This window comes from Marisediminitalea lipolytica (assembly GCF_001758465.1).
Taxonomy (GTDB): domain Bacteria; phylum Pseudomonadota; class Gammaproteobacteria; order Enterobacterales; family Alteromonadaceae; genus Alteromonas; species Alteromonas lipolytica.
Genome location: NZ_MJIC01000017.1, coordinates 1 through 98,757, shown reverse-complemented (window position 1 = coordinate 98,757; position 98,757 = coordinate 1). Strand labels below are relative to the sequence as shown.

Sequence of the window (98,757 nt, the reverse complement as noted above, 5' to 3'; positions counted from 1 at the left end):
CGATTAAGCGATAATTTTAGATACAACACCAGCACCTACTGTACGACCACCTTCACGGATCGCGAAGCGCAGACCTTCGTCCATCGCGATTGGTGCAATCAGTTCTACTACGAACTTCAGGTTGTCACCAGGCATTACCATTTCTACGCCTTCTGGCAGCTCTACAGCACCAGTTACGTCAGTTGTACGGAAGTAGAACTGTGGACGGTAACCTTTGAAGAATGGAGTGTGACGACCGCCTTCATCTTTAGACAGTACGTATACTTCTGCTTCAAACTTAGTGTGTGGCTTGATTGAACCAGGCTTACAAAGAACCTGACCACGCTCAACGTCATCACGCTTAGTACCACGTAACAGAACACCAACGTTCTCACCTGCACGACCTTCGTCAAGCAGCTTACGGAACATTTCAACACCAGTACAAGTAGTCTTGGTAGTATCTTTGATACCAACGATTTCTACTTCTTCACCTACTTTAACGATACCTTGCTCAACACGGCCAGTTACAACAGTACCACGACCTGAGATTGAGAATACGTCTTCGATTGGCAGGATGAACGGCTTATCGATGTCACGCTCTGGCTCTGGGATGTAAGAATCCAGTGCTTCACCTAACTCAACAATCTTAGCTTCCCACGCTGCATCGCCTTCAAGAGCTTTCAGTGCAGAACCCTGGATTACTGGCAGGTCATCACCTGGGAAGTCGTACTCAGACAGCAGTTCACGTACTTCCATTTCAACCAGCTCAAGCAGCTCTTCATCATCAACCATGTCACATTTGTTCATGAATACGATGATGTAAGGTACGCCTACCTGACGACCTAACAGGATGTGCTCACGAGTCTGAGGCATAGGGCCGTCAGTCGCAGCTACTACCAGGATCGCGCCGTCCATCTGAGCAGCACCGGTGATCATGTTTTTAACATAGTCAGCGTGTCCAGGACAGTCTACGTGAGCGTAGTGACGAGTTGGAGTGTCATACTCTACGTGTGAAGTAGAGATGGTAATACCACGTGCTTTTTCTTCTGGCGCGTTATCGATTTGATCGAATGCTTGCGCAGAACCACCGTAAGTCTTTGCAAGAACAGTAGTGATTGCTGCAGTCAGAGTGGTTTTACCGTGGTCAACGTGGCCGATAGTACCCACGTTTACGTGGGGTTTCGAACGTTCAAACTTTTCTTTTGCCATTTTTCTAATATCCCAGCAAAGTACAATGTTAGGTGAATATAAATTTTACATGAGCTGGGGAGAAATGGTGCTGATAGGCAGATTTGAACTGCCGACCTCACCCTTACCAAGGGTGCGCTCTACCAACTGAGCTATATCAGCATCGGACTTGGAGCGGGCAGCGGGAATCGAACCCGCATCATCAGCTTGGAAGGCTGAGGTAATAGCCATTATACGATGCCCGCATTCCTAATTCTCTTGCCACACTCATAGAAAGTGGTGGAGGGGGCAGGATTCGAACCTGCGAAGGCTGAGCCGGCAGATTTACAGTCTGCTCCCGTTGACCGCTTGGGTACCCCTCCAGAGATTGATGAATGGTGCCGACTGCCGGAATCGAACTGGCGACCTACTGATTACAAGTCAGTTGCTCTACCAACTGAGCTAAGTCGGCTCCTCATCAAGTGGGTGCGAATTCTAGAGTAATGATTTACTCAGTGCAATAGGCTTTTGCGAAAAATTTTCTTTTTTTTGTTTAAGTGGTCATTTAATTACCACCTAGACGTTTAATTGAACAATATCAATCAAAAGAAGCTTTTTCAGCATAGCGGGCAAGGCCGTCTATCACCAAATTCGCGGCGCTGAGACTATCACCGTCGCAAGCACTTGTCAGCAGTTTTTTATCGCCACCGGTAAAAATTATGACATTTTCTTTAAATTGATTATTTAATCGCCGCTTCGCTGACCAAAAAACACCCTGCAAGGCAGAAAGACACCCCATTGCCACACATTCTTCGGTATCTGTTCCGGCAGATAATTGTTCCGGAATAGTCTGATCTTCAAGAACCCGGGTGGTATTTTGGAGCAATGCTTTTTTCATTGTATGAAAGCCTGGCGCTATCCAACCGCCTAAATGTTGACCATTTGCCACAAAATCTACCGTTACTGCGGTGCCGGCATCAATTACGGCAAACGGTTTATCGGTTAAATTTGCAGCACCCAGTATGGCCAGCCATCGATCGACGCCCATTTTTTTTGGATTTTTATAACTATTTTTTATGCCGAAGGCTTCACTCTCGGTTTTAACCGGACAAAATTTAATCTGTTGTTGCAAACAAAGTTGCCCAAGTGCTTCTTCGACAGCCGGCTTACCGACATTCGCAATAAAAAGATGGGTGATTTTTATGCTTTCTACATAAGTAATGAAAGTTGTTAAATCGTCTACCGTGGTCACCGCTGAAGAATCATCGCTTAACAGACGAAATTTTATCCGCGTATTGCCCACATCCACCAGCAAAACAGACTTAGTTTGCACGCAGGCTTACCTCTCCACCATGAAAGCGGGTTATCCCATCGGCAGTTTCCAGCAGTAACGCCCCACTGGCATCAATACCACGGTTAATACCACTGATCCGCTTGTCGCCGCTTTTTACCACCACAGTGCGGTCGGCAAACCAGTCGAGGTGTTGCCATTCGTCAATATAGGGTTCAAATCCACGCTGAGTAAAATCAGGCAGCATCTGCCAAAGCTGCTCTATTATGCAAGCCGCAACATCGTTACGGTCGATATCCGGCCCTAATGCCTGACTCATATCGATATGCGGCTGCCCTACCTCAAACTCGTGGGGTGGCACGACCACATTTAAGCCAATACCAATAATGCAATCAGCAGGGGCGCCTATCTGTCCTTCTACTTCGATTAACACGCCAGCCAGCTTTTTACCAAACAGATATACATCATTAGGCCACTTTAGCCGGGCTTCATCTAATCCGCAGGTTTTCAGTGCACGGCATATGGCAATGCCAACCAACAGGGACAGTCCGGCCATGCCCTGATATCCATCATTAAACCGCCAGTACATAGAAAAGGTTAAACTGCCTCCCACCGGCGCCAGCCATTGGCGACCATGCCGTCCTCGTCCTGCAGTTTGAATTTCGGCAACGATGGTGTCACCGTTAGCTCTGACCCTGTCAGTATTTTTTAATTCGGTATTAGTAGACTCGATAACCTGGATTACCGATACCTCACCATAGGCAGGCTGAGTAAATTGCCCGGTAATCTTTTTTTCATCGAGTAAAATAAGGGGACGGTTCAGCTTGTAGCCTTTTCCTTTTACCTTAAACACATCCAGCCCCCAATCAATCAGCTGATTAATGTGACCGGCAATCGCTGTGCGTGACAGGTTCAGGGTCTGGGCAAGGGTTTCTCCGGAGTGGAATTCACCGTCAGCCAGCACACATAACAATTGCTGTCTTATCTCACGGGATTTTAATTTCATAACGTCACACGTCCTTGCTTGCCAATGAGTCGCACTTCTGCTGCCAGTTGCACCCCAAAGCGTTCTTTCACCTTACTTTGGATTTCGCGTGCTAAGGCCAGTAGCGCTTTGCCTGTTGCCTTATGCTGGTTTACCAACACCAGGGGCTGGTGCTGGTAACAGCACACGCCGTCCTTACATACGCCCTTGAATCCAGCCTGGTCAATCAGCCAGGCTGCCGGCACCTTTACTTCTTCATCACTAACCTTAAAACCCGGTATCGTCGGACAGATAGCCTGCAAGGCATGATAGTGCTCGCCGCTAATGGTTGGATTTTTAAAAAAGCTGCCAGCATTACCCAACACAGCCGGATCGGGCAGTTTTTGCTGCCGTACTTCTATAACCTTATTAAAAATAGCAACAGGGCCGGGATTATCCAGAGCCGCCAGCTCCGCGTAAGCCGTTATGGGTTTACTGTTCGCCGGTAGCCAGAAATGTACATGGGTGACGACCCAGTGTTGTGCCCGGGGGCGTTTGAATATGCTGTCACGATAACCAAATTCACATTCTGACTGCGATAAACTAAACAATTCACCATTACTGACATCCACCACATCAACCTGGGCGATCCGCTCACCGGCTTCCAACCCATAGGCACCAATATTTTGAATCGGCGCAGCACCAACAGAGCCGGGGATCAGCGCGAGGTTTTCCAAACCACCCCAACCCTGCTCTACCGTAAAGGCTACCAGCGTGTGCCAGTTCTCACCGGCGCCGACTTTTAAGCGAACCCCGTCGCCTGACTGACTGACTTCCACACCGGTAATTTTATTAACCAGGACCACGCCGTCGTAATCATCAGTAAATATTGTATTACTGCCCTCTCCCATGACATAGCAAGGCGCGGCAGATGTGTACAGAGCGAGCAATTGCGGCACCGAGCAAAACTCGTGTAGCTCGCGACACTGGCTGTGAATTCCAAAGGTGTGACGTTGGGATAAATCAGGCATAGACACAAAGGTTAATCTTCGGGGTCGTTTAGTATGCCTTAAAACGGCTGGGGTTGGCTATGCTGTCTACAGCATGAAAGGAGGTGACCCTGACGGGTCACCCAGATAATTTTAGTCGAGAACAATAATCACACCGGCTTCGTTAAAGAAGCCTTGCTCATTCAGTTCAATAATGCGTTCGGCATATTCGCTGGCTAACACGATTTCGGTACGGGTATCTCCATAAGTGCGTAACGCTTTAACTAACAAGGGCCGGTTGCCTACCACGGGGTGCTGTACGGCAAAATCCACATCCCTGGCAAACAATGACACCAACTGGCCTCGCTCCAGTAAGCGCTCACCTGACGATGATTTATCCGGATACACTACGGCACCGCGTAATTGCCGGAATTTCGGACTCAGCGACGGAATAAAATTACTGCCCCGTGCATCTACCACCAGTCCGGTTGGTTGCAGATCATCTTTTGCTACAGGCTCGGCGCCTTTGCGCTGTTGCTCACTGAATTTTTGCTCGATTACCGACAAACGTCGGTTAAGCTTATCCATCTCTTGCAGCCACAGGGGCTTTTCCAGTTCAACATCGTCTTCGGCGTAGGCTTTACTGATCAGCGCACCGCCCAACCAATCCAATGTAGAACGATACAGACTTTGCAGGCCAGTCTCCTGATAAACTTCCCCGTAAATAGTTTTAGAAGCTTGCCCTTGCAGGCTAATTTCCATTTCTATTTTACAACTTCCATCATCCGCCGGAGTTCTGCTCACAATCCTGGCATTACGAATAATCCCTTCAACCTGACTTTTTACTTCATCGTTGCTGAGCATATAGTTATCGATAACCGTGGTCGCCGTTACCCTGACTCCCTGGGTCGCTTCGAGAAGATTACGCTGCGCATCAACCACCGCCGCGCGACATGCCAGCAAAGGACCGGCCTTACCGCCCACATTGGCCGGAGGCAAGCCATAGCCTTCAGCGGTAATCTGCGCCGTGGTCCAGTTAATCTTGCCGCCGGCAGCCGTCCATTCTTCATAATGAGCATCAGCAGCCTGACTGCTGCCGCTGATAAGTGCTAGTGCAAATAAAAACCGTCTCATTATTTTGTCCTTACTTTACCTAAAATAGTCCTGTCAGAAGGCTCGGGATCCCAACTGTTGCCCTGCGCATTGACTTCATAGCTCGACGCGTTCTGAATGTGGAATGGGAAGTTGTTCTTAAATGTACAATCAGAAATGTTCAGCTTGGCGTATTCACTTACCACGATACCAGCGGTATTACTGCCATCAATCACACAGGCACGCAGAGTTACATTTGATTCACCCTCAATATTTAACGCACTAAAGCGACTACCCAGAATCTCAATAGCTTCCAGTAGTGGCTGGCCGGATTTCACTACAATGCCCACACCGGCGTCTTTCATTTTCACGCCAGAGAACTGAGTTGGCTTGGTATTGTTCAGTACTATGTATGGTTCACGACGAGCCTGCTCTCCCGCCGGCTGAATAATGATGCTCTGTTTCAGGCCCCAGAAATACGCTTCGCCCTGAATTTCCATTATTGCTCCGGAATCAAACTCCAGCACCACACCCGGTTCAATATATAACTCACTGTCTTCACCGAAGATCACCTTACCTTTAACCTCGTAAGGACTGAAAGTCGCAGTTAAGGACAATACGCCACTGTACTCGCCCTGTAACGGACCGCTGAGGAAGGTTTGTTTGCCCACTTCCTTAATATAGGTGGTCAGCGTGAGTGCCTTTGGTGCACTCATATTCCCTGCTTCATCAACAGCCACTACTTTATAGGTAGTTTTGCTGAAGGGTTCAGAATCAATTTCCAGATTAACGAAGGTATCAGTGCTTTCCTGTAGTACCTCTTCCCCGTTGTCGGTTACCCGCGTAACTTTAAATGCGACGGCGGTTGGGTCCTGCCAGGCCAGTTTCAGGGTGCTTTCGGTCTGGCTGCCCACCAGGTCGCTAACCGGCTCCGGCGCTACGTTATCGAAGTTCACTAACCCGGTGATACTTAACAGCGTAGAGGTGCTGCCGTCGGTATCCTGCAAAATCCCGGTTACCGGTACCCGTTGCTCGTTCCAGTCAGGCTGTACAGGAATCCTGCTGATGTAAATGCCCGGCTCCACTTCTTGCAATTCAGTGCGCAGCTGATTACCCAGTTCAACAAAGGCCTGTAATCCGGCTTCACCTTTCACACCCACTTCAATCACATCACCATAGTGCAGCCATTTGCCTGCTTTGTCGTGAATAACCGACTCAATAAGCGGACCAGCTGTGCCTTTATAAAACCGTGGCTGAGGAAAATCAAAAGCGACTTTGCGACCTAACTCGTCGGCGGCTGCCAGTAGATTTTCATCATCCAGATTCATCGCTGCTATGGCAGCATTAAGTAATAACCCCCAGGCAGTAGTCGATACACCACCTGCACGTTGCGTTACTTCGTGCTCACCACTCCATACCACATCGCCTTTGGTGTTGTATAAAGACAGCTTGATACCCAGTCGGATTTCAGAATAGATACCGGCAAAGAAACGCTCAAAGTCCACTACTTCGCCAACCAGCACACCTTCCACTCCCAGGTAAGAGGCCATTTGCGTGTAATCGAGCGGACCTGAAGGTAAGCGTTTATCCACCTCTCCCGGGTGCATTACCGAAAAATTTCGTCCGGATAGCTGACTGTTGATGACTTGTCGAAGTAACGGCGCAGCCACCAGCTCTTCGGTAATATTGGTAAAGGGTAAAATAGCGATACTTGAAGGGATTGCCTGCTGCTCACCGCTGGTACCGGTATTATTCTCAACTTCACTGTTAGACGAACGTTGGGGCGGCCCCACCAGTACCGTATCGTTGGTGCTTACCGTACAGCCTGCCAACACCAGACACAACGCGCCTAACCACAGACGAATATACTGCTTACTCATGACTCAGGTTCTCCTTTTTCAGGCGCACGCACTGCGGGGTCATATAATGACTCATCAGGTGGAAACAGCCCATTATTCTCTGGCGCCTGCCCGGGTGTAGCGGTGGGATTGTCGCCTCGTAATAACCAGTGTTGACGTAACTGGCGGGTCAGGCCATTTACTTCAAGTAATAAATCGTTCAGCAAAGCCTGGGTCTCGGGTAGATCAGCGACCGTTGGCTGGATGTCAGTAGCAATGCCATTAATGCTCTCGATAAGCGTGGCAGACTGTGACGCAACACCGGCAAAGGCATCCATATTATTATTCAGGTTTTCAGTGCTGTCCTGCAACGATGTTTGCATCACCTGCATCGTTTGCTGCATCTGGTCAATAACGGCAGGCAGTTGTTGACTTATCCCAGCCATGTTGGCGGTGAGTGTTGCTATGTTTTCCATACTCTGATTTAACACTTCCTGTTTATTATTCACATTGGCCACAATGCTTTCGAGATTTATCAGTATGTCGGCCACTTTTTGCGACAGCGCTGCAACATCCCACTCTACCATCAGGTCTTGCAACGATTGCGGTTCATCGGCATCCAGCACGGCTCCGTTGGCTAACTGCCCACTATCGCCAGGGATAAAAGCAATGGCCGCCCCGGAGAGCACGCTGTCGATAGCCAGTGCCGACTCTACCTGCAACTTACTGCCCATGCGGTACAGCGCACGGTATTCCGGTTGCATAACCAGATTAAGGGCGACTTCGCCGCTATCGGTTAAATGGATACTGTCAATGCGCCCAACCGTTACCCCTTTTAGTTTTACCGGGGATCCAGCGCTGAGTCCGTAAGACGCGGAAAGATGCGCCTCAAACCTTATCTGCTCGCCATGTTGTTCCTGCAGATCCTCAAACACCAGCCAACCCGCCAGCAGTAATGCCACCACCACAAACATTCCCAGCAGTGTATCCTGCCAACGGGACGATAACGATTGCGATGGTGCAAAACTCATTGAGCATCCTCCAGTTTATGATCGCGGATGGCCAGCACCCGGTCAGCAAAGTCGGTTCTATCTCCAGCGGTTACGGTCATCACTACCGCATAGCCATGTTGCTGCTGTTCCTTTAATAATACATGGAGCATGTTATCCCGCATACTCTCTGACATACCACTTTGCACTTCATCCAGTAATATCAGTTTAGGCCTGAACACCATTGCCCGCAGCAGGTTCATCATTCTGGTTTGCACGTCGTTGAGCTGATGCGGCTCAAGGGGCAATAACTCACTAATTTGTAACGCCTCTGCCAGAGGTTCAATATAACTGGCAATGGCCGCCTTTGTCATGCTGGTATGGTACAACATAGGAAAAGCGATGTTGTTATAGTTAGTAAAAATACTCAGCAGGCCACCGGCCTCAAATGCCATGCAGGTAGCTTTAAAGCGGGCTTGTTCTGTCATATCTTTTATAGCCAGCCCATCCACACTCACATTCCCTTCGGTGGGAGCGCACAGCCCGGCGCTTATTTTTAGTAAACTGGAGCCGCCATCCAGTACACCGGTTTCAACGCAGACAATTTCACCACTGCCTACCCGCAGGTTTAACTGACTAAATACCCTTTTGTCGGCAAAACTCAGGCTGACATTATCCAGACGCAGGCAGGTCATAAGTACACCAGATAAGACAGACCAACGTTTAAAACAAAAAACGCAAACAGCTGAAAGGTGTTTGAGTTAGAGATAGCTCTGGAAACATCGGTAAAACGGTCACGCACGTTGTAGCCAAAGTAAAGGCTGGCAAGGCCAATAAGGCAGCCACCCACCAATGCCTTAGTTATGCTTACCACAACTTCGGTCACGGTAACCTGCTCTAATAAGGCGCGGATAAATGACATCAGCGTAATACCACCGGCGTGATAAAGCTCAATCACCGCGTAAGAGGTAAAGATACAAATCAGATTAAAGTAAAAAAACATCAGCAGCAGCGAAAGCGGGAAAGCAAAGAAGACCGGCAGCAAAAACACCAGAGCCGGGCTCATATTAACCGCAGATAACGCATCAAACTGTCGGTACAACTGCATTTGCCCCATTTCGGCAGTCACCGCCGATGCCGAACGGGCTATCAGAATAATGCCAGAGATTAACGGTCCGATTTCCCGATTCACCATAATATTGAAAAACTGCGCATAGTAATCAATAAACTGCGCATTATTGGGAATGACCGAATAGGCCTTTGACATCACAAAAACGCCGAGCAGTACAGCAATCATGGTATTGATTGAAGCAGCCCGCAGACCTGAGTTAAACAACTGACGCTTAAAAAGCAACCAAAAAATACGCCGTCGCTGGGGCTTGAGCAGTTGCGGACAGGTGTTAAGCGCCAGTCCCAACAGGCCGATAATACCAGTCAGAACGCCAGCATATCGTTGTGTATGCCGGCCAATGCTATTGAGCATAAACGTTGTCCTGACGCCAGTTTCTTACCTGCTCAGCTTTATCGCTTTCGCCCAGTTGGCTTAACAGCAGAGCGGCTTTGGCGGCAAAATCTGCCGCGATGGCAGGCTCGTTGTTGGCGAGTTTTATTTTAGCCAGCACAAAATAGCTGTCGGCCATATTATGACTGGCGTTAAAACGACGAAACAGTGTTAAGGCTTTCTGTAATGCGGGCTCATTACCCGCAGCCTTACCAGACAGATAACACTGCATGGCCTGCCATTCTGTTGCCTGAGCTGAGGTAATGCAGGTTTCAACTGGTGCCGCGAACAGTTCGCTATAATCCTCTCCGTTAGCGGGGATAACAGCAGTAGCGCGCTGATAATAGGACTGTGTGCGGGTAATAAAATACAGGGCGAGATTTGCCCTCGCCTCGCTTAGCCTGTCCTGTTCGATAATCGCTAAATCCAGTAGCTGATGGCAATCTTCACCGTCACTATTTACCGCGACGGCACGCTGACATAACTTCCACTGCGCATTCAGCATTAAGGACAAATCGCCTTGTTGATAGGCTTCGCTGGCCAGTGTTCGCATTTCGTAAACGGAAAAGCTTTCTTCCTGCGCCAGCTGTTGATAGCGTTCACCTAATGACAAAGGCGGCGGGTTGGTTGCACAGCCACACAGTAGCACAACCAGAACAACGCTAATTCTGCAGATGGTCGCCATGCTCATAGCTCAGCCTTACCATACGTGAAAGCGTATGGAGGTTATCTTCCGTGTTCACGTAGCGATTTAGCAGCGTCGTAATTTCTTCCTCTGACATGTGTTGCTGCATAAAGTGAATGCTACCCCGTAATGGCTTCAGTTCGTTAGTGGACAGCTGAATTTCCAGCAAATCCACGAAGTCATCATAATCGCCTTTTCTGAACAACTTACGACTACGGCGCATAAAGTTCCAGTCAGAAAATTTACGCAAGTATTTGGACATCATGGTACCCAGCGCAAAAGCCATGGCCATGGCGATAAGGTCAAACAATTTATCCAGCGTTAGCTCTTCTATTTGCTGCGCTTTTTCGCTCACTGACGCATTAGAAATAAAGCGGATGACCTCTATCTGATCGGCTGCCATGGCATTGAGCGGATTGATTTCAAGTGCCCGGCGAAATGCGACTTCGGCCTCAGATATTTGTTTGTTCTCGTACAATGCACTGCCATAGAGTGCCAGTAAAGTATCGTTGGTAGGGTACTCAATAATGGCCGCTTCAAGATATTCAATAGCTTCTTTGTACTCGCCACTGTCTATCATGATCTGCGCTTCTACAATCGCCACGCGCGGCGAGGCAAAAGCAACCTGCTGGTGCGTCAGCACCAGCAAAAATACCGCCAGCAGAGGGAAGCGCAGAGACTTTAATTTCATCGTGATACAACAATCATTACTTCTGCATTGCCCAGGGCTTTTTGCAGTGTTTGCTGGGTTTTAATCAGATTTACAGCCGCTTCCCCAATAACTAAATCTGAGTTACGCGCTTTGTAAGTGCTCTCAGCTTTAATAATCAGTGGCTTCACAGCAATGCGAGCGTTGCGCACCGCATCATTAACATCAAAGTCATACGACACAGGACGGCCTTTAATCCGGCCATGGGTTAAATCGTCATTGGTAGGATAAATAATATCCCCTTTTTGATTACGAATACGCGGGATAGTAGCCAGTTCAAAGTTACCAATCTGACTCGCGTCGATCAGAATGCCGGTAAAATTACTGTTGTTTTCGTAAAATTCAATCTGCTTTTCCAGCTGCTCAATCACCTGTGGCTGCGGCTGGGCTTTTAATAAGCGGGTGATTTCTTTAACCAGTTCCAGTTGGTTCGGGTTATCAATTATGAAAAGCTTTTGGGTACTTTCTGCGGCACCGGCAGTTGGAAATAAGCTCATTTCTGGCCATGAAAACTGACCGGTTCGGGCCAGCACCCACTGAACAGGTTTATCGTACCACGCGGCTGTCATACCAGATTTTACTACTTCGGGCGCGATCATTTGAATAAAGCGGCCGTCCAGCGACATCGTCATCGTTACCGTCGCCACGTCATTCTGGTAATGGTCGGCGGTCATCGCCGCGCCTTTGATCATACCCTGTAAACTGGTATTAATCCGGTCACTCTGGGCAACCATCTGCTCTACCAGCGTTTCCGAAGAAACCCTTACCCCTTTAACCATTTCAGCGAGGTTACGATAGGCGTCCAGCTGAGCGGCGCGGCGCGCCAGCAGACGCTGCTTAACCAGAGGTTCATCGTCCGGTGCTACGCCATAGCCATAGGCTGAAATTACCCCGGATGACCAGTTAATCGAACCGCCAGCCATCTGATCAACAACCTCATCGGCGTGGCTAACGCCGGCTAATAACGCACACATTAAAGATAAATATCGAACTGTCTTCATTGTCGCTCTCACTTTAAATATCCTCAGGCATCAAACTGCTTGTATTTAGCCATCCGGGTTACCACTTTTCTGAGGTAATTTTTGGTTTCTTCAGCTGGTAAATTTTCAATTAAGTAGTCATATACCGCTTCTGCCGACATACCGTTTATGGTGTCTACCGCAGCATTGATGCTTTTACGTCCGGTAAAGGTTCTTGCCACATTGCCTACCCCGGTATTGTAACTGGCCACGGCACAATAAAAGCGGGCCTGGGGGTCGCTGATTTTGCGTAAATAGCGATGCGTCAGCAGATGAAAATACGCCGAACCTAATTTAAGGTTGTTATCTTCGTTAAACAAATAGTCCGCACTAACGACCTTCTTTTCACCGTGAACAAATAAATGGGCATCCAGTCCGGCTGTTTTAGGTACCAGCTGCATTAACCCAAAAGCGGGCACTGGCGATACAGCTCGCGGGTTATAACTGGACTCGGTCTCAATAATTGCCATAATCACTGAAACGGGCACATCATATCTTTTGGCGTAACCCTTAATGTCGTCAAAATACTCTTCTACCAGTTTTTCCTGATAACCATTCACAAATTCAATGGTTAACTGTAGCCGGGTCTGGCCGTTATCCTCCACTACGCTTAACACCGGCAGCGGAGCCGGAACCGCAAAGGCTTTTTTCGGTTCTGGTTTGGCAGGAATAACAGCAATCTCTTGAGGCGCAGGCTCTGCTTTGGATTCTGTTACAACTTCCTTAACAGGCGTTTCCACCAGAGCAGGCTTTGCCTTGGATTCTGCTACGACGTCCTTAGCAGGTTCTGCCACCGGAGCGGCATCGACTTTATCGTCAGGCTGTTGAACGGGTTCTTCAACCACTACCACCGTCTCAGTAGTCTCTGTGACGGGTTTATTCGGTTGCTGTTTTTGCGCTACTTTTTCTACAACGACGCTGATTTCTTCAGGTTTAGAGGCATCCGATAATGCCGGCAATTCGGCCAGATCCTGCTTTAGCGCTTCGGCTAGTCCGGCCAACTGACCGCCTATGGTGTCGGGTAAAACGCTGGCAATGGAGGTATCGGTAGTCTGGGTGATCTTCACCGGTTCTTCGGTCACTTCAGCCACTTCTTTTGTCACTTCCTGTAACAAGACGTCCTGTTCGTCTAATTCTTTGGGCGTAGCTGTGGCAATTGAAGAGGACATAGCCATTAACTCTGCTACTTTCTCCTGCAGGTCTTCGCCAGGCTCAACCAGGGTTTCGATAACCAGTTCGCCAGCTTCAAAGTCGGCAATGGCCCGGCTATTCATGGATTTATTGTAGGTTACCCAACGATGACGTTCCGGCAATGCGCCATCGGGCCATTTAACCTCGATACGTTTGGTCAGGCCACGGAAGGCTTTGTCAATGGCCTCGTCAACAGCCTGATAAATGTCGTCTATGCGCTTGGTTTGATTTTCAAATTCAGCGTCCATACGGGCACTGATCTCATCGAAATCATCCACGGATTGGGCAGAAGCCGGAAACTGAAGCCCCAGCAGTACTGCCAGTAAACTAGTACTGAGAACTCGCCGCATTACTGATCGCCTCTAAACTTTCCCGTTCTTTGCAAATATCAGCTTCATTGGTTAAGCAAATTCCCAGGGTCACTTCTGCCACCCAGGTACCTTCTTCCTCTGTCACTTTTTCATCTACCACGACGGTTCCTTTCAACCAGGTTTTCACCCGGGTCGCGATGATGTCGCTCTGTAATTCGTACTTTTCGACCGTAGAACCAGAGCGTACTTCGATGCCTTTAACCTGTTCAGACAGCTGACGCTGGGCGTCGAGTTGTGCGGCGCGTTTGGCCAGCATTCTGGCCTGCGCGTGGGTCTTTGCCATGGCCGGATCCACCGTACCAAAACCCTGCGCGGTAACGACACCTGTTAAGTCAGCAGCCTGTGCTACGCTAACAAGACCAGCAGCTAACACCGACACGAATACTTTGAACTTCATGGTTTGATTCCCTTTTGCTTCAGTGCTTCAGTGTACACGTGGTTTACCAAATCAATTTCGATACCTTCGCGTACCGACTCCATCAACTGATCAACCACTTCAACCTTAAATGCACCAGACAGTAAAAACTGACGAATGCTTAGTAACTCGCGTTTACAGGCTAGCGGGGCGTGGGCGATGGTGGAGTCTATGTCGTTAACTTTCAGATACAGCGAGGCTTTTTTTACCACGCAGGCCCGATAGCTATCTCTTAGCGTCTCCAGCTCCTTAGACTCACTGACTTTCTTGATAGCCGAAAATTCGTTAGCACTGGCAACGTTAATGTTAAACATCGCTCCAGCAACAGCTGATGCGATCAGCCAAAATCTGATTTTTTTCATACTTAGTTCCCTTCGCTACGAGGGACAGTCGTAATTTCAGCAGATTGTGACAAGGAGCCCTCCAGCTTGTCTTTATCTACTGTCGAAACGCGATAGCAATAGCTTCGGTCTCCGGATACGTCAGTGTCCACATAGTTTGTCGAATTCACCGCTGCCAGCTTTCTTAAGTTGCTGCAGCCTGAACCACGATAAACCTGATAATAGTCGATATCTGTCTCGCTGCCTGCCTGCCATTGTAAAACGACATTCGGAGCAGACTCCGTGGCGGACAGACCATTTACTCTGGCAGGCACCGGCTTGGTTTTAGCTTCGGCAATGTCAGAGGCCTTACCGTTAGCGTCATACTGGTTAAATGCCAGAATGCGGTATCGATAACTTTCACCATCCTTGAGCTTTTTAAAGAAACTGCCTTCATCGACGTAGCGGCCAGCCGTGCGATTGTTAATGGTCTCAAGCAAATCATACTTACCATCATCTTCACGATACACTTTATAACCTTTTACGTCGCTGTCAGCGAGTGGTTGCCAGGTTAAGGTTACCCGTTTTACCTCACCACTCTGTGCAGCAAAGTTTTCCGGTGCCGGCGGCACGGGCTTGGTAGTCGCTGTCACGGTATTCGATTTAGGCGTTTCCTGATCTCCATCTACCGCCGTCAGCGTGTATTCATAACTTACACCATCTGCCAGATCTTTACGATCGCTGTCGGTATACTGAGTAATGGTTGGCGTGGTGATGTTGGCAATCAGGGCCCAATTTGAAGTGCCCTGTACCCGCCGGTACAGCTTATAGCCATCAATATTTTTATGTTCGGTCCAGCTTAATTCATTACGTCTTAACATTCCCTGCGCACTCACGCTTAGCGTAATCACATCAGGGCTCATTATAGTTGCCTGGGGCGAGGGGTCACTACGTAAGCCGTCTTTGTCTTCTGCCACCACGTAATAAGATGTCTGTGCATAAGGCTTAAGATTACTGTCGGTATAACGGCTTTCACTGGCTGGCACCGCTACGATTTCCTGCCAGCTGGCGTTATTCCAGCGACGATACAAACGGTACTGCCTGATATCAATTTCACTGGATACAGGCCAGTTAATCGCAATGGCACCACTTTCAATGCTAAGTTCCGGGCCGCCCGCCTGACCGGGGCGGGGTTTGGTCTTCGCTGAGCGGGTTTCAGACACAAAACCGACACCGTTAAATTGGTTTAGCGCAACAACCAGATAATGGTAAGTCGTGCCATCCTTAAGCGGTTTGCCATTGTCGGTACCGTCGACAAACTGGGTTTTGTCCCTGCCTTTTACATCGGTCAGTTCATCAAGCAGTGTATCCTGGTTCAGCTCGCCCTCAGTGCGAAAAATCCGATAACCGGTTACGTCGTCATCGTTAACTGCCTGCCAGTACAGATGCACGGATTTCACACCGCCAGACAAAGAAAATTCTTCGGGGGCAGCCAGCTTTTTGGTTTCTTTACGCGTGATATTAGACGGGGCGGAAGCAGAGAACTGGTCATACAAACGCACCTGATACTCATATATCAGACCGTCTTCCAGGCCTTTGCTGTCGGTAAAGGTGCCATTATGCCCGGCCTTAACTTCGCCGACCGTTTGCCAGTTTTCGGTCCCGGCACCACGACGCTCTATTCTGACCGGATATTCGGAAGCCCGGGGCTCCCATTGCAAATCTATTGTGCGCGTTTTTACCGGACCGCTGGCATTAAGCGTTACGATAGGCGCGCTGGTAACTGTCACTGGAGCAGAAGGGGCGCTTTCTTTGCCACTAGCGGTCAGGGTCGACACCGCAAACTCATAGCGCTTGTTCGCTTCGAGCAAATTAACTGCAGTGACGGAATAATTAATTTTGCCGGTGTCCTCTATCTTCACCGTAGGTTGCCAGACGCCGCCCGGTTCACGATAGTACACCTGATATGCGGCGGTTTTTTCTTTGTTCGCAATGGAGGGAACAAAGTCCAGTCTTACCCCATTAACATAAACCTGGTGTTGCAGGATAGACGGAGCTGACACATCGGCACTGGCCTGGGTTTTTGACACGCTTGCACGGGCTATTAACCCGCCGTCGAGTTCGTCGCCGTTATCAAGGATAATATCCAGGCGATAAAATACCGTTCCGCTTTGTGCAATGCCGGTATCCACGTAACGGCTTTCCATTGTGTTTGCTACAAATTCAAAGGGGCCTGACTGAGAATCACCGCGATACAGGTTGTAATAAAACACGGTACCAACGTCACCGGTTTGCCAGGTAAGCTCAACCTGCTCGCCTTTAGCTACGCTGCTAAACGAGGTTAGTGCCGCGTTGGCCGTGGCGGTATCTGGCTGAACCGACTGGGCGCGGCGAATTCGCCGTTCCAGCGACTTTACAATCTCTGGCGCTTTGGATACCAGTTCACCCTTGGTTTGAAAACTCTCCTGCCATATTGCCGCTTCCCGGCCATTGGACACATCGATAAGTTTAAAGTCGACAATAATAGTAGCCCGTTTAATATCGATGCTACCTGACAGAACAAAATTAACCCCCAGACCATTACCGTACTCGATAATTTTCTGGGTATCTGCGACCTGTGCGCCGCCAATCCGGTACAAGCCTTCTTCCATTTGACGGCGGGACAGCAGTTGATAGGTTTGGGAACGTTCGAGTTCCTTGCGCATTGAAAACAGCAGGTCGCCGTCCAGACCGATGGCATCGATACTGGCAGGCGACAAGTTAAACAAGGCGAGGCTGGTTTTTGCTTGAGTAGCTGCCGGTAATATAAGCATTACCAGCACCACTATTCTTAACATTACTGCGTGCATATCCCTCGCCTACTTCTTAGTTTTTAAATTGATAGGTATCGATAATCTGCTGAATATATCCATCAATTTTTGCAGAGATTGGTGAGTTCACGTTAGATTTAACGCGCTCATCAAACTTCGCATCAACAAAGCGCTCCAGGGCTTCCAGGCCTTCCTTACGTTTTAGCAGGAGCTCTTCGCCGGCTTCGAAAAATTCAACTTCACGGTTACGCAGTGGTTGCAGTACCTTACGCGAAAGATCTTCAACAACCTGGTCCGCCATCAGCTGCAGCATCTCGGTGTCTGTTGCAATCTCAAGTGGGTCGTATTCGATATTGGCGTCTTTCACACCGTCGTTACCAACGTCTTCCTTAACCAGACGCGAGGTTAAAGTCTCAACGTCGGTGTTCTGGCCGGTTGATACATCAACAATCCGGTAAGAAATTTCGATAAAGCCCACTTTTTTGGCTTTAGTCACGGTGTATTCTTTTTCTGCATACACCGGCACCATAATCTTAGCTTGTGGCGCATTTTGCAGTTCGTCTTTTTTCGGGTTTGGATTCAGGGCTTTCCAGTTCAGGTAGTCAATATTGTCCTGAATTTCCTGACCAACCTGATAACGCACTGTTTCAGCACTTTCAGAGCTGGTCTGGTCAACTTTGAATAACAGTACCGAGCCCATAATGGCAACGTCGATACCGTATAAGCGGCCCATTTCCTTGGCGGTATCTTCAGATACCACACCAATCTGACCCAGTTTCATCTCTTCCAGAATCGATTTTAAGTTTTCACGCTCAAAGATTTTGATGTCTTTACTGGCGTTGTTAAACAGGTTGGCAATCAGCTTACCGGCAATCAGACCACCAGCATCCAGATCGTTAGACGGGCTCTTAAAGTCGAATACCGCAATTGAGCGGATTACACGGTCACGGATTTTATCCTGAACGTCACGGGATTTCTCAAACAGCCCTTCCATTAACGGGTCCAGCTGACCAATCAATTCGTACATATACCAGGCAACACCCCAGTAACGATTGTCCATATACTCCAGCGCGATATCTTCTGCGCGGGAAACCACCGCATTGCGCAAAGCAACGGCACGAGGAGGCAGGGCGCCACCAGTGGTGTCGTCTATTTCAATCGCCAGCTTAATGGCGCGGGCAATATAGCCTTGTTGTAACAGGCGGGTCGCTTCAATGATTTTCTCGTCAACCTGGCGTTCCATTGCTGTTGCTTTCCACGCAATACAATCCTGGTCGTTTGGCGAGAAGCTCAGGACCTTGTTACAAGCAAACTCAGTCTGATCCCAGTTTTGCGTATCAACTGACTGGGCTGCCAGGTTTTTAAAGAAGGTAGCGTTATTCTTTTGGTCTGCATCTGCTGCCATCTTTTTAGCAATGGCATTGTTTGGATCCAGCATGGTAGCTTTACGAGCGGCAATTTTTGCCTCTTCAAATTCATACTCAACGAAGGCTTTCTTCGCTTGCAGTAAGTAATCCCGCGTACCTTCTGTTTTAATGCGTGATGCCAGTGGCACAGATGCTTCAAAGTTTGGATACAGTTTTTGTACCTGTTGCAGGGTCAGGTTTGCGCGCACCCAGTCCTGACGATCAATCAACGCCAGCGCTTCTGCATAGCGCTCTTTTACTTCGTCAATCAGCGATGAGCGCGACGAATCGATGGATCCTTGAAGTTCTGCAATGGCCGGTAAATTAGGCGAAAACTGCTTGGCTTCAGCAACCAGGGATTCTGCTTTTTCAATATCGTTGATATTGACACTGGCACCATTTAGCAGCGCCTGCGCCTGATTTAACAATGTCTGAGACGCTTTTAAGCGTAAGCTGCTCAGCTGCGCAGAATACTGCGCATTATCCGGTTCTTTGGCGATTGCCTGCTTTAGGTAAGCAATGGCCTCAGCATAATTACCGGCAGCAGCCAGTTGCTGTGATACATCAAATTCTTTCTTTCCCTTGCCCGTTGATTGACAGCCTGCTAATGCTGACAATACCAGAGCGGCCAGTACGTACCGTCTCATTGGTTGATCCTCAAACTTTGGTTGCGGTGATTTTGTTACCTGTCACGCCAACAATTTGCATTTTATGCCGTTGTGCTATGTTGCTGGCGAGTAGCTCTTCATAGAGTTGCTCGGTCCAGCCCTTATAGCTGATGACAAGGTGCGCGACACCGTTAGCGATGTTAGAAATTTCGATTTGTTGAATTGCTGGCATAGCTTCCTGGATCACCGCCTTCATTTGATTGGCGACTTCCAGTGATTCAATACCTTCAATATCCAAAAAGATATTGCGGGCTTTAACCTGCTCCTGATGCCAGAACTTAATGAGTTGCTTACGCAGTTGTGGCCATTCCTTACGGATGATGTCGGCCGATAACTTCGAGAAAATACTGTTCGATTTTACGCCCGGCTTACTGGCACTTTTGCTGCCTGCCGCTAATACCTGATTATCACCAACCCGGGTCACCTGCATGCTGAGCGTTAGCTCATTGGCGTTGATTTTCATACCCTGGAACTCTTCAGGTTTGACCTGGGAATCCACAGTGAGGTTAACCGCAAAGCCAGCGTAGACAGGCTGGGTTTCATCAAACACCTGAAAACCGTCCCGCAGTAAGCGTTCGGTCATCTCGTTACGGGCATGCTGGGCGATAATTGGATTGCTGGAATTTTTGTCGATGATGACGGTAACTCTGGGCATTTTTGTCCAGCCCATGGACGCCTGAATCTGAGCGACTTTATCCACCAACAGGTCAACCCTGACATCGGCCTGAATAACAACCTCGTAGATATCTTTATTGTCACCCACGCCATCGTAGATGATTTTATATTCGTCGATTTGACCGGCAGTGGTGGAGAAGATCTGATCTTTGCCCAGTAGATAGTTGTTTACGTCAGTACGGGAACGCACAAAAGTACCAACCACCTGCTCAACGGCAGCTCGCTTTGCATTTTCCAGCGCAATTTTTCGTGCTTCTACTATTTTGTTATCTGCAACTTCGCTGATCCCTTTCGCCTCTACCAGTTTGGCTACGGCCGGGGAACTCGAGATTGTCAGAATAATCACGCACAGTGCTGTAGCAGCTAGAAATAACTGTCTTGCGCTTCCATTGCAAACTGCCATAGTGTCTCCAAATACCCACTATCAATACTGATATTAAATTAATATAATCGAATACCCTTTACTTTGCACTATCCCGCGCCCTTATTCACCAGAATATCGTAAAAAGCCGTCAACTCATCGGACTTTTATATACTGAAAACACCAAATAAACAAAACAATCATAACCAAAATGAATATCTGAAACAAATAAAGGCGTGGTACTGGCAATTTAATGTTGCCATTTTGCGACAAACCCTGTCAGGATTAAAAAAAAGCTTTATACAGGCCTATATGGCGTATAATTTTAGTCAACAAGCTAAAAGTTACCCATTTTGCAGGGAACACTGAAGCAAAATCCATATCCCTCTCTGGCTGACTTTATAAAGGATAGTGAGATGCAAAGCGACTCAACCGGTATTTGGTATTTCGAATGTGATGCGTCAGATATCGAGGATTACCTGCTGCATTTACAAAGCCGCTCTGTTATTTATCCGGACGAATGCGAGTACCTGATTAAAAATCAGCATTTGCTCAGTGCGACGTCTGAGCAAAACACCCATGGCGTAGTACCGCTGTGCCACCGTTGCGTTACCCTTATCAGCAAAGATAACAAAGTGGAAATTGTCGTTAACCGCGACCAGGAAAAAATCGATCACGTTACCCAGTTGCCACTTCGAGTCTCGCTGCTGCGTCAAATTGGTATGTGGTATGAAAAAGACCCGGATGCCATTACCGGTATTTGTCTGGTAGAACTCGACGGCTTTAGTGATATCAACGATACCATTGGGCATGCCGCCGGTGACTTAATTTTGTTTGAAATTGCCCGCCGCCTGGAGCGCTTCAAGGACCATCCATTTAAACTGGTCAGGCTCCATGGTGATGAATTTGCCCTGGCGGTTACTCAATTACCCAGCGCAGAAACCATTTGGTCGGTGTCAAAATGGATATGCGATCAGTTTGAGCCCCCTTTTATGACTCAGAAAGGCGCGGTATTTATTACCCCTTCCGTTGGTATTGCGTTGAATATCAATACCGGTAAGGAGCCGGTTTCCCTGCTTGAGAGCTCGTACATTGCGCTTAACCATGCCAAGGATGACGCGTTAGTCAAAGAAAAACTGTTTAATCCGCAGCAGGGGCATACCCTCACGCGTCAGGTGTTTTTAGAAGCTCAGCTGAATCAAGCTCTTACGGAAGAAGACGCACTGGTAGTGTGGTATCAGCCAAAACAGGATTTGCACAATCTTCAGATAAACGGTCTGGAAGCGTTGATTCGCTGGAACCACGAAGAAGAAGGCTTAATTTCGCCCGGCGAATTTATTCCGCTGGCCGAGCGTACCGGATTAATTTGTTCAATTACCGATTACGTGGTGCGCCAGACGGCCAGGGATTTACCGGTGTTAAGACAGCATGGCTTTAAAGGTAAGGTTTCTATCAATATCTCTGCCAACGATTTTGTGCGACCAAACTTAGTTGAAAGCCTGCTGGCTATTATTGAACCTTACGACATCGATACCGGCGATATTGAACTGGAAATTACCGAAGGCGCGTTTATCAGTGATTTTAATCACTGTATTTTCTTATTAAATGCGCTTAAAGAGGCCGGTTTTGCCTTGTCCATCGACGACTTTGGCACCGGTTACAGCTCGCTAAGTTATCTCACTAAACTGCCCGTTGATACCATTAAGATTGATATGAGTTTTGTGCGCGAACTGGCCCGTTCGGAACAGGCACGGCAGATTTACAAAGGTATGATCGATATTTGTAAAGCGATGCATTTTGACGTGCTGGCCGAAGGTGTTGATGATGATGTGCAGCGCGAGGTGCTGGCGACCATTGGTTGTGATCGTATTCAGGGGTATCTGCTAAGCAAACCCCTTGCCCTGGAAAAATTGCTCGCGTTTCTTAGCAAGTAACAACGAGGGCAGGCATGAATGCCTGCCCTCTTTCCCCTCCGCTTGCTAATGGCCTCCTGACCAACCTTTTTTATCGCTTCTGGCGATATTCAATTCGCCAGCTATATTCAAAGAACAATTGTAAACAATTAACCTCTGCTCATTCACAGGAGCCTTGCCATGTTCTTCCAGCGAAAAAAAGAACACACGAAAGCGACTCATCATCATTCTGCCGTTGCCGCCACACTCACTATTTCCAGTCAGGACATTCACCCGGACAAGCTTGCTGCGTTACGGTTACACCCGGGTACAGCGCTGATCATCGCTTTTATCAGCCCCTCGGGAAATTTTGCCGAGGTATCAAAGCGCTTAACCAACGCGCTGGAATTCTCTCGTCACGTTATCACGGTAATGACAGCAGGCGAGTTAGGTGGTGGCAAAGCGTTATATCATCCCACCTCGGATCACTGGGATAATATCGTCCTGCACGCTTTTTCCAGCGATTTGTTTGAGCAATTGTCCATTCATACGGTGCCACTACACAGCGCCGATATCAAAGCGGGCAACCCAACCCAGTCAGCGGCCCAGCGTGTAGCCGCAATTACCTCAGAACTGGCCAAGGTCAGAGTTCCATTTGAGGTAAGTAGCCATAACACGCTGGCACTAACCTATTTTGACGGCCTGACCGCCAGTGAGGATTTCTTCACACAGGCGCTGTATAAAAGCCGACGTTTTCCCTGTTACTTTGTTGGCGGAAGTGCCGGTGGAAAGCTCGACTTTAAACAGGCTGATATTGCGCTTAACGGCGAAGTGAAAGGCAATAGTGCCATCCTGTGTTTTTGTAAACTCGCTAAAGGCTACCGCTATGGCATTATGAAAAGCCATAACTTCCAGCCCACCGGAAACCAGTACGTGGTGGCCGACTTTAATCCGTTGACCCGCACTCTTAACACGGTACTGGATAATAATCTGCAATTACTTAACCCGGTAGAAGCCCTGTGCAATACGTTTAATTGTATGCCCGAGGATCTGGACGCGCGGCTGCAATCTCACTCTTTCGGGATCGATATTAACGATAATATTTATATCCGCTCCGTTGCTGCGATTAATGATAACGGCAGCATTCGCTTTTTCAGTGATCTGGCCTTTGGCGAAGAGTTGCAGTTGGTTAAGGCCACCGATTTTAAACAATCTCTGGATGCCGACTTCCGTCGCTTTATGCAGGGGAAACCATCTACTCCGGTAGCAATGATAGCTAACGACTGTATTTTACGGCGCTTAAATAATGCCGCCTCCTTGCAAGGTGTAAGTACGCTGGACGGTATTTGTCTGTCAGGATTTTCTACCTTTGGTGAATACCTCGGCCTACACCAAAACCAAACCGTCACCGCAGTTGGCTTTTTCGCTGTAGGCGAACAGCAGCAATTTGAAGATGAATACGCCAATAATTACCCCTTTTACCTGGCAGCGTTTTCCAGTTACCACCTTAATGCGCGCCTTATCAGTATGCAGCGCATTAATGATCTGCAAAACCGGTTAATCGAGAGCACCCATGAATTCCGGAGCCTGCTTGAGGAGTCCAATGAACAGCTTAACTTTGTGGCAAACCTGGCCAGGGATTCAGCAACTAAACAATTGGAGCTGGGTGGTCAGTTTAAAGAGTTTTTAAATCAGATTGCCAAACAGGAAAAAGAGCGTTCCGGGCTAACAGAAGGCATGACCCAGTTGCGCGACAGCGCAGAACGTATTGTCAATATTATTCAATCTATCGGTGGCATTGCCGAACAAACCAACTTACTGGCCTTAAATGCCGCCATTGAAGCAGCCAGAGCGGGGGAAGCCGGACGTGGATTTGCGGTGGTAGCAGATGAAGTGCGGGCACTCTCACAACGAACTCAGTCCAGTCTTAAAGAGACCGGCGATACTATCGACGGTGTATCGGGCTCAATAACGGGTATATCAGCGGCCATAGACAGTATTAATACCCTGCTAAGCAATATCGAAAGCAGTTCAGCCGATTTAAGTAAGGAACTGGCCGACTTATCAGACACCTCATCCAGTGCCGCAGGCAGAGCCGCAGAAGGTATTACCAAAGCCCAGGGTGCTGCCGAGCGTATGATTACGCTGGAAAAAGAAACAAAGCTGATTGAAACGCTTAACGAACTGGCGAAAAAATCACATTAACCGTCCGATTGCTTATCCCATAAGCAACTCGCCGCGGTAACCCGGATGTTTTGCGACAGCAGAAAGCGTTCTGCTGTCCAAATTGCCGCAACCTTTACACCAAAGAAACACATAAAACCAAATACATTAACATTACGTAAAGCTTTCTTACCACCCCAATGCGCTATCCGCCTTTTCCCGGCGGGAACAGGCTATTTTGCTTCGCTAATGCACGTATAATAGGTGCTTAATTTTTCGTCAGATACTAATAAAAACAGACGAACAGACTTCACCTGAACGACAGAATCCCAATTTATTACTATGAAAAATACATCACACCGTATCTATGAAGATGTTTTTGCTTTGCTATGTGCAGGGTTATTCGTGGCATTTGGCGTCTTCCTGTTTCAATCCCAGGAGCTCATGGTGGGCGGCGCTGCGGGTGTGGCATTATTAGGTACCTATGTCACCTCGCTGGACTTTGGCCTGCTCTTTTTCCTGGTTAATCTGCCCTTTTACTATCTTGCGTGGCGATACATCAGTAAGCGTTTTATGATCAATACGTTTATTTCTGTCACTACCGTGTCGGTATTTTCTGACTGGGTGCCCCATTTTGTCGACATTTCCAGGGTCGATCCTATTTTTGCGGCAGTGTTTGGCGGCATCCTTATTGGTGTAGGCATGCTGATCATGTTTCGTCACAGTTCCAGTATGGGCGGCCTGGGTATTTTAGGGTTTTACCTGCAACACCGTTTTAATCTGCGTGCCGGTACGTTTCAGCTAATGATGGATACCGTTATTTTAAGCGTGTCTTTTATTTATATTGATGCCTATCTGGTCCTGATATCCATTCTTGCTGCATTTTTCCTGAACATGGTGATTTCGCTGAATCATCGGCCGGAACGATATACATTACCAGCAGTAAAAAAGCCTCAGGCAGATGACGAAGTCGATCATCTGCGTCCACAAAACAGCTAAGCCTGACTTGCTGGCTCTGTTTGCTGCCGGGCCAGCAACACAGCTCCCCACTCAGGCCCGTATTGTGCTGGTTTCACCAGCACAGCAATAGCCGGATCCAGCAAAGGTTGCCACAATGAAGCCAGTCCGCCGGTTAAGGTTACCGGCAGATTGCCGTTGTGTAATGTGCGGCGGATAAGTTGATTTAAGTAATCAGCCCCTTCGTTGATAATAGCTTTGGCCGCGGGGTCTGTTTTTGCCAATTCAAACAAGGCCGGCGCAAAACGGGCAAATTCTCCCGGTTGTGCGGTATTAAGACGCTCCACCAGATCGGCCGGTGCCGGACACTGATAAAACTCACTCACTGCCTGCCAGAGCTGACTTTCACTGCTAAGTTTATCTGCCATTAATAACGCCTGCTGTACTGCTTTCTGGCCCAGCCAGGCACCACTGGCCTGATCGCCAAGCTGAAAACCATAACCGCCATACTGAATAACCGTGCCCTGATATAATAACGCCGCACAAGACCCGGTACCGGTAATCACCACCACGCCATCGTCACCGCCGTGGGCCCCAAGCAGTGCGGTATGTAAATCCGAAGAAAAGGTCCAGTGGGCAAAAGGATGCTGCCACTGGCTAAGCAACACTTGTGAAGAGGCCAGATAGGCGCCGGCCAGTCCGGCACTCACCACCAGCTCATCACTAACATCAGCAAAGTGCAAACCTGCCTGACTAACAGCACCTTGCACAGCAGTAAGAATAGCCTGGAGCGCCTGTTCTCCATATTTGGCGGTATTGGCAGGACCACCAAGGCCATAACCCAGAGAATCACCCTCGAAGTTAAACAGCTCTGCGCGACATTTGGTGCCACCACCATCAACCCCGACCCAGTACTGCTTGTTATAAAGGTTTTGCGTCATTGTGGTCACCCAAGTAATACGTCTAACAACATCATGGTGACAAACCCGATTAGCAGGCTGAAGGTCGCCACATTCTGATGCCCATTTTGGTGAGTTTCCGGAATAATCTCGTCCGAAATAATAAACAACATGGCGCCGGCGGCAAATGCCAGAGCCCAGGGCATAAAGGCTTCCGCCCCAGAGACGGCCATGGCCCCAACCAACCCGCCCAGAGGCTCAACCAGCCCACTGGCAATACCAATTAGCGCGGCCCGCCAGCGGCTAAATCCAATTGACAATAACGCCACCGACACTGCCAGTCCCTCAGGGATATTCTGCAAGCCGATGCCCAAAGCCAGTGAAACACCGTTTGCCATTTCACCACCGGCAAAGCCAACGCCAACCGCCAGGCCTTCCGGAAAGTTATGCAGGGTAATAGCAAACACAAACAACCAGATACGCGCCAGCTTTGTCTGTGATGCGCCGTCTCTGCCTGAAATAAAGTGTTCGTGAGGAACGGTCTGGTGAATAAAAAACAACAGCAAAGCGCCAGCCATAACACCACCCGCCACAACCAGTCCGGCGGTAAGTTCGCTGACATATAATTGCTGACTGTAGTTTAACCCCGGCAGTAACAGCGAAAAAAAGCAGGCCGCCAGCATGATACCGGCCGCAAGGCTAAGCAGACCGTCTTCGAGCCGCCGTGACAGTTGTTTTACCAGCAACACGCCCAGACTGCCCGCAGCCGTACCAAGGCTGGCGCACAAACTGGCGATGACGCCCGCCCAGACTATCTGGCCACTGTCCACAACATGACGTCCTCGTTATACCGGCAGTCTGGGTACCCGGGCTGACACCCGGGTGATTAGTTCATAACTAATAGTTCCGGCAAAATCGGCCACTTCATCAACCGGTAATTGCTGGCCCCATAGCTCCACATCATCGCCCAGGGTAACACCGGGGATCTCTGTTACATCTATGGTGATCATATCCATGGACACCCGCCCTACCAGACTGGCGCGCTGTGAGCGGACCACCACCGGCGTACCCGATGGGCAGTGCCGCGGATAGCCATCAGCATAGCCAATGCCGACCGTGGCGATAAGACTGTCTCTGGGGGCCGTCCAGGTTTGCGAGTAACCCACGGTTTCGCCCTGTTTAACCTGATGTAACGCGATAATTTGCGCTTGCAGGGACATGACTGGCGTAAGGTTATAATCCCGGGCCGGATGGCCGGTCACCGGACTGGCACCATACAAGCCAATCCCCAGCCGGCAGTAATCAAACAAACTTTGCGGGTTGCATAAGCTCGCAGCTGAATTAGCCATACAACCTGCCAGGCCTAAGGTTTGTGTTAACGCTGTAAAACGCTTGAGCTGCAGGGCATTATTCGGATTATCCGGTTCATCCGCACAGGCAAAATGAGAGGCCAGAACCGTTGGCTGCTCCCGTAGCCAGGGATAGTGCTGTAACAGTGGTGCAACCTGCTCACAAGCAAATCCCAGTCGGTGCATGCCAGTGTCTACTTTAAGCCATACCCGAGGGCGCTCACTGCCCAAAGCATCCAGCCAGTCCAATTGCTCACGGTTATGTGCCAGTAAAATAAGCTGATGGGCTTTAGCGGCCTTGCAGTCTTCCACATGATGAGGGCCTTCCAGCACCAGCAGCGGCTGCTTGATACCTGCTTCTCTGAGCGGTGCAGCTTCATCGCAGATTGCTATGGCAAAGTAATCGCAAACTGATGATAAGGCACTGGCAACCGTTACCGCCCCATGCCCGTATGCGTCGGCTTTGATTACCGCGATGGCTTTACCCGTGGGCGGGCGCAACTGATTAAAGTTATCGCGAATAGCCTGCAAATTAATGGATGCGCGGGTCGATCTGCTCACGTGAATGACTCTTGGATTGGCAATGTACTGGAGGTTATCACTACGATACACCCTGGTAATAAATTAATAAATTCTTAATTTGAAAATGCCACAGAATAATATATTCTAAAATCACATTATCCCGGCAAAACAATGCCTGTGCCGATGGTTTGTGGTTGTTTAAACGCCATCATACCCCAGCTTTCAAACAGTTAGAAAGAGAATAAATGCTAGCGCACTACACCATTACTGATGCCCTGTTGTTTATCCTGTACGGTATCCTGTTGCTGGTATCCGGTTGGTATTTTAACCGGCGCGCGCAAAACACTACTGACTATTTTCTCGGTGGCCAGGCGATGCCAGTATGGATGGTGGCAATGTCAGTGCTGGCCACATCCCAGTCTGCCGCGACTTTTTTGGGTGGTCCTGATCAGGGTTACCGGGGTAACCTCACCTATCTGGCAACCAATCTCGGCGCTTTTATTGCCGCTTTTTTCGTGGCGCGCTTTCTGATCCCACGCTTCTATCACTTTAAAGTATTTACCGTTTACGAGTTACTACAAACCCGTTTTGGCGCAAGAGCCAAGCAGCAGGCGGGATTGATGTATTTATTTGGCCGCGTGTTTGCCAGTGGCGCCCGGTTATATATGGCTGCACTGGCCGTCGCGATGATTTTGTTTGGTGATATTGCGCCCTCGAGCGTTATCACCGCCACCGTGATTATCAGTGTTATCGGCCTGCTATACAGTATCTACGGCGGTATTCGCACCGTTATCTACAGTGACGTTATCCAGGCCTTTACCTATATTGGCGCAGCAATAGCTGTGATTGTTGCCTTGTTGGTCGCGATTCCGGCCGACCTGTCCGATATCATCGCCACTTTGCAGCAGCCGGGTCCTGGGGAGGCATCCAAACTTACCTTACTGGATGGCCGCATGGATTTTTCCCCCTCCGGGGTATTTACCCTGACCTCGGTCTTTACCGGCTTTGTTCTGCTGAATATCGCGGCCTTTGGCCTCGACCAGGATATGACGCAACGGGTACTCACCTGCCGCAATGCTCAGGAAGGTGCCAAAGCCATGCTCTGGTCGGTGGTCATGGTGATCCCGGTTATGCTGTTATTTATCGTCATCGGCTTGCTTCTGTATATTTATTATCAGCAACCAACGCTGATGGCCACCAATACCGGCGCTCCCGTGCCGCAGTTTGCCGGCGAGCCAGTCACCATATTTATGTATTACGTTCTTACCGACTTACCAGCTGGTTTAAAAGGTCTGGTTACTATCGGCATTCTGGCAGCGGCGCTTTCTACCCTGAATTCAGGCTTAAACTCGATGTCGAGCGTGCTGATTCAGGATCTCTATCGCCCCTGGAAAGCCAGACAAGAACAACAAACTGATGAACAGCACTTTGTGAATGCAAGTCGGCTAGCGATGGCACTGGTAGCCCTGGCGTTAGCGTCGATGGCGTGTTTATGCTATTACTGGCAACAATACTCAGATACGCCGCTACTGCAATTTGCATTAGGTGTAATGGTTTTTTCCTACAGCGGCTTACTTGGCGTATACTTCATAACATTATTTACTCAGCGCGGCAGTCCTGCCTCTGTCACAGCAGCATTATTGAGTGGTTTTATTATCCCCTTGCTGCTACAACCTTATGTGATGAGCTGGTATTTACCCGAAGCCTGGCAAATTAGTCTGGGTTTTACCTGGCAACTGGTCATTGGAACGCTGGTTGCCACGCTGGTGTGCGCGGCAGTGCGACAACCTGCTTGCGCTCCTGAATTTAGGGCGGAAACTCAATGAACGGAATTTCGCGTTTAATCGGTACGAAGGCTAACCTGAAGGTCAGCAGTTAACTATGCACATGACAAACAAGCAGTCAGCAACATTGCTAGAACAATTGAACAGAATTATTTCCGAAGGTCGCAATCCCCGGACCATGGATATCGATGTTCTGCCCACCATAGAAATTCTGGAAAAAATTAACCAGGAAGATGCCGGTGTTGCCGAAGCCGTGCGTAAAACCATTCCCCACATAGCTAAAGCGGTGGATGCTATTGTGCCCCGTATTCAGGCTGGCGGCCGGTTAATTTACATGGGCGCAGGTACCAGCGGCCGTCTTGGCATTCTCGATGCAGTGGAATGCCGTCCTACTTTCAGTGTGCCGGAATCCATGGTTATCGGCCTGATAGCAGGTGGAGAAAGAGCCATTAAAAACGCCGTAGAGGGAGCCGAAGACGATACGGCCATGGGCGTACAGGATTTGAAAGATCTTAATTTTACCGCCAATGATGTACTGGTGGGTTTATCCGCCAGCGGCCGCACTCCATATGTTATTGAGGGCATGGAATATGCTAATTCCCTGCAAGCCATTACCGTTGCGGTAACCTGCAATCCGGACTCTCCCATGATGCATTGCGCGGCTATCGGCATTTGCGCCGTAGTAGGCGCAGAATGCATTACTGGCTCAACGCGCATGAAATCCGGCACCGCGCAAAAGCTTATCCTCAATATGCTAAGCACGGCGAGTATGATCAGGCTGGGTAAAACCTATGAAAACCTGATGGTTGACGTTAATGCGACTAACCAGAAACTCAAGGCACGGGCAACCCGAATCGTGATGCAGGCAACCGACTGCAGCGGAGAAGAAGCCGCCAGCGCGCTGTTAGCTGCAAATAACCGGGCCAAACTGGCCATTCTGATGATCCTGACCGGACAGAGTGCCAGTGAGGCAGAAGCGCAACTCGCCAGCAGCGGCGGCTTCTTACGCCGGGCCGTTCAGTCACAGTCATGAGACTGACCACAGCTACCGGCCTGCACTGGTTTATTTCGTTGTGCCTGTTGTTTGGTTGTGGTTTCAGCCAGGCTGCAACACTTAAGGTTGGTGCGGAACACCCTGAAAAATACCTGCCCCTGCTGACCCATAAACGGGTCGGCCTGGTTGTTAATCAAACCAGTCGGGTCTGTCAGCAACATCTTGTCGATTACCTCATAGCGCAAAACGTATCAGTGCAGGCGGTATTTGCCCCGGAGCACGGTTTCAGAGGCAAGCTGGGCGCTGGCGAGCAGGTCACCGATGGACTGGATCCCAAAACCGGACTGCCGGTCCGCTCGTTGTATGGCAAATATAAAAAGCCTGACCGCACCATGCTGAATGATATAGATGTACTGATATTTGATATTCAGGATGTCGGCGCGCGTTTTTACACCTTTATCAGTACCCTGCATTATGTACTGGAGGCTGCGGCTGAACAGCGCATCCCGGTTATTGTACTGGATCGGCCCAATCCCAACGGCCGTTATGTTGACGGCCCACTCCGGGAGGAACCATTCAGCTCTTTTGTTGGCCTGGATCCTATCCCGCTGTTACACGGGTTAACGGTTGGCGAACTGGCTCTGATGATCCGTGGTGAGAGCTGGATTAACCAGGCCAGCGAGCTTAAGCTGACGGTGATCCCCGTTACCGGCTACACCAAAAGCATGGCCTATGACCTGCCTGTCGCACCCAGCCCAAATCTGCCAAACAGTACAGCTATTCGTTTATATCCGTCGTTGTGTTTATTTGAAGCCACGGTAGTTAGTGTTGGCAGAGGAACGGACTGGCCATTTCAGGTTATAGGCCACCATCAGGTGAAGCTGGGTGAATTTGCCTTTACGCCACGCCCGATGCCGGAAAGCGCGCCAAACCCCAAGCTAGAGGGGCAACCATTGTTTGGCAGGGATTTACGCAGCAGTACGATGCATGGCTTTGATATTGAACTGCTGTATGAGGTTTATCATAAGTTTGCCGACGCCGGCAGCACGTTTATCGACCGCCCGGACTTCTTTGATCTGCTCAGCGGCACCGATAAACTACGTAAACAATTAGCACAGGGATTGACACCTGACGCAATCCGCGCCTCATGGCAATCCGACCTGGCTGACTTTAACGCCCGTCGGCAACCCTACCTGCGCTACCCCTGAGCTTAATTAACCGTCCCACCAGAGCCGCCACGGCGAAACTGAGAAACCACTTCGTTGGTTTTCTCGAGCAACTTGCGGCCTGGTCGCGAAGCCTGAGTCAGGGCAATAAATAACATATCAATGATAAGCTCCTGAGCGGTTCTGGCCAGAATGGAAGACAGCCTTGCAGAGGCCTCTTCTGCCACTGAGAACAGCTGAACATCAGCAGGCTCAGAGACCGGCGTGACACCATACTTGGTTATCGAAATAACCTTAGCATGGTTGCTTTTGGCCTGATTCACCACGTTAACGATTTCGCGTGTGGCACCGGATTCAGAAATTGCCACCACCACGTCGGCTTCGTTAAAGGTCGCCGCCATGGCCAGCTGCATATGACCATCAGCTTCGGCCACCGCCATCATACCCAGCTTTTGTAATTTAAAAGAAAAGTCTTTGCTGACCAGCGCTGAGCCCCCTACACCACAAATTAAAATTCGTTTGGCGTTTTTAAGCATCTCAACCGCTTTTTCAAACTCCACCAGCTCGTTAAGATTGCGGGTTTCATTGAGTACGCTGATTTTACTGCTTAACAGCTTGTCTGCCATCTGCTCGAAGCCGTCGTTAAGGGTTATCTTACCGTGTAACTGGGTGTTGGGCGTTTCCCGGTTGAGGGCGTCAATCACTGCGAGTTTAAAGGCCGGATAACCTTTGTAACCCAGCTTTTGCGCAAACTTCACTACACTGGACTGACTCACACCAACAACATTTGCCAGTTCCTGGGATGAGAGATCGCGCACCGCATTGGGCGAATCCAGCGTAAAGGTTGCCAGTTTTGACTCACTGCTTGAAAGTGAATGCTTAATGGCCTTAATTTTGACGAAAGCTGACATGTGTGTTCCCCACATTAACCGCCGAATTTACGAGCTGTAACGGACTGTGTGACAATTATTATTGAATTTTTTATTCAAATATAAACCAGTTGCTAAGAATATCAAAATCTCTTTAAATAGAAGCTCTGGCGCTCTACGCGTTTAACTGTTTGTAAGGTTACCGTAATTTATGAAAGCTGCCCATCCTCACCTACCCGCCCAGACCATTGCCAGCCTGTGGCAGGCACACCACTTTAGTGATTTAAACAAACCACATCTGCGCCCCGACGATATCAGGCCAGTGTTAGAAAAGCTGGGCGAATATGCAGACATAGATAAGCGGGTCATAGGCCATAGCTGTACCGGCCGCCCCATTGAGCGGCTGACACTGGGCCACGGCCCTATGGTGGTGCTGGCATGGACCCAAATGCATGGCGATGAACCCACAGCAACCGCGGCCGTTCTCGACTGGCTGGAAATGTTAATGGTTAACAATACCAGTAACGAACTGGCTTTGCCTGACCACTGGCATTCTCTGGTCACCCTGCACATTATTCCTATGCTGAATCCGGATGGCGCGCAGCGAATGACCCGGGTAAATGAACAGGGAATAGATATCAATCGCGATGCCAGGCAATTGCAATCCCCGGAGGGCAAACTGCTGTGGCAACAGGTGTTGGAACTCAAACCCGATATCGCTTTTAATCTGCACGATCAAAACCCTTACTACACCGCAGGTAACACAGCTTATCCGGCAACCATTGCTTTCCTTGCCCCCGCTTTCCACCCCGATAAGCACGTGGATGCCCCCCGCTTGCGGGCAAAACAGCTTATCGCTTGTATGGCTGACACCCTCAGCCACTGGTTGCCCTGCCATATTGGCCGCTATGACGACACCTATTCTCTGCGCTCCTTTGGCGACAACATCGCCGGAACCGGCGCCAGCACCATTTTAATTGAATCGGGCGCCTATCCTAACGATCCCCACCGGCAGGTCGCCCGCAAAATGAACGTAATCGCACTGCAAAGTGCCTTGGAAGCCTTACTGGGAAACCTGTTCCAGCAAAAATCGCTGGCCGACTACTACCGTATTCCGGATAACGTGGAAGATGGTCTGGTCGACATTAAATTTTCCCAGGTGCGCCAGCAGTTGGGCAGCACAGACTACATCGCCGATATCAGTGTTAACATCGATAAAGCCGGACGCGCCAGCATCCGGCATATTGGCGACCTGTCGGCGCAGGCCGGATTTACCCAAATCAGCGCCTACCACACCAGCGTAAATCCCTTAAAGGGGATCACACTTGATGGGCCATTGGTGCTGGATGAAAAGCGCTATAAAGCCTTGCTGCGGGAGGGGTTTTGCTATTTTGTTGGCGATGCTAAGCTACTGGACAACCAAAGCGGCCTGCCATGTTTATGCGTAGCCGCGCCCTTGTCCTATACCAATTTGTTTGTGGGTGCAGATGCCTACTGGGTAATGACGGATAACGAAGGGGCAAAGCGGGCAGTGCTGAATGGCCTGACTGTACCGCTGTAATTATCGTTATCACTCTTGCCTGAGTTTGCTTTGCTCTGCCAACAGGGCAGTGTTAAAGCGTTGCATAAACGCGGCGTCAACTCTGGCCCGGCTAAACATAAAGTGAACAGCCGTCTCATGAATGATTTTTTCAGCAATAACAAAATCATCAATTCCCATTTCGTCGGCAGCGGCTTGCAGCACTTTGCTATCGCCAACCACGGCGTCCACCCGATCCATATCGAGCAGTTGCATCCGCCGGTGCGTTCCTTCGGCGTGAACAAGATTACTGTCGTAATGGGCCAGTGTATCCTGCTTAAATGCCGCGCCAAACCAGCCGCTTTTATTTACTGCCACTAAACCATCCTGCGCCAGCAACGTGTTGATATCCATATCGCGTATTTCCGGATGGAGGGAATGTCGATAGCCTAAGACAATGATTTCTTTGCGATAAGGCACAGAAAAAAAGTTCTGCGCCTCACGGGCTTTGGTGTACGCCGCGCCCAGCACAACATCCACCTGCCCCTGCTGAATTTCCAGCGCCATGCGCTGCTCAGGAAGATTTTCGGTATTAAGTTGATAGCCGAGTCGGTCAAGTACGCGGTTCAGTAACAGGAGGTCTTCGCCAGCCCGCTGGCCATGCTCATCAATATACACATAAGGCTTCCAGTTTGCCCCCATAGCCAGATTCAGCGCCACCTGGGACTGCACCGGAAAACTGCTGGCCATAAAAACGGACGTCAATAACAAGTATATTACGTTGCGCAATGTCTCTCCCTGTACCTGCGTTGTTATACAATTCGGATTATTACACTGACAAAATCATTATGTGGCCCTACCAGCCCTAGACTCGCCAAAAAAAGTTATTATTATACATAAGCTTAACCGGGTAATAGCAGACGACCGTAAAGACCAGAGCAAAGGCTAACGAGGCCGCTTGTGGCGACCACAGCAAGGGTTCCAGTGCATGGTAAAACTGGCTTTTCAGCGACACGTCGTCCACTCGGATCATTAACAGTAATCTTGCCAGCACGCCCGAAAGCATAAAAAACGCGATACTGTTGGTCCCGGCCACCAGCAGTGGATGTCCGGGGCGTACCTGCCCGCGCTTTCTTTCATACAATACCGCTAACCAGAACATTACCGTCAGTATGCCACTGGTTACCATGACAAATGTCGGCGACCAAAGCGCCTTATTCAGTGGCGTAACTGTGGCCAGCGCAAAGCCCCCACAAATGCCCGCGAGGGCCAGGCTCATCAGTTTATTGGGGCAACCGTGCAGGACCAGAACATAACGCCCGACCCAGACACCGGTTAAACAACTGACCACGGCTGGCAGGGTAGACAGTAAACCTTCCGGATCAAAGGCAAAGGGCGATGCGTTGGCATAATACACATGCCCGGCCCCCAGTACGTGATGGTCGATAAACGCAGCAAGACTGTTGCCAAATTCCCACAAACCCTGATACCTCTGGCCACTGCTGTCGGTATACGGAATAAGCGCCATGGCGCCCCAGTAAACGCCCAGCAGCATAATTGCTGTCACCCCAAGCCAGCGCCAGGACACCATTAGTACAATAACCACGGTTAGCCAGTACACCATGCCCAGCCTCGGCAGGACACCGCCAAATCGTAACGATAACAAGCGATCGTCGAGCCAGTTAAACGCTGGATCACCGGTATTAACCCAGAACAAAAACAACAACCAGCCCAGTAATATCAGTGTCAAAGCGCGTTTTGTGGCCCGGGCAAGTAACGCAACCTTGCTGGCGGACACTGCCAGCTCACGGGGCAGATGAATGGCAATGGTAATGCCCATTACAAAAATGAACGCCGGAAAAATAACGTCTGTCGGGGTTATGCCGTGCCACTGGGCATGCTTCAGCGGCGCATAAATGGCTTGCCAGGAACCCGGGTTATTGACCAGCACCATGGCAAATATGGCCAGCCCTCTAAGGGCATCCAGTGCACTAAGCCGAGCCTGCTCTGTCATTCTGACTACTCAATGGTAACCGGCGATTTGCCCGGCATCGCGGTTTGTCCGAGCAAGCCTCTGGCCAGTGCATCAAATACCGCCCCGCGAGCCTGTTGCGATTCACCTCCGGCTGCAGGCGTCACTGTCACGTTGTAGCCAAAGGTCGCGATAGCCGCGTCAGCCACATCGCGGTAGCGGGCAATGTTGTAGGGTGCTCTAAGCGCGACAAAAACACCCGGCACCTGGCTTTTATGACTTTCACTCAGCAGATTATAGAGCCAGAGCGACTGCGTCGCTTTGTCCGGTTTATTGCGCCACACGGAAAGGTCTGCCATGCCCCCCATTTCCGCCAGACTGTGCTGGGGCGTAATATCTGCAACAATCAGCGCATCCGCATTGCTAAGCGAAGGAAATGGCGTATCTGCAGTAATCGCGGTCAGGGCGAGACAATTGAGCTCCAGCTGCGCCTGTAGCCGCCCCAAAGCGCCAACCATTGCTTCGCAGCGGGCGTCATCGGGCATGACCAATACATAACGGCTGCCAGCCAGGGGCAATACATCATGGTTATATACCTGCGTTAAAGCCGCTTCGGCAAGTGCTTGCTCTGTCTCCTGATTGGCCTTCACTGGCAATGCCTTGCTGGCTGCAGCAACACGTTCAGGCAGTGACTGCCGGGTAAACTCGTCAAGGGCAAAGTCGGCTTTGGCTGCGATAATGCGCGCTACGGATGCTTTGGTCATGTCAGGATCTATTTCGCCACTGACCAGGGCGTTTTCCCACTGTGCGTAAAGTTCCCAAAAAGCATTGATACTTTGTGGATTGCGCACAGCGTAAGGCATGAGCGCGATGTCTGCACCGGCGTTAAACGTCCTGATAACCGCGTTTTTGTGATCCACATAATGCGCAATGCCTGCCATATCCAGCGCATCAGTAACGATAATCCCCTCGTAGCCCATTTTTTGTCTTAACAGGCCGGTCAGTATTTTATGGGATAAGGTGGCAGGCACCAGGGTCGGCTGGCCATCCAGCGCAGTAAAGCGAGTGTCATCCAGCAACGGATACTGAATATGCGCCGTCATAATCATAGCCGGTGGTGAGGCCTGGGAAATAGCATGAGTAAAGGGCTTAAGATCAACACTTTCTATGGTGGCAAGATCATGTTCGACCCGTGGTAAGCCAGTGTGACTGTCGGTATGGGTATCACCATGACCAGGGAAATGTTTTAAGGCACTGAGGATATTTTCACTTTGCAGAGCCGCCACCGCTGCCGAGCCCAGTTCGGCCACCATGGTTGGATCTTCACCATAAGAACGCACGTTAATCACCGGATTTTCAGGATTCACATTCACATCCACGGTGGGAGCAAAATTAACGTTAAAACCCAGTAGCCTGACCCCTTTGGCAATCCCCTGATTAACCTTTTCTGCAAACGCCGTATGATGGCGTGGATACGTTGCGCCAATGGCCATATTGCCCACAAAGCGAGTGGCGACCTCGTCAGGCAGGCGAGCTACTCGCCCGCCTTCCTGGTCAATAGCGATAAACAGCGGCGGCAGCCCGGCCTCTTTGGCCAGCTGCTGGATAGCATAGTTCAGTTCAACAATTTGGCGCGTATCCGCGAGATTTTCGGCAAACAGAATAACGCCGCCAATGTTGCCCTGACGAATTATCCCGGCAAACTCAGGCAGTAAGGTGGTCACGGGTGTTTTGCAGGTTTGTGCCGGCGTGCCATCGGCGCAATAAAAGCGCATATCCAGCATCAGTTTTTGCCCCAGCATAAAGGACGTACTCTGCTTAGCGGCACAACTTGCCGTTAACAGGATCAGTAAACCTGATACCAGAACTTTTAAACGCATCACTTATTAATCACCTACTTTGGTTTGCCCGCAGCACAAAGCTTACCTCAGCTTTTTAAAAAAATAAATTATTCCACCCGCACTCAGCAAAAATACAAAAGTATTGGTGTTGGACATGAAAGTTTATAGGTAATGGGCGCCATGCCAGGAATATTTTATTATGCAGAACACCGCCAAGTATGCTAATTTCGATTCAATTGCATCCCAGTCGGGCTGCCAAATCTGCTTTTAGCTATCACTACAGAGGACTACCCCGTGACCGGCCGACGTTTTCGCTGCGCATCTATCTGGCTGCTGTGTGCATTACTGCTAACCAGTTGCAGTAGTCGCCGAATTGTAGAAATGCCATCAGCCAACTATGGCGACCGGGTTAAGTCACTGGTATTACATTTTACCGCTATCGACTATGCCAAATCGGTGGATGCGCTGGTTGTTGAAGGCGGCCTGAGTGCCCATTATCTGATCCCCGAATCCAATGATCCCAGTGACCCGGGCGGTAAGCCACGCATTATCCGCTTAGTCGACGAAAATAAGCGCGCCTGGCATGCCGGCAAAAGTTACTGGCAGGGACGCCATGGTTTAAACGATCACTCTATTGGAATTGAAATTGTAAACGTTCCTGAGTGCGAGCGGGATGGCGGGATGGCGCCTTCGCTGGCCGAACACGGCTCTAACCGCCTGTGTATTTTCCCCGACTATGATCCGGCGCAGATAGAAGTGGTCATTGCCCTGGTAAAGGACATTATAGCCCGCCACCCGGACATTGAGCCAACCGCCGTTGTGGGCCATGCCGATATTGCCTTTGACCGGAAAAACGATCCGGGTCCTCGCTTTCCCTGGTTTGAGCTTTATCAGGCCGGTGTAGGAGCCTGGTACGACAATGAAACCCTGGCCAGTTACTGGAAAACCTTTAACGAACACCCCGCTAGCATTGGCCTGTTACAAAGCGCGTTACATGCTTACGGTTATGGTGTGATTGAAACCGGCATTGCCGACACCAGTACGCTCAATGCTATTTCTGCCTTTCAAATGCACTTTTTGCCCTGGCATGTCACCGGCGAGGCGGATAGTCGTACAGCCGCCGCCGTGTTTGCCCTGCTGGATAAATATTTTCCTGAACAGAATCAGGCTTTGCTGGCCCGTTACGCTAAAGAGCAACTGAATCAGACAGCCGATAGCTACCCACAACAACAGGGGCAAATAGATGTTATTGCACCTGAACTGGCGCCCTCTGAGCGGGTTTTCGTTAACGATCGCTATGGGTTTAAAAGCTATGCTGGTCGCGGTGAGCTTATCATTGAAGCCGACCAGCCGACCTCGGCGAAAATTTCAGTGAATGGCGAACTGCTGAGCCTGGATGAAACCTTTGACGCCGATAGCACCTATCGTTATTCACTGGCCCGTCGCACCCGCACCGGCATAAATACGCTGGCGATCGCCGATGTTTCACCGCCCAGTGCGCAGTTGCATATTCAGGTGCCCTACCCAGTTTTACGGGACAATACTCAGGCATATAAAAGCCAGTTTTCAGCGGTCGACGCGCTGATCAATCAGGATATCGAACAAGGATTTCCGGGCGCGGTATTAGTGGTGGTAAAAAACGGCAAGGTCATTAAAAGAACCGCTTATGGCTATCAGAAACGCTTTGACGAGAACGAGCAGCCGCTTTCCCACCCACAGCCAATGCGGACAGATACTCTGTTTGACCTGGCCTCAAATACCAAGATGTTCGCGACTACACTGGCTCTGATGCATCTGGTTGATAGCGGTAAACTCGATGTCACCCAACCTATCCAGCATTATTTGCCGGAATACCGCGGTGCGGGGCGTGAAGCGAGACGAGTCAGTGATTTGCTGTCACATAAATCCGGTTACGCCCCGAGTATCAATTTTTACGATCCTGAAAACCCACTCGGCGAACGCTTTTACTCCCAGTCAAAACAACATACCAGCGAACTGCTGATCACCCAGGCTCCCTTTGACTCAGGTAATGGTCTCAACGCCACCTACAGCGATACTAACTTTATGCTGCTTGGTTTAATCGTTGAGCGCATTACCGGAATGCCCCTTGACCGCTATTGCGAAGAATGGCTGTATCAACCGCTGGGTCTGAGTAAAACCCTGTTCAACCCGCTGTTAAAGGGCCATCACAAGGATGAGTTTGCCGCCACTGAATTGCGCGGTAATACCCGGGGCGGCCGCATCCACTTTCCACACATCCGTGAGTACACTCTGCAAGGAGAGGTCCACGACGAAAAAGCGTTTTATGCCATGGAAGGAGTGGCGGGGCACGCCGGCCTGTTCTCCACCGCCAATGACCTCGCGGTCCTCGCGCAAATGCTGTTAAACGGCGGCGGCTATGGTGAAACCCACTTGTTTAGCAGCGATGTCATGAATGCTTTTGTCAAACCGGATAATCGTTTCTGGAGTTACGGACTGGGTTGGCGGCGTGCAGCTAACGGCGTTAATCGCTGGCACTTTGGCCCTTACGCCAGCGATCAGGCTTTTGGCCATACCGGTTGGACAGGCACAGCGACAGTCATCGACCCAGCACTGGATTTAGCCGTCATTCTCTTGACCAACGCGCGGCATTCGCCCATTGTGGAAGAGGTTGAAGACGAACTGCAATTTACCGGTAAACAATTTGAAACCGGCCGTTACGGCAGTATCGTTTCTCTCGTCTACGAAGCGGTTTTAACAAACCAGACCAAAAACTAAAACAACAAGGGTTTTCCAGTATGGATTGGGTTTCCATCATTCCGCCGTTCATTGCTATTGTGATTGTTTTCTGGAAGAAAGAAGTCATCATGGCACTGTTAATGGCCGTTCTCAGTGCCGAGGCGCTGATCCTGTTTACCACGGGTGCCGACAGCATTTTACTGTCTCCCATCACTTCTATCGAACGGGTAGTGGACGTCGCTACCAGTGCGGGAAATACCCGTATTCTGTTATTCAGCGTACTGGTTGGCGCGCTGTTAGCGTATATCCGCGACTCCGGCGGCGTTACCGCCACCGTTGACTGGCTGACCCGGCGCGGTGTGGCGAAAAGCCGACGTCAGGTTGGCGGGCTAACCATGCTGACCGGCATCGTCGTGTTTATCGAGTCTAACCTGAGCGTCCTGACCGCCGGCATATTTGCCCGTGGTTTGTTTGATAAGTTTGGCATGAGCCGGGCGCGTCTCGCCTATCTGATTGACAGTACCAGTGCGCCAATCTGCATTCTTATCCTGCTCAATGGCTGGGGCGCTTTTGTCCTTGGCATGCTGGATACCTATGAACTACCGGCTTCCTCGGCGAGTATTTTGTGGGGTTCGGTGTTTTTTAACTTTTACGCCATTATTGCCTTGCTGATTGCCGCCTATACCGTGTTTGCCGATAAAGTGCATGGTCCTATGGCCAAAGCAGAGCAACAGCTCGACAGCACCCAACAACAACTCAGTGCCGCCGAGGCCACAAAACCCAGCTACATGGTGGTGCCTATTCTGACCATGGTAGTTAGCATGGTCGGCTTCATGTTGTGGACCGGTAACGGTGTGCTTTCCCAGGGCAGCGGCAGCAAATCGGTACTCTATGCCACCATACTGGCAACGGCAGTAGCTTATTTAATGCTGGTGTTCTCCAAGCGGTTTACCCATCACGAAGCGGTGGATATTGGCTTTAAAGGCATGGGCGAACTGCTGCCTCTGGTTACTATTGTTTTACTGTCACTCACTCTGGGTAGTAGCTTAAAGATTTTAGGTACCGGCGTATTTGTGGCGGGTATAGTTGGCGAGTACTTACCTCTGTTCTTAATTGTCCCCATGCTGTTCCTGGCCGGCGCCATTATGTCATTTACTACCGGCACCTCCTGGGGCACCTTTGCTATTTTGATCCCCATTGGTGTGCCGCTGATCCAGCAGTTAGGTCTGCCGCCGTCACTGGTAATCGGGGCTATTCTTGGTGGTGGCGTATTTGGCGATCACTGCTCACCTATTTCAGATACCACGGCGGTTTCATCGATTGCCTCAGGGTGTGACCTGTTAGAACACGTGCGAACGCAAATGCCCTACGCCCTGGTTGGCGGTGGTATTACGTTAGTGCTTTACGTTATTACTAGTTTAATTATGGTGGGATAAGGCTATGCGATTGTTTCTGATTAGCTGTTTTTTAATCACGCTGACTGGCTGTAGCGCCTCGGAATCTACTTCCGATGCTGCGGTATCCACCGCCGAGTATGCGGTGGCCATGCCCGACGAATTTGGCGCTCAGGTGGCACTGGATGTTATGCAGGAAGGCGGCAATGCCGTAGACGCTGCTATTGCGGCGCAGTTTACGCTGGCGGTTACTTACCCGGAGGCCGGCAACATTGGTGGCGGCGGGTTTATGACCCTGTATTTTGACCAGCAGACAGATTTCCTCGATTACCGTGAGATGGCACCTGCTCTGGCAAATCGTGATATGTATCTGGATGACAAGGGTGAAGTTCATCCTACCGAGTCACTCTACGGGGCCAAAGCATCCGGCATTCCCGGTACAGTTGCCGGTATGTGGGCAGCGCATCAAAAATACGGCAAACTGCCCTGGTCACGGCTGGTTCAGCCCGCGGTAACCTATGCCGAACAAGGCTTTGTTGTACCCGCCAAATTAGCCGACAGAGTTAGCCGCTACCTTAAGCGAATTAAAGAGCGCGGACGCCAGACCAACTTTGCCAACTACTTTGGTCCGGCGGCCACCGCCGGAGCTTTGTTTATTCAACCTGAACTGGCCGCCACTCTCAAGCGTATTCGCGACCACGGTCCGCAAGGGTTTTACGCCGGTGAAACCGCCGATTTTATTGTGAGTTATATGCAGGCAAATGGTGGCTTGATCAGCCATGAAGACCTAAGTAAATACCAGGCTAAGTGGCGTGACCCCATTCACTTTAACTGGCGCGGCTATGAAATCGTTACCGCTCCCCCACCGAGCTCGGGCGGCATAGCCGTGGCTCAGTGGCTGGGCATGGTGGATGAGGTAATTAAAACCAATGTGCTGCCGGCCTATAATTCAGCGCCCTATCTGCATTTAGTTAGCGAAGCCGGCAAACGGGTGTTTGCCGATCGTGCTGAATACCTCGGTGACCCTGACTTTTATAATGTACCCCAGGCACGTTTGATCGCGCCGGATTACATTGCGCGCCGCGCCAGCGAGGTCAATCTTACGGCAATTTCGCCAACACCTGAGGTAAAACCCGGGTTAATCGAAAGCGAAGATACCACACATTTTTCTATCGTCGATAAGTGGGGTAACGCGGTATCCAATACCACCACGATAAACTTAAGCTTTGGTGCTGGTGTAGTCGCCGAAGGCGCAGGCTTTCTGCTCAATGACGAAATGGATGATTTTAGCGCCAAGCCCGGAGTACCTAACTTCTTTGGTGCCATTGGCGGTGAGGCCAATGCCATTGCGCCGTATAAACGTATGTTGTCATCCATGACCCCCACCATCGTACTGGAAGATGACAAAGTAAAACTGGTCACCGGCTCACCAGGCGGCACCACCATTATTTCTTCGGTAACCCTGTCGATTTTAAATACATTATTATTTGATAAAAGCGCCGAAGAAGCTGTGAATAACCCTCGCTTTCATCACCAGCTGTGGCCTAAGGATACTATCCGGGTGCATGAAGGTTTTAGCGAGCAACCCCTGACAGCGCTGGAAAAAATGGGTTATGTAATCGACCGCGACAGATTTGGCGATCTGCACCTGATTTTGCAGCAAAATGGCAAATTGTCCGCCGCCTCAGAAGCGAATGGCCGGGGTAAAGCCGTGGTTAAATCCGCGCCCTGAAAACGGCGTAATACCGGTGGCCTGATTAGCCGCCGGCTCCACCAAAGTGAGGTAAATCATGGGGGAGGTTGCCGCTTAAGCCCAGCAATAAGGCCACCACAATCAGCAGTCCCACCGCCGCGCAGGTAAATCCGGTATGAGCATTATGCTGGCGAAAAATCGCCCGTTCTCGATGTAAACGCCGGGGGTACCGACCGAAGGTTACCAGTTTACAAACCGGCCAGCCAATCACATAGCATAACCGCCAGAACAGTAATTCCGACAACAGATAACCAATCCCCCTAAACACACCCTTGCCGGTTTCAGAGACCATTTCTTCTATCATGATGGTTGTTCCTGTCGTTTTTAATATTATTCCCTGTAATGATTACAGTATTATATTTATCACACCTTAACAAATAGTTAGCTCACCAGCATTTAAAGATAAGCGACCGGCACTGAGCAGAATAGATGAAGGTTGCCCCTGCGTGGTGGGCGTTAGCGAACCCGGTATGCGCAGTATTCGCATTGAAGAGGGCGACCAAACCGTGGCCGAAGAAGTCTTTGGCATTACCATTGAGAGCGGTAACGCCGTTACCATCGATGCGCTTTAGTCACTTGCCTCAGCGCATCACCTGTTGCGGCTTAATCCGTGGCGAACAGCTGGCCGATATCAGCAAAGGCTTTAAATTCCAGTGCATTACCCGCCGGATCCATAAAAAACATGGTGGCCTGTTCGCCTGCCTGCCCCTTAAACCGAATATAGGGCTCAATCACAAACTCGGTACCAGCGGCTACCAGTCGATCAGCCAACGCCTGCCAGTCTTCCATCGTCAGGACCACGCCAAAATGTGGCACCGGTACGCTGTGACCGTCCACTGCGTTGTATTCGGGGGCCGATGGCATAGCTTTAACCAGATGCGTCACCACCTGATGGCCAGCTAAATCCCAGTCGATCCACTGGGTATCGCTGCGCCCCTGGCGGCAGCCCAGTAACTCACCGTAGAAGGCCCTGGCTTTATCCAGATCGTCTACCGGAATAGCTAAATGAAATGGTTGAGGCATGACGGTTACAACTCCTTCGTCGTGTTAATAACTCTGCTAGAGTAATTTTTTAAGTAAATAGCGTTTACGGGCACTGGCCGGCGCATAGCGAATGGCGACATCAAACCAGAAACTGCGTTTCATGACGCTTTTTTGGTGGCTGAAGGTGTCAAAGCCAAACTTGCCATGGTATCGCCCCATGCCGCTGTGACCCACACCACCAAAGGGCAGTTGCGGGTTTGCCATAAACATCATGGTGTCATTGATACAAATACTGCCGGCGCTAATTTCTTCGACAAAAGTGTTCTGTGTGGCTTGCTGCTCACTGAACAAATAAGCCGCCAGTGGCTTGGGCCGACGCTTAATAAAGTCCATCGCTTCGGCCACACTGCTCACCTCAATGACAGGCAGGACCGGACCAAATATCTCCTCCTGCATAACCGGCGTATCAATATCCGGATTAAGGATAACAGTGGGTGCCAGCTTTAGCTCTGCTTCGTCGCACTGGCCGCCGATGATTATCTCCTGGCCATCAATATACTGCTTTAAACGACCGAGATGACGGGCGTTGACAATGCGCCCGTAGTCCTTACTTTTTAACGGCTGGTTACCAAACTGACGACGCAGCTCTTGGGTTAAAGCCTCTGTCAGCGCATTGGCGCAACCGCGTTCTACTAGTACATAATCCGGGGCGATACAGGTTTGCCCGGCATTCGTCCATTTTCCCCACACAATGCGCCTGGCTGTGGTTTGTATATTCGTATTGGCCTCTACCACGCAGGGGCTTTTGCCCCCTAATTCCAGGGTAACCGGTGTCAGGTGTTGCGCCGCGGCCTGCATCACAATTTTACCCACCACCTCGCCGCCGGTGTAAAAGATGTGTTCAAAAGGCAAGGACAGCAGCTTGCTGGCAGTTTCCTTATCACCTTCGATTACCGCCACGGCATCACCATCGAGATATTTTGGTACCAGACTCGCCATCAGGGCAGAGCTTGTCGGAGCTAACTCCGAAGGCTTGAGAATGGCACAGTTGCCTGCCGCCAGGGCGGCAACATAAGGGGCCAGTGTTAACTGCACCGGATAGTTCCAGGCCCCGATGATGAGCACCGTACCTAATGGCTCAGGTTGCAGGTAGCTCCGCGCTGGCTGAGCCAGCACTGGCGTACTCACTTTTTGCGCTTTCATCCACTGGCGCAGATGCTTTTTGGTATGACGGATGTCGCTTATCAGAAAGCCGATTTCGGTGGTAAAGGCTTCGGTTTCGCTTTTCCCCAAATCAGCCCTGAGAGCCTCAGCAAAGGCCTGCTCATTTTCGCTTAACATGCGTTGCAAGGCATCCAGCTGTGCCTTACGCCACGCATAAGTACGGGTTTTACCCAGCACAAAAGACTGCTGCAAACGTTCAAACACAGGCAATACTGCACGAGATTCGTTAGTCACAAAATGACTCCAACAGGTACGAGGTGTTCATACTAGCACTATTTTGCGGCAATAAAAAAACCCCGCGTGAGCGGGGTTTTGGGTAGTTTTTGTTGCTTACGCGTCGTAAGGATGACGCATAACGATGGTTTCGTTACGGTCAGGGCCAGTTGAAATAATATCAACCGGTACGCCGGTAATACCCTCAAGACGGGCAATGTAGTTTTTAGCAGCCTGTGGCAACGCTTCGTAATCAGTCACACCAAAGGTCGTCTCGCTCCAACCAGGCATTTCTTCATAAACAGGCGTAACCAAATCATAACCATCGGCAGCCATTGGCGGTACGTCTTTTACGTTACCGTCTTTGTCTTTGTAACCCACACAAATCTGCAGCGTTTCCAGACCGTCCAGTACGTCCAGCTTGGTTAAGCAAAAACCGGTAATAGAGTTAATTTGTACCGCACGCTTCATGGCAACGGCATCAAACCAACCAGTACGACGCTTACGGCCGGTGGTAGCACCAAATTCGTGGCCTTTCACACCCAGGTGTTCGCCAACCGCATCGTCTAGCTCAGTTGGGAAAGGACCAGAACCTACACGAGTGGTATAAGCTTTTACAATACCCAGCACGTAGTCCAGGTTAAGCGGGCCAAAACCAGCACCAGTGGCTACGCCGCCAACGGTGGTGTTAGAAGACGTTACATACGGATAAGTACCGTGGTCAATGTCCAGCAGCGTGCCTTGTGCACCTTCAAACATGATTGGCAGACCGGCTTTCTGAGCTTTATCCAGCTCGTCAGTCACATCAACAACCATAGCGCGCAGGATGTCGGCAACAGCCATTGCATCGGCCAGGGTCTTGTCGAAATCAACGGCTTCTTCACCATAGTACTGAGTCAGGGTGAAGTTATGGATATCCAGCACTTCTTTTAATTTAACCGCGAAATCTTCAGCGTTAAACAGATCGCCAACACGCAGACCACGACGGGAAACTTTGTCTTCGTAAGCCGGACCAATACCGCGACCGGTGGTACCAATTGCTTTGCTGCCGCGGGCTTTTTCACGGGCAACATCCAGCGCAACGTGATAAGGCAGAATTAGCGGACAGGCCTCACTGATTTTCAAACGTTCACGTACCGGTACGCCACGCTCTTCGAGCATAGTAACTTCGGTCATTAACGCTTCCGGGCTGAGTACCACGCCATTACCAATGATACAGGTAACGTTATCGCGAAGAATGCCGGATGGAATAAGATGAAGAACGGTTTTTTCGCCGTCGATTACCAGTGTGTGACCTGCGTTGTGTCCGCCCTGATAGCGAACAACATACTTAGCACGGTCAGTAAGCAGATCTACTACTTTGCCTTTCCCCTCGTCACCCCACTGGGTGCCAAGGACCACAATATTTTTAGCCATGAGTCGAGTATGTTAAAAAATTAGGCGGGGATTCTATCAAAAATACGCCCTACTGATCATCTGTTTTGTGCACAAATATTCAGCTGACCAGTGATTATTTTACCCTGGAGCTGCTAATTCACTATAAAGTATAAACAAACTGAACCAATCACCACCAGAGTTCCGCCCATCTGGCGCAACTGATTAGGCTCGCTTTGCGCCACCTGTTGCAGATAAGCGCGCCACTTATTCGGCATCAGGAGTGGTCCTATTCCTTCAATAATCATAACCAGGGCCAAAGCAGCCCAAATCCAATCCGGCATACGTATCAAAAATTAACTAATCCGTCGCGTAATATACCAAAAATCTGGTCGGAGTTCGCCATTTAGGATATATACTTAAATGTAAGCCCATTAACGCGAGCAAATAATGTTATTTCCTAATCTTGGTCAATATAGCCTGACAGTATCCAATAATATGCTGGAGGTTTATGTGACCGGAGCCTGGGATATCAACATGGCAACAGATGTGGTCGAAGAAATGAAGTCAGTGGTTGAAGAGTTTAACGATCAACCCTGGGCCGCATTGATGGATTGCCGCCGCTGGGTATTGAGCACTCCCGAAAGTCAGGTCATTGTGCGCGAGAGCATTCTGCACAATATTCGTCACGGGTTAAGACGCTCAGCTTATGTGGTCGACAGTGGAAATGTAAAACGTGCTCAGCTGGCACGTACCCACCCGGAAATGAACTCAAGCGATCCCATGCTGGCTTTGTATAAGCGGGAATATTTCACCAATTATCTTGATGCCATAAAATGGCTCAGGGCGGAAGGATTTGAGCCCTGAGCAGATTGGTTTAATACATCAGGCTGTAGACCTTGCGACGATAAGCCGATTTAAGCGAATCACCGTCAGGCAGGGCGTTGATAATATCCAGAATCAGTTTCTTAGCTTCACCAAAGCCAAAGTCTTTGAGCAGTACACCATGCAGCAACTCCAGCGCTTCTTCGTAGCGCTGTACCTGATACATCGCCACAGCCAAATCCACTTTCACCTGTAAATCATCGGGGTTGGCTTCGGCTTGTTCCTGTAACGCTCGAATTTCCGGCGTATCAGCTGCCTGCTCCGCCAGCTCAACTTTACCCTGCAAAGTATGATAACGCTGATCCTGATCCACCAGCTTAATCTCTTCCAGCAGGCCTTTAGCCACTGGCACCGCGCCGGTTTCAATTAAGCAATCAATGTACAGGTATTTACTGTCGATATTGTCCGGGTTAATTTCAAACGCCTGCTTGGCCAGCGGGAAAGCCCCGGAGTAATCACCAGCGCCAATCAGTTCGGCTGCCTTAGCCAGATATTCGTCTTCCGGGTTCGGCAGGTATTTACCCAACATGGCGCGAATTTCGATTTCGGGCTGAATACCAGCAAAACCATCTACCGGCTGGGCATCTTTTACCACCATGACAGTGGGTAAATTACGAATACCAAACTGCGCCGCAACTTCTTGCTGACGATCGCAGTCAACCCGGGCAAGCAACAAGGAATCCGGGTAATCGCCGGCAATGCGCTCCATAACCGGCTGCAACTCCTGGCAAGGCTCATAGCCCTGGGCCCAAAACTCGATAAGTACGATTTTCTCTTTGGAGACCTCCAGAATGACCTGCTGGAAGTTTTCGACCGTTAAATCGACGATGTTATTCGACATCATTTGCTGCATGCTTAGTTCGCCTGTGTTCTTTCAATAGGATATGCCAGTGTATATGGGCGCATTGGCGCTAATTACAAGCCCTGACAGGCAAATGCTACACTAACCTGGTGAAATTACTAAGGCGAAATAATGACAACAACCAAACGCTTCTCCTCATTTGGCGACTTTTATCCTTATTACCTCAGTGAACATCAGAATCAGACCTGTCGGCGCCTGCATTTTATCGGCTCAACGCTGGTGCTCGCACTGCTGTTACTGAGCGTCGCCAGCCAACAATGGATGCTGTTGTGGCTGCTCCCGTTTGCTGGCTATGGGTTTGCCTGGCTGGGACACTTCGCGTTTGAAAAAAATAAGCCCGCTACCTTTCGGTACCCGTTGTACAGCCTGATGGGTGACTGGGTGATGTATAAAGATATCCTGCTCGGCAGAATTAAACTTTAGCCACAGGCTCGGGATTAAATTAATCAGGGCTACCGAAGTAGCCCTGAGTGCTATTGCGCTGGCATCACCTGCAACAATTTTCCGTTATCTTCGTCGGTCAGCAGGTATATCATGCCATTCGGCCCCACTTCCACGTCGCGAATTCGTTCGTTGCGGTCGCGCAGGTATTCAGTCTGACTTTCCACTTCACCGGTCTCATTGAAACTGATTCGGCGTAAATGGCGGAATTTCAATGCGCCTACCAGCAGGTCACCCTGCCAGTCTTTAAACAAGTCGCCGTGGTAAAATGTCATGCCACTGGGGGCGATAGAGGGGTCCCAGTACAGCACTGGCTGTTCCATGCCTTGCTGCGCCGTTTTATCTGAGATAATACTGCCGTTATAGTCAATGCCGTAGGTGATAACCGGCCAGCCATAATTATTGCCGGCTTTGATCAGGTTAACTTCATCACCGCCTTTTGGCCCGTGCTCCATGGCCCATACCTCGCCGGTTTGCAGGTGAATGGTTAACCCCTGGACGTTGCGGTGGCCGTAGCTATACACCTCGGGGGCTTTACCGTCGGCAAAAGGATTGTCAGCGGGGACGCTGCCATCGCTTTTGATGCGCACAATCTTACCGTAATGATTAGCCGGATTTTGTGCTTCTTTCATGTATTTGTATCGGTCACCCAGGGTGACGAACAGATGATTACTTTGATCGAAAGCCAGACGACAGCCAAAGTGAAAGCCATTATCCACTACCGAATCGGCAACAAAAATATCCTTAACATCAGTCAGGCCGTTAGCATTCAGCGTTGCCTTTGCCACGCTGGAACTGCTGCCGCCTGTCGTGGGCCTGGAATAACAAAAGTAGATCTGCTGGTTATTAGCAAAATCAGGATCGACGGTGATATCCAGTAACCCACCCTGATTAGCCGCTGCCACTGCTGGTACGCCATCCAGAGGTTTGCTCAGGCCAGTAGCAAAATTAAACCGCCGTATCTGGCCGCTGCGTTCGGTAATGAGCATTTCTCCAGAGGGTAAAAAAGTCATCCCCCAGGGATGGTCTAACCCTGTGGCCAGTTCATTAACAGCTAGTTTTTCTGCCGCCTGGCTGCTAAAGGCGACAGCACCGGCAATAGCCAGTGCTGTGAGTTTTGCTACAGGTAAATGAGGTCGCTTCATCGTCGTCTCTTATTGTTGTTTTAGTTTCTAATCGTAATTCTTATAGCGATATCGCACTGATTTGGATTACCTCACATCAGGCCGACGCCACGTTTTTAGTGGTGGTGATGCTCGCTAGGTTTACCCTGTGTGCCCACCGTAACTTCGATGGTTTTACTGATGTCACCGGCAAAATCCAGCGTCAGATTAAAGGTGTTGCCTGATTTGAGGGGGTTAACCAATCCCATCAGCATAACGTGATAACCACCTGGCTTAAACTCAATCATGTCGCCGGAGGCGATCTCAAGACCCTCAGTGACCTGGCGCATCTTCATCATATCCCCGTCCATAATGGTCGTATGGATTTGTGCTTCTGATGCCACACTGCCATCAACCTGAACACCAGTTAAAGTTAGCGAGTGTTCACCATGGTTCATAATGGTCAGATAGACAGCAGCGGTGGTTGCCATGGCAAAGGTCGCTCTGGCGCTCGCATTATGCACCATCACGCCATGGTCCATGGCCGCCTGAGCAGGCATCATCAACTGTAATGACAGTGCCAGTAATAAGGTTTTTCCATAGCGTTTGATATTCATATCGACTCCGATACTCTGCACCAAAAAAAGACCTCACATAAAGTGAGGTCCGGTTGTTCTAGTTGCTGGCAGCCAGCCTTGCGGCTTCTTCCTGCAATTGGGGAAAGTGCTCCAGGGATAGATAACCAGCCAGAGCGGACAGCTTTTCACCCAGCGCCGCATAGTCCGATGCGGTTACATTGATGTGGCCCATTTTTCGTTTTGGCCGCACGGTTTTACCGTACCAGTGCAAATGTGTACCACCAATGCCAAGCAGAGCAAGTTTGTGATCGTCGCAGCCAATAATATTGATCATTGCACTGACGGAGGCTTCACCACCGGTATTCACTGCCAGTCCTAAAGGTAAATCCAGCACCGCACGCAGATTATTCTCAAACTGACTGGTTGGCGATCCTGCCTGACTCCAGTGTCCCGAGTTATGAACGCGTGGCGCTAATTCGTTAACCAGCAGCTCATCACCGCACTGGAATAACTCCACCGCCAGTACGCCAACATAGTCCATACCGTTAACCAGTTTGGTAAAGATGTCACACGCCTGCTCAGTCAGCGCTTCAGTACTATTAGTTGCTGGCGCTACTGAGACGTGTAGTTGTCCTTCATGATGAAGATTTTCTGCCAGCGGATAAACCACCACTTCACCGCTTTTGCTGCGGGCGCCGATGAGGGACACTTCGCGGTCGAAATTCAGCATTTTTTCAACCACCAGGGGCACGGCTTGCAGATCAAGATTAGCCAGTTGCGTTTTTAACGCCGGCAGGTCTGATGCGGCTTTTAAACGCCACTGACCGTAGCCATCATAACCATCACGGCTGGCTTTGATGATCAAACGTTCACCGAGTCGGGCAACACATTCGTCCAGCTGAGCCAGGTCATCCACAATTTGATAAGGGCAGTTAGGGATATCCAGGCCACTCAGCAATTGTTTTTCGCGCACCCGATCAGCGCCTACCAGAATCGCTTCAATGCCGGGATACAACTTACCCGATGCCTGCGCTTGTTCCAGCAGTGTTTCAGGTACATGTTCAAACTCTACGGTCAGCGCGTCGGCCAGCTCAATAGCTTGTTCGAGCGTACAGTCCAGCGGGCTTTTGCTCACCGGATGAACCACGGTGTTGTTGTTTACATCTACCGCCATCACGTTAATACCCAGCGCTGCACCGTCCAGATACATCATTTGTGCCAGCTGACCAGCACCATATACCAGCACCTGCATATTTACAGCTCCAGTTTGCCGTTAGCCAGTACAGTGTCAGTTTGCGCTTTGCGGAAGGCAATAATAGCTTCTCTGACCGCCGGGTCCTGCAAAGCAACCACCTGCGCAGCCAGCAAGCCGGCATTAGCGGCACCCGCTTCGCCAATGGCCAGGGTGCCCACAGCAACACCTTTCGGCATTTGTACAATAGACAATAATGAGTCGAGGCCATTAAGTGCTTTTGATTTTACCGGACAGCCGAATACCGGCAGATGCGTATGTGCAGCAATCATACCTGGCAAGTGAGCCGCGCCGCCGGCGCCAGCGATAATGGCGCAAAAGCCATTTTGTTCAGCTTGTTCAGCAAATTCGACTAACAGATTAGGAGTACGGTGAGCCGAGACAACCTGTGCCTCAAATTCAACACCAAATTGCTTGAGCATTACTGCCGCGTTTTGCATAGTCGGCCAATCAGAGGTTGACCCCATTACAATTGCGATTTTTGCCATTTTGCAGTCCTCACAGACTTTGCGTTAACCATTAGCTTCAGCGTTACGTTGAGCTGTGCTTGAAAAGCGGTCGATGTTAGCTCATTTTCGCCCGTTTGCCCATAGGTTGCGACTATTTGTCAGCAATTGTGCTGCGCCTCTTCCGGTTAATTTAAAACTTTGCAGGTTTTATTTTTACTATAGATAGAAATAAATTAATTTTTAGTATATTTTTATTTTAACTATCTTATTGGATGTCCTATGAATACACTGACCTTTAGACTGCTTGAAGTTTTTCAGCAAGTTGTTGATTGCGGCTCAGTCACCGCCGCCTCGAATGCGTTGCAGTTGTCACAACCAACGGTTTCCCTGCAATTAAAGAAACTCAACAGCATTATAGGCTTACCATTAATTGAGCACTTTCAGGGCAATGTGCAACTCACCGAAGCCGGTGCCGCCGTGTATCGCTGCGCCCAGGAAATTCTGTCTTCACAGGACAAGTTGAAAAGCCAGATCAGCGCATTACAAGGCGTAGAGGTAGGCTCATTAAAGCTCGCGGTTGTAACCACGGCTAAGTACATTATACCGCCTTTGTTAAGCCCTTTTTGTAAGCAACACCCCAATATTGACGTACGCTTTACCGTAGGTAACCGTGAACAGATTGCCGAACGTTTGATGCAAAACCGCGACGATTTGTATATTTTTACCTACCCGCCAGAAGACGATGAACTCATTTGTGAGCCTTTCCTGGCCAACCCGCTGGTAGTGATTGCTCCGAGTGATTATGACGGCCCGGATAACTGTGCGCTGAGCGACCTTACCGACGCCAAGTTCTTGTTAAGGGAGCGAGGCAGCGGCACCAGGCGAACCCTTGATGACTACTGCGATAAGCATGGCGTCACCTTCAGAAATACGATGATTATTGAAAGTAACGAAGCTATCCGCCTGGCAGTATCTGCGGGGCTGGGCCTGGCCGTTCTTTCTCAGCATACGTTGGATCAGGCCACTGCCGACAGCGTAAAGGTGCTCACTGTTAAAGACTTCCCGATTCAAAGCACATGGCAGGTAGTGACTAACCGCCGTCGCCCAATCAGTCTTTCAGCTCAGGCGTTTCGGGAATCTCTGCTTGAGAACCGACGTAGCTGATAATGGTTTTGAGTAAGCTGGTGCGTCTGACCGGCTTACTCAAATAATCATTCATTCCTGCACTGAGGCACGCTTTGCGGTCGTCTTCAAAAGCATTTGCCGTTAACGCTATTACCGGCACTTCAGCTTTGCTACCGGGCAAATCACGAATAGCTCGAGTGGCAGAAAAGCCATCCATTACCGGCATCTGACAATCCATCAGCACCAGGTTAAAATCGAACCGCGACAAAATTTCCAGCGCTTCGGCACCATCTTTGGCTCGCAAGCACTTCACTTTGACGTCTTTCAGCATATCCAGAATAATTTCAGCATTAATGTCGTTGTCTTCGACAACCAGTATTTTGAGCCCCGCGGGCAACACAAATGACGACTGCTGTGTATCTTCAATCTGTTGTGTTGTGGTGGCTAATGGAAGCTTAACAATAAACTCACTGCCCTTCTCCCGTTCGCTGTTAAGCGTAATATCACCATCCATTAATTCCACCAACTTACTGGTGATCGATAATCCAAGTCCGGTGCCGCTAAACTGTCGGGAGCTGGAGGCATCAGCCTGGACAAACTGCTCAAAAATGAGCTTTGCATCTTTTGCCGATATGCCTATGCCAGTGTCCTTCACCGAAATAATCAGCTGTCCCTGCTGGTAAGACACTTGAATTAGCACCCCGCCAAGGGACGTGAATTTAACCGCATTACTTAACAGATTATTTAAAATCTGACTTATTTTACCGGCATCGCCCAGTAGCACAGGTGGCAAATTGTTGTCCCAGCTCACTTCCAAACTTATTTGCTTCCGACTTGCCGCCTGGCGGTGAATATCAGCACAGGCCTGAATCACCTGCCGGGGAGCAAAAGGATGGCGTGTTACTTTCATTTTGCCAGCTTCAATTTTAGACCAGTCGAGAATACTATCGAGGATCAGCAGCAGATTATTGGCTGACTGAACAATGACCTGCACCCGTCTTTTGATATCATCCCGTAGCGGCTGTTCCAACAGATTTTCGCAAGTACCGAGAATACCGTTCATGGGTGTGCGGATTTCGTGTGACATATTAGCCAGAAACTGTGACTTGGAGACACTGGCCGCCTCGGCCTGTGCCAGCGCCTGAATCAGTGAGGCAGTTTTTTCTTCCACCCGCTCGGTTAGCGTCAGGTTAAGTTGTTCAAGTTCTTCATTTAGCGTACGCTGGCGTTGTCGGGAGCTGGTCAGCTCGTCAAATGCGCTGACCAGACGCTCACCCAACTCGCTGAATTCCTCGGCCAGGCCAGAAATCTCTTTGAGTTGCAGGCTGTCTTTATTAAACGAATGAATAGGAATGGGATTTTCCGGAGAGTACCCGGCAAAGGTTTTCATTAACTCCCGGATAGGACGGGAGAACACCCGGGCAACTCGCCCCCCCAGGACAATCCCAACCAGCGCTAAAAAAATCAGTAAAACAATCGCCCACTGCAGGTAATTCACGCTCATCGCCCTGTAGCTGCTGATTTCAAACAGCATAGTCACTTTCCAGCCGGATACATCATCGCGGGTGCTGGCGATAAACCATTCACGGCCCAGTGCCTGCTCACGCATAAAACAACTGTTCCTGGTGCATTCAGGTAATTCCGGACGAGCCAAAACATCCAGCCGCAATTCTGGAGAGGCGTAAACCAGCTTGTCGTTACGGTCCTGATAAATACTCCAAAACAGCGGTAGATTGCGGCTGTCGTACTCAACAAAACTACTTAGATTCAGCGAGCCCTCCAATATGCCGGCAAACTGCCCGCTGGCATCATAAAGTGGGCTGGAGATAGCGACGATAGGATCATTACCGAATCCGCGCCCCTCAAAAACTTCGGAGACAAACACGTCGACACCAGACTCAGCCTGCTTAAAATATTCTCGCTGAGCCACATTTGCCTGATTCAACCGCTTTGCCCGGGTAAGCAGATTGGTTGGGTAAGAATGGCTAATACTGCCGTGCCTGTCCGCCACTAAAAAGGTCAGGAACTCAGGATACTCCCGGGCCAGGTTAGACAGGGTTTCCGCTGCCATCGCATCCAGCGGCGCACCGTGCTTTTGGGCCAGCGTCATGGTTTTCGCGGTATTACTGATTGCCCCGGCATGATGGTCTAAAAAGTTTCTCAGCTCAGTGGTCATAACCTGAGCACGTTGCTCCATGTAAGATTCTACCTGGTTAGCCTGCTGCCGTTGCAGTTGCCCCACATGCACATAAGTGATAATCAGTACAACAAAGAAAAACAGCGAGGCAAACATATACCGAAACAGTGTCTCAGCATTAAAATGCAGCACATAATCCAATGGCAGGTACCGGATTAGCACCAAAAAGAGCAAATGGCCAAACAGGCAACAAAAAATACCGCTTAGCCAGGTGATAGAATGTGCCGTTAGCGCCAGGCTAAACTCACTGTGGTAAGCGGCATACACAAACACGATATACACCGGCAGAATCAAACCACTCCACCAGCCTATGCCCAGCTTTAGCGGACTTAGCACGTCATCCTTTTTATACAGCGCCGCGATTAGCAACGGTTGTAATGCCAGAAAAACAATCAGAAGCGGCGAGTCATGATGTATCAGCAAGACCCCGTAGACCATCAGGGTGACCAGCAGAGTGAGGTAAAATGGAAAAAGTAACGCCGCCGTGATGGCAAATCCACCGCCAAAAAATACCAGCCCGCCACTCTCCAGTGGAGCGGGCAGTAAATTAAGAGCGGCCCCGGCCAGCGCCAGGGTCAATGCCAGCAGAATACGGTTTAACATAGAGTGTTAGTCGTTGTGTGCATCCATGTAATCGAGCGTCAGATTGGTCAGCACTTTTACGCCTAGTTTCATGCCCGCATCATCTACATAAAACTCCGGCGTATGGTGTGCTGGAGAATCTTCTACCGCCACATCCAGCGGCTTACCGCCTAACCACATAAACAGGCCAGGCACCTTTTCCTGATAAAACGAAAAATCTTCTGCGCCGGTCACAGGTTTAGCCAGAATAGTTTTATCCTTGCCCGCGGTGCGCTCAACTGTTGGGATCATCTTCGCAGTTAATGCCGGATCGTTGTAGGTAATCGGATAGTTGTAATCCAGTGGCAAGGTTAGCTCTGCAGTAGCGCCCATGCTGTCGGCAATACCTTTCACTTTGCGGGCCATGGCCTCATAAACGTGCTCTCTCGCGGCGTGATTAAGGGTACGAATAGTGCCGACCATTTCCACTTCGTTGGGAATGATATTAGAACGGTTGCCACCATGGATGGAACCAATAGTCACAACCGCAGCATCATCGATGATTTTCAGTTCGCGGCTTACTATGGTTTGCAGCGACATTATCATTTGCGCCGCGGTCGTAATAGGGTCAACGCTCTTCCATGGATAAGCACCGTGGGCCTGCTTGCCATGAATAACTATCTTGAATGGGTCAACCGCCGCCATGGTTCCGCCAGAATTGTAGCTCACCGTACCGATGTCGTTGTTGGCGCTAATGTGCAAACCAAAAATCACATCGACGTCGGGGTTCTTTAACACACCTTCTTCAACCATCACTTCAGCCCCGCCCTTCTCGCCGGCAGGGGCGCCTTCTTCAGCTGGCTGGAAGATAAATTTCACTTTGCCGTGTAATTTGTCTTTCATCGAGGTCAGTACTGAGGCCGCCCCCATTAGCATGGCCATGTGGGTATCATGACCACAAGCATGCATCACCGGCACCTCGTTGCCATTGTATTCGCCGCGCTGCTCTGACCGCCATGGTAAGTCATTTTGTTCTGGTACAGGCAGGCCATCCATGTCAGCTCTTAATGCAACCACCGGACCAGGCTTGCCACTATCAAGCACAGCCACTACACCGGTTTTTGCAACACCGGTCTGAACATCCAAATCCAAAGAACGCAAAAAACGGGCAACGTACTCAGCGGTTTTGTATTCGCGGTTCGATAATTCGGGATATTCGTGGAGGTGATGACGCCAACTGATCACATCGGCTTCAATATCACTGGCCAGCTTATCGACTAATTTATCGGACTGGGCAAACGCTGACAGGGAAAATAACGGCAGGATAATCGCAATAGCGGCTCGGAACATAATTTTATCCATAAAAAAGAGATGAGTTACACTACCGCTTATTGCTAAAAATCACAAAAAAAACCGCTGAATGGCAGCGGTTTTTTGAGTCAATAAAAGTGACTAGCTTCTCTGACGCTTCATGGCATCGAAAAACTCATCATTTGTCTTTGTCATTGCCAGTTTATTGATAAGGAATTCCATGGCATCAATTTCGGACATTTCATGGACAATCTTACGCAGGATCCACATCTTCTGCAGTTCGTCCTGACTGGTCAGCAACTCTTCACGACGAGTACCAGAACGGTTAAAGTCGATAGCCGGGAACACGCGTTTTTCTGCAATCTTACGATTCAGGTGCAGTTCCATGTTACCAGTACCTTTAAACTCTTCGTAGATAACTTCGTCCATCTTAGAGCCGGTATCGATAAGGGCAGTCGCGATGATAGTTAAGCTACCGCCTTCTTCCACGTTACGTGCCGCACCAAAGAAACGTTTCGGTTTATGTAGCGCATTGGCATCCACACCACCGGTAAGTACTTTACCTGATGATGGGATTACGGTGTTGTAAGCACGGGCCAGACGGGTAATGGAGTCAAGCAGGATAACCACGTCTTTTTTGTGTTCAACCAGACGCTTAGCCTTTTCGATAACCATTTCAGCAACCTGTACGTGGCGGCTTGCTGGCTCATCAAAAGTCGAAGCAACCACTTCACCACGCACCAGACGGTGCATTTCAGTCACCTCTTCCGGACGCTCATCGATAAGCAATACCATCAGCTCACAATCAGGGTGGTTAGCCGCAATAGATTGCGCGATGTTTTGCAGTAACAACGTTTTACCCGCTTTCGGTGGCGCAACAATCAAACCACGCTGACCTTTACCAATAGGTGAAGCCAGGTCCAGTACACGTGCCGTAATATCTTCTGAAGAACCATTACCACGTTCCATGCGCAGACGTGAGTTAGCGTGCAGTGGGGTAAGGTTTTCGAAGAGAATTTTATTACGGGAGTTTTCTGGCTTGTCGAAGTTAACTTCGCGGATTTTTAACAGGGCAAAATAACGTTCGCTGTCTTTCGGCGGGCGAATCTTCCCGGCGATAGTGTCACCAGTGCGCAGGTTAAAGCGTCTGATCTGGCTGGGTGAAACATAAATATCATCTGGCCCGGCAAGGTAAGAAGAGTCCGCTGAGCGCAGGAAGCCGAAGCCGTCCTGGAGGATTTCCAGAACACCATCGCCAAAAATATCTTCGCCACTTTTAGCGTGGGATTTAAGGATCGAGAAAATAATGTCTTGTTTTCTCGCGCGGGCCATATTTTCGAGGCCCATTTCTTCGGCAAGGGCGACCAATTCGCTGATTGGTTTATTCTTAAGTTCCGTTAGATTCATACTGGTGGGTCTTTGTGCTTGAACGTCTTTATGGGAAATTCGTTAATTAATAGGGTAGTGCTTGTGCCCGGAAGCGGGCCAGTAAGGATGCCAGGTCTAGCCTAGACTCAGTAAAGGTAGCACCATATTTTACTATCGTCCAGACTAATTCCTGTAAATGTTAAAAAAAGATTGCGAAAGCCGTATGCGCCAGTTTTGGCGCTACTATGCAGGCACAGCTTCCTGTTGGTCAATACAGCGTAATAACATAGCCATCTGTGGCTGATAACCACGAATAGCCGGAATTTTTACCTGATATCCACTGCCGGGAGCGACTAGCAGCGCTTCGCCCAGCTGCGAATACAACTCCTGAATTTTTACTTCAGTATTGCCATCCGGGGTCATCACCTCAAGCTTGTCCTGCACACTGAAACGGTTTTTTACATCAACATACCACCAGCGGTTATCACCATGGGTCACCTCGCCCACCAGTTGGCGGGTATAGCTGGCTGAATTGCCTCGCGCATACTGCTGGTAATCCGCGTGATTATGGCGCTGTAAAAAGCCGTCGGTGTAACCACGGTTGGCCAGATGCTCCAGTTCCAGCAGCCAGTCCACATCAAAGTTTTCGCCGCGGCAGGCCGCCTCAATGGCTTTGCGATATACCTGAGCAGTTCGCGCGCAGTAGTAGAACGATTTAGTACGCCCCTCGATTTTGAGCGAGTCAACGCCGATTTCCACCAACCGTTGCACGTGCTGAATCGCCCGCAGGTCGCGGGAGTTCATGATATAAGTGCCATGTTCATCTTCGAACGCCGGCATAGGTTCATCCGGACGTTGTGGCTCTGTCAGTAAAAACGCCTGATCGGTTGGCGTACCCAGTCCCAGCGTCGGCTCTACCGCATCACGCGCCGGAATAAACTGACCAACACCGTCTTCGCTGGCGGGCGAGGCCTGGTATTCCCAGCGGCAGGCGTTAGTGCAAGCCCCCTGATTAGGGTCACGCTTATTAATATAGCCTGATAATAAACAGCGGCCGGAATACGCCATACATAAGGCCCCATGTACGAACACCTCAAGCTCAATATCCGGACAGCGCTGGCGGATCTCTTCGATTTCGTTTAAGCCCAGTTCCCGCGACAAGATCACACGCTTAATGCCCTGCTGCTGCCAGAACTTCACTGACGCCCAGTTAACGGCGTTAGCCTGAACTGACAAGTGAATTGGCAAATCCGGAAAGTGCTCACGGGTTAGCATTATAATGCCGGGATCAGACATGATCATCGCATCCGGATTGAGTGCCGCTACCGGCGCAAGATCCTTAACAAACGTTTGCAGCTTGGTATTGTGGGGCGCAATATTGTTGACAATATATAACTGCTTATTGTGCTCCCGGGTGTACTGCCTGGCTTCCTGCAATTTTTCGAGGGTAAATTCGTTATTGCGCACCCGCAAAGAATACCGGGGCTGTCCGGCATACACGGCGTCTGCACCATAACTCAGTGCATAGCGGAGGTTTTTCATTGACCCGGCGGGTGACAGTAATTCAGGTTTTCGCATGACGATACAACAGCCAATAATAAAAGGACGGAAATATACCTGAGCCCCCCAGGCCGAATATTAACCGAGATCAAAAAAACCGATTTTCAGACACAAAAAAACCGGCCTCGGCCGGTTTTCGCTTAACGATTTACATCGATTAGATGTTGTCGTTCAGGAACTCAGTCAGTTGCGTTTTTGATAAAGCGCCAACTTTGGTTGCTGCAACGTTACCGCCTTTAAACAGCAGCAGCGTAGGGATACCACGGATACCGTATTTCGGCGGAGTTTCATTATTTTCATCGACATTCAGCTTGCCAACTGTTAACTTTCCTTCAAAGTCGGTTGCGATCTCTTCCAGAATAGGGGCAATCATTTTACACGGGCCACACCATTCGGCCCAGAAGTCAACCAGCACAGGACCTTCAGCATTGATAACATCTGCTTCGAACTTATCGTCAGTCAACTGGATAATTTTGTCGCTCATTCTTTTCTCCGTAATTGGTCTGTCGCTGATTTGTTTCAGCTCTACCATAAGTGTTATATAGAAAATGTTTTTTAATGCAAGCACTGATAAGCTATAAGCTATGCAAACAACTCATTTAACCGAAACACATTTTTCCGATTTACCCATCAATACAAAAGTCATTGATGCCTTAAATGCTGCAAATTTTACGCATTGTACACCAATTCAGGCGTTAAGCTTACCTCCTTTATTAGAAGGTAATGACATCGCCGGCCAGGCGCAAACCGGAACCGGTAAAACCATGGCATTTCTGGTCGCAACTTTCCACCACATTTTAAGCCGGGCAGAAAACCCCGAAGGTGAGAAAGCAGGCCCTAAAGCTATTATTATGGCACCAACCCGGGAACTTGCCGTTCAAATTTATAATGATGCTGAATTGCTTAGTAAGCACACAGGACTTTCACTTGGTCTCATTTATGGGGGCGAAGGTTATCAAAGTCAACGTGATACCCTGGAGGAAGGGGTAGATATCATCATTGGTACGACGGGCCGCATCCTTGACTATTATAAGCAAGGTGTATTCTCACTGGAAAATATCCAGGTCGCCGTACTCGATGAAGCTGACCGGATGTTTGATCTGGGCTTTATCAAGGATATCCGCTTTTTATTCCGCCGTATGCCGCCGGCAGCCAACCGTTTAAGTATGCTATTTTCTGCCACCCTGAGCTATCGGGTACAGGAACTGGCTTACGAACACATGAACAATCCAACCCATGTGCAGGTTGAAGCTCAGCAAATGACCGCCAGTCGCGTGTCAGAAGAATTGTTTTATCCTTCAGATGACGACAAAATTAAACTGCTGCTTACGCTAATGGAAGAAGAATGGCCGGACAAAGCCATTGTTTTTGCAAACACCAAGCATGGCTGTGAACGCGTTGCCGACTGGCTGGAAGCCGATGGTCACCGCGTGGGCCTGCTTAGTGGCGACGTACCGCAGAAGAAGCGCCTTGGCATTCTTGAAGACTTTACCGGTGGCAACCTGGATATTCTGGTCGCAACCGACGTTGCTGCCCGTGGTCTGCACATCGAAGCGGTAACCCACGTCTTCAACTACGATTTACCCGATGACCCGGAAGATTATGTTCACCGGATTGGTCGGACTGGCCGTGCCGGTAAAAGCGGTGTTGCTATCAGCTTTGCCTGCGAAAAATATGCACTGAATTTGCCAGGCATCGAGAGCTATATTCAGCATGCGATTCCGGTAACAGAATATGTGCAGGACGCGCTACTGGACGACATCACGCCGCCCAAACCGCGCCAACGCAGACAGAATCGCCGCCCGTCTTCACGTCGAAACGGCTCTGGCAACAAACGTCCGCATCACAAAAAGAATTAATACCGTAGTAAACGCTATGCAGCCACAAACCGATTTTGATGCCGAAACACTTGGCGAATACTATGCCGCAGTTGACCTGGGGTCGAATAGTTTTCATATGGTGGTGGTGCACGTGGCCAATGGCTGCGTGCAAATCATTGGTAAGATAAAGCAAAAAGTGCGTCTGGCCGCCGGGCTGGACAAGGACATGGTGCTCAGCGAAGAAGCTATGCAACGCGGCTGGGACTGTTTAACCACCTTTGCCGAGCGTTTGCAGGATATCCCGGCATCTAATATCCGGGTGGTAGCGACCGCAACCCTGCGTTTAGCCGTAAATGCACAAACCTTTATCGACACCGCAGAAAAAATACTCAAGCATCCGCTGGACGTCATTTCGGGTGTCGAAGAGGCCCGCCAGATTTATCTGGGCGTAGCTTACACATCGGCGAATCAGGGCAATTCACTGGTTATCGACATCGGCGGTGCCAGTACCGAAATTATTATCGGTAATGACATGCACCCTATCCATATGGTCAGTCTGGACATGGGTTGTGTAACCTTTATGGAGCGTTACTTTCTGGATGGCGAATTATCAGAAAGTAATTTCCAGCGCGCCCAGGAAGCGGCCTACGATTTACTTGATCCTGTGGTGGATGCCTTTTTATGTTTTGACTGGCAGAACTGCTTAGGCGCTTCTGGCACACCCCAGGCGATTACCGAAATACTGGTTAAGCAAGGTATTAGTGACGCCATTCGCATCGACTATCTGTACAACCTTAAACAACAGTGTATCGACTGTGGCAATATTAAGGAACTGGTCATTGATGGATTGGAACCAAACCGTCAGCCTATTTTCCCCAGCGGCCTGACCATCCTGCTGGCGCTGTTTGAACGATTAAAAATTCGCACCATGAATATCTCCGGCGGCGCACTGCGCGAGGGGCTGATTTATGGCATGCTGGATAACCTTAAGCACAACGACCGCCGCACGCAGACGCTGAACGCTGCTATCCGCCGTTATCACATCGACAAACCCCATGCCAACAATGTGAAAAACCTGGCCATCAACCTGTGTAAACAGCTGTGCCAGCAATCCACATTTTGTCATCTGGATACCGAAACCGTGCTTGACGCGGCGGCGATGCTGCACGAAATCGGCCTGCATATCGAATATAAAAAGCACCACGAGCACTCTGCATATATTCTTAACTATATCGACTTACCGGGTTATACCCGCTTACAGCGTGCTGCGATCCGAGATTTAGTGGGCGCCCACCGGCAAACCATTAATCTGGCGCCATTCGGCTTGTATCACAGTGATGTGAAGCCGATGTTAGAAGGCTTGTTACGTATTTTGCGTATTGCCGTGGTAGTGTGTTTACGCCGTCATCAACAGCATATTCCGGCAATTGAGCTCAAAGTCGATGGCTCAGACTGGGTACTGACGTTTCCGGAAAAATGGCTGAAAGAACATCCGCTGATCAACGCTGAGCTGATGAATGAAGCCTGGCTTCAGCATAAAGCAGGCTGGCAGCTTACCTGTCGGTAACTGGCCAGCCCCTTTTAGATTTAGCTTACTTCTGCTGCTTGAGTAGTTTTGCCGCTTCCGGGGCAAAATAAGTCAAAATGCCATCCGCACCAGCACGTTTAAAGGCCAGCAACGACTCCAGAATCACCTGTTCGCGATTAAGCCAGCCGTTTTCAAACGCTGCCATATGCATGGCGTATTCACCACTTACCTGATAGGCAAAAGTCGGTACCGCCAGCTCAGATTTGCAACGACGAACAATATCCAGATACGGCATGCCCGGCTTTACCATTACCATGTCGGCGCCTTCTTCCAGGTCCAGCGCGATTTCAGCGATGGCTTCATCACTATTGGCCGGATCCATCTGGTAGGTTTTCTTATTGCCGCCTTTGATATTAGCAGCAGAGCCCACCGCGTCCCGGAACGGACCATAGTAAGCAGACGCATATTTTGCTGAATAAGCCATGATGCAGGTATGTACAAACCCGGCTTCTTCCAGCGCATCACGGATGGCACCGATACGGCCATCCATCATGTCGGATGGGGCAATAATATCAACGCCGGCTTCCGCGTGAGACAAGGCCTGCTTAATCAGAATCTCCACGGTCTCATCGTTCATTACGTAGCCGTTGTCATCCAGCAGTCCATCCTGACCATGGGAAGTAAACGGATCCAGCGCCACATCGGAAATCAGCATCATTTCCGGTAATTCGGCTTTCAGGGTTCGAATTGCCGTCTGGGCAATGGCCTCAGGATTAAACGCTTCACTGGCACACAGGGTTTTCTTGTCCATGGGCGTTACCGGAAACAATGCCAGGCTGCGAATACCAAGCTCATAAGCCTCTTTGGCGGCTTCAACTAACAGGTCGACAGACAGTCTTTCAACACCCGGCATCGACGGTACTGTTTCACGCTGGTTAGTACCGGGCAGGACAAACACCGGATAAATCAAATCGGCCGCGGTCAGCTGATTTTCGGCAACCATTGCCCGCAGACCGTCGGTGCGACGTAAGCGGCGCATACGGCGCGGCAGATACTGTGAATAGCTCATATAATTGTCTCAGTGTGGTTGTTCTATAGTGGCAACGACCTGATTCCGGCCCGCTTGTTTAGCGGCATATAACCGCTCGTCGGCCAGTTTTAACAGATCCATTTCGGCCTCGGCATGGGCAATCACTGCACTGGCTACGCCACTACTCATGGTTAACGAAATAGTTTGCGAATCAACGATACAAGGCGTTACTTCAAGCTGCTGACGCATTGTCTCAACCAGTTGCGCGGCGCCCTGCAAATCGGTGTTAGGCAAAATGATAGCAAATTCCTCACCGCCGTAGCGACAGACATCGTCGGACGGACGTTTCAGCAGGCTCTGTAGCGTTTGTGCCACATGGCGAATACAGGCATCACCGACGGTGTGGCCAAAACGGTCATTAATTTGTTTAAAATGGTCAATATCGATCATGGCCAGCGCCAGCGAAGTTTGCTCACGACGACTGCGGCGCCCTTCAGCCTGCAACCGCTTATCAAAATGGCGTCGGTTACGAATACCCGTTAAGGGGTCGATGGTGTTGAGCTTTTCCAGCTCACGGTTGGCGTCAGACAGTTCACGCAGCGCAATTTCAAGTTCCAGGGTCCGCTCCTGAACTTTGTACTCCAGATCGTCCTGGGCACGTTGCTGCAAATCGATTAACTCCTGCTTGGTACTGACCACTTCCCGCTCACGAATTAACGCTTCTTCCTTGGCAAACAGGATTTCGTCACGCTGGCGACTGTAGCTGATAGCCAGGATAAAAGACAGCATCAGTGCTTCAATAGTAGCGCCGTAAACCAGTAATACCTGTGACGGAATAGGCATGCTCACCACGCCAAGGTTATCCAGACTGGCCGATAGCGCGCTGATTAACAGTGCACTCCATGCCAACGCATAATAACCGGCAATATTAACCCTTCTGTAAGCAAACCAAACAGCCACTCCCATAATCAAAAATACGGTAATGGTGAGCAGTACCAAAAACATTTTGATCGACATCGCGTAATCAAGCAAAAGTGAACTCAGTGTCAGCACGGCAAACGCTATAGCCAGACCGTTAAAACACCGCGATAACCAGCGGCTATGTTTATGCACTTCCAGCAAGGAGGCGGAAAAAATTACTGCAAACACCAGTGTAGCGCTGGCCAGAAAGCCAACCGACTGCCCCTGAAACCAGACCTGCTGTGGCCACAGGTATTTAAAACTAAAACCGTGGACCGTTGCCAGCGTGAGGCCCAGACAAAACACATAGCCGGTATAAAATAAAAAAGTCAGGCTGCGGGTGGTAAAGAAGAAAAACAAATTACTCAGTCCCATAGCCAGCAGCAAACCAAAGAACAAACCCATAATCAAATTGGTATTAGCGGTGTGTTCGCTGAATATTTCACGCTGCCAGACCTTTACCGGAACTTTGACAACACTTCGGGAGCGCACATAAATAAACACTTCAATGGGTTTATCGTTATCCGGCAGCGCGAATAAAAAGCCGTGATACTTTAGCTTTCGCTGCTGAAAAGGCTGGCTGTCGCCCGTGGTAAAATGGCTTACTGAATCACCCTGTACAAACCACAGGTCGATGTAATCAAGTAAGGGGTAGTCTATTTCCAGATAAGATTCAGAGTGATTAACCCGGGCTGCGGGTAAATCAAATTTAAGCCAGTGGGCGGCATCGCTGTAACCAAAATTGGCCGGATTGGGTATCTCATTCCAGCTGACTGATTTGTCGGCCTGGAGTTCTTCTAACGTGGCAGGCAGGCTATCGCCCCCGGCAGTCAAAAGCGTTGGCTGCACGGTTGGCTGGCCATTAATCAGGGCCGAACGGGTAAAAATGATAAGCACCGCTACCACTATCAGACTGGTCAGTATAAATAAGGTCTTCTGTGTAACCAGCTTAGTTGCCGCCAATATTTGCATACCTGAATGCTCTGTTAGCTAAATAATTGTTCTGTATTGTTAAAGCTAATTTCTTGTAACCTATCTGGTGCCATCGCCTTCAGCTGCGCAACGGCATGGCCGATATGCGGCAAGTACGCCGGGGCATTATTCCGCTGTCGGGGTTTGCGGTCTTTAGGATACAAATAGGGCGCATCGGTTTCCATAATAAGACGCTCGACAGGTAATTGTAAAACAGCCTCTCGCAATGCCTGGCCGCGTTTATCGTCACACACCCAACCGGTAATGCCGATATGTAACCCCAGCGCCAGGTAAGCCTGCATTTGCTCTGTGTTGCCGGTGAAACAATGGGCAATGCCGCCCTGAAGCTGCGCTTTAACAGGTTCCAGAATCGCTAGCTGGTCGGCAAAAGCATCGCGCTCATGCAGATAAACCGGCTTGTTGAGTTCAACGGCGATTTGCAATTGCGTCGAAAAGACCTGCCGCTGCACATCACGAGGAGAGAAATCCCGGTTGTAATCGAGGCCACATTCACCAATAGCAACCACGCCTGGCTGTGTAGCCCTTGCCCGCAGCTCAGCAAAATGCTCTGGTTGCGCAACTTTAGCGTTATGAGGATGGATGCCCAGGGTATAACACAGCTGGTCCGGATACTGACGGTAATAGTCTTCTGCCTGTTGCCACTCATCAGGATGGGTGGTTATAAGGCACAAACGCGTAACGCCTGCGGCTAACGCGGCAGACAGGGTTTGCTCTGCCGGCATACGTTCGTCAAACATATTAATGCCGGCGTCAAACCAGGCCATATTACTGAGTTCGCTTCACTTTGATGCGGCGATTGGAGCCGTCATGAGACAAGTAGAATGCGCCTAATATGCCGCGCTCAACCGACACCGTCATACCCTCAGAAAGTTTGAGGTGCTGGTTATCTTTTTGTTCCCAGCGGGTGCCGTTATCCAGTTTGATAAACAGTTTTCCACGGGCATTTTCGGAGATATCGATAATGGTCGCGGTAATTTCGTCGACTTCAGCTTCAGGGGTTTTCGGATCAAGACCAAAGTCACCAACACTGCTGACTGGTTCGGGGGCGCTTGCTACCACCTGTTGCGGACGTTTTTGCGCCGCGACGGCCTGTCCTCGTGGTGGATTTCTCACCGGTTCCGTGCTGGACGAACCGTTTATTAGCATACGCGCCAGATCGTGGCTACTGATGGCGTCGAAACAGGTCAGTCGTTGCTGATCATCAGCGATACGCTTACAGTTTGCCATCGACTGCGCTAAGTTATCAGCCAGACCAGGAGCTGACAGAGTAAGCAGCACTACGGGTACTAAAAGGAAAATCAGTTTTTTCATGACAAGTGTCCTATTTTTTTATTATGCCCTTAACGTGCGATTACATTATTCGGTAGTTTCGGGCTCTGACTCTTCTTTATCACGCGAATAAAAACCACCCACGATTATTCCAAACTCGTACAGAATCCACATAGGGATTGCCAGTAATGATTGCGAAATAACATCAGGAGGCGTTAATAACATGCCAACCACAAAGGCCCCAACGATCACGTAAGGACGTTTTTGACGAAGACTTTCTGCGTTTGTTACGCCTGTCCAGCACAACAGTACGATAGCAACCGGGATCTCAAATGACACACCAAAAGCGAAAAACAACTTAAGAACAAAATTCAGATAGCTGTTGATGTCGGTAGCCACGGTAACCCCTTCAGGCGCGACCGAGTTAAAGAAGGCGAACACCACCGGAAATACCACGTAATAGGCAAATGCCATCCCGGAATAAAACAGCACAGTACTGGAAAACAGTAAGGGGGCAACGAGTTTTTTCTCATTGCGATAAAGACCCGGCGCAACAAACCCCCAGACCTGATACAACACGTAAGGAATGGCGATAAAAAACGACAGTACCATGGTGAGTTTAAAGGGAGCAAAAAAGGGTGATGCCACATCGGTAGCAATCATTGAAGAGTTCGCCGGCATCGTTTTTAGCAACGGTTGAGCCAGTAAGTGATATAAATCGTTAGAAAAATACGCTAAACAAATAAACACCAGCAAAACACTTAATACTGCGCGCAACAATCGTGAACGCAGCTCTATTAAGTGCGATATAAGGCTATTTTCTTCTGACATCTATGGCTTTTTATACGGTTCTTGAACAGATTCGGCAGCTTGTTTCAGTTCGTCCACACTGTTCTGTAATTCCGGCGACAGGTCTTTGAGGCCCTGCTGTTCTGCTTTCTTCAGGTTTTCATGTAACTCATGAACCCGCAGCTGATGCTCAACCTCTTCTTTGAATCCGCTGGCAACATTGCGAACGCTGCGCACTGTTTTAAGAGTAGATCTTATTGCGCCGGGAAGCCGCTCAGGCCCCAGCACTATCAGCGCTAACACGCCTATCAGCAGGATTTCCCAAAACCCGATATCAAACATTAGTGTTTTTCTTTAACTTCACTTTCTGTTTTTACGGCACCGCTCTCGGCCTTTGGCTTATCTTCAACTTTGGCCTGCGGCTCTTTGAAATCGGCATCTTCTTCTGAAACGGCCTTTTTGAAGCCTTTAATCGCTCCGCCCAGATCCGAACCAATGCCTTTTAATTTTTTGGTGCCAAACAACAGCACTACGATAACCAGTACAATCAGTAATTGTACCCAACCAATATTGCCCATAAAAAACCTCTTGCTTACATCTGTGGCTACAGTATGCCACCAACCTTTCTTAACGACAGCACTTTTATCGTTTTATCGGTCTATTCTACCGAGCCCGGTGGGATTAGCCAGTATTGATTTACGGCAACTTTGCCATGAGTGGCTAAATTTCAGGCAGCTTCGACCACAGGATGTCTGTTAGCGTCATTATCGACAAAATTTATTTGCAGGCCGGGGCATTATCGCGCAAGCTAAACATTCCCCGTCCACGTATTATCAGGCAACATCAAGTGGGGAAGTCCTCGCTTTTGTCTGTTAATTTCAGAAGGATCTGGTTACTTTGTTGGTAAATTCCTTGCACCGCAAAACATGGCTCTTACTTTGTTTGCTCTGCAATGCCCCCGCGTTCGGGCAATCAGCAACAGACGCTGTTGAACGAGAGTCATTACCCGCGAATAAAACTCCAACACATACCTGGCTGGACAGCTGGCATAGTAATTTCAGCCAGTCTATGGATAACACCGCCAAACGACTTGATGAGTTTTTTGCGCTGGAAAACAGCGACGAACACGAAAACGCCCGGGCCGAAGGCCGGGTGAGATTTGGCTGGGAGCCCCGCACCCGGGATCTCGCCGCCCAGGATTTTCGTTTCAGAGTCAGGGTAAAACTGCCCGCTTTGAAAAACCGTGTCGACCTGATGCTCTCCGATGATGAAAGCTACGACCGGGAAGACTCCATCAGAGCCGCCCGTGATGCGGTTAACGAAAACCGGGATTCCACCACGTTATCGTTACGCTACCAGAAAGAACAAAGTTCCCCGCTGTCCTATCGAATCGGTGCCGGACGACGGGACCAGCTGTTTGTCAAAGGACAATATGAAGATACACTGGCCTTGTCTGCGCCGTTATCACTACGCTACGATGGCGAACTGTATTACTACACCCGTGACCAATTAGGTGCAGAGCTAGGCTTAAACTTTTCCTATCAACTGGCAGACGAAAAGTACCTGCGCTTTCACAACCGTTATTACTATCGCGATCGTTTTGAAGACTGGTTATGGCGTCACGAGTTCCAGTACCTGCGGCCGTTAACCGACCAAAGTGCGGTACTGTATACCTTTGTAACCAAAGGCACTACCGAACCCAATCACCAGCTTACTGAAGTTTATACCAGTGCCCGCTGGCGCACCCAGTACAAGCGACAGTGGTTGTTTTTTGAATTAGAGCCATTTGTGATATGGCTGCGCAACGAAGATTTTAAAGCGTCTTACGGGTTGGCGATGCGCTTTGAATTTTATTACGGGCAAACCTGATCATCTGCACTTTGCACAGGCATAAGTGTGTCGTTTTTTTCTTTGGCCAGCCAGACAGCCACAACCACAAACCATAAAATCATCGCCGCCAGGTAGGTCATTTGCCAGTGATGAAAAGCCGGATTAACCAGCACCAGTACACCGGTTACGCCAGTAGCAATACCCAGCACCTGAACCGCCGGATGGAAACGACCTTGCAGCAGCATAAACAGGTTGATCAGGCACAACCACACATCGATGCCCCATTCGGTGCTGACTCGCAGCTTGTTTAGAATCGTATAGATAAACATGGTTAGCTCAACCTGCTCCGCATGATTGGCCGACTGCTGTTTAATAAACATTTCATTAGACATGGTTTCGATAATAAAAATCGCGATGTCGTGGGAAAGAGCAATACAACAGGCTATGGTGCAAACCGTGGCAAATTTACCGAAAGGCCTGGTGGTCTGCACTATCAGCGCCCGATTCAGAAAAAACACACTCAGTCCCACCAGCGGAAATACGATAAAATGCCAAAGATGCAGCAACCAGCCATATTGCTCAATAACCCGCAACCGCCCCTCTGGAAACTGATAAATATCCGGCGCTATCCACTGCATGGTAACGACACCGGTTATAAAACAAAGTGCCCCTGTAATTGCCGCGATAACACCCTGTGATTTTACTGTTGCCGATGCCATTGTTATACATCCCTGTTTATCACTACTCCCCTGCTATCCCCAATGAATGCAGGACAACCTTAGACTATATTTTGCTATTTTCTGTCAATTGGCCTTCAAGATAACGCCCCAGGGTTTGCGCCGCCGGTGACGCTGAACCAGACAATAACAGGTAGCTTTGCACACTGCCCATTGGTGGCAGGCTGTTAATCGGACTGATATCAACCAGACGCTTTTTTAGCAGTGACTCAGGCACCGCAGCGATCGCCAGATTAGCGTCCACCGCCGCTAACTGCCCCATAAAGTTATCGCTGGTGTAAGCTATGCGATAGGGGATCCTGGCATTATCCAACGCTTCAAGCGCCAACTTACGCCAGGAACAGCCGGGTTCAGCCAACGAAAGTAATAAAGGGCGCTGGGCCGGAATTTCACTGCCTTTCTGACTCACCCAATACATGGGTTCTGAACGCAAAAACTTCACCTGGGGACTTTGCAGTGATAGCTCATTGGACGAAATCAAGCCGAGATCAATACTGGCCGCGTCAAATTTATCTTTAATATCAACGCTTCTACCCAGCAACACATCCACATCCACATGGGGAAAATCGCGTTTAAACTGCGCCAGAATCGCTGGTAATACCGTGGCGCCAAACTGCTCAGGCAATCCCAGCCTGACAGTACCTTGCAGGTTGGGCTTGATAAACGCATCCATCAGGGTTTGATTAAGGCTTAACAATTGCCGGCCATAGCTAAGCAGGGTTTCGCCATCTTTGGTCAGCACGATAGCGCGCGAACTCCGCTCAAGTAGCTTTTTATCCAACTGTGCTTCGAGTTTTTTAACTTGCATACTAATAGCCGCCGGCGTACGAAATACGACCTTAGCTGCGTTAGTCATATTGCCGGTTTCAGCAATGGCAATAAACGAGCGTAACAAATCGAGGTCAACAGTGGGGCTTGCCAGGCCGGGGATCGATTCCATTTTTTGCGTCTTCTGTAAAAGTACCTGAGTACAAGGTAATACAGCTCAATCTATAAGAAAAGCTTAACTAAACATAAAATATTATTAGTTTTTCTTAAAAACGAATAATGACTAGCCTGTTTGTACCACGACAACACAGGCTGTGAATCATGAAAAATAAACCTGCAATACCAAGCAATTCCCAGGAGCGCAACGCCAGCACTCACAAAATAATGGCAATCACACCGGGGATGCCGGCTATGCCACCCATGTTGCTATGGCAAGACACTAAAAGGCTGTACCGGGCATTGCAAAGGATGCTTAAAAAAACCACACAAAAAATCTACGGTATTTCTACCAATAGCAACGAGAAACCTGTTCACAGGCAGCGTCACCAGGCTTAATTAGCCGGTGATGCTTTATTCGGAGCACGGGGCCCCGGCAACAAACCATTGTGCGCCTTGGTTGACAACAAACGGGATGCGGCAATTCCCGCTACATCAAACCCTCTGTCCGTCACCGTTTCAATAATCTGCGTTAAGGCAGCCTCAACCAGCATGCCTAATAACCCGTTTTGGTTAGCCCCGCGATTTTCACCACTTGATGCACTGGCCGCGCCCTGCCACAAAATTTCCCCGCTTCGCAGGTCCACCAGAGTGGCTTCTGCCGACACTACGGTGACACTGTTTACGACAATGTACGAGGTGCCATAGTCGCGAATGGTGATGTACAGCCCGGCATCGGCCCCGAAAATTTCATGCAGCTTCTGATAAGGAATAGCATGAACATCCTGCGCCACCGTCATACCATTAGCCATAAAGGTTTGATTAACCACCGCGACGGGGAAAACATAATAGCCGGCTTCGGCGATTGGTCTGACAATCTGCGCCATCAACCCATAAGGCGCCATTACCTCCGGCGTGTTATTAATGGGCGGCATTACCACAATCGAAGTCGGTGCTGCGGCTAAAAACGCGCTGTAGTCATAACTCGGTGACTGAGTAGTCTTACACCCATAAAGCCCGATAACAGTAAGCAAAATTATCACAACCTGACGCATTATTTTGCCGCCTTCTGATTAGCGAGTAAGAAATTGATATATATGGCTGACTCCGGAAACAACTGCTTTTCGGCGTCAAAATGTGCCGCGCCGTTAACCCCGTCGCCCTGCTCAAAATACAACATGCCCAAATGGGCATGCACGCCGGGTGCAACCGGAAGTCCCGAATTGGCGGCTTTTTCAATGATGATCTCAAGGGCGTTGATCTGCTGATCCACGGTGGTCTCATCATTTTTAAAATAATGGTACACCGTGGTCTGATAACCACCGTAATAATACATGGGTTTGGTGGACTTACAGCCCACCATTAGCAGAGCAGCCATAACCAATAATACCGGCTTCATGCCTGACTTACTCCTGAGGCTGCCACTGACCGCCTTCGATACCTTTAACCAGATTGTTAATGGCTTCGCGGATGGACAGCTCCAGTACCTTGCCGTTTAGTGTTGCATCATAACCGGCGGTGCTACCAAAACCGATCACTTCACGTTCGGACAGACTGTATTCACCGGCCCCACTCACTGAATAAACCACTTCAGAAGTCTGGGTATCCACAATGTTAAGCGTGACCCGGGAGTACGCAATTTGTGACTTGCCTTTACCTAACAAACCAAACAGCTGGCGGTCCCCTTCGGTTTTCCGACCGAACTCGGTGACATCACCGGTAATCAGATAGCGTCCACCGGCAATGGTCTGTTGAGTCCCGGCGTAACCGGTTTCTTCAGACAGCGCCTGCATATTGTCGCGGTCGAGCACCGAAAAACGATTGGTCTGTTGTAAATGGCTGATTAATATTGTTTTGGCCTGAGAGCCAAGACGATCGGTACCGTTTGAGAAAATACCGTTTTGGAAACTGGAGCGATTTACAAATTTACCTACCACAACCTTGCTTTTCTCGCCCTGATAGTTGGTGTTGTAAGACTCTACCTTAGGCGCTTCAATGACTCGTGAGGACTGTTGGGTAGCGCAACCTGACATAACCAGTACGCTCATGGAAATCCCGATTGCCAGAGATTTTGTCAACGCAGTAAGTTTCATTTCTATATCCTTTTAAAAACTTGCACAACGGCACTTAAATATTGCTTTGGTCAGTCTCAGACCGGCCGGACAATTAATAATTCAGTTGGCGGCAGAATAAATTCCCGACCAGCTAAACTCAATGACAAAATTGTAAACAAAAAATACAGTCTTCCTATTTGTTCATGGCTTTAGGTAATTCCGCCAAAAACGGGTACTATGCACACGATATACTTCCGGGTAAGGACACTTTTATGCGCGTTAAATCCAAATTTCTGTGGTTGTTTACGGTCGTCGCTGTTGCAGGCTGTACCTACGGCTTTGTGGATCCGCAGGCATTATGGTCAGTGTATGATAACCCCCCTACCAATGAAAAAGTAAACTACACCGAGACTGCCAAACCTATTCTGGATAAACGCTGCGTGGTTTGTCACGCCTGCTATGACGCCCCCTGTCAGCTGAAGCTTGGCAGCTATGAAGGCATCACCCGGGGGGCAAATAAAAAACCGGTTTACCACGGCGACCGACTACTGGCAGATAATCCCACCCGCCTGTTTATTGATGCCCGAAGCCCGGGCGAATGGCGAGGCAAAGGGTTTTACCCGGTACTGGATGAGATCAGTGAATTTAACGATCAGCTCAATAACAGTGTCCTGGCCTCCATGCTGGCACTTAAACGCTCACATCCTACCAATGACGGACAGGCATTAAGCGACGAGTTTGAGTTTGATATTAACCGGGATATGCAGTGCCCTACGATTGGCGAATTCCCGGCTTACCAGCAAGACCATTCACAGTGGGGCATGCCTTACGGCTTGCCTGCCATCGACATGGACGAACACAATTTACTGATGCAGTGGCTGCAAGCCGGCGCGCCAACTTCAGAGCCAGCCCCCATCGCCAGTGCTGATCAGAAAGGAATCGAACAGTGGGAAGCGTTCTTCAACCAGGACTCATTAAAGCAGCAGCTGGTGAGCCGCTATTTGTACGAGCATTTATTCATCTCGCACATTTATTTTGAAGACCGCCAGGGCAATACTCAGTACTGGAGCCTGCAAAGAGCACTAACACCGCCAGGCCAACCCTTTACACCGGTAGCGACAGTGCGCCCCTTTGGTTCACCATTTGAAACCCAGCAGAAAGACACCACACAGCGGGTTTACTACCGATTTATGCCGGTCAAAAACACCATTGTGGCCAAACTGCATATGCCCATCGAGCTGAATCAGGCGAGAATGCAAAAGTGGCAGAAGTGGTTCTTCGAGCCGGACTATCAGGTGACTTCGCTGCCAGGATACGAGCCAGAGATCGCTTCTAACCCCTTTGTGGCCTTTGCACAAATTCCAGTCGCTTCGCGCTACCGTTTTATGCTGGATGAATCACAGCACACTATTATGCAATTTATTAAAGGCCCGGTCTGCCGTGGGCAGATTGCGCTTAATGTCATCAATGACCATTTTTGGGTGATGTTTCTTAATCCAACCTCAGAAATACTTGACCATCAGGGTGAATTTTTAAGTGAGTCACGAAAAATCATCAGTATGCCAGCAGAAGCTGAGTCCAATGCCCTGCCTACCAATTGGATAAGCTATGCCAGACAAGAACATGAGTACTTAACCAAGCGCAGCGAGTATCTGGCCAGTCATGCGCTGGAAGAGGTTCCACTGGATTTAAATATCATCTGGCAGGGTGACGGCGATAATGACAACGCCGGCCTGACCATTGTGCGTCACTATGATGCCGCTACCGTGGTGAAAGGCTTTCTGGGAGAACGCCCACAAACTGCCTGGCTTATTACTTACCCGCTGTTTGAACGAATTCATTACCTGCTGGTGGCTGGCTACGACGTTTACGGCAATGTTGGGCATCAGCTAAACAGCCGTATTTACATGGACTTCCTGCGCATGGAGGGCGAATTTAACTTTCTTGCCCTGTTGCCAAAAGAATCCCGCGAAAAGGTAAGAGAACACTGGTACCGGGGCAATGTAAGTTCTATCGAAAAGTATTTGGCAGAAGGCAATCAAATTAACGGTGAGTCAGCCGTAAAATATACCAGCGATGATCACCTGTCACAGTTATATCAAAAGGTTAGGGCGCACCTTAGCGGTGTACTCAGTAAAAAACATGATATCGACAATGGTTTTACCGACAATACATCGAAAACCGCCTTGCACAGCATACAAGACATTGTTGGGATCCCTGCTTCACTGCTACCGCAAAGCAGTATTCTGCTGGTTGAAGACGCCAGGGCCAATGAGCAGCATATTTATACGCTGCTAAGCAACAACGCCTACACTAACATTTCTCATTTTCTGGCTGAGGATGCCCGCCGGCTTCCCGAGGAAGATACCTTAACGCTGTCCTATGGCTTTGCAACAGCCCATCCTAATGCCATCTTTTATCTGCAAAAAGAGCAGCTTGAGGCTTTCAGAAAAAGTCTGGCTGCGCTAAACAACGAACAGGATTTACAGGCCCTGTTTGAGGCCTATGGTGTAAGGCGGACTGCACCGGACTTCTGGCAGGTCAGCGATAAAATTCATAACTGGTATCAGCAAACTTATCCGCTGGAATTTGGCTACCTTGATTACAATCGCTTAATTAACTGGTAGCCATGCGCCTGGTTTTGCTATCAGGCAAAGATCACCAGTTCGATTAATGCCAGAGCAGCTACAGCACCCATGGTGCAATACATGTTAGGGTCAGTTAGTCGTTCTTTTAACCAATCGTTGCATTTGCCAACGACTGGTTTTTGCATAACACCAGCCATAAAACACTCCTGCTTTTATTGTACGTTTTGAATAAAATCACACCTTGTGACTTTTAAGCTAGCATTGCCAGCGCTGGATGCGTATTAGCCAAACGGTTAAAATTTCACCCACCCTGGTATTTATTTCGCCCCGATAACCATCATAGCGCCGGGCCGGTTGCCAGCCGCTACCGACAAGGACATAATGACATTAAGGAGAATAGCTATGCATGACCTACCACCCGAACCTGAAAAACCCTTATACAGCGATTGCTGTGGTGGCGGTTCCTGTTGTCCCTGCGTATGGGATGACTATTACGAAAAGCTGGCAATCTGGCGCGAGGCTAAACAGGCTCAGGCAGCAAAAACCGCCAAGAACGAGGAAAAGGCTGAGTAAAATGAGACTGAGCTAAACCGACCGGACAACTGGCGTTGCCCGGCCGCTGTTTAATCAGAGCTGCTTGACGTTATCACCGCTATCGCGGTCGATAAGTTTAACGAAGGGGTCGACCCCGGCGAATCGCGGCAATTCGTCTACCGTTACCACGATGGTATTGGTCCCGCTCACGATTTTGTGTTTTGCTTTATAGAGCACCTGACTTTCATCGTTCAGTTTGGCCGGGTCGCTGTTAAACAGGCCAACATCTACCCATTCTTCCAACGGCTGCTCGGTTTCCATACCCTCACCGTCGGCGACATACTTAGCCCCACTGATTGTCAGTGTGACCTCGTAACCCGCATCCAGCGGTTTCGCTTCAGCGGCGTCTACTTTCAAATCGTAAAGCGTAATTTGCTCAAAGATATCCGCAATAAAAGCCTGTTCTTCAGGTGTCGCCTGGGCATTTAACGCCGCCTGTAAATCCAGCGTGGTGGGATAAGGATCCGACTTATAACGGAAGTCACTCATTAGCTGTTCTAATGCCGCGTTTAAGCGCTCTTCACCTAAGCGGTCGAGAATCGACATCATGACGACCGAGCCTTTACGGTAGTGAATGTACAGCTGATTTTCGCTACGCATAAAAGGCATTTCTTCGAGTAACTCGCTGCTACGGCCTTGCAGATAGCGGTCAAGTTCGTAAGTCAGGAATTTACGGATCATGTTTTCGCCGTAGCGTTTACGCAGCACCATAATGGCACTGTACTGAGACAAGCTCTCTGACAGAATCTGGCTTCCCTGTACATCGGCGGCGCCCAGTTGATGACCCCACCATTGGTGAGCAACTTCGTGCGCGGTGACATAGTAAACATAATCAATATCTTCCGGATCCCGCAGGTCTGCCGTAAATCCAATCACCTCGGAATAAGGGACGGTATTAGCAAAGCTCTGGGCAAATGAGCGGTAACCGGGAAATTCAATAATCCGCATTTGTTTATGCTGATACGGGCCAAATTCTGCGGCAAAATAATCCAGCGAATCCTTAACACTTTGGATCATTACATCCACATTCCAGGCATGTTTGGGGTCATAGTACACCTCGATATTTACACCGTTGTGTTCATCACGTTTCACCTCGTGTCGCGCCGAAAGCACCGAGTAAAAGGCCACCATTGGTGAGTCCATTTTGTAGTGAAAATAACGGCGGTCATTCTCAGTCCACTCTTTTTGCAGATAGCCCGGTGCAATAGCGATTTGATCCGGCGAGGTAGACAGCGTGGCTTCAAACTCAATAAAGTCGATACCCGCACCAAAGAAGTTTTGCGAATACTTTGTGGTATCTTCCAGCTTGTGAGCTCGCGGCCGCTCAGGTAAATCACGCTTACGCCGTTCGTGACGATCGCTGATAAGCAAATCGCCGCGGAATCCAAAGATAGGGAATAACTCGTAGTTATTGATAAAGGTGCCGTTTTCAGCCACCATCAGATCAAAGTCACGGTCTCTGAAACCTGTATGGTAACGTTCAACTGTTACGCTTCCGGCCAGCTCGTCGCCAGGCATCATAGGTGTATCAAACTCCAGCCAGGCGGAGTTAAATTCTTCCATGATTTCTACCACTCTGGCACCCGGGAAATCAATTTGCCATTCTGGTGTAGATCGTGGAATTGACACTAGTACGCGCGTAATTGGCGTATCCCGTTTATTTTTGATGACTACCTCTGCGATAGCCGATATCCGGCGTTGTTCAGGAAAGATATCAACCTTAGCATTGACCTTTGTCACCACAGGTATATTGGCGTCCTCATACTGCACAAACTGGCGCTCGTATTCTGCCTGCAGGTCAAAGCCTTCATCGCGGCCGGTAAATTCGTTTAACACCTTGGTGTTGTAATGAATAAAACCGCCGGTTGCCAGAAACACAACCAGACTGACCGCCAGTATTCCTTTGCCGGTTTTGCCCATCTGGTACCCCAGCAGGCGCAGCCTGTCCTTGAGCTTACTTTCCGGGCCGCGTTGCCACAGGCCATAGCCAATAACCGATAACGCCATACTCAGGGAGCCCCAGTACAGCATGTACCAGTTGAAACCGGTTAAAAACCAGCCGTAGCCGTTTAAGTCAGAATACAGTACCTGCGGCGCACTGCCGAAGGTCCACATGTTGTGCTCTACACCCAACTGATTCAGGACCAGTGTTGAAATCAGGTACGCCGAGGTAATCAGCATCCCCATATACTTATTAGGGCTTAGCACCTGAATAAAGAAGGCCAGCACAGTCACCCACATCCAGGGCAGCAGCTCAACGTAGAACAGCTCGCAGATATAAAGCCCGAATTCAAAGTTGGTGTAACCTTTGGTGAGCTGGAAAAACAGGGTAAATAACATGCCAATAAAATACAGCACGGCCAGCACGGCCCACATAGAAAACAGCTTGGAAACCCAGAACACTGCATTAAATACTGGCGTAGATTCGATAATGTCGCCCATGCCACTACCACGTTCACGCCAGACGATTTCGCCACTATAGTAAATAACAACAATCATCAGAGTCAGGCTGAAGTTATCCACTATAGCGGTGGTCATATTCTGAGTAAGGGGCCAGTTATCCGTGCCATAAATACCGCCATAAGCTACGGCATAAAGTGAGGTAAGGTTAAAAATGCTGAATATTACCAGCACTATCATGGCCGGGCTTAGCAACACCTGGCGCATTTCAAAGCCGAGGTTAGTGACAAACTTATGCCACTGGTAACCACCGGAGGCTTTAAAGTTAATTCGGTTACCCACGGGAGCAGGTACTCTGGATGCTTTGGTAGGTTTAACCTTTTTAGAGCCCTGCTGCCATTTAAACGAAAATATACCGCCAAAGGCGAGTAAAATAGCACCGCCAATGGCCAGCCAGATGAGCCGGTTTTGCAGCAATACGCCATCCAGCGTTAACGTCGTGACGTTTTTATCAAATACCGTCCAGTAGCGGCTGATCTCACCGAAAGTGCGCAGCGCAAAAGGGTCAAGCAAGGCTGCCATATCCCGGTACTGGGGTTCGCTGGTGATCACGCCCCCCACGATGTAAACGATGAATATTCCCAACGCCGTCAGGTAAGCTGCCATCATTGAACGCACCTGTTGGGCCAGCGCGTAAAAAATCATGCCCAGTGATAAAAAGCCCGGCACGATGACATAGAAAAATGGCGTCAGGTAAAAACTCAGTTGGGTGGGTCCAATTCGCTCCGGGTCCACCCAGGGCATCAGTGACCCCAGCAACACCCCTAAAGGCACCGCAGCAAAAACGGTGAGCGAAACCAGCGTAGCCCCCATAAAGCGCCCTAACTGATACTGCGCCGGATTAACCGGACGAGTGTAAATAAGCTCACTCATCTTGGTAGTGTGATTACGGGTTGCTGTACCGGCAATAAAGTTAACCAGCAGGAACAACGCAAAAATCCCCATGATTAACACGGTTTGTATAATGGCGTAGCTGCCGTTATACAGCACGTTACCGCCACCACCAATTCTCACACTGTCTGTGGCGGTCGCCAGAAACGGCAGTAAAAAGAACACCAGTGCGGTTACCGTGAAAGACGGCTGACGTAAATAGTAACGCCACTCAAAAGCCAGGCTTTTCCAAAACATAGTAAGACTCCTTATGCTGCCTGAGCGGCGTTTTTACGTGATTCGTAAAGCGTGGAGAAATACACGTCTTCCAGATTTGCCGGAGCGACTTCGAAGCCTTCAGGCGCGTCATCCGCCATGATATGCACCACATGTTTACCGGCAATCAAACGGGAGGAGATCAGGCTGAACTGCTGTTCGATTTCTTTGAGTTCTTCCAGGCTAACCTGCTTACACCAGATACGCCCTTTCAGCTGATAGGTCAGTTCGATGGGATTGCCTTCCAGCAGGATTTTTCCCTGCCCGAGCACCGCCATATTGGGACAAAGTTCTGACACGTCATCGACAATATGGGTAGACAGTATAATGACTTTTTCTTCACCCAGACTCACCAGCAGATTGTGAAAGCGATTACGTTCTTCAGGGTCCAGACCAGCAGTAGGTTCATCAACAATAATCAGGTCCGGGTCACCTAATAATGCCTGGGCGATGCCAAAGCGCTGACGCATACCGCCAGAGTAGCCGCTAACGGCCTTATCACGGTGTTGCCAAAGGTTAGTGTGTACCAACAAACCTTCTACTGCTTCTTTTCTCTCGGCTTTATTGGTAAGGCCTTTTAGTACCGCGAGGTGGTCAAGGAGTCGTTCGGCGCTGATCCGCGGATAAACACCAAAATCCTGGGGCAGATAACCGAGGCGCTGACGCAGTTCGTTGGGCTGGGCAATAACGTCGGTACCGTCAAACACAATGCTTCCCTGATCCGGCGCCTGCAAGGTGGCAATGGTTCGCATCAGCGAGGATTTACCTGCACCATTTGGTCCCAGTAAGCCAAACATGCCCTTAGGAATATTCAGATTAATACCATCCAGCGCACGTACGCCATTAGAGTAAGTTTTTGTGAGTTGAGAAATAGTGAGCATAGCCGGTCCGTTTGCTTAGAGTTGTGTTATTTTCACACTACCCTAAAGCAAGCGAACCGTAACCGCAAAAAATGTAACGATTTATAATTTACAGTTGCCGTTGCCTGTTTCGATTAACAGTCTCTGGGCATGGCGCTGGGGCTGGTCATTGCAGACTCAGTGCTGTGAACAGGCACATCTACCTTACCACTGGCAACCACTTCCCCGAGTTGCCACAGACGCCATTCGCCACGTTCATAAATGTCCCACTGCTCATCACTGGTAAGCGGTTCGGTAGCAATAACACTAACCACATCGTTTGGCGTAGTCTCAGCGGCAAAGTCAATTTCCACTTCCACGTCTTTGAGACACGCGGGTCCAAAGGGTGCCCGACGGGTAATGCTGGCCAGTTTGGTACTGCAAAAGGTAAACAACCAGTCGCCGTTACTTAGCAAGCAGTTAAATACCCCCTGTTGGGCATATTCCTGAGCCAGGCCAACCAGGGTTTTTACCAGCTGTTCCGGCATAGCATCGCGCGGCAGGTTTTGGCGTACCTGATTCATGATGTCGCAAAACAATTCTTCGCTATCGGTATCGCCAATAGCTTCGTACATACCTACCCGGCGGGTAAATCCCGGCACCTGACCGTTATGGGCAAACACCCAGTTACGACCCCATAGCTCGCGTATAAAGGGATGCGTGTTCGCCAGATTGATATTGCCAACATTAGCCTGGCGGATATGACAGATAGCCGTTTTGCTCTTAATCGGTAGTTTACCGACAAACTCAGCGATGGGCGACGTGGCGCAAGGCTCAGGATCATGAAACAGACGCACCCCCTTACCTTCGTAAAAAGCGACACCCCAACCATCCTTATGCGGGCCTGTTCCGCCGCCACGGCGTGTAAGTCCAGTAAAACTAAAACATAAATCGGTAGGCGTATTGGCACTCATACCGAGCAACTCACACATGATATTTCTCACTTTCCGGGGGATATGAGGGAAGAATAATCACTCAAACAGGGGGATTCAACAGCCACCGTCAGCATTCCTGTCAAAAAAGCCACAGCGGGCTGCAACCCCATGTATTTATTAATAAAAATATATTAATAAATATTTATAAATGTACTTATAATGAATAAGTAAATTTACTATAAAAATAATCCAAAAGGTTAATTTGACACACAAAACCATGACCGTATACTAAATTTGCGAAGCGCCTAATATATTGATTCTGTAATATTTCTGGTGCTTTTCTGGTCAACACTAAAGACTTTCTGGTCAGATGAATTTCGTCTTAAAACCGGCCAGATAATTATCTGATAATAAAGTTGGCATTGGCCCCAAACTAAGCAGAACGTTCACAAGCGATAATTATAATTATGACTTTTCCCGATCTCACCAAGGCATTTGAGCTCTCGTCCAAATTGCTGGAAGCAAAAACGTTTCACGACCTGAACGTCGTGTTAATGAAGACGTTGCTCGAAATAGACACTATCGAGAAAGTCTCCTCATACGAAATACTGGGGCGCAACTTTCGCGACGAAAAAACCCCGGAACCGCTTATTCGTAAATTCCCTCTTTCCCTGGCTGAAGATTTTAAAGACGAATTCACTGACATCGTAAAAGATATCGCTTTACATGGTGAACCAGGCGTCTCTTTTCTTACTCTGGAGCATGAAGAGTACATCTACATTTACGTAAATAAGGGCGAGCCACCGGAAAAACTGGTTCTGATAAAAGGCACACTCGACGAGTATAACCTTGAGGTGGTGCGCGGCCTGGCAAAAATCTACGACCACCAGATCCGTCTGTTCGATACCAAGGAACGGGACATCCTTACCAAGCTGAATAACCGACAAACCCTGGGCAGCACCTTTGAGCAGGTTTTGGATTTTTACCGCAATCGGGAACCTGAGGAACTAGGCTCCTATATCGCGCTGCTGGATATCGATCACTTTAAACACATTAATGATAAGTTTGGCCATTTGTACGGCGATGAAGTGCTGATTCATTTTGCCAACATCATGCGCACCACGTTTCGCCACTCTGACTTTTTGTTCCGCTATGGTGGTGAAGAGTTTTTAGTCATCATTAACCAGACCAACGATAATGGTGTGATTGCGGTGCTGGAGCGCTTCAGGCTGGCCGTAGAAAAGTATGAATTCCCGTCTGGCAAAGTCACCGTCAGCATTGGCTGTACCCGAATCAATACTCAGCAGGCCGTCCCCATGATGATTGAAGTCGCTGATGAAGCACTTTATTTATCTAAGACTAACGGTCGCAACCAAACCAACATCCTTGAACGCTCAGCTAAACAGTTTGTCGATAACGACATTGAATTCTTTTGATACAAATGTGAGCTGGGTCTGCACAGTGACCTTTGATATGTTGATAACAGGCGATGGTGGCCATTGCCTGTTGCTCAGGAGAGCCTGTCAGCATTCATCACCAGGAATTTACCGTGCCCACAAGACCTTTATGCGTTGCGTTACTATTCGTTAGTTTACTCTACTGCCAGTCCGTTCTGGCTACCCCGCAGAGTCAGCAAGTAGAGATGTTGTTGACCCAGGCTGAGGACTTTTTAGCCAAGGATCCGGACCAGGCAGAAGCGCTTATCGAAGAAGCCCTTGAGCTCGCGCCAACGCGCGCCGACGTGCACTTTTTATGTGGCCAGATAATGGGTATTCAGGCCAGCCAGTCAATTTTCTCAGCGTTAGGCTATGCCGAAAAATCGCTCAATTGCCTTAAGCAGGCAGCCATACTTGAACCCGAAAACATCGACTACCAGTATGCCCTGATGATGTTTTACACCATGGCGCCGGGCATTGCTGGCGGTGACGATGAAATCGCCTGGCAACTGGTAAACGACATCGCCGCCAAAGACTCACTCATGGGAACCCGGGCGAAACTGCAATACTTTTTGCAAAACGACGATGAAAAGGCCTTTGCAAAAACGTTGAATGAAGCTATCACGACCTACCCTCAACATGCCGAGTTTTATTATCGACAGGGATTAAAACTGCAGGAAGATAAACAATTCGAACAGGCATTAATCGCTTTTGCCCGGGCCACCAACGCCACAATAGACGATGAAGACGCCGACTTTAAACTCAGTGCGCTGTATCAGATTGGCCGCAACGCGGTATTCAGTGAACAAGGGGTTAGCGAAGGCATAGAGGCGCTGCTTTCCTATGTCGAACAGCCTTTTGATAACGAAGAGCTGCCCAGCAAACCATGGGCTCATTACCGCCTTGCACAGCTGTACAAGCTGCAAAATGATAAAGCCCCCATGAAAATGCATCTGGCCATGGCCGCTGACACCGACGATGAACGCTTACAGGATACCCTGGACGACTTCTGAACACCGGTTTTATGTCAGCTAAAAACAAGTAATGTAAAGTTGTGCAAAGTTGGCAATGCCAGGCAGATTGCAGGGTCTATTGGTCAGTATTAACTTTAAGGCTGAAACCATGACCACAAATCTACAACGCCGCCGACTGCTGGTTAAATCAGCGGCTGGCATTACCATTTTAACACCTACTTTTTTGTTTTTTGGCTGCGGCAGTGGTGCCACTTCGCCCACTACGACGACCTCTTCCAGTTCATCTTCTGGCAGCACGGTGAGTGGCAGTTCAGGCGGTTCTGGTACCAGTAGTGGCGGCAGTGTTGCAACCACGACCGACTGGGCTACCGGCGGTACCGCTTCAATCACGGAATCATTTCCCGATGACTCACTGTTTGAAACAGGCTCCGCCTGCAACGTTGAATTAACGCCATCGCTTACCGAAGGGCCCTGCTATTTCGACAGCGAGTACCGCGATGATATCTCCGAAGAACAAACCGGCCTGCCGATGATGCTCTGCCTGCAACTGGTGGATGCTAACTGTAATCCGCTGGCAGGCTACGAAATTGAAGTGTGGCATTGTGATGTACAGGGCATCTACTCGGGTGATACCAGCGACAGCGCCGATCGCAATGGTTTCAGTTCCTCTTTTTGTACCGGCAACGATAGCGATGCACTCCAGGCCAAATGGTTCCGCGGGATTGCTGTAACCGATGCCAGCGGCAGAGTGAACTTTTACAGCTGCTTTCCGGGCTGGTACTCAAGCCGGGCGATTCATGTGCATTTCAGAGTGAAAAGCAATAATAGCGATCAGCTCATATCCCAGTTTGGCTTTGATGACGACTTTGTTGACACCATTTGCACTGAACATTCGGCGTACAGTGGCCGTGGAGAGCCTGATACTCACAACAGCCGGGATACGGTATTTAACGGTGATGAAGACGAGTTGTTTAACCTGGCGCAGAATGCCGATGGTTCACTACTGGCCTGGAAGCGGATCATCATAAGCTGATGATCCTACAGGTCAGGTCTGTGCTCAGATATCGGCAACCTGGGTATCATTGGCAGGCATACGACGGTTGCTGTTGAGCAGCATATACAAGCTGGTTGCAATTAAACACACCGCCAGATACACCGGCAGTCCATTGGTAGCTACCGATACATATGCCGCCAGCAATGGCCCGATCACCGAGCCAACGCTGTAACTTAACAGCATGATTTCAGTAGCAGAGACGATTTTGCTGCCTGGCAGGTTGTCGCAGGCAAGTGTTATGGCAATGGGGTACAAGGCAAAGCTACAGGCCCCTAACAGTAAATAACAACCCATAATCACCGAAAGCTCACCTGCCCAGGCAATACCTGACACGCTTAATCCGCCAATGACACAAAAGCCAGCCATCAACAAACGTTTGCTGCAACGAGGGGAAAGAAAACTCACCAGAGGCTGTACCAGCATGCCGCCCAGAATAATAATCGCCATAAGCAAGCCGGTATTGGGCGCATAGTCCGTGTGCGCGATATACAATGGCATCAGGCCATACACAGGCCCCAGTACTAAACCAGACACCAGACAGCCCATCAGCGCAGGACGACTTAGCGACTTTAATTCACTCAGTTTAAGTGGCTGCGAATGATGATTATCCGGCTGTCCACCCTTGATGAGCAAAGGCACCAGTACTGCCAACAACAGCAAGCCAATAACAAATAAATAAGGCAGCGCGCCCTCTGTGCCCAGCGGTTTAATTGCCAACTGGCCAACTGCGGTGCCGCCGTACAGCGATGTCATATACAAGCCAAGACGTTTGGCTCTGGCCTTGGCGGTGTCGGTCATGAGTAACCACGACTCCACCACCACAAACACACCCGCCACAGCAATGCCGGCTAAAAACCGGGCAATAATCCAGGAGGTAACCTGTGGCAGCATAACCTGCAGCGCAACAGTAAGTGTGAGTAGTAACAGAAATACGATAAACGCAATGCGGTGACCGGTTTTAGCTACCACGCGCTGAATAAAAAAAGCACCTGTCAGCAGTCCAAAATAAAACACTGAGGCCAGCCAGGGAGCCAGCGCCGAAGGTAAGTCATTAGCGCTTAAGGATAAGGGGATCAGGCTCATCAAAAAACCTGATGCAACAGCAAAAAACGACAACCCTAAAACAGGCACAAGGGGACTGTTGGGTTTATTGCTCTGAGCAACATCGACCATGTCTGGATCCGTAAGAATATAACTGCGCTACCAAAGAGAATGTGAGGAACGGTAGTTTCGCAAGGGATGAAATTGGGCGCGAATTTAGGCCTGTTTTTAAGCAAAGTAAAGCGAATAAATTTTATTAAAAAAAGCAAAAAAACTAATGCGAAAACATGCCTGACAAATTGCCTGGAATCACCATAAATAAAAGAGGCTAAACGTTTTCCCCCGAAACCCTGAAATGGTCGCATCAACGGCATAAAATCATTATGATGATACCTCTGTGATGAAGTAGCTACGGACTTTCAATGACCACCATAAAGGATATAGCAGAAGCTGCGAATGTGTCGCTGGCAACGGTTTCCCGCGTGATTAATGACGGGCCTAAAGTCGGGCCAAAGACCCGCGCCCATGTTAAAGCCGTGATGGAAGAAATGGGTTACCGGCCAAATATCAATGCCCGGGCACTGGTCACTAAAAAGAATACTTCTCTGGGGTTAGTATTAGCCGAACTGATGGACCCGTTTTTCGCCACCTATGCTGATGCTATTGAAACCGTCGCCCGACATGCCAACACACAGTTACTAATGAGTGCCGGTTCAGTACAAGCCGAAACCGAGCTAAAAGCAATTGAGACGCTTCTTAACCACCGGGTAAAAGCCATGGTGGTACATGCTAAGTTTCTTGATGACGAAACCCTTATCAGCCTGGCCAGTCAGGCGCCGGGCTTTGTGCTGATAAACCGCTACATCGATGCGATTAAACATCGCTGTGTCTGGCTCGACAATGTTGCTGGCGGACGCATGATGGCCGAGCAGGTACTGAAACTTGGCCATCGACACATCGCCGTGATCAGCAGCGATTTTACTATCGAAGACCGAACTGAACGGGAACAGGGCATCCGGGAATCGTTGGCCCAGTGGGGTATCGAACTCACCGACAGCCAGATTGTCCACGCCTCGCCTAATCAGCAAGGCGGTGAAAGTGCCATGCGCCAACTCATTGCCTCAGGCGCCCGCTTTACTGCGGTGCTGGCATATAATGATGCCATGGCATCCGGTGCCATCAACGTCCTGTCCGACCATAAATTTGCTGTTCCAGACGATGTTTCAGTGATGGGCTTCGATGATGTGATCCTGGCGCAGTACTGCCGCCCGCAGCTGACCACCCTGCACTATCCCATCGCCGAAATGGCCTCACAGGCCGCTGCGCTGGCCCTTGATTATGCCCAGGGCAAAGCTCTGCCAACCAATACTACTTACAAATATCTGCCTACCTTCGTATCCAGAAACTCCGTAGCAAAGATTAAACTTTAAACAATAAAATCAGGCACGCTACTTGCAAAATTCCCATAATGTGAGATATTTGTAAAAATTCCGTTACAGGTTTAAGAGGTGTATTTTGGAAAGAGAAGCGATGGAGTTTGACGTCGTTATCGTAGGCGCTGGTCCTTCCGGCTTGGCAGCGGCCTGCAAGATTCGTCAACTCAGTGCCGAACGCGGCAAAGAAATCAGCGTTTGCCTGGTCGAAAAAGGCTCAGAAGTAGGCGCCCATATTTTATCCGGTGCAATTCTTGAGCCCAGAGCCCTCAACGAGCTGTTCCCCAACTGGCAGGAACTTGGCGCGCCGTTAAATACACCGGTAGTCCGAGACGAAATATACTTACTAAACGATGCAGAAAGCAAGCGTAAAATCCCTAATGCACTGGTTCCATCAACCATGCATAACGAGGGTAATTATATCGTTAGTCTGGCCAATGTATGTCGCTGGCTTGCCGAGCAGGCAGAAGCACTGGGCGCAGAAATTTACCCCGGATTCGCTGCTGCAGAAATACTTTATCACGAAGATGGCAGCGTAAAAGGTGTAGCCACTGGCGACATGGGTGTCGCTGCTGATGGCACGCCGAAAGACAGTTACATGCAGGGCATGGAGCTACATGCTAAATATACGTTGTTTGCCGAAGGTTGCCGCGGACACCTTGGCAAAGAGCTGATTGCCGGGTTTAAGCTTGATGAAGGTAAAGAACCGCAGCATTACGGCCTGGGCATTAAAGAGCTGTGGGAAATCGATCCGGCTAAACATGAGCAAGGACTGGTGCTGCACACCGCGGGCTGGCCATTAACCGAGAGCGGCAGCCATGGCGGCTCGTTCCTGTACCATCTTGAAGATAACCAGGTGGCATTAGGATTAATTACTGATTTAGGGTATTCCAATCCCCATGTGAGTCCGTTTGAGGAATTCCAGCGCTACAAGCATCACCCGCAGATTAAGCAATATCTGGAAGGCGGCAAGCGTCTGGCTTACGGTGCTCGCGCTATCGCCAAAGGCGGTATTCAGTCGCTACCTAAAATGAGTTTCCCCGGCGGCCTGCTGATTGGTTGTGACGCCGGTACCCTTAACTTCGCCAAAATCAAAGGCAGCCATACGGCGATGAAATCCGGCCTGGTCGCCGCTGAAGTGATTTGCGAAGCGCTGGCGGGTGATACCCCACCGACAACCCTGGATTATGATGCGGCATTTAAAGCAAGCTGGGCGTACGAGGAGTTGCATCAGCAGCGTAACTTCGGACCGGCTCAGCATAAATTTGGCAATATCATGGGTTCTGCCTATGCGTTTTTCGATATTAATATCTTCAAAGGTAAGCTGCCCTGGACCTTAAGTGACCCAACGCCGGATTATGCGACGTTAAAGCCCGCATCGGATTGCACGCCAATCACCTATCCTAAACCGGATGGCGTGATCAGCTTTGACCGTTTGTCTTCGGTGTTTATGTCGAACACTAACCATGAAGAAGACCAGCCTTGTCACCTTAAACTCAAGGATGACAGCATTCCGATTACGCAAAACCTGCCACGATTTAATGAACCGGCGCAGCGCTATTGCCCTGCCGGCGTGTACGAAGTGGTAGAAAATGACGATGGCGACAGGCGTTTTCAGATCAATGCGCAAAACTGCGTACACTGTAAAACCTGCGACATTAAAGACCCCGCGCAAAACATTACCTGGGTAACGCCTGAAGGCTTTGGTGGCCCTAACTACCCTAATATGTAACTTGCCTGCCCGGCTAGGTATTAGCCGGGCTTTATTGCCCTTTTGTTATTACTACACACACTTTTGGGCAAAGTTGTTGTCTCTTACTACAGTTTGTCGCTTAAGCAGACACCAAACCTTTCCCACCCTCAGCTTTTAAGCGCTAAACCCTTGCCAGAACTGGCTTCTGGAGGGTGGCATACTCCTTGCTCTGGTAAATCCTACTAAACGAGATAAATAAACGAACCCACGGTAGAGGATTAATAACAGTGATTTTTTCTGACAGTGCATTGAAAGGCCGGGTAGCCCTAATCACCGGTGGCGCAACGGGTATCGGTTTCGGTATTGCTAAAGCATACGCCGCCTGCGGCGCCAAACTGGTCATCGCCAGTCGTAACCTGGAACGACTGGAACAAGCCAAAGCTGAACTGCAAGCAAGCGGTGCAGAAGTACACGTAGTACAAATGGATGTACGCGATTACGACGCGGTCACCAATGTGGTTAACGAAGCAGTCAGCCACTTTGGCAGCCTGGACATCGTTATCGCAAATGCGGCCGGTAACTTCGTAGTACCCGCTGAGGAAATGTCGCCTAACGCCTGGAAAGCCGTTATTGACATCGACCTGAACGGCACGTTCTTCTGCGCTAAAGCGGCCTTTGAGCAACTGAAGAAATCCGAGTTTGGTGGTCGCTTTATCGCTATTTCCACCACCCGTGCACTGGAAGGCTGGCCGGGCTGTGCCCACGCTGGCGCTGCCAAAGCTGGCATCATGTCATTATGCCGCACACTGGCTAACGAATGGGGTCAGCATGGCATTCGCTGCAATACTATTGCGCCAGGCGCCATCGGCGATACCGAAGGCGTTAAACGTATTTACGAAGATCAGGGCGCCGGCGCCAAGCAACTGGCCATGATCCCGCTGGGCGAGTTTGGTAAAACATCCAATATCGCTGATGCAGCCATTTTCCTCGCCTCCGATGCCGGTGCCTATATTACCGGTGCAGACATTGTTGTCGACGGTGGTCGTAATCGCAGTCATGCCGGTACAGGTGTCGCTGGCAAATCAGAATAATTCCCGGGAGTATAATAATGATTAAACATTACCTACATGTGGAAACCGAGCGCGACGGTTCGGTACTCATTGTTCGCCTGGACAATGCCGATTCGCACAACGCGCTAAGCCGTGAAATGCGTTATTCATTGCGCGATGTTATCCGCGCCATTCAGGACGACCGCACTATCCGTGCGGTGTATCTTACCGGTAAGGGCAAGAGCTTTTGTGCCGGCGGTGATTTACGCATGCTGAAAAAAGCCAGCGATCCTTGGTCTGTACATTCACGTTTTCGCCATGCTGCAACCCTGTTTCCACCGTTGATGACGCTGGATGTACCGGTTGTGTGTGGCGTGAAAGGCCATGCAATGGGTGGCGGTATGGGTCTGGCGCTGATGTCAGATTTAGTGGTAGCGGGTGAGTCGGCTAAGTTTTCAGCCGGCTTTTTCCGCTTAGGTGTAGTGCCGGATTGTCTGATTGCTTATACCCTCCCGCGTTTAATCGGCCTGGCAAAAGCCCGTAACTTCTTATTCTCCAATGGTTCATGGACCGGCGCAGAAGCTGTTGAAAATGACATTGCGGTAAAATGTGTACCGGATGAACAGGTGGATGAAGAAGGCCTGGCGCTGGCCAAAAAACTGGCAAAAGGCCCGGCTGATGTAATGGGTCTGGCCAAACGCCTGCTGAATCAATCCTTCCAGTCCAGCGTTAACGAAGTGATGGAACAGGAAGGCTATTTACAGGTTATGGCGATGTCGAGTGCCGAATTCCAGGAAGGCTTATCCGCCGCGCTGGAAAAACGCCCGGCCGACTTTGAAGCTGCAGCTGAAAACTCAGACCGCGGCGACGGTCTGCCCAGCGGCGAGCGATAATCAAATCTCACAAAAGCCCCGTTTCAGGGGCTTTATTCTATCTGTTGGAGATTATCATCCAGCACAACTAACGGCCCACGAATAAGGCCTGCCTCACCGGCATAACGAGCATCATCAAACTGCACCTGAAATCCCCCCTCTGCGCCTGATGTCACAGTGGCATAAGGATAGCGCGACCACATCAAAAAGCGCCTTGCCGCTAACGCCTTTGCAGCCGCCTGCACTCTTACATCCTGCATACTGGCAGTCAGCGCTTCGTCTTTTAGGGATAAATGTGGGTTATTAAGCCAGTGCCATGCACCTAAGCGGTAATGATCCTCAAATTCAACCACAACATTGCCCGCAAACGGATTAGCCGGTACCGGTGCAACCATAATATCTGCCACATCACCAAGGCCACGAGCTGCCATTTCATCTGCCACCCGGGCCGCGGCGAAACGACTGACGATATCATTTATGATTATGTAGCCAACCCCGAGTATCAGCGCTAGTCGCGCTACGCTGGATGGCGTTATACCGGGCACAAAAATACGCAGTGTGAGCAAACTGCTCAGGCCAATAAACCACACCACGATGGTGGCTGTTGTGGAAAAGTTATTGAGGCAGACCACCGCTGACGACACAACCCAAAACACCGCCCACATTAACTGCTGCCAGCGCCTGGCAGAGGTAGCGTAGCAATAGCCGCCACCCAGTAGCAGCCATACCCAGGGATCCAGCACAAACAGGGTATCGCCATAAAACCAGCGGTTATCAAAGGGCATGAGTAAGCGTACGCCATAATTGTTTAACCAGTCGAGCAGCGGGTGACTGAGCACGGCAAGCAGGCTCAAACCTAATAGTGGCCAGAAAGACGGTTCAATTGTCGTTGCTGGCTTTATCCGCGCCCTGATGTTGGCAAACAACATTAATCCGGCAGAGAGTATTAACGGCAGCACTACCCACGCCAGCACACCGTGAGTCCAGCCACGGCGGTGGGCAACCGAGGCCTGTTCTCCCATCAGCGAAACAACAATATCCACGTCGGGAATATTAGCGCCAATCAGGAGTGCGGCAGCAGCCAGCGGCGTAACCTTGCGCAAACCACCGGAGGCGAGCAAACCACCGGCGAAGGTATGAGTAAAGGGATCCATGTTCTGATTTCCTTGATGCTTACCAGTTTACTACGCAGTAACGTGGCGAACAGATGACATTATTGATAGCGCGGCAATAGCCAGTGAGCCTGCGATTACCAGGGCAATTAACTGTGTTCCGGCAATGCCCGCAGCCACGCCCAGTACGAGCGGAGTCAGAGTTTGAAAAGCGCCGGTTACGGTATACGAAAGAGCCACCGACTCTGAGATACGGTTTTCAGGTGCATTTTCATAAATTAACGAAATAGACAGTGGCAGCGCCATTCCTAACGGAATCCCCAGCAGCGTACAGCAAATCAGTAACCAGGTTGACTCATGTACGAAGGGCAATAAAACATACATCAGGGAGGCAAAAATCAACGATAACAAAATCAACAGCTCAGGGCGCATATAACGCACCAGAACACCGATGGCCAGTCGTGAACCGGTCATCCCCGCGGCAAATCCACTCAGCATCAGACCGGCATAAAAAGGAGATAACTTAATTTCTACCGACAACAAGGAAATGACCACCGGAAACAGGGTTTGTGCCGACGCAAACACAGCATTAATGCCCACCCAGCGGCGCAGTGATGGCAGTTTTAACAAATCGGTAGTCCGGTGTTTTTGCGTGGTTTTCACCTCTACGGGCTGACCATTATGATAATAATGGCGACCGCTCGCCATCAATAACAGCGCCAGTAACCCAAAGCCAGCGAGCACTACCATTACCCAACCATCGCCGCCATGTTCGTAAGTAGCGCTTAAAATCAATGGCCCGATTAAACCGAACACCGAATAGCCCAGCACCAGATAACCAATCAGCCGGGTTCGCTCATTGCCACTGGCGACACTGCCAACGCTACGACTGGCCACCATACTGCTAAAAAACGCACTGACACCGACTAACCCGGCAATAAGGGCCAGCATCCATGGCGTTTGTGCAAGCAGATAAAGACTACCGGCGATGACCGCCAGTGAACACGCCACCAGCATGGGAATAAAGGTACCGACACGATCAACCCAGCGACCAAAGGCAATATTGAGAACGGTAGGAAACAGCGTAAACATGGCGGCCAGGATCCCGACAAACGCCGTGCTGGCCCCCATACTCAGCGCGATAAGGATCAGCACAAGACGCGCACCGGCCAATCCGGCCACCTCTAACCCGGCAATCACAATGGTGTTTAGCAGATGCCCTGTTGTATAGCGCTTACCGGAAGAGGCTTCCATAGTGTGATTTAATTCCTCAGTGTGAAAACAGAACTTAATAAACCCTGTGACTAAGCAAACGGCCTGCCAGAAAAAACACCGGCAAAACAGCCGAATGCGGCTTGTCATCGCATTCTGAAAGACACATGGTGTCTTTGTTGTACCCAGCCTGTCTTTAGCAACAACACTTCAGCACCACAGGCGCCTGACTCTTTAAAAGTTTTCGGTACTTTTGTTAAAAACTATTTACCAAATCACTGCCATAATACCTGCCAATGGTTTAAGATAATATCAAATAGTGAGATATTTTAAAAAACACTCACCATTGGCGTGACTATTGCTCGGTTATGCTGATAACCATGAACGCGATGTAATGTGATGCGATGTAATTCAGGTTCTGCCCTTTATCATCAGGGTTAACAGTCATCACAATAAGCATAAGTTGAACAAACACTACGGGAGTAACTGACGAGTGGATATGTTAATTGGCGCAAGTACCGCCCACCTTGAAAATGGCAAACAGGTTGATGTGCTTAACCCTGCCTCAGGTGAATTAATTGATACTGTTACCAGTGCCACACCAGCGCATATCGAGCTAACCCTGGACTGCGCCAAAAAGGGCCGCGACCTGTGGGCGGAAACGCCGTTACACGAACGCTGCAAGATCCTGTTCAAATATGCCGATCTGGTTGAAGCTAACCAGGACGAACTGGCGCTACTGTTAAGTAAAGAAACCGGCAAGGCCATTAAGAGTGCCGAAGGCGAAATGTCACGGGTAGGTATGATGGTACGCGGCTACGCGGAACGGGCTTTACACCTTTACGGTGATTGCTTGTCTGATGCCCAGCCCGGCATGGAAAAAGACGTGATATTTACCCGCCGTGATCCACTGGGTATTGTGGTGTGTGTGGTGCCGTTTAACCACCCTGCCTCACTGTACACGCAAAAGATTGCCCCCGCACTGGCCATGGGTAACGCTATCATCATCAAGCCCGCCTCAGACAACCCGTTAACCGTATTGCGTTTAACCCAGTTACTGCTTGACGCCGGCGTGCCGCCAACCGTAGCCCAGTGCATTACCGGCAGTGGCTCGGTAATTGGTAACTATTTAGTGTCCAGCCCGCACATTAACGCCATTACCTTAACCGGTAGTACTGGTGTTGGAATTGCGGTGGCAGAACAGGCAGCAAAACACCTGCACCATGTGCATCTGGAACTGGGCGGCAACGACCCGTTCATTGTATTTGGCGATGCCGATGTAGATGTGGCGGTGGAAGACACCGTTATCTCCCGTGCCTTTACCGCTGGGCAGACCTGCGCATCATCCAAACGCTTAATTATTCATAATTCGATCAAGCAGACCTACACCGAAAAACTGGTCGCCCGATTGAAAGAAATTAAAGTGGGCGACCCACAAAGCCGTGACACCGACGTGGGCACGCTGATTAACGAGGGCGCGGCGGCTGAAGTAGAGAAACAGGTTCAGCACACTATCGATCAGGGTGCTAAGTGTATTCTTGGCGGTAAGCGCGATGGCGCGTTCTTCCCGATGACTGTACTAACCGACGTTACGCCGGAAATGGATGTCTCTAAAGATTTGGAAATATTTGGCCCGGTGTTCCCGGTTATCGGCTTTGATACCCCGGAAGAGGCCATTGAGATCGCTAATTCTTCTTGTTTTGGCCTGATGTCGGGCATTATGACCAACGATTACAAAACCGCGATGAAGATGGCCAAAGCCCTGCAAAGTGGCGGCGTGGTTGTGGGTGGCACCGGTAACTACCGTCCACCAGAACTGGCCTTCGGTGGTTACAAAATGAGTGGTATAGGCCGCGAGGGTATCAGCGCGACTCTGGAAGAAATGAGCCAGCTTAAATCGATAATTCTGAAGGGTGTGTTTTAATCAGCCCTCTGTTCTTCAACTTGCAACTAATGCCCCTTTTTAGGAGGGGCATTTTTTTAAATAAAAAGCAAAAAAGAAGAGGTAGTTGAGAGAGTAAAAATGTCTCATGATGGTCAGAAGCGGACATCTTGGTACTGGAACCCCTGGGGCTGCTTTGTACGTAAACCGGACCTTGGAGCTACGCATTTTCCACCCTATTGAACAGTAGATTTACGTGAAAATCATCGACACACTGTGATGCCAATTCATAGCAAGGACGCCATTGCTAGCAACTCACATTCATACCTATAAACGACATCGTCCAGAACAAACGTTACTGTATCAATTGGTCAAACACCATTACCCAAAATTTCTCGAGTAGCTTTCACGTCAGGGGAAATCGCTGCCTCGGCATGTAGAACAAGAGTTTGAAGAATTTCTTAAGTGTGGCCGTCTAGAACATGGATTTTTGCGCGTAGTATGTGACGACTGCAAACATGAGAAGCATGTGGCATTCAGTTGCAAACGCAGAGGTTTTTGTCCAAGCTGCGGTGCAAAACGCATGGCTGAAAGTGCCAAATTGTTGGTTGATGACGTTTTAGGTGGTCACCCAATTAGGCAGTGGGTCTTAAGTTTACCCATCCCGCTTCGATTATTGCTTGCCAGGTACCCCATACATTTAAGCAAAATCATGCAAATCATTCATCGCACGATTTCCACTGACATCATCCATCGGTCAGGCTACTTGAAAAAGCAAGCCAAG

At 49.6% G+C, this 98,757-nt stretch carries 87 protein-coding genes, 4 tRNA genes and 1 pseudogene; 29 read left to right on the top strand and 63 right to left on the bottom strand.

Features of this window, described 5'->3' with window-relative positions:
• Positions 1-3: 3 nt before the first annotated feature.
• From tuf to BFC17_RS20680, 22 genes are all read right to left on the bottom strand, one after another.
• Positions 4-1,188, bottom strand: a complete 1,185-nt coding sequence (gene tuf / locus BFC17_RS20785; protein WP_070178447.1) for an elongation factor Tu — start codon at positions 1,186-1,188, stop codon at positions 4-6.
• A 65-nt stretch (positions 1,189-1,253) separates the two neighbouring features.
• A tRNA-Thr gene (locus BFC17_RS20780) sits at positions 1,254-1,329 on the bottom strand.
• An 8-nt stretch (positions 1,330-1,337) separates the two neighbouring features.
• Positions 1,338-1,412 (bottom strand) — tRNA-Gly (locus BFC17_RS20775).
• Between the two features lie 32 nt (positions 1,413-1,444).
• Positions 1,445-1,529, bottom strand: a tRNA-Tyr gene (locus BFC17_RS20770).
• 13 nt (positions 1,530-1,542) lie between these two features.
• A tRNA-Thr gene (locus BFC17_RS20765) sits at positions 1,543-1,618 on the bottom strand.
• Positions 1,619-1,744: 126 nt separating this feature from the next.
• Positions 1,745-2,479: a type III pantothenate kinase gene (locus BFC17_RS20760; protein ID WP_070178446.1), complete on the bottom strand. Its 735-nt coding sequence runs from the start codon at positions 2,477-2,479 to the stop codon at positions 1,745-1,747.
• Complete coding sequence (birA, locus tag BFC17_RS20755) at positions 2,469-3,443, bottom strand: bifunctional biotin--[acetyl-CoA-carboxylase] ligase/biotin operon repressor BirA (RefSeq protein ID WP_070178445.1); 975 nt, start codon at positions 3,441-3,443, stop codon at positions 2,469-2,471. Before birA ends, BFC17_RS20760 begins: the two co-directional genes overlap by 11 nt.
• On the bottom strand, positions 3,440-4,432 hold the full coding sequence (murB, locus tag BFC17_RS20750; RefSeq protein ID WP_070178444.1) for a UDP-N-acetylmuramate dehydrogenase: 993 nt from the start codon (positions 4,430-4,432) through the stop codon (positions 3,440-3,442). The genes birA and murB overlap by 4 nt, the downstream gene beginning before the upstream one ends.
• A gap of 111 nt (positions 4,433-4,543) precedes the next feature.
• Positions 4,544-5,524 (bottom strand): LPP20 family lipoprotein, encoded by a 981-nt coding sequence (locus BFC17_RS20745; protein ID WP_070178443.1) that lies wholly within the window; start codon positions 5,522-5,524, stop codon positions 4,544-4,546.
• Positions 5,524-7,362: a right-handed parallel beta-helix repeat-containing protein gene (locus BFC17_RS20740; protein ID WP_070178442.1), complete on the bottom strand. Its 1,839-nt coding sequence runs from the start codon at positions 7,360-7,362 to the stop codon at positions 5,524-5,526. The genes BFC17_RS20745 and BFC17_RS20740 overlap by 1 nt, the downstream gene beginning before the upstream one ends.
• A complete protein-coding gene (locus BFC17_RS20735) occupies positions 7,359-8,351 on the bottom strand; it encodes an MlaD family protein (RefSeq protein WP_070178441.1) in 993 nt (330 codons plus the stop codon). The genes BFC17_RS20740 and BFC17_RS20735 overlap by 4 nt, the downstream gene beginning before the upstream one ends.
• Positions 8,348-9,004, bottom strand: coding sequence for an ATP-binding cassette domain-containing protein (locus BFC17_RS20730; protein ID WP_070178440.1), 657 nt, complete (start codon positions 9,002-9,004; stop codon positions 8,348-8,350). Before BFC17_RS20730 ends, BFC17_RS20735 begins: the two co-directional genes overlap by 4 nt.
• Positions 9,001-9,792, bottom strand: coding sequence for an MlaE family ABC transporter permease (locus BFC17_RS20725; RefSeq protein ID WP_070178439.1), 792 nt, complete (start codon positions 9,790-9,792; stop codon positions 9,001-9,003). Before BFC17_RS20725 ends, BFC17_RS20730 begins: the two co-directional genes overlap by 4 nt.
• Entirely contained in the window at positions 9,782-10,501 is a 720-nt protein-coding gene (locus tag BFC17_RS20720) for a hypothetical protein (protein ID WP_070178438.1), read from the bottom strand. Before BFC17_RS20720 ends, BFC17_RS20725 begins: the two co-directional genes overlap by 11 nt.
• Positions 10,473-11,186, bottom strand: a complete 714-nt coding sequence (locus BFC17_RS20715) for a tetratricopeptide repeat protein (protein WP_070178437.1) — start codon at positions 11,184-11,186, stop codon at positions 10,473-10,475. The genes BFC17_RS20720 and BFC17_RS20715 overlap by 29 nt, the downstream gene beginning before the upstream one ends.
• Positions 11,183-12,205, bottom strand: a complete 1,023-nt coding sequence (locus tag BFC17_RS20710; RefSeq protein ID WP_139142158.1) for an LPP20 family lipoprotein — start codon at positions 12,203-12,205, stop codon at positions 11,183-11,185. Before BFC17_RS20710 ends, BFC17_RS20715 begins: the two co-directional genes overlap by 4 nt.
• A 23-nt stretch (positions 12,206-12,228) precedes the next feature.
• The gene (locus tag BFC17_RS20705) at positions 12,229-13,764 is read right to left on the bottom strand and encodes a murein transglycosylase domain-containing protein (protein ID WP_070178435.1); all 1,536 of its coding nucleotides are present in this window, start codon (positions 13,762-13,764) and stop codon (positions 12,229-12,231) included.
• Entirely contained in the window at positions 13,742-14,182 is a 441-nt protein-coding gene (locus BFC17_RS20700) for an LPP20 family lipoprotein (RefSeq protein ID WP_070178434.1), read from the bottom strand. Before BFC17_RS20700 ends, BFC17_RS20705 begins: the two co-directional genes overlap by 23 nt.
• Positions 14,179-14,562 (bottom strand): hypothetical protein, encoded by a 384-nt coding sequence (locus BFC17_RS20695; RefSeq protein WP_070178433.1) that lies wholly within the window; start codon positions 14,560-14,562, stop codon positions 14,179-14,181. Before BFC17_RS20695 ends, BFC17_RS20700 begins: the two co-directional genes overlap by 4 nt.
• Before the next feature lie 2 nt (positions 14,563-14,564).
• Positions 14,565-17,369 carry a fibronectin type III domain-containing protein gene (locus tag BFC17_RS20690; RefSeq protein WP_070178432.1) on the bottom strand — a complete coding sequence of 935 codons (2,805 nt, stop codon included), beginning with the start codon at positions 17,367-17,369 and terminating at the stop codon, positions 14,565-14,567.
• Positions 17,370-17,385: 16 nt separating this feature from the next.
• Entirely contained in the window at positions 17,386-19,383 is a 1,998-nt protein-coding gene (locus BFC17_RS20685) for a CsgG/HfaB family protein (protein ID WP_070178431.1), read from the bottom strand.
• A 10-nt stretch (positions 19,384-19,393) separates the two neighbouring features.
• Positions 19,394-20,425, bottom strand: a complete 1,032-nt coding sequence (locus BFC17_RS20680) for a hypothetical protein (RefSeq protein WP_070178430.1) — start codon at positions 20,423-20,425, stop codon at positions 19,394-19,396.
• A 431-nt stretch (positions 20,426-20,856) separates the two neighbouring features.
• On the opposite strand from BFC17_RS20680, the gene BFC17_RS20675 reads away from it, so the two are divergent.
• From BFC17_RS20675 to BFC17_RS20665, 3 genes and pseudogenes are all read left to right on the top strand, one after another.
• On the top strand, positions 20,857-22,374 hold the full coding sequence (locus BFC17_RS20675) for a putative bifunctional diguanylate cyclase/phosphodiesterase (RefSeq protein ID WP_070178429.1): 1,518 nt from the start codon (positions 20,857-20,859) through the stop codon (positions 22,372-22,374).
• Positions 22,375-22,533: 159 nt separating this feature from the next.
• Positions 22,534-24,339, top strand: a pseudogene (locus BFC17_RS22980) (methyl-accepting chemotaxis protein); the annotation flags it as partial.
• Between the two features lie 498 nt (positions 24,340-24,837).
• Positions 24,838-25,494: a YitT family protein gene (locus BFC17_RS20665; protein WP_070178427.1), complete on the top strand. Its 657-nt coding sequence runs from the start codon at positions 24,838-24,840 to the stop codon at positions 25,492-25,494.
• Here BFC17_RS20665 and BFC17_RS20660 read toward each other — a convergent pair.
• Genes BFC17_RS20660 through alr form a run of 3 tightly spaced genes read right to left on the bottom strand, consistent with a single transcriptional unit; the run spans position 25,491 to position 28,261 of the window.
• Positions 25,491-26,393, bottom strand: a complete 903-nt coding sequence (locus BFC17_RS20660) for a glucosamine kinase nucleotide-binding domain-containing protein (protein WP_070178426.1) — start codon at positions 26,391-26,393, stop codon at positions 25,491-25,493. The genes BFC17_RS20665 and BFC17_RS20660 overlap by 4 nt on opposite strands.
• Before the next feature lie 5 nt (positions 26,394-26,398).
• The gene (locus BFC17_RS20655; RefSeq protein ID WP_070178425.1) at positions 26,399-27,181 is read right to left on the bottom strand and encodes a ZIP family metal transporter; all 783 of its coding nucleotides are present in this window, start codon (positions 27,179-27,181) and stop codon (positions 26,399-26,401) included.
• A 15-nt stretch (positions 27,182-27,196) separates the two neighbouring features.
• Positions 27,197-28,261: an alanine racemase gene (alr, locus tag BFC17_RS20650; RefSeq protein ID WP_070178424.1), complete on the bottom strand. Its 1,065-nt coding sequence runs from the start codon at positions 28,259-28,261 to the stop codon at positions 27,197-27,199.
• A 206-nt stretch (positions 28,262-28,467) separates the two neighbouring features.
• On the opposite strand from alr, the gene BFC17_RS20645 reads away from it, so the two are divergent.
• The 3 genes from BFC17_RS20645 to BFC17_RS20635 are packed head-to-tail and all read left to right on the top strand — an operon-like array spanning position 28,468 to position 32,208.
• Entirely contained in the window at positions 28,468-30,048 is a 1,581-nt protein-coding gene (locus BFC17_RS20645) for a sodium:solute symporter (protein ID WP_070178423.1), read from the top strand.
• Between the two features lie 55 nt (positions 30,049-30,103).
• Positions 30,104-31,039: an N-acetylmuramic acid 6-phosphate etherase gene (murQ, locus tag BFC17_RS20640; RefSeq protein WP_229681062.1), complete on the top strand. Its 936-nt coding sequence runs from the start codon at positions 30,104-30,106 to the stop codon at positions 31,037-31,039.
• On the top strand, positions 31,036-32,208 hold the full coding sequence (locus BFC17_RS20635) for an exo-beta-N-acetylmuramidase NamZ family protein (RefSeq protein ID WP_070178422.1): 1,173 nt from the start codon (positions 31,036-31,038) through the stop codon (positions 32,206-32,208). The genes murQ and BFC17_RS20635 overlap by 4 nt, the downstream gene beginning before the upstream one ends.
• Before the next feature lie 2 nt (positions 32,209-32,210).
• Here BFC17_RS20635 and BFC17_RS20630 read toward each other — a convergent pair whose 3' ends face one another.
• Entirely contained in the window at positions 32,211-33,077 is an 867-nt protein-coding gene (locus tag BFC17_RS20630) for a MurR/RpiR family transcriptional regulator (protein ID WP_070178421.1), read from the bottom strand.
• Positions 33,078-33,246: 169 nt separating this feature from the next.
• Between BFC17_RS20630 and BFC17_RS20625 the strand changes: the two genes are divergently transcribed.
• Positions 33,247-34,596 (top strand): M14 family zinc carboxypeptidase, encoded by a 1,350-nt coding sequence (locus BFC17_RS20625; protein WP_070178420.1) that lies wholly within the window; start codon positions 33,247-33,249, stop codon positions 34,594-34,596.
• Positions 34,597-34,605: 9 nt separating this feature from the next.
• On the opposite strand, the gene BFC17_RS20620 is transcribed toward BFC17_RS20625, so the two are convergent.
• From BFC17_RS20620 to BFC17_RS20610, 3 genes are all read right to left on the bottom strand, one after another.
• Complete coding sequence (locus BFC17_RS20620) at positions 34,606-35,343, bottom strand: substrate-binding periplasmic protein (protein WP_139142157.1); 738 nt, start codon at positions 35,341-35,343, stop codon at positions 34,606-34,608.
• Between the two features lie 76 nt (positions 35,344-35,419).
• Positions 35,420-36,568, bottom strand: coding sequence for an acyltransferase family protein (locus tag BFC17_RS20615; RefSeq protein ID WP_070178418.1), 1,149 nt, complete (start codon positions 36,566-36,568; stop codon positions 35,420-35,422).
• A gap of 5 nt (positions 36,569-36,573) precedes the next feature.
• Positions 36,574-38,406 carry a glycoside hydrolase family 3 protein gene (locus BFC17_RS20610; RefSeq protein ID WP_083271880.1) on the bottom strand — a complete coding sequence of 611 codons (1,833 nt, stop codon included), beginning with the start codon at positions 38,404-38,406 and terminating at the stop codon, positions 36,574-36,576.
• Between the two features lie 255 nt (positions 38,407-38,661).
• On the opposite strand from BFC17_RS20610, the gene pbp4b reads away from it, so the two are divergent.
• Genes pbp4b through ggt form a run of 3 tightly spaced genes read left to right on the top strand, consistent with a single transcriptional unit; the run spans position 38,662 to position 44,211 of the window.
• Positions 38,662-41,124 (top strand): penicillin binding protein PBP4B, encoded by a 2,463-nt coding sequence (gene pbp4b, locus BFC17_RS20605; RefSeq protein ID WP_229681063.1) that lies wholly within the window; start codon positions 38,662-38,664, stop codon positions 41,122-41,124.
• 20 nt (positions 41,125-41,144) lie between these two features.
• The gene (locus tag BFC17_RS20600) at positions 41,145-42,521 is read left to right on the top strand and encodes a Na+/H+ antiporter NhaC family protein (RefSeq protein ID WP_070178417.1); all 1,377 of its coding nucleotides are present in this window, start codon (positions 41,145-41,147) and stop codon (positions 42,519-42,521) included.
• Between the two features lie 4 nt (positions 42,522-42,525).
• Positions 42,526-44,211, top strand: coding sequence for a gamma-glutamyltransferase (gene ggt / locus BFC17_RS20595; RefSeq protein WP_070178416.1), 1,686 nt, complete (start codon positions 42,526-42,528; stop codon positions 44,209-44,211).
• Between the two features lie 25 nt (positions 44,212-44,236).
• Here the strand turns inward: ggt and BFC17_RS20590 are convergent, their stop codons facing one another.
• Positions 44,237-44,536, bottom strand: a complete 300-nt coding sequence (locus BFC17_RS20590; RefSeq protein ID WP_070178415.1) for a hypothetical protein — start codon at positions 44,534-44,536, stop codon at positions 44,237-44,239.
• Between the two features lie 142 nt (positions 44,537-44,678).
• Here BFC17_RS20590 and BFC17_RS22975 point away from each other — a divergent pair, with 142 nt between their 5' ends.
• On the top strand, positions 44,679-44,804 hold the full coding sequence (locus tag BFC17_RS22975) for a hypothetical protein (protein ID WP_268236018.1): 126 nt from the start codon (positions 44,679-44,681) through the stop codon (positions 44,802-44,804).
• Between the two features lie 31 nt (positions 44,805-44,835).
• On the opposite strand, the gene BFC17_RS20585 is transcribed toward BFC17_RS22975, so the two are convergent.
• From BFC17_RS20585 to BFC17_RS20570, 4 genes are all read right to left on the bottom strand, one after another.
• Complete coding sequence (locus tag BFC17_RS20585) at positions 44,836-45,255, bottom strand: VOC family protein (RefSeq protein WP_070178414.1); 420 nt, start codon at positions 45,253-45,255, stop codon at positions 44,836-44,838.
• Positions 45,256-45,291: 36 nt separating this feature from the next.
• Positions 45,292-46,674 (bottom strand): aldehyde dehydrogenase family protein, encoded by a 1,383-nt coding sequence (locus BFC17_RS20580; RefSeq protein ID WP_070178413.1) that lies wholly within the window; start codon positions 46,672-46,674, stop codon positions 45,292-45,294.
• A 96-nt stretch (positions 46,675-46,770) separates the two neighbouring features.
• Complete coding sequence (locus BFC17_RS20575) at positions 46,771-48,069, bottom strand: adenylosuccinate synthase (protein ID WP_070178412.1); 1,299 nt, start codon at positions 48,067-48,069, stop codon at positions 46,771-46,773.
• A gap of 113 nt (positions 48,070-48,182) precedes the next feature.
• Complete coding sequence (locus BFC17_RS20570) at positions 48,183-48,371, bottom strand: DUF2065 domain-containing protein (RefSeq protein WP_070178411.1); 189 nt, start codon at positions 48,369-48,371, stop codon at positions 48,183-48,185.
• 106 nt (positions 48,372-48,477) lie between these two features.
• Between BFC17_RS20570 and BFC17_RS20565 the strand changes: the two genes are divergently transcribed.
• On the top strand, positions 48,478-48,894 hold the full coding sequence (locus BFC17_RS20565; protein ID WP_070178410.1) for a hypothetical protein: 417 nt from the start codon (positions 48,478-48,480) through the stop codon (positions 48,892-48,894).
• A 10-nt stretch (positions 48,895-48,904) separates the two neighbouring features.
• On the opposite strand, the gene BFC17_RS20560 is transcribed toward BFC17_RS20565, so the two are convergent.
• Entirely contained in the window at positions 48,905-49,765 is an 861-nt protein-coding gene (locus tag BFC17_RS20560) for a thioredoxin family protein (RefSeq protein WP_070178409.1), read from the bottom strand.
• A gap of 120 nt (positions 49,766-49,885) precedes the next feature.
• Here BFC17_RS20560 and BFC17_RS20555 point away from each other — a divergent pair, with 120 nt between their 5' ends.
• A complete protein-coding gene (locus tag BFC17_RS20555; protein WP_070178408.1) occupies positions 49,886-50,197 on the top strand; it encodes an Mpo1-like protein in 312 nt (103 codons plus the stop codon).
• A gap of 50 nt (positions 50,198-50,247) precedes the next feature.
• On the opposite strand, the gene BFC17_RS20550 is transcribed toward BFC17_RS20555, so the two are convergent.
• The 4 genes from BFC17_RS20550 to purE form a co-directional block, all read right to left on the bottom strand.
• Positions 50,248-51,360 (bottom strand): PQQ-dependent sugar dehydrogenase, encoded by a 1,113-nt coding sequence (locus tag BFC17_RS20550; RefSeq protein ID WP_070178407.1) that lies wholly within the window; start codon positions 51,358-51,360, stop codon positions 50,248-50,250.
• 95 nt (positions 51,361-51,455) lie between these two features.
• Positions 51,456-51,935 (bottom strand): copper chaperone PCu(A)C, encoded by a 480-nt coding sequence (locus BFC17_RS20545; protein WP_070178406.1) that lies wholly within the window; start codon positions 51,933-51,935, stop codon positions 51,456-51,458.
• A 58-nt stretch (positions 51,936-51,993) separates the two neighbouring features.
• Positions 51,994-53,148: a 5-(carboxyamino)imidazole ribonucleotide synthase gene (locus BFC17_RS20540; RefSeq protein WP_070178405.1), complete on the bottom strand. Its 1,155-nt coding sequence runs from the start codon at positions 53,146-53,148 to the stop codon at positions 51,994-51,996.
• A 2-nt stretch (positions 53,149-53,150) separates the two neighbouring features.
• Positions 53,151-53,636, bottom strand: coding sequence for a 5-(carboxyamino)imidazole ribonucleotide mutase (purE, locus tag BFC17_RS20535; protein WP_070178404.1), 486 nt, complete (start codon positions 53,634-53,636; stop codon positions 53,151-53,153).
• A gap of 240 nt (positions 53,637-53,876) precedes the next feature.
• Between purE and BFC17_RS20530 the strand changes: the two genes are divergently transcribed.
• Positions 53,877-54,761, top strand: a complete 885-nt coding sequence (locus BFC17_RS20530) for a LysR substrate-binding domain-containing protein (protein ID WP_070178403.1) — start codon at positions 53,877-53,879, stop codon at positions 54,759-54,761.
• Here BFC17_RS20530 and BFC17_RS20525 read toward each other — a convergent pair.
• The 5 genes from BFC17_RS20525 to trxA form a co-directional block, all read right to left on the bottom strand.
• Entirely contained in the window at positions 54,706-57,522 is a 2,817-nt protein-coding gene (locus BFC17_RS20525; RefSeq protein ID WP_070178402.1) for an ATP-binding protein, read from the bottom strand. The genes BFC17_RS20530 and BFC17_RS20525 overlap by 56 nt on opposite strands.
• 6 nt (positions 57,523-57,528) lie before the next feature.
• A complete protein-coding gene (locus BFC17_RS20520) occupies positions 57,529-58,830 on the bottom strand; it encodes an amidohydrolase (RefSeq protein WP_070178451.1) in 1,302 nt (433 codons plus the stop codon).
• A 102-nt stretch (positions 58,831-58,932) separates the two neighbouring features.
• Complete coding sequence (rho, locus tag BFC17_RS20515) at positions 58,933-60,198, bottom strand: transcription termination factor Rho (RefSeq protein ID WP_070178401.1); 1,266 nt, start codon at positions 60,196-60,198, stop codon at positions 58,933-58,935.
• Positions 60,199-60,402: 204 nt separating this feature from the next.
• Complete coding sequence (gene trhP, locus BFC17_RS20510; protein WP_070178400.1) at positions 60,403-61,737, bottom strand: prephenate-dependent tRNA uridine(34) hydroxylase TrhP; 1,335 nt, start codon at positions 61,735-61,737, stop codon at positions 60,403-60,405.
• A 139-nt stretch (positions 61,738-61,876) separates the two neighbouring features.
• Positions 61,877-62,203: a thioredoxin TrxA gene (gene trxA, locus BFC17_RS20505; protein ID WP_070178399.1), complete on the bottom strand. Its 327-nt coding sequence runs from the start codon at positions 62,201-62,203 to the stop codon at positions 61,877-61,879.
• A gap of 100 nt (positions 62,204-62,303) precedes the next feature.
• Between trxA and rhlB the strand changes: the two genes are divergently transcribed.
• The gene (gene rhlB, locus BFC17_RS20500; protein WP_070178398.1) at positions 62,304-63,578 is read left to right on the top strand and encodes an ATP-dependent RNA helicase RhlB; all 1,275 of its coding nucleotides are present in this window, start codon (positions 62,304-62,306) and stop codon (positions 63,576-63,578) included.
• 16 nt (positions 63,579-63,594) lie between these two features.
• A complete protein-coding gene (locus BFC17_RS20495; RefSeq protein WP_070178397.1) occupies positions 63,595-65,106 on the top strand; it encodes a Ppx/GppA phosphatase family protein in 1,512 nt (503 codons plus the stop codon).
• A gap of 25 nt (positions 65,107-65,131) precedes the next feature.
• On the opposite strand, the gene hemB is transcribed toward BFC17_RS20495, so the two are convergent.
• The 7 genes from hemB to tatA are packed head-to-tail and all read right to left on the bottom strand — an operon-like array spanning position 65,132 to position 70,686.
• Positions 65,132-66,136, bottom strand: coding sequence for a porphobilinogen synthase (gene hemB, locus BFC17_RS20490; RefSeq protein WP_070178396.1), 1,005 nt, complete (start codon positions 66,134-66,136; stop codon positions 65,132-65,134).
• A 9-nt stretch (positions 66,137-66,145) separates the two neighbouring features.
• Complete coding sequence (locus tag BFC17_RS20485; RefSeq protein ID WP_070178395.1) at positions 66,146-68,029, bottom strand: sensor domain-containing diguanylate cyclase; 1,884 nt, start codon at positions 68,027-68,029, stop codon at positions 66,146-66,148.
• Positions 68,030-68,043: 14 nt separating this feature from the next.
• A complete protein-coding gene (locus tag BFC17_RS20480; RefSeq protein ID WP_070178394.1) occupies positions 68,044-68,814 on the bottom strand; it encodes a TatD family hydrolase in 771 nt (256 codons plus the stop codon).
• A gap of 1 nt (position 68,815) precedes the next feature.
• The gene (locus BFC17_RS20475; protein WP_070178393.1) at positions 68,816-69,361 is read right to left on the bottom strand and encodes a hypothetical protein; all 546 of its coding nucleotides are present in this window, start codon (positions 69,359-69,361) and stop codon (positions 68,816-68,818) included.
• A 45-nt stretch (positions 69,362-69,406) separates the two neighbouring features.
• Positions 69,407-70,150 (bottom strand): twin-arginine translocase subunit TatC, encoded by a 744-nt coding sequence (tatC, locus tag BFC17_RS20470; RefSeq protein WP_070178392.1) that lies wholly within the window; start codon positions 70,148-70,150, stop codon positions 69,407-69,409.
• Positions 70,151-70,450 (bottom strand): Sec-independent protein translocase protein TatB, encoded by a 300-nt coding sequence (tatB, locus tag BFC17_RS20465; RefSeq protein ID WP_070178391.1) that lies wholly within the window; start codon positions 70,448-70,450, stop codon positions 70,151-70,153. It lies immediately after the preceding gene.
• On the bottom strand, positions 70,450-70,686 hold the full coding sequence (gene tatA, locus BFC17_RS20460) for a twin-arginine translocase TatA/TatE family subunit (protein ID WP_070178390.1): 237 nt from the start codon (positions 70,684-70,686) through the stop codon (positions 70,450-70,452). Before tatA ends, tatB begins: the two co-directional genes overlap by 1 nt.
• Positions 70,687-71,176: 490 nt before the next feature.
• Here tatA and BFC17_RS20455 point away from each other — a divergent pair, with 490 nt between their 5' ends.
• The gene (locus BFC17_RS20455; RefSeq protein WP_070178389.1) at positions 71,177-71,977 is read left to right on the top strand and encodes a hypothetical protein; all 801 of its coding nucleotides are present in this window, start codon (positions 71,177-71,179) and stop codon (positions 71,975-71,977) included.
• Here BFC17_RS20455 and BFC17_RS20450 read toward each other — a convergent pair.
• Entirely contained in the window at positions 71,962-72,657 is a 696-nt protein-coding gene (locus tag BFC17_RS20450) for a hypothetical protein (RefSeq protein ID WP_070178388.1), read from the bottom strand. The genes BFC17_RS20455 and BFC17_RS20450 overlap by 16 nt on opposite strands.
• Before the next feature lie 64 nt (positions 72,658-72,721).
• The gene (locus BFC17_RS20445; protein ID WP_070178387.1) at positions 72,722-73,615 is read right to left on the bottom strand and encodes a LysR family transcriptional regulator; all 894 of its coding nucleotides are present in this window, start codon (positions 73,613-73,615) and stop codon (positions 72,722-72,724) included.
• Between the two features lie 149 nt (positions 73,616-73,764).
• On the opposite strand from BFC17_RS20445, the gene BFC17_RS23035 reads away from it, so the two are divergent.
• Positions 73,765-73,998 carry a DUF2517 family protein gene (locus BFC17_RS23035; protein WP_070178386.1) on the top strand — a complete coding sequence of 78 codons (234 nt, stop codon included), beginning with the start codon at positions 73,765-73,767 and terminating at the stop codon, positions 73,996-73,998.
• Here the strand turns inward: BFC17_RS23035 and BFC17_RS20435 are convergent.
• From BFC17_RS20435 to BFC17_RS20425, 3 genes are read right to left on the bottom strand one after another with little or no spacing between them, the layout of a single operon-like run.
• The gene (locus tag BFC17_RS20435; protein ID WP_070178385.1) at positions 73,995-74,654 is read right to left on the bottom strand and encodes a DUF799 domain-containing protein; all 660 of its coding nucleotides are present in this window, start codon (positions 74,652-74,654) and stop codon (positions 73,995-73,997) included. The genes BFC17_RS23035 and BFC17_RS20435 overlap by 4 nt on opposite strands.
• Positions 74,654-74,998, bottom strand: coding sequence for a DUF4810 domain-containing protein (locus BFC17_RS20430; RefSeq protein ID WP_070178384.1), 345 nt, complete (start codon positions 74,996-74,998; stop codon positions 74,654-74,656). The genes BFC17_RS20435 and BFC17_RS20430 overlap by 1 nt, the downstream gene beginning before the upstream one ends.
• Before the next feature lie 7 nt (positions 74,999-75,005).
• On the bottom strand, positions 75,006-75,692 hold the full coding sequence (locus BFC17_RS20425; protein WP_083271879.1) for a CsgG/HfaB family protein: 687 nt from the start codon (positions 75,690-75,692) through the stop codon (positions 75,006-75,008).
• 233 nt (positions 75,693-75,925) lie between these two features.
• On the opposite strand from BFC17_RS20425, the gene BFC17_RS20420 reads away from it, so the two are divergent.
• Positions 75,926-78,280 (top strand): fatty acid cis/trans isomerase, encoded by a 2,355-nt coding sequence (locus BFC17_RS20420; protein WP_070178383.1) that lies wholly within the window; start codon positions 75,926-75,928, stop codon positions 78,278-78,280.
• Positions 78,281-78,300: 20 nt separating this feature from the next.
• On the opposite strand, the gene BFC17_RS22660 is transcribed toward BFC17_RS20420, so the two are convergent.
• The gene (locus BFC17_RS22660; RefSeq protein WP_175439606.1) at positions 78,301-78,438 is read right to left on the bottom strand and encodes a hypothetical protein; all 138 of its coding nucleotides are present in this window, start codon (positions 78,436-78,438) and stop codon (positions 78,301-78,303) included.
• A 205-nt stretch (positions 78,439-78,643) separates the two neighbouring features.
• Here BFC17_RS22660 and BFC17_RS22360 point away from each other — a divergent pair, with 205 nt between their 5' ends.
• Positions 78,644-78,814, top strand: a complete 171-nt coding sequence (locus BFC17_RS22360; protein ID WP_083271877.1) for an oxidoreductase-like domain-containing protein — start codon at positions 78,644-78,646, stop codon at positions 78,812-78,814.
• 54 nt (positions 78,815-78,868) lie between these two features.
• On the opposite strand, the gene BFC17_RS20415 is transcribed toward BFC17_RS22360, so the two are convergent.
• From BFC17_RS20415 to BFC17_RS20405, 3 genes are all read right to left on the bottom strand, one after another.
• Positions 78,869-82,423, bottom strand: a complete 3,555-nt coding sequence (locus BFC17_RS20415) for an ABC transporter permease/M1 family aminopeptidase (RefSeq protein WP_070178382.1) — start codon at positions 82,421-82,423, stop codon at positions 78,869-78,871.
• Positions 82,424-82,434: 11 nt separating this feature from the next.
• Positions 82,435-83,322 (bottom strand): ABC transporter ATP-binding protein, encoded by an 888-nt coding sequence (locus tag BFC17_RS20410; RefSeq protein WP_070178381.1) that lies wholly within the window; start codon positions 83,320-83,322, stop codon positions 82,435-82,437.
• Positions 83,323-83,435: 113 nt separating this feature from the next.
• Entirely contained in the window at positions 83,436-84,272 is an 837-nt protein-coding gene (locus BFC17_RS20405; RefSeq protein WP_070178380.1) for a class II glutamine amidotransferase, read from the bottom strand.
• Positions 84,273-84,682: 410 nt separating this feature from the next.
• Here BFC17_RS20405 and BFC17_RS20400 point away from each other — a divergent pair, with 410 nt between their 5' ends.
• The 3 genes from BFC17_RS20400 (at position 84,683) to BFC17_RS20390 (ending at position 87,658) form a co-directional block, all read left to right on the top strand.
• A complete protein-coding gene (locus BFC17_RS20400) occupies positions 84,683-85,651 on the top strand; it encodes a GGDEF domain-containing protein (RefSeq protein ID WP_070178379.1) in 969 nt (322 codons plus the stop codon).
• A gap of 113 nt (positions 85,652-85,764) precedes the next feature.
• Positions 85,765-86,664 (top strand): tetratricopeptide repeat protein, encoded by a 900-nt coding sequence (locus BFC17_RS20395; protein WP_139142155.1) that lies wholly within the window; start codon positions 85,765-85,767, stop codon positions 86,662-86,664.
• A gap of 109 nt (positions 86,665-86,773) precedes the next feature.
• Positions 86,774-87,658, top strand: a complete 885-nt coding sequence (locus tag BFC17_RS20390) for a dioxygenase family protein (protein ID WP_070178449.1) — start codon at positions 86,774-86,776, stop codon at positions 87,656-87,658.
• Positions 87,659-87,682: 24 nt separating this feature from the next.
• Here BFC17_RS20390 and BFC17_RS20385 read toward each other — a convergent pair whose 3' ends face one another.
• Complete coding sequence (locus BFC17_RS20385) at positions 87,683-88,852, bottom strand: MFS transporter (protein ID WP_070178377.1); 1,170 nt, start codon at positions 88,850-88,852, stop codon at positions 87,683-87,685.
• 290 nt (positions 88,853-89,142) lie between these two features.
• Between BFC17_RS20385 and BFC17_RS20380 the strand changes: the two genes are divergently transcribed.
• From BFC17_RS20380 to BFC17_RS20365, 4 genes are all read left to right on the top strand, one after another.
• Positions 89,143-90,150 (top strand): LacI family DNA-binding transcriptional regulator, encoded by a 1,008-nt coding sequence (locus BFC17_RS20380; protein ID WP_070178376.1) that lies wholly within the window; start codon positions 89,143-89,145, stop codon positions 90,148-90,150.
• Positions 90,151-90,235: 85 nt separating this feature from the next.
• The gene (locus BFC17_RS20375) at positions 90,236-91,885 is read left to right on the top strand and encodes an electron transfer flavoprotein-ubiquinone oxidoreductase (RefSeq protein WP_070178375.1); all 1,650 of its coding nucleotides are present in this window, start codon (positions 90,236-90,238) and stop codon (positions 91,883-91,885) included.
• Between the two features lie 248 nt (positions 91,886-92,133).
• Entirely contained in the window at positions 92,134-92,937 is an 804-nt protein-coding gene (locus BFC17_RS20370; RefSeq protein WP_217494045.1) for an SDR family oxidoreductase, read from the top strand.
• Between the two features lie 17 nt (positions 92,938-92,954).
• Positions 92,955-93,788 (top strand): enoyl-CoA hydratase/isomerase family protein, encoded by an 834-nt coding sequence (locus BFC17_RS20365; protein WP_070178374.1) that lies wholly within the window; start codon positions 92,955-92,957, stop codon positions 93,786-93,788.
• Positions 93,789-93,820: 32 nt separating this feature from the next.
• On the opposite strand, the gene BFC17_RS20360 is transcribed toward BFC17_RS20365, so the two are convergent.
• Both BFC17_RS20360 and BFC17_RS20355 read right to left on the bottom strand, forming a co-directional pair.
• The gene (locus BFC17_RS20360) at positions 93,821-94,921 is read right to left on the bottom strand and encodes a metal-dependent hydrolase (RefSeq protein ID WP_070178373.1); all 1,101 of its coding nucleotides are present in this window, start codon (positions 94,919-94,921) and stop codon (positions 93,821-93,823) included.
• A gap of 30 nt (positions 94,922-94,951) precedes the next feature.
• Positions 94,952-96,133, bottom strand: coding sequence for an MFS transporter (locus BFC17_RS20355; RefSeq protein ID WP_070178372.1), 1,182 nt, complete (start codon positions 96,131-96,133; stop codon positions 94,952-94,954).
• Positions 96,134-96,590: 457 nt separating this feature from the next.
• On the opposite strand from BFC17_RS20355, the gene BFC17_RS20350 reads away from it, so the two are divergent.
• Both BFC17_RS20350 and BFC17_RS20345 read left to right on the top strand, forming a co-directional pair.
• Positions 96,591-98,015 carry an aldehyde dehydrogenase family protein gene (locus BFC17_RS20350; protein WP_070178371.1) on the top strand — a complete coding sequence of 475 codons (1,425 nt, stop codon included), beginning with the start codon at positions 96,591-96,593 and terminating at the stop codon, positions 98,013-98,015.
• Positions 98,016-98,397: 382 nt separating this feature from the next.
• Positions 98,398-98,757, top strand: a 360-nt coding sequence (locus BFC17_RS20345; RefSeq protein ID WP_244887055.1) for a transposase zinc-binding domain-containing protein, incomplete at its 3' end; no start/stop codon positions are given.

What these genes read in the sequence shown, in the direction of transcription:
- tuf (WP_070178447.1), bottom strand. Translation starts at nt 1,188, where the DNA reads ATGGCAAAAGAAAAGTTTGAACGTTCGAAACCCCACGTAAACGTGGGT.
- birA (WP_070178445.1), bottom strand. Translation starts at nt 3,443, where the DNA reads ATGAAATTAAAATCCCGTGAGATAAGACAGCAATTGTTATGTGTGCTG.
- murB (WP_070178444.1), bottom strand. Translation starts at nt 4,432, where the DNA reads ATGCCTGATTTATCCCAACGTCACACCTTTGGAATTCACAGCCAGTGT.
- BFC17_RS20745 (WP_070178443.1), bottom strand. Translation starts at nt 5,524, where the DNA reads ATGAGACGGTTTTTATTTGCACTAGCACTTATCAGCGGCAGCAGTCAG.
- BFC17_RS20740 (WP_070178442.1), bottom strand. Translation starts at nt 7,362, where the DNA reads ATGAGTAAGCAGTATATTCGTCTGTGGTTAGGCGCGTTGTGTCTGGTG.
- BFC17_RS20735 (WP_070178441.1), bottom strand. Translation starts at nt 8,351, where the DNA reads ATGAGTTTTGCACCATCGCAATCGTTATCGTCCCGTTGGCAGGATACA.
- BFC17_RS20730 (WP_070178440.1), bottom strand. Translation starts at nt 9,004, where the DNA reads ATGACCTGCCTGCGTCTGGATAATGTCAGCCTGAGTTTTGCCGACAAA.
- BFC17_RS20725 (WP_070178439.1), bottom strand. Translation starts at nt 9,792, where the DNA reads ATGCTCAATAGCATTGGCCGGCATACACAACGATATGCTGGCGTTCTG.
- BFC17_RS20720 (WP_070178438.1), bottom strand. Translation starts at nt 10,501, where the DNA reads ATGAGCATGGCGACCATCTGCAGAATTAGCGTTGTTCTGGTTGTGCTA.
- BFC17_RS20715 (WP_070178437.1), bottom strand. Translation starts at nt 11,186, where the DNA reads ATGAAATTAAAGTCTCTGCGCTTCCCTCTGCTGGCGGTATTTTTGCTG.
- BFC17_RS20710 (WP_139142158.1), bottom strand. Translation starts at nt 12,205, where the DNA reads ATGAAGACAGTTCGATATTTATCTTTAATGTGTGCGTTATTAGCCGGC.
- BFC17_RS20705 (WP_070178435.1), bottom strand. Translation starts at nt 13,764, where the DNA reads ATGCGGCGAGTTCTCAGTACTAGTTTACTGGCAGTACTGCTGGGGCTT.
- BFC17_RS20700 (WP_070178434.1), bottom strand. Translation starts at nt 14,182, where the DNA reads ATGAAGTTCAAAGTATTCGTGTCGGTGTTAGCTGCTGGTCTTGTTAGC.
- BFC17_RS20695 (WP_070178433.1), bottom strand. Translation starts at nt 14,562, where the DNA reads ATGAAAAAAATCAGATTTTGGCTGATCGCATCAGCTGTTGCTGGAGCG.
- BFC17_RS20690 (WP_070178432.1), bottom strand. Translation starts at nt 17,369, where the DNA reads ATGCACGCAGTAATGTTAAGAATAGTGGTGCTGGTAATGCTTATATTA.
- BFC17_RS20685 (WP_070178431.1), bottom strand. Translation starts at nt 19,383, where the DNA reads ATGAGACGGTACGTACTGGCCGCTCTGGTATTGTCAGCATTAGCAGGC.
- BFC17_RS20675 (WP_070178429.1), top strand. Translation starts at nt 20,857, where the DNA reads ATGCAAAGCGACTCAACCGGTATTTGGTATTTCGAATGTGATGCGTCA.
- BFC17_RS20665 (WP_070178427.1), top strand. Translation starts at nt 24,838, where the DNA reads ATGAAAAATACATCACACCGTATCTATGAAGATGTTTTTGCTTTGCTA.
- BFC17_RS20660 (WP_070178426.1), bottom strand. Translation starts at nt 26,393, where the DNA reads ATGACGCAAAACCTTTATAACAAGCAGTACTGGGTCGGGGTTGATGGT.
- BFC17_RS20645 (WP_070178423.1), top strand. Translation starts at nt 28,468, where the DNA reads ATGCTAGCGCACTACACCATTACTGATGCCCTGTTGTTTATCCTGTAC.
- murQ (WP_229681062.1), top strand. Translation starts at nt 30,104, where the DNA reads ATGCACATGACAAACAAGCAGTCAGCAACATTGCTAGAACAATTGAAC.
- BFC17_RS20635 (WP_070178422.1), top strand. Translation starts at nt 31,036, where the DNA reads ATGAGACTGACCACAGCTACCGGCCTGCACTGGTTTATTTCGTTGTGC.
- BFC17_RS20630 (WP_070178421.1), bottom strand. Translation starts at nt 33,077, where the DNA reads ATGTCAGCTTTCGTCAAAATTAAGGCCATTAAGCATTCACTTTCAAGC.
- BFC17_RS20625 (WP_070178420.1), top strand. Translation starts at nt 33,247, where the DNA reads ATGAAAGCTGCCCATCCTCACCTACCCGCCCAGACCATTGCCAGCCTG.
- BFC17_RS20615 (WP_070178418.1), bottom strand. Translation starts at nt 36,568, where the DNA reads ATGACAGAGCAGGCTCGGCTTAGTGCACTGGATGCCCTTAGAGGGCTG.
- BFC17_RS20610 (WP_083271880.1), bottom strand. Translation starts at nt 38,406, where the DNA reads ATGCGTTTAAAAGTTCTGGTATCAGGTTTACTGATCCTGTTAACGGCA.
- BFC17_RS20600 (WP_070178417.1), top strand. Translation starts at nt 41,145, where the DNA reads ATGGATTGGGTTTCCATCATTCCGCCGTTCATTGCTATTGTGATTGTT.
- ggt (WP_070178416.1), top strand. Translation starts at nt 42,526, where the DNA reads ATGCGATTGTTTCTGATTAGCTGTTTTTTAATCACGCTGACTGGCTGT.
- BFC17_RS20590 (WP_070178415.1), bottom strand. Translation starts at nt 44,536, where the DNA reads ATGATAGAAGAAATGGTCTCTGAAACCGGCAAGGGTGTGTTTAGGGGG.
- BFC17_RS20585 (WP_070178414.1), bottom strand. Translation starts at nt 45,255, where the DNA reads ATGCCTCAACCATTTCATTTAGCTATTCCGGTAGACGATCTGGATAAA.
- BFC17_RS20575 (WP_070178412.1), bottom strand. Translation starts at nt 48,069, where the DNA reads ATGGCTAAAAATATTGTGGTCCTTGGCACCCAGTGGGGTGACGAGGGG.
- BFC17_RS20570 (WP_070178411.1), bottom strand. Translation starts at nt 48,371, where the DNA reads ATGCCGGATTGGATTTGGGCTGCTTTGGCCCTGGTTATGATTATTGAA.
- BFC17_RS20565 (WP_070178410.1), top strand. Translation starts at nt 48,478, where the DNA reads ATGTTATTTCCTAATCTTGGTCAATATAGCCTGACAGTATCCAATAAT.
- BFC17_RS20560 (WP_070178409.1), bottom strand. Translation starts at nt 49,765, where the DNA reads ATGCAGCAAATGATGTCGAATAACATCGTCGATTTAACGGTCGAAAAC.
- BFC17_RS20555 (WP_070178408.1), top strand. Translation starts at nt 49,886, where the DNA reads ATGACAACAACCAAACGCTTCTCCTCATTTGGCGACTTTTATCCTTAT.
- BFC17_RS20550 (WP_070178407.1), bottom strand. Translation starts at nt 51,360, where the DNA reads ATGAAGCGACCTCATTTACCTGTAGCAAAACTCACAGCACTGGCTATT.
- BFC17_RS20545 (WP_070178406.1), bottom strand. Translation starts at nt 51,935, where the DNA reads ATGAATATCAAACGCTATGGAAAAACCTTATTACTGGCACTGTCATTA.
- BFC17_RS20540 (WP_070178405.1), bottom strand. Translation starts at nt 53,148, where the DNA reads ATGCAGGTGCTGGTATATGGTGCTGGTCAGCTGGCACAAATGATGTAT.
- purE (WP_070178404.1), bottom strand. Translation starts at nt 53,636, where the DNA reads ATGGCAAAAATCGCAATTGTAATGGGGTCAACCTCTGATTGGCCGACT.
- BFC17_RS20530 (WP_070178403.1), top strand. Translation starts at nt 53,877, where the DNA reads ATGAATACACTGACCTTTAGACTGCTTGAAGTTTTTCAGCAAGTTGTT.
- BFC17_RS20525 (WP_070178402.1), bottom strand. Translation starts at nt 57,522, where the DNA reads ATGTTAAACCGTATTCTGCTGGCATTGACCCTGGCGCTGGCCGGGGCC.
- BFC17_RS20520 (WP_070178451.1), bottom strand. Translation starts at nt 58,830, where the DNA reads ATGTTCCGAGCCGCTATTGCGATTATCCTGCCGTTATTTTCCCTGTCA.
- rho (WP_070178401.1), bottom strand. Translation starts at nt 60,198, where the DNA reads ATGAATCTAACGGAACTTAAGAATAAACCAATCAGCGAATTGGTCGCC.
- trhP (WP_070178400.1), bottom strand. Translation starts at nt 61,737, where the DNA reads ATGCGAAAACCTGAATTACTGTCACCCGCCGGGTCAATGAAAAACCTC.
- trxA (WP_070178399.1), bottom strand. Translation starts at nt 62,203, where the DNA reads ATGAGCGACAAAATTATCCAGTTGACTGACGATAAGTTCGAAGCAGAT.
- rhlB (WP_070178398.1), top strand. Translation starts at nt 62,304, where the DNA reads ATGCAAACAACTCATTTAACCGAAACACATTTTTCCGATTTACCCATC.
- BFC17_RS20495 (WP_070178397.1), top strand. Translation starts at nt 63,595, where the DNA reads ATGCAGCCACAAACCGATTTTGATGCCGAAACACTTGGCGAATACTAT.
- hemB (WP_070178396.1), bottom strand. Translation starts at nt 66,136, where the DNA reads ATGAGCTATTCACAGTATCTGCCGCGCCGTATGCGCCGCTTACGTCGC.
- BFC17_RS20485 (WP_070178395.1), bottom strand. Translation starts at nt 68,029, where the DNA reads ATGCAAATATTGGCGGCAACTAAGCTGGTTACACAGAAGACCTTATTT.
- BFC17_RS20480 (WP_070178394.1), bottom strand. Translation starts at nt 68,814, where the DNA reads ATGGCCTGGTTTGACGCCGGCATTAATATGTTTGACGAACGTATGCCG.
- BFC17_RS20475 (WP_070178393.1), bottom strand. Translation starts at nt 69,361, where the DNA reads ATGAAAAAACTGATTTTCCTTTTAGTACCCGTAGTGCTGCTTACTCTG.
- tatC (WP_070178392.1), bottom strand. Translation starts at nt 70,150, where the DNA reads ATGTCAGAAGAAAATAGCCTTATATCGCACTTAATAGAGCTGCGTTCA.
- tatB (WP_070178391.1), bottom strand. Translation starts at nt 70,450, where the DNA reads ATGTTTGATATCGGGTTTTGGGAAATCCTGCTGATAGGCGTGTTAGCG.
- tatA (WP_070178390.1), bottom strand. Translation starts at nt 70,686, where the DNA reads ATGGGCAATATTGGTTGGGTACAATTACTGATTGTACTGGTTATCGTA.
- BFC17_RS20455 (WP_070178389.1), top strand. Translation starts at nt 71,177, where the DNA reads ATGGATAACACCGCCAAACGACTTGATGAGTTTTTTGCGCTGGAAAAC.
- BFC17_RS20450 (WP_070178388.1), bottom strand. Translation starts at nt 72,657, where the DNA reads ATGGCATCGGCAACAGTAAAATCACAGGGTGTTATCGCGGCAATTACA.
- BFC17_RS20445 (WP_070178387.1), bottom strand. Translation starts at nt 73,615, where the DNA reads ATGGAATCGATCCCCGGCCTGGCAAGCCCCACTGTTGACCTCGATTTG.
- BFC17_RS23035 (WP_070178386.1), top strand. Translation starts at nt 73,765, where the DNA reads ATGAAAAATAAACCTGCAATACCAAGCAATTCCCAGGAGCGCAACGCC.
- BFC17_RS20435 (WP_070178385.1), bottom strand. Translation starts at nt 74,654, where the DNA reads ATGCGTCAGGTTGTGATAATTTTGCTTACTGTTATCGGGCTTTATGGG.
- BFC17_RS20430 (WP_070178384.1), bottom strand. Translation starts at nt 74,998, where the DNA reads ATGAAGCCGGTATTATTGGTTATGGCTGCTCTGCTAATGGTGGGCTGT.
- BFC17_RS20425 (WP_083271879.1), bottom strand. Translation starts at nt 75,692, where the DNA reads ATGAAACTTACTGCGTTGACAAAATCTCTGGCAATCGGGATTTCCATG.
- BFC17_RS20420 (WP_070178383.1), top strand. Translation starts at nt 75,926, where the DNA reads ATGCGCGTTAAATCCAAATTTCTGTGGTTGTTTACGGTCGTCGCTGTT.
- BFC17_RS22660 (WP_175439606.1), bottom strand. Translation starts at nt 78,438, where the DNA reads ATGGCTGGTGTTATGCAAAAACCAGTCGTTGGCAAATGCAACGATTGG.
- BFC17_RS22360 (WP_083271877.1), top strand. Translation starts at nt 78,644, where the DNA reads ATGCATGACCTACCACCCGAACCTGAAAAACCCTTATACAGCGATTGC.
- BFC17_RS20415 (WP_070178382.1), bottom strand. Translation starts at nt 82,423, where the DNA reads ATGTTTTGGAAAAGCCTGGCTTTTGAGTGGCGTTACTATTTACGTCAG.
- BFC17_RS20410 (WP_070178381.1), bottom strand. Translation starts at nt 83,322, where the DNA reads ATGCTCACTATTTCTCAACTCACAAAAACTTACTCTAATGGCGTACGT.
- BFC17_RS20405 (WP_070178380.1), bottom strand. Translation starts at nt 84,272, where the DNA reads ATGTGTGAGTTGCTCGGTATGAGTGCCAATACGCCTACCGATTTATGT.
- BFC17_RS20400 (WP_070178379.1), top strand. Translation starts at nt 84,683, where the DNA reads ATGACTTTTCCCGATCTCACCAAGGCATTTGAGCTCTCGTCCAAATTG.
- BFC17_RS20390 (WP_070178449.1), top strand. Translation starts at nt 86,774, where the DNA reads ATGACCACAAATCTACAACGCCGCCGACTGCTGGTTAAATCAGCGGCT.
- BFC17_RS20385 (WP_070178377.1), bottom strand. Translation starts at nt 88,852, where the DNA reads ATGGTCGATGTTGCTCAGAGCAATAAACCCAACAGTCCCCTTGTGCCT.
- BFC17_RS20380 (WP_070178376.1), top strand. Translation starts at nt 89,143, where the DNA reads ATGACCACCATAAAGGATATAGCAGAAGCTGCGAATGTGTCGCTGGCA.
- BFC17_RS20365 (WP_070178374.1), top strand. Translation starts at nt 92,955, where the DNA reads ATGATTAAACATTACCTACATGTGGAAACCGAGCGCGACGGTTCGGTA.
- BFC17_RS20360 (WP_070178373.1), bottom strand. Translation starts at nt 94,921, where the DNA reads ATGGATCCCTTTACTCATACCTTCGCCGGTGGTTTGCTCGCCTCCGGT.
- BFC17_RS20355 (WP_070178372.1), bottom strand. Translation starts at nt 96,133, where the DNA reads ATGGAAGCCTCTTCCGGTAAGCGCTATACAACAGGGCATCTGCTAAAC.
- BFC17_RS20350 (WP_070178371.1), top strand. Translation starts at nt 96,591, where the DNA reads ATGTTAATTGGCGCAAGTACCGCCCACCTTGAAAATGGCAAACAGGTT.